A 99,174-nucleotide genomic window follows, 5' to 3' on the forward strand; every position below is an offset into this window, starting at 1 on the left:
CGTACTTCTACTTCTATTTCGTCGCACTCGTTATCAACGAAGTGCCCACACAGTTTGTCTTCTCTCTTCTTAATGAACCCGCCCCGAAAGCGTAGATGCGTATTCTACTCATCTGCGCCGTCTTGTCAAACACTTTTTTCCGTTCTGTAGATTTTTTTTTAAGATTCATATTCATATCGATACCTAGCAGACGATTATATATGAATGCTACTCTTATAAATTTCTCTTACCTATTATTTCTTAAAATACGATAATGATGATGGCATACATCATTAAAATTTCTAATGAATAACTCAAGCAAAAAAAGTCACCGTACATAAAGCTGGCGATCTTCATTATTTTTTGCTACTCTTCGCAGTTCAACAATGGTGGCTCTATTGGTCCCTCCGCGACGATAGATTGTGAACCCCGTCAGGCCCGGAAGGGAGCAGCGGTAACAATTGATTCGGGCGCCGGGGTGCGGCTCTTAGAGCTGCCGCCCAACTTGTGAAAGCCCTATGAGCTATCTGGCATTAGCACGTAAATGGCGACCACGCACTTTTTCGCAACTGGTTGGCCAAGAACACATTAATAAGGTACTTATTAATTCGCTTACTCAACAGCGATTACATCATGCTTATCTTTTTACAGGAACCCGCGGTGTTGGTAAAACCAGTGTCGCTCGACTTTTGGCAAAATCACTTAATTGCGAGCAGGGCATTAGTGCAGAACCTTGTTTACAGTGTGAAACCTGTATTGCAATAGAGCAAGGGCGTTTTCTGGATTTAATTGAAATTGACGGAGCATCAAGAACACGCGTTGAAGATACACGTGAGCTTTTGGACAATGTGCAGTATGCTCCAACAAATGGTCGCTTTAAAATTTATTTAATTGATGAAGTACATATGCTGTCACAGCATAGTTTTAATGCTTTATTAAAGACCTTAGAAGAGCCTCCAGAGCATGTGAAGTTTTTATTAGCGACGACTGATCCCCAAAAATTACCAGTGACAGTGCTTTCCCGTTGTCTACAGTTTCATCTTAAGCATTTGGCAACCAAATTAATAAGTCAGCATTTAAAACATATTCTCAATGAAGAGCATTTAAGTTTTGAGACAGAAGCCTTAGATATCTTAGCAAAAGCTGCGAAAGGAAGTATGCGCGATGCTTTAAGCCTATTGGATCAAGCCATTGCCAGCTGTAATGGCCATCTAAATGCCCTGGAAGTTAAGGCAATTTTGGGTCACACCCAGCAAGATTATGCATCTCAGCTACTAGAAGCCTTAGCCACTGCCAATCCAGAAAAACTTATTCATCTTAGCCGACAAATTGCATTAGAGGGGGGGCATTTTCGATATGTGCTTGATGAGCTCTTACAGTCTCTGCATCAGATTACCGTTTTCCAAAGCCTTTCTGGTACTAACCCCTTAATTCATATTGAACCTCAGCTTATTGCGTTATCTAAACAATTCAGCCCAGAAGATATTCAATTATTTTATCAAATTGGGATCAAAGGCACTGAGGAAATGTACTTGGCGCCAACGTTGGCAATTGGTTTTGAAATGACATTATTACGGATGTTAACTTTCAGACCAGCCCCAAAGGAAACATCCCCTACATTGGTCTATGAAACTATCATTAGTAATAAACCCGCAATAGATTCGACGGAACACGAGTCTTTTCCTGCTATTGCACCACCATCACTTGCCCTTAAAGAATCGTATGAAAACGAGCCTATGGAAGAGGCTCCCGAAGAAGTGGACTCGCTTCCTCCGTTACAAGAGGAGGAGGCTCCGGACGAAGAAAATTGGATGCAGATATTAAGCAAGCTTCAATTAACCGGTTTAGCTTTAAATGCAGCCGAAAATGCGGAGTTAGTAGCAAAATCGGGGCGTGAAATCGTCTTTCGAGTTGCAAAAGGCCATCAGTCCTTATTTACTCCGACGGTAATCAATCGCATTGAACAAGCTTTAGCGACATATTATAAGGAAGCTGTTAAAATTGCTCTAACTAGTGATGAAGTGGTACAGTCATCGCCAGCTCAACAAAAACAAATTATGCAAAACCAACGTCAGCTGGAAGCTGAGTTTTCTATACAGCAGGACGTATTTTTTCAGCAATTAAAACAAGAATTTTCAGCCGAAGTGGTCAAAAATTCTATTGTCCCAATTAAAGATGAATTATAATTAACAAAATAACCCTACTGAGAGGTCAACATGGATATTAATCAAAATCTTGGCAACATTATGAAAGAAGCGCAAAAGATGCAACAACGCATGCAAGAAGCGCAAAAGCAATTGAGCCAATTAGTTGTTAAAGGTGTTTCTGGCGGTGGCATGGTGGAAGTTGAAATGAATGGCAGACACGAAGTTAATAAAGTTAAGATTAGCCCGTCATTAATGGAAGAAGATGTTGAAATGGTAGAAGATTTAGTGACAGCAGCCTTTAACGATGCCGCTCGTAAAGTCGAACAAGCCTCTAAGCAAAAAATCAGTGAGTTGACCGCCGGTCTTAATATTCCTACTGATTTCATGAAGGATGAAGAGAAGGAATAAGATAGGTAATGGATGCACTGAGTCGCTTGGTAGATGCTCTCCGTTGCCTGCCTGGAGTTGGTCCCAAATCAGCACAACGTATGGTGTTCCACTTGTTGCAACACCAACGCCAACGCGGCTTGCATCTGGCCTCTTGTCTAGAAGAAGCGATGCAAGTTATTGATCATTGCAAACGCTGCAATAATTATACTGAATCAGAATTATGTAAACTCTGTCAAAATCCTTCTCGGGATAGAAAAACGCTTTGTATTGTGGAAACACCTGCAGATGTTACAGCAGTTGAACAAAGTAACGCTTTTAGTGGTACTTACTATGTATTAATGGGCAAAATCTCACCACTTGATGGCATGGGTCCTGAGGATATAGGCTTGCCACGATTGCGCAATCTTGTTATCGAAGAAAATATTACTGAAGTGATTTTAGCTTTAAGCCCTACGGTAGAGGGCCAAACAACCGTACATTTTATCCATGATTTATTAAGTGAACATTCAGTACGTATTAGTCAACTAGCTCATGGCATTCCTTCTGGAGGCGAGTTAGAATTTTTAGATGGTAATACCATAGGCAATGCATTGCGAAATCGAGCCACTGTGAATGTATAAAATGTATAATATGAATCGATTACTACAGGGTTGTAGTCTATTTATCTTAATTTTCATCGCTAACATTGCGAATGCTTCTTTCAACAAAAGCCTTTGGCCTATTTGGGAAACAAACAATCCTTTATCACAAGCTATTATCCCCCACGACGAATGGCAAGAGTTTTTAAATAGACGCGTTATTACGGATGATGAAGGTATCAATCTGGTTGATTATGCCAACCTTACCGATGCAGACTACGATTTGCTTAAAAGTTACATCACAAAAATGAGTCATATTGATATTGATGCCTATAATCGTGATGAGCAACTTGCTTTTTGGTTGAATCTTTATAATGCACTCACCGTGCAAATTATTGCAGATTATTATCCTGTTGGTAGCATTGAAGAAATTAACATTTCCCCTGGATTATTTAGTATCGGTCCTTGGGGAGCCAAGTTAGTCACTATCAATGGCACACCTTTATCACTTGATGAAATAAATAATCGTATTATCCGGCCTGTTTGGAATGATCCTCGTACCCATTATGCTACTAATAATGGTTCAATCGGTGCAGCTAACCTCGGTAAAAAAGCCTATCGTGGTACAACCATAGAAACCGCGCTCAACGATGCTGCCTCCGAATATATTAATTCTCTTCGCGGGGCTCAAGTGATTGAAGGTGAATTAATCGTGTCAAAAATTTATGAATGGTATAACGAGGATTTTGGTGGATCTAAAGCAGATATTATTACGCATCTTAAGCAATTTGCTAAAGAACCGCTTCGCAGCCAGTTGAAACATATCAATACTATTGATGGTTATGTCTATAATTGGCATTTAAACAGTACAATTGTACCAAAACCGTGAAAACGAACTTTTTTCGCCATTACTTACTAAACTTCAGTCTGTTTAATCTGCTTTTTTTAATTTTGCAATTTATTTATGTCCTTGCTCAAGGTGGTAGTTTTCTTAAAACTATCCCACTTCCATTGGCTGTTTATCTACAAATTGCAACAGCAGGACTGATTCAACTCGTTCTTTACTTCTTACTAACATTACTGCAAATTTTTTGGCTTTGGGGATTAAAAGATAGTTATCTTGAAAAAATATCACTAGAGTGCTGGCAATTTATTATTTATTTTCTCTCAGTCACTGCAGTAATTACTCTAAATTGCTATTTTTTCCCCTTAAGTCTCTTTAGTCGTTTATTTTTACCGGATATACCCATAACATTAATTCAAATAATTATGATGTCCGTTTTATTGGGTTTATGTTTTTTAACAATGCATGCCTTGTTTAAAATCTATAAACAATATTCAATCTTTATGACTTTTTTATTAGGAGCCATTCTTTTTGCATCGATGGTGACATACTGGCAAAAGCCTACACCACCAAGTCGGCGCCAAACTGCGCAACCTAATATTATAATTATCGGTGTTGACTCATTAAGTCCAGAGCGCATCAATAAAATTAGCACCCCTAATCTCTATCAATTTTTTAATAATGGGGTTCATTTTAGAGAAACCATTACCCCGTTAGCACGAACCTATTCCGCCTGGGCAAGCATTCTTACTGGACTTTACCCTCTAGACCACCGTGCACGCTATAATTTAATGCCGCCTGAACTTGTAAACAGCTCGGAAAGTATTGCATGGACCTTGCAAAAGATGGGTTATCAAACGATATATGCCACTGACGAACGCAGATTTAGCCCTATTGATAGTGATTTTGGTTTTCAAAAAATTATTGGCCCTAGATTAGGGGTCAATGATATTTTATTAGGAACCTTTTACGATTTTCCTTTGAGTAACTTCCTCATCAATCTCCCTATTAGTCATTGGTTATTTCCTTACAATTACCTCAATCGCGCTAGTCATTTTTCTTACTATCCAAGTAGTTTTGATGATGCTTTAAATAGGGCAATAAAGCAAAGTAATCCAAAAAAACCGCTATTTTTTGCTGTTCATTTTGCCTTACCTCATTGGCCCTATGCTTGGGCAGCCTCATCACCAGCTGAGGTTGGTGATGTATACAGTGTGCAAGAACGGGAGGGATTATATTTTTCCTCTGTCCACGAAGCAGATAAGCAAGTGGGAGCGCTCCTAAAAAATCTGCAACAAGCAGGACTGTTAGAAAATAGTATGGTGATTGTACTAAGTGATCATGGTGAATCTCTGTATGAGGTAGGGAGCCGCAAAACAAATCTTCAGAACTATCAAGGCAAGCAGAAAAGTCAGCTCATTGATTATTTTAAACGAAAGACATCCACAGCTCTTGAGATGAGTGCAGGACATGGCTCTGATCTATTAAGTCCATCGCAATTCCATTGTTTATTAGGTTTTAATGTTTTTCATAACAATCAGTCTCTTATTTCGCCTAAAGAAATCAGTACCCGTGTTGCTCTAATTGATATTGCCCCCACGATCTACTCTTTCCTTAAAATTCCTTTAAAAAGGAATTTTGACGGTATTTCTCTGCTTAATGCCATTACAAATAACCAGACACTACCAGAAAAAAGAGTATTTATCTTAGAAAGCGGCGAGCTCCCTAACCAAATTGTTTCTCGAGAACGAGCCAGAATTTTAGGTAAATTGTTATACATGGTTAATCCAGAAAACAATCAGCTGCAATTAAGAAAAGATAAATTGCCGGTACTTGATGCCCTGAAATTATATGGCATCTTAGATGGCGATTGGCTTGTTGCTTTGTATCCTGATGACTATAAGTATATTACGGTGATTTTACGTCTAAGTGATGGCAAGTGGACTGATGATTTAAGCTCTTCATTTGCACAGAATTCGCCCATGCACCCACTGCTTATGGAACTATTGCAATTTTACCAACAAGAACTTGCTTCCTACCCCAAGTCAAAAGTCACCCCCGACCTCCTTGAATAATTGTTCAAGCATTTTATTTTCTAAAACTACCGCACCCGAATAAAGTTCCATAATGCGATTGATAGCATTTAAATTACGACGTCCCGGTTTCAATGGTTTGTGGGTACTATGACGCTCATAAGGCGTTGTGGTTATTAAGCGATTCATTAACTCCTCACGTACGGCTTCCATGATGCAATCAAGAACATGGTAAACCCGACCGATAGCTTCTTTTTGTTGCAGTGTTGCTAACGGCAAGGAGGCAATTTTTTGATCTTCTAATACCGCCGCCAATGTCCTCATCAAGTAGCAACTATCCTTATTAGCGAAATAACCATAGAGATCCAAGCATTCAGTAGTTGAGAAATGCTGAAAAAGGCTCAGCATGTATAAAGAAAATTTCTTATAATTCTCATTACTGTCGCCACTATTAGCAAATTGTTGTTGCAAAGTCATTGCTGTATCAATCAAACGATTTGGGTTAAACCAAAATTTATAAGCAAGAAATAAATCATTTAATTTATTTCTTATCACTAACTCATCCGAACCATCCAAAACAGGCAGACGCCACTCCTTCAAAGCGGCAATAATTAAATGCTGTGTTTCACTCTCAACATTAATGGTAATTCCAGGTGATAATTCTTCCCCATGGAATAAGTGATCATGCAACTCTCCTAGTCTCCGCTGCTTTAAAGTCTGCATCACTGTTAGATACATGCTTTCAATAAACTGATGAAGCATCGCAAGCCTTGCTTTAACAGATAATAATTTTTCTGGATGAAGAACTTGTTTGAATAGTTTATGAGGATTTACTTTAAAGAAAAAAATGTGGTTAATAGTCAAAGTAACTTCCTGTTGCTCAAACAATGCAGCTAATCGCAATATTTCCTTGTCATCTAACTGTGTCAGAAGCGCTAATGAAGAAAGAATATTCTCCCCAGCGTCATTGGCAAACGCCACGATTGCAAGAAGCCAATCAGAACAAGTATTAGCCTCTACTAACGTTTTAAGTTGCCCTGTCAGTGAGCGTTGTAAATATTCCACCGATTGTGGTTTAAGTCCATTTAACTGCTCCTGGAGGTATTTATAATGATATCTTAATTTGCGAATTATTTTGATCTCTTGCAACGGTGTCATGCTTAAGCAAATTTGTTGCTTCAGTGTTTGAATCGTAACATAACAACGTGAAGGACTATTCTCTGAAATAGAAATTGATATCTCTGACTCTTTTGAGCAATCAGGCTTCAATAAATGTAAAAGGTCTTGATATCTTAATGCCAGTTCCGAACAAAATTGAGCTGCTTCCTGAACGCGCATGCGCACATTTTTGCCATCTCCCATTGCTTTCTGCAAACGGCTTTCAATTTGTTTGATTTCATACTTAATTAATGCTTTTTCCCGGCAAGAATCAGTGACCAACCAATTTATTACAAATTGCTTAGCATCAACCATAGACTTTCCCCAACTATCATCCTGAAGCTGGAGCGCTTGACATGATTCAGAGCTTATCTTTTAGTCCGTGTTTTGCGCTCTAAAACTATCCTTTGCCAGGAGATTCAAAGGATAAATAAAATCCTACCCTACTATAGAACCCTGCTTTTAATAGCCTTAAGCCAATATCTCTAATTGCAGATAAGTATGATAGTTAATATTTATTTAAGCACGATGCTCCCATTTCTGCCACTTTGTCTTTAATTTAAAATCTCTAGCTACTATTTTTAGAAACTTCCGTTTCAAATAAGGATACTATCTTGGCAAGCTCTTGTGATTACCTGTTGAGGGAAAGCCTGCTTGTTAATGGACTTATCTAATTAGACTTTGCTAAGGTTTCAAGATAATTAGTTTTTAAAAAAATAGGAGATACCAATTATTGGTATCTCCTATTGAAGCTACATGTCAGCACCACTATCTGGCAGTAGGCGGGTAGTCTTGCCGTAAACAACTAATACTTTTTGTTTCACTTTCAGGTTTAAATCTTCTGCTTGTGCTACAGAAACGATCGCCCCGCTATTTAACTTGATAACATAAACGTAACCACGACCACCATCTAGATATTCACTACCAGGAGTCCTATCGTTTTTACCAGCTGTAGCAGTTTTGCTATGAAATTTTACAGGGCGCTTGGAGATAATCACTCCAGAAGCTACTTTTTTTAATTTGCCAACTTCATTAACATCATAGTCGCCAGGGGGAACATCCTTACATCCTGTCAATACTAGGCATAACGCTATTCCGAGGGCATAAAACAATTTATTCATTTCTTACTTTCTCCTGATTAAAAATTTAAATAGGTTCTGTTTACAATTCTGCTCTATTCTACAAATTAGACTCTCGTATTACCAGTGACCCCGCTTTGGTTAACCCATCAGACAAAAATTTCATTGAGATTGAGGCAAATAACAAGCAAACTGAGAATATTATTAAAATTCTATGGGACTACGATGCAAATTGTTTCACAGACAGTATATAATTTCGAAACTCTTAGAGGATCAAATTGGAGAACAAACTAAATGTTATCGCATCGAAAATATCTGTTAATTATTGACGATGCCCCCATGGACGAGCAACTAGTCGAATACTTTGCTAAATTTGACTATGATATCGTACAGTACTCCAATCTCTCAAAATTAGCCAAAGAAGACATGCCACCAACTGCATTATTGGTAAACTGGTCGTCCATTCATGCAGACCCTGCTACGATAGATAATTTATTTCATCGGTATGCCATCCCCCTCGTGGTAATCAGTGAGAAAATGGATGAAGATATTTGTGTAAAAATGTTAGAAGCAGGCGCAGATGATTTTTTGGTAAAACCAATTCATCCCCGTGAACTCCATGCTCGAATCAGTGCCATATCAAGAAGAGTACAACGCTCCACAAAAGAAATTGAACAGGAGAAAGAAGTTTTATTATTTGCCAATTGGCGTTTGTATCCAGCTTCGCGTCAAGTTTTTGATGATACCAGTCGTGGAGAGCTCCAATTAAGTGCTGGTGAATATGACTTACTGCTGGCTTTTGTACGACAGCCCCAGCGTGTTTTAGGACGCGAGTTCTTATTACAGTTGACTAAAAACAGTGATTTGACTCCTTTCGATAGGCGTATTGATGTCCAAATTAGCCGATTAAGACAGAAAATTGAAACTGACGCGAAAAAACCTGCGCTCATTAAAACTATTAGAAACGGCGGTTATTTATTCACTGCGCGAGTTTTGACCATAAAAGAAAATAGTGAAGTCAAATAGTTGCAACGACCTCATGTAATTATTTAGTTCTCCATTTGTTAGTTTTGAGCATACGCACGGTTTTAATCATATTTTCACTAACTTTTAAAATTTCGATTTGAAAGTTTTCTATTTGTAAACAACAATCCGATGGGGGAATATAACCCAGATGTTCAATAATTAAACCACTTAATGTCCTTGGCCCTATTGTAGGGAGTTGCCAACTGAGTAGTCGTTTTAAGTGACGAAGGGTAATACTAGCATCAACTATCACAGAACCATCTTCTTGCTGAATGATGTCTTTACTTAAATCCGCTACATCTGTGGTGAATTCACCAACTACTTCCTCAAGAATATCCTCCATCGTTACCAAGCCAAGCAAATCACCATATTCATCAACAACGAAGCAACTACGCTTTTTCACTTTTTGAAAATTTAATATTTGCACATTAAGAGGCGTAGCTTCAGGAATAAAATATGGCGCATCTGCAATCTTCAATAGATTATCCATGTCCAAACGCTCTTCAAGAACAAGATTTAAAACACTTCTAACATGCACTAGACCGACTAAATTATCAATCGTATCCCTATAAAGAGGTAACCGTGTATGTTGTGCTGTCTCTAATTCTTCCAATAATTTATGCCAGGGTTGATCTAAATCAAGGCCAACAACATCTGCCTTGGGTATCATGATATCTTCTACTGTTGCCAGCTCTAAATCCAATAAGCTTAACAGCATACTTTTATGTTCAACTGGCAATAATCCCCCAGCTTCATGCACCACCGAACGTAATTCTTCCCCCGATAATGCTTCCCGCTGATTTTTTTCAATTGACACGCCTAATAAGCGCAATATTAATGTTGTTATCGAACTGATAATTTGAACAATGGGGGCAAGAAGCGTTTGTAATAGTTTTAAAGGTAATGAGGCAGCAAAAGCAATCTGTTGAGGATGAAGAGCTGCCAATGTTTTAGGTGCCATTTCAGAGAACACTAGTATAATAAATGTCAGCAAAATGGTTGCAATTACCACACCCGCATCACCATATAAGCGTTGACCGATTAATGTAGCCACCATCGACGCTACGATATTGGCGAAGGTATTACCAATTAAAATAACACTGAGTAATCGATCAGGTCTCGTAAGCATCTGGTTGACTCGAATTGCTTGCTTATTATTTTTTTTTACCAGATAGCGTAACCGATAGCGGTTTAGAGACATCATTCCAATTTCTGAACCTGAAAAAAAGGCTGAAATAAGAATTAATACCACTAATACCAGTGAAAGGGTTGTTAAAGAGAACTGCACCGTGTCTCCCTCAGGTAATTAAGAACTTTCATCATAGCAAACCAGCTTTAATTCTCCTATCAAAGAGGCCATTCTTTGTCACCGAAAAGAGGACCAAATACGGCAGATTGTCCTACTGCTGTTGCCCAAAGCACATTGCCCATATCAAAATGCCACCACTCATAACGATAGGAAACAAAGCCCACCCCCTCCATCACCTTGCGTAAACAATCCCGCCTATCTTTTATTTCACTCTCTTCAAAAGATAGCTTGCTTTTTAAATCAAAATAACTGCTATGAGCTTTCTCACTGCAATCATCAAAGGATGTCCCCATATCCAATGGTTGGCCTTGGACAAGATCATACAACGTTAAATCGATAGCTCCTCCGCTAAGATGAGGGGAACAATAGTTATCACCAATTTTTGCTGGCGCAGCAACATATTTCAAAACCTCTGCTTGGTGTTCTTGCTCATTTAAATTTGGATATCTTTGGCGAATTTCTCGGCTCATCCAATCAAAGAGTTTTCTCTGCACCTCTCTAGGTCTATAAACATCCCAAATGAGAAAACCATAAGTCGCAGGCAAATTTGCTAGAGCTTTCAACAAGCCATCAAGAACGGCATATCGGCCAAAAATAAATGGATAGGGGCTAAATCCTTGTTCAAAATACGCGGAGCATATCAAGATACGTGGATGGATTTGGTTAGTAAATTCAACTGCCTCAAAGTCTTTTGACGAAAATTCTTTCTTAGACAACATCTTTTAATAAGGTGGTTAAGCACATTATTGATTATTCTATGAGAATGGAATGATTTATAAAAGCAGTCAAAACCTATTTTAAATATGATATAGTAACTGTTTTTGTACTTGAGTAATCGTCATGTTTGAAAATTTAACGGAACGTTTAACCCGCGCTTTTAAAACCTTGAGTGGCCAGGCACGTTTGACAGAAGACAATGTCCACGAAGCATTACGAGAAGTCAGACTATCCTTACTTGAAGCAGATGTGGCATTTCCTGTAGTTAAAGAATTTATAGATCAAGTTAAACAGAAAGCGTTAGGCCAGGAAGTTTCCAATAACTTAAAGCCTGAGCAAACCCTAGTTAAAATTGTCCACGATGAATTAATCCATGTACTGGGCGATACCCGTGCAGAATTAAATTTTAAAACACAGCCCCCTGCAGTCTTTTTAATGGCAGGTCTGCAAGGCTCTGGTAAAACCACTAGTGCCGCAAAATTAGCTCGTTACTTGAAAGAAACGGAAAATAAAAAAGTCATGCTCGTAAGTTTGGACGTGTATAGACCTGCAGCTATTGAGCAGCTTCAGTTGCTAGCCAACCAACTTGATGTCACCTTTTACCCTGCGCAAACACATGAACAACCATTAGCCATTGCACAAAAAGCTTTAGACAGTGCCAAAAAGCAATTTATCGATGTCGTAATTTTTGATACAGCAGGACGCCTGCATGTCGATATGGAAATGATGACGGAAATTAAAGCGATACATAAAGCCGTCAATCCCATAGAAACGCTGTTTGTTGTAGATAGTATGACAGGTCAAGATGCAGTCAATACCGCTAAAGCATTTCATGAAGCCCTTGCCTTAACTGGGATTATCCTGACAAAAACAGATGGTGATGCTCGTGGTGGTGCAGCTCTTTCTGTAAAATTTATCACAGGCCAACCTATTAAATTTTTAGGAAGCGGCGAAAAAATCGATCCACTTGAACCCTTCCATCCAGATCGCATTGCCTCACGTATCTTGGGTATGGGCGATATTCTTACTTTAATCGAAGAAGTTGAGCGTAAAGCCGATAAACAAGCCAGCGAAAAATTAGCTAAAAAACTGAAGAAAGGAAAAGGCTTCGATTTAGAGGATTTCAAACAACAATTACTGCAAATGAATAAAATGGGTGGTGTTGCAGGCATGATGAGTAAACTGCCCGGAATGAGTCAATTACCTCAGCAGGCAATGAGTCAAATCAATGATAAGGCGATGTCTCACACCATAGCAATCATTAACTCCATGACACCGAAGGAACGCCGTATTCCCAAAATTATTGTGGGCTCGCGTAAAAAACGTATTGCCCTAGGGTCTGGAACTCAAATCCAAGACGTGAATCGGTTGTTAAAGCAATTTGAACAGATGCAAAAAATGATGAAAAAATTTACCAAACCAGGCGGTATAAAGCAAATGATGCGTGGGATGGGTGGAATGACTGGTTTGAAGGGCATGTTCCCTGAGGATGACCGTAAATAATTCCAATAATCACTTCCAATGCCGAGTTAATTTTCGTACAATACACGGCATTTTTACGTAAACACTCTTAAAGTAGAGGAAATAATGGTCGTTATACGTTTATCAAGAGCTGGCGCTAAAAAGCGTCCTTTTTACAATATGGTTGTTACTGACAGTCGCAAGCGTCGCGATGGTAACTACATCGAACGGATTGGCTATTTCAATCCAGTTGCGCGCGGTCAAGAACCTCGCTTGCACTTGGAAATGGATAAGTTAACTCATTGGCAAAGCGTCGGTGCACAACTTTCTGATCGCGTTCGTGCTTTGGTTAAAGAATACAACAAGAAGAACAAAGACGCTTAATAATAGTGGACAAGGTTATTGATTGGCTCGTTATCGGTCGTTTTGGTCGCCCACATGGGATTAAAGGATTTGTTACTGTTCATTCTTTCACAGAGCCTCGTGATAACATCCTGCGTTACACTGATTGGCATGTCTATATCAACAAGCAGTGGCAACCTCTGAAGTTGCTTCGTGTAGAGATGAATGAAAAGTCAATTCTTGCGCAAATCGATGGCTATAGTGAACGTGAACAGGTAGCAGCTTTAACTCATGTTGAGATTGCTGTCGATCGCAAGCAATTACCACCACTAAAGGAAGGTGAATACTACTGGCATGAGCTTATTGGCATGCAAGTGGTGAATCAGCAAGGAATGTTGCTTGGTAGCGTCGCGGAGATTATGCCAACTGGTGCTAACGATGTTTTAGTGGTCGAAGGCGAAAAGCGGCACTTGATTCCGTACCTGCCAGGTCAGTTTGTTTCTGACATTAACTCTAGTCAACGTATCATCACTGTTGATTGGGACGCGGATTTTTAATGAAGTTACATTTGGGTGTAATCACCCTCATGCCCGAGATGTTTGACATTTTAAAACACGGTGTAGTTGGACGGGCAATTGAACAAAATTTGGCAAGGGTTGACTGTTGGAACCCGCGCGACTGGGCCCCAAGACCATATCGGCAAGTTGATGATAAGCCTTATGGCGGTGGCCCAGGCATGGTTATGATGTATGAGCCGTTGTATGGGGCAATTAGTCATGCAAAAACGCAAATGCCAACCTCTTGCAAGACTATTTATTTAAGTCCGCAAGGTAAGGTAATTCGCCAATCTGATTTAAATCAGGTGGCGAAAGAACATACTTCCCTGCTTTTCATTGCGGGTCGGTATGAAGGAATAGATGAACGGATCATTACTCATCATGCTGATGAGGAATGGTCGTTAGGAGATTTTGTTTTAAGCGGCGGTGAATTGGCAGCCCTGGTATTTATTGATGCGATTATTCGCTTATTACCTGGAAGCTTAGGGCATTTAAGGTCAGCGGAACAAGATTCATTTATGAACGGTTTGCTAGATTGTCCTCATTACACCAGACCAGCAACTATTAATGGCTTGGATGTGCCACCAGTACTATTGGGGGGTAATCATCGGGACATCGAGCGCTGGCGCCGAAAACAAAGTCTTGGTAAGACCTGGCTTAAACGCCCAGATTTATTAGAGAAAATACAGTTAAGTGATACTGATAAGCAATTGCTTATCGAGTTTAAAAGCGAACAGGGTAATTCCTGCTAAAGGAATACCAATTTGAGGAGTGACCATGAGCAAAATTATTGATCAATTAAATGCTGAGCAAATGCAAGGCAAAAACATTCCTGATTTCAGTCCAGGCGATACAGTTTTAGTGCAAGTAAAAGTTAAAGAAGGTACTCGTGAACGTTTACAGGCATTCGAAGGCATCGTAATTGCTAAAAGAAATCGTGGCCTAAACTCTGCTTTTACCGTACGCAAAATTTCTCATAGCGTCGGTGTTGAGCGTGTTTTCCAAACTTATAGTCCAGTCGTTGATAGCATTATTGTTAAGCGTCGTGGTGATGTACGTCGTGCCAAGCTCTATTACCTACGTGATTTAGCTGGTCGTGCAGCTCGTATTAAAGAAAAATTGGCTGGCAAAAAAGAAGATTAATACTTACCTTTATGCTCATTGTTACTGCATTCACTACCCCTTTAGGTTGGCTTGAAATTGCGTACGATGAGCATTACGTTTATCGTGCAATTTTTACCGAATCCCCATCGCAAAACAAGCAAGAAAATCAATTAACACAAGTAATCTTACAAGAACTCCAAGCCTACTTTAGCAACCCACAACATCGTTTCCAGTTGTCCTTAAAGCCACAAGGGACTAGTTTTCAACAACTTGTCTGGCATGCTTTATTAGTAATACCTATTGGTCGTACTATTAGTTATGGTGAATTGGCTAAAACTCTGCAGTCCAGTCCTCGCGCAATAGGACAAGCCTGCAAAAATAATCCCATCGTTTTATTTATCCCTTGTCATCGCGTAGTTGGTAAAAATGATCAGGGGGGCTACATGGGACGCCCCGAGGCATTACCTTATAAAATCCACTTGCTTAACCATGAAAGTAAGGATTCTTATGGTCCTTTAGGCAGGGAGTCTTTCAGCTCTACTGAGGGTAAAAGAGTACCTATCACTTTAACTGCAAAAAACTGAAACTGTTCTGCTGATTTATCAAAAAACCAAGTAATAAAAGGTTTGGTGGATTTAGCGGCTAGCTTGGTTAAGATATCTTCTTCCCATTTATAAGGCTCCATTTTTTGAATAGTGCCGATAAATACAGTGATGGTCTTCATCACTTCAGAAGTAGCAATTGTTTGTTCCTTTAAAAAACTGAGTAAAGAATTAATTACACCAAGTCGTACTGCAGAGAAATCATCTTTATTTTGTAATTTTGCTAACTCACACGAATAGTCCTGAAGAAGAAGTTGACAATCCAAAACATAATTAATTTTATCTCTAATGATACGGGCTTGCTTTTGTAAACCAACACTAGCCTTGTTTAGAGCCGTATATTTTTTCATCAATTCTTCACTATTTCTTCCCTGTTCAAGTTGAGGAGCAGTACGCTGCATCCACTCTTTGATGACCTCGGCGTTATCCATATAGATATCGGTTTTATAAAAGTTGAGTAAATCATGTTCCTCAAAAACCATATATTGCATTGCTGCATTACACAATACCGTAGCATTGTAAGAAACTCTTTCAACAAAGGGCGGCAGTTGTTCATAGAGTAACGTATATAGCATTTCAATATAGTGGAAATCGTCTACTATGAAGCCATGGTGAATAAGTTCATAGATAGCAAGTTGCAAGACAGTATCCGCATCCCCTTCCGGAACAGAATAATGGGCAACAATATACTCCAACCATTTAAGTGCTTGTAAGTAATCATTCTTTCTTAATGCCTCTAGACATTCTTTTGTAGTTACAGGCATGGCATCTCCTTATGATCTAAAGAATTTCAAACCAAAGACGATAAATATCTAAAGCTAATGTGGAGTGGTCATCATGAAAAAATTGAGTATAGCCACACTATTGCTCATATTGCCACTAAATTATGCCCTTGCAAATTGTGACCTTACTCGCTTTCGTTGGGAATGCGACCTTCCTGGTCGGGTTAAACCTTCTTCATCGGCTTATTCTTTAGTTTACTGCGGCAATACCCGCGTTTATATTAGTCAGGCAGAATATGAAGTGTTAGCACGCTATCAACGAGCTAATGTCAATATGGTGCTCAAGGTCAATGGGGAATATGTTGATGCTCCCTGCATTCCAGCCGAACGATTTCTATCCTTCCCTTGAATTTGTTGACTGTTACTCTCACCTCTATTAAAAGGACAGCTATTACCGAAATAAGAGAGGAAATCGCGGGCATAAAAAGTAAGAGAGAATTACGATTTAATTATTCTATACCACAAATTAGCGCTATTTCATTTAGGAAAACCGCCAACATACCTCAAGGGACAGTTGAATTTGTTGCCCCATCATATGTCGATTGCCACAGTAGTTATTTACAACAAGTTTTTCTCAATAACTTAGCCAAAGATGCGCATGAACACACTACGGTACATGAGTTGCTAACTTTAGATTCGCAAGACAGAGAGACTTTGTTATCAAAACTGCTAACAGGCCCAGTAAAACTTTCCTGGGCAAGGCATTTATCTGCCAGTGGCGCTTAGTGTAACTCGTTTAGAAAACCAGACAATGCGCATGAGGTCTTTACCAAGAGCTATTCCCAATAGCTCTGCGATTTCTTGGCCATTCAGTTTTTTTACTGCTGAGCCGATGAAGCCTTTGTCTGTAGACAATGAAGAGAATACTGCTATTGATCCCCCTCTGAGACGGCCAAAACCATCCATTCTGGTTTAAAAATTAAAGAGTTGCCCCTGAGTAACAAAACCGAGAAAACCATCTTTTTCAGCCTCAGGTAATTTTCCCTGATTATAATGATATAACCACATCTTTTTTTTAATTTTACTATCCAATGTTCTTAGATCGCTATAATGAGCATGCTGCCCACTTGCTTGTTCCGAAATTTCACAGTCGTTAAAAATGAGATCCACTTTCTCATAAATTGGCAGTAAAGATTCACGATGTAATCTCGTATCTGTACTGATAAAAATTGACTTCGTATCCCCTTCAATTAATAAACCATAGCTCGGTAGCAACTTATGGTTATTAAAGGTGTGGTACGTTTTAATGAGTTGGAATAAATGATTTTCCCAAGTAAAACAATTATTATCGATAGGCATTACCTCAAAGAATGTTTCTAAGCCAGCTTGCTCATTTTCCAAGGACATCATTCCACCTGATAACACATTTTGCCACAATTTATGAACCAGATCGGGACTGGTATATAATGCCGGTATCTTTTTTTCAATAAAAAATTTCGAGAACCCCAACCATTCCAGACCACCGGCATGATCGGCATGCAAATGGCTAACATAAACAGCCTCTATATCCGTATGACTATAACCTTGTGCGTAAAGAGAGTGTCGAATATCACTTCCACAATCAATCAAGAATTTACGGCTTGACTTGCTTTCAAGCAACATGTTTGAATGAAATTTGTCTTTGCCCACTGTCAGGGCAGATGATACTCCTAAAAATAAAAGTTTCATCGTTAATCCTTTCGTTGGTTAAAGGTACTCATTAATATCAATACTTGATTTTTTACCAATATGGTGAAAATTGGCTTTCAACCATTTTTCTCCTTCATGACGCCCCTCTTCAAACAAGCGACTAATAAACTCCCAGGAGGGATTTAATTTGCTGGCAACAGAGTAAGACTGCATAGTCACATCCGCACGAATAGCATGAATGTAGACTCGCTTCATCTTTTTTCTATACCTCTCTTTTATCCAGCCATCATCAAGCATTTTACTCACAAATGCCACAGCCCTCATTTCGCGCAATAAAGAGGAGTTAAAACTTATTTCTCCCATGCGATTTAAAATATCTGTGGCCGTATTTGGAACCTGCTCACGATAAATAGGATTAATATGCAGAATCAAAATATCATTGCATGGTGAATGATAAATCAAAGGATAAAGCGCTGGATTCCCCATATAGCCACCATCCCAATAATAATCATTACCAACCTTCACTGCGGCAAACATTGTAGGGATACAGGCAGAAGCCATGATAGTAGCAACCGATAACTCTTTATTCTCAAAGATTTTAATCTTACCTGTTTTTACATTCGTTGCAGAAATAAACACTTTTAAAGTCTTGGACGCTTTGATTCTTTCAAAGTCGATATTGCTTTCTAAAATATTTCTTAATGGATTTAAATCAAAAGGGTTTAATTGGGAAGGGGCAAAAATTTTGCTTAAAAAATCAAACCATAAAAAGGATAGAGATTGCTCAGATTTTATGCCTAATAGCGCTTCTAAAGGAGTACGTTTAATGGGATTATAATACTCTCCAACCTTACTCACTGTTTGCCAAAACTTATATAGGGATTCACGAGCCCCGTCATTACCTCCCGTTAATAGGCCATGCGCTAATATTGCAGCATTCATTGCTCCAGCACTTGTTGCTGAAATAGCATCAATTTCAATGCGGCCATCCTCTAGAAGCTTATCAAGAATCCCCCAAGCAAGAGCACCATGTGCCCCTCCTCCTTGTAAAGCAAGTGTGATTACTTTCTTAGCCATATTAGCTATTCCATTGCCTAGAGATATTCAATTGCAATTTTCTTTAGTATAGATTCTTGGATACACAATGAAACCATTTAGTTCAATATCTAGACAATAAATTGTGAGTGTCATTTGCACTTTACAGTTGAAAAGACCAATATTATTTAATGATCGTCTAAATATAGATCAGCTAAAATGAAGGGAAGGCTATATAAAAAATCCCAAGCGGGAGGCTTTAAAGTCAGCATTCACGTAAGCATAATTACTTTATTTGTATTGCTGTTAAGCTTGGTTGGATTCTCCATCATTGGTCTTCAATACTATGCTTTGAATAAAATTCTTAGCTCAAGTGCCAAGCATTTGATTGAACAAACTTCATTACTGGTGAAAGAACGCCTTCTTTATTATCTGCTTCCTTTATCCCATGATCTTATGGAAATCAAAAATATGGTGGATTACGGTATTGTTGACCCCGAGAATACAAAACAATTTGATCTTTTCTTGATGGAATCTATTCAACATAGCGATGAAATATTTATGGTCTATTATGGTACAGCCGCAGGAGATTTTTATGGTGTCGACCGGGAAAAACAAGGGATTATTGGCTTAAATCATATCGTTAACTCACAAAAACCACCCTCAAAAATTCGCTATGAGTATGATAAGGACGGGCATTTGCTTAGCCAACATTCACTTTCGCAAGCATATGATCCACGCCCACGCCCCTGGTATCAACAAGCAATTAGAGCCGGGAAACCTGTCTGGACTGACATCTATCCTTTTTATTTATTTGGTAAGGGTAGCCCTTCTACACCAGGTATCACTGCTGCTGCTCCCATTTATGACGATCATAATCAATTAAAAGGAGTCATTGCTCTGGATTTGACAATAGAAAGCTTACAGTACTTTATTCAAAATTTAGAAGTGACTAAAAACACAATTATCTACATTATCAATGAGAAGAAGCAGGTTATCGCTTATCGTGACAACAACTATAAAAAAGACATACGTGGACAGATTTTGTTACCGGAAATGAGTAAACATTTTCCCTCGTTTCCCGCCAATAAAGCCCCCCCGCAATTTTTAGTAACCTCTTATCGAGATAAGGGGCAAGACTTTTTTTTAGCCTATCAGACCATTAGTAATAAAGAAACCAACTCCTTGTGGCAGATTATTATTATTGTTCCTGCTAATGATATTCTAGCGCCACTTAAATCAGTCAGTATCCATAACTTTCTATTAACCCTCCTTATTCTTTTTCTAGGAATTTTAATTGTTCGCTATATTTCTCAAAAAATCTCACGCCCTATTATCTACCTGGCAAAAGAAGCCAAAGAAATTACTAGACTGGATCTTACTCCTCGTCCTCTGCTTAAAACGATTATCAGAGAAATTAGTTATATGGATAAAAGCTTGAAGGCAGTACGCTCCAGTTTGACCTCATTTCAACGTTACGTTCCAAGTTCATTAGTGAAAAAATTAATGCGCAGCGGAAAAATTGCCAAGGTAGGAGGAGAGAGTCAAGATATCACCATCTTATTTTCGGATATCAAAGATTTCACAAAATTGGCAGAAGAAACAGAGCCTAAACAATTAATGACTTATCTGTCTGAGTATTTTCAATTAATGACAGAAACCGTAATCCAACACCAAGGAACCCTGGATAAATATATTGGTGATGCCGTTATGGCCATTTGGAATGCGCCCACTCTTGATCGCCATCACGCGCTTCACGCCTGCCAAACAGCAGTATGCATGATAGAACGCGTGAAGGAATTGAATCAAAAAAATCAAGGGATTGGCTTTCCTAACTTTTCAATACGAATAGGAATTAACTCTGGCGAGGCAGTCATTGGTAATGTCGGCTCAGAAGATAGGCTTAGTTTTACTGCTTTAGGAGACACTGTTAATTTGGCGAATCGCCTAGAAGGCATTAATAAGATATACCATACCCAGATCATAATTACCCAATCCACTTTCAAACAGGTTGAAAACTCGTTTGTTTTTCGTTTACTTGATGAAGTCGCAATGCGAGGAAAGCAAGTGAGCACCACCATTTATGAATTAATAACCGAACCTAATATCCCTAATTTGGCACAACATAAGGAAGAATTTGCGTTGGCTTTTGCCAAGTATCAAAGTGGTGATTGGATAGAAAGTTTAAAATTATTTGAAAACCTCACACCAGCATACAATGGGGATGCTCTAGCTTTAATTTATATTAATCGCTGCCAAGATTTAATCAATTCCCCACCGACTTACTGGGATGGTATTTGGCGACCTTACCAAGATAAACCCTCTTAAACTTCTAGTATAAAACTCTAGTTACTTTGCTTACTATCAGTTTGACCAAGCTCTTTTTTGGATAAAAAAGACAGCATTGAATCGAGCATTCTAACGCTCAGTATGCGTTTTAAAAATGTAAACAGATGGGCTGGAAAAGTAACTCGATATCTTGCCTTTGGGGCTTTAGACTCAATGGCATGCACTAATTTCTTAATCACAGCGTCTGTTTTGCGAGTAAAAATGGATTGATTTTTATTTTGACGATAGTCGCCAAGCATCATGTGATATTGCACCTGAAAATGGCTTTTCTCACTATCAATTTTCTTCAAAGAATGATCGATCACATTATCCCTAAAACGGCTTTCAATAGGACCAGGTACAATAGTGATTACTTTTATCCCTGATGGCTTAAGTTCAAGACGCAGTGTATCACTCAACCCCTCTACAGCATATTTTGAAGCATTATAGGCTCCGCGAAAAGGCATACTAATTACACCTAAAATTGAGCTGATATTAATGATGCGTCCATGGCCTTGTTTGCGCATGACAGGTATTGCCAAACGAGTTAGATCCATGAGACCAAAAACATTGGTTTCAAATTGCGAACGCATAACATCACGAGAGACATCCTCTAAAGCTCCTGCCTGACCATAACCGGCATTATTAATTAGGATATCTAAACGTCCATTTGTTTTTTTGATGATAGCGTAAAAAGCCAAAGTAATCGAATGCGTGTCATCCATATTCATCTGCACTGCCTCAAGCCCCAAAGCTTTTAATTTTTTTACGTCCTCTTCCTTGCGACATGCAGCAAAAACCTGATGCCCCCGTTGTGACAAAGCGAGTGCTGCGTCATAGCCTATACCAGTTGAACAGCCGGTAATTAAAATGACTTGAGGTTTCATAAATTTTTACCGTTCTATTTATAAGAATTCTTATATTAGCAATAGATGGTATTATATGCATTATTTTGTACTTTATGCTTTTCCCTATGGTCAAACACCAGCTTGAAATTGATGGAATTTTGATAGAAGTCTTAAGAAAACCAATAAAAAATATGCACTTGCGTATTTACCCACCCGATGGTCAGGTTAAAGTGAGTGCCCCTCTTAAGTTTCGCCTAGAAACAATACGAAAACAAGTTGAAGCACGACTTGATTGGATTCATAACCAACGAAAGCGCTTAAAAATACCACAACCTACCTTTACAGTAGGGGACTCATGCGATTTTTTAGGCAAGTCCTACCCCTTATTGATCGAAGAAAATCTGCGCTCTGGTGTCATTTTTGACGGTAGCTTTATTCAATGCCGCATAAAACCACAGGCCACTTTGGCAGAAAAAAAACAACTCGTGGATAGGTGGTATCGCCAAGAAATGAAAAAATTATTACCCGCACTCATTGATAAATGGCAGCCGATCCTTGGTGTAGACGTGAAAGCTTGGGGCATAAAAACCATGAACACCCGTTGGGGTTCGTGTAATATTCATGCACGGCGTATTTGGCTCAATTTACGCTTAATAAGAAAGCCATTATCCTGTTTAGAATATGTCTTGGTTCATGAAATGGTACACCTTCTGGAAACCAATCACAGCAAGCGATTTTACGCGTTAATGGACAAATTTTTGCCTGATTGGCGATATCAACAAATATTACTAGAGAGCTAGGGTTCGATGTCATTAGTCATAGAGTTTAACCATATCCCCAATACTACCCGCAAATTTTCGAGAGTATAATAAATGAGCGATAACAATAGATTGATAGAGGATATTTATCAACTGGGATTCCATATCATTGATAATTTTTTGCCCCTCCAGCATTTTCAATCCCTACAAACGACTGCAAAATCTCTTGCTGCCGAAGGCCAATTTAGAAGCGCTAAAATTGGGCGTCAGCAGCAAGCTGCTCACAATTATACAGTTAGAACGGATCAAATTTGTTGGGTTGATGAATATCAGGAAAATCCAGCAATCCATACCTATTTAACAAAAATTAATGATATTGCAGCCACACTTAACCAATCTTTGTTTTTAGGTCTTGTGGACTTTGAAACTCATTTTGCCATTTATAAACCCGGTTCTTTTTATAAAAAACACATCGACCAATTTAAAACCACACAAGATAGGCGTATTTCTTGTGTCTTTTATTTAAACGATACCTGGGAAGAAGCTTTTGGGGGCGAATTAAAACTTTATGACCGCAATGATGATTATCTTTCAAGCATCATACCTATTGGCAATCGCTTTATTTGTTTCATTAGTGATTTGCCTCATGAAGTATGCCAAACCAAAAAGACACGTTACAGCATTGCAGGCTGGATGAAAACAAGAGCCTTTAGGTAATTTTTTTATCGACTAGTCATCCTCGTTACTAGAAGACATAGGATGACCTTTTGATCGCAGCCAAACTCTGATTTTCCTCTAAATGCTACTGGTTAAATTACCCAACTTATCAGTTAATTTTACATTCTCTGAGTAGTCAACAGGACAATCGATCAAAACAATCTCATTGCTTGCTAATGCAGACTTTAAAGTTGGCAATAATTCATCGGCAGACTTAATACTATGGGCTTGAATACCGAAACTCTGTGCATATTGGATAAAATCAGGGTTAGTAAATGTCACATGAGCGGAATGCCCAAATTCCAAATTTTGTTTCCATTGAATAAGACCATAGGCTTCATCACGCCAAATTAAAATGACAAAGGGAATTTTTTCTCGTTTTGCCGTTTCAATTTCTTGTGAATTCATGAGAAATGAACCATCCCCCATAACAGCTACCACATGCCTTTCTGGATGCACCAATTTGGCAGCAATGGCTCCTGGTAAAGTAAATCCCATGGTTGCCAGGCTATTGGAAATAATACAAGTATTAGATTGATAACAAGGATATAGACGTGCCATCCACATTTTTAGCGCACCTGTATCACAAAGAACAATGTCTGATTTCCCCATCGCTTTGCGTAGATCGGCAATGATTCGTTGTGGTTTCACCGGAAAAGAATCATCTTTTTCATGATCTGTAATTTCTTTCTCTAACATAGCGCGCAAAGAGCGCATCTCTTTGGATAAGTGCTCACGAGGCTTTATCTCTTTTGCTAATGCATCCAAACATGCGGTAATGCTACCTTCAATACCGACTTCTAAAATATAGTTAGTATCCACTTCGGCAACAGTACCATGAATATGAATAATTTTTTTATCATTCACTGGATTCCAAGATTTAGGCGAATACTCTACTAAATCGTAACCTACAGTAATGACAACGTCGGCTTCATCAAAACCAAAATTACTGTAATCATGCCGCATAAAACCAATGGTTCCAATTGCCATAGGATCATCTGCTGATACCACCCCCTTGGCCATGAATGTTGTTGCGACAGGGATTTTAGTCTGTTTAACAAAGCGTGTTAGAGCTTCTTCTGCTTTATGGCGATAAACACCTGCCCCAGCAAGAATGATCACTTTTTTAGCCTCATTAATACAAGTCGCTGCTTTCTTGATTTGCCCAAGATTAGGCATTGTTTGTTTAGGTAATTGGGGCTTTAAAGGAATACTAGTCGTTGTTTGTGCAGCTACATCTTCTGGAAGAATTAAAGCAACAGCACCAGTACGTTCAGATTGAGCTAATTTAAACGCTTTACGAACTAACTCCGAGGTAACAGAAGGCAATGAGATCATTGCATTCCATTTGGTCACTGGAGCGAATAAGCGATTTAAGTCAATAATTTGATGTGACTCTTTATTTAAACGATCTAACGAGGCCTGCGCAGCAATTGCTACTAAAGGAGAACTGTCCAAGTTTGCATCTGCCGTGCCTAATATGAGGTTAATCGCGCCAGGTCCTAATGTAGCAAGGCAGACTCCAGCCTTACCAGTTAATCTTCCGTAAATATCTGCCATAAATGAAGCACCCTGCTCGTGCCTAGTCAATACAAAACGAATTTTATGAGAACCTGATAGCGCTTCAATAAAATCAATGTTTTCTTCCCCAGGTAAGCCAAAAATGTACTCTACGCCTTCTTCCTCCAAACATTTAACAATCAACTGGGAGACATTTTGCGCATTTTGACTATTCATAATACTTATTCCTTGTAATTGGTAGATTTAGTCGATCAGTTTTGTATATCCTCTTTTTAAGATTCTAGATGTTATAGCGAGTTTTACAAACCTCATATTTACTCACCCTACCAGATCCTTTTGTCATGTAGGTCGAATTCACGTTATTTATGCTCTTAATTTCTCGTGTATAATGTTTTTTTTCCTTAAAACTGTCCTTTTATGTACGCTCTGGAAATTAAGCAGCTACAAAAAATCTATGCCAATGGTATTGAGGCTCTTAAGGGTATTGACTTAACCGTTAAACAAGGAGATTTTTTTGCTTTATTAGGGGCTAATGGCGCAGGAAAATCCACAACAATTGGTTTAATTACAACATTACTAACCAAAACTTCGGGCAGCATTTATATTCACGGCTATAACCTTGATAAAAACCCAGAGTTAGCAAAATCATGCTTAGGATTAGTACCACAAGAATTTAATCTGAATATCTTTGAAAATTGCGTACAAATCCTCATTAGCCAGGCAGGCTTTTATGGGATTGGGCGTAGAGAGGCAAAAATAAGAGCAGAGTTGTTACTGCAACAATTAGGCTTATGGGAAAAAAGAGAGACCATTGTGCGACATTTATCTGGAGGAATGAAACGACGCCTAATGATAGCTCGCGCATTGATTCATCAACCCAAGGTTTTAATTCTTGATGAACCAACAGCCGGGGTAGATATCGAAATTCGCCGTAGCATGTGGGATTTTCTCACCCGCACAAACAAAGAAGGCACCACAATTATTTTAACGACACATTATCTTGAAGAAGCAGAACAACTTTGTAAGCATATTGCGATCATTGATCAAGGACAAATTATTGAAAATACATCAATGAAAAGCTTATTAAAAACCTTAAATCATCAAACCTTTATCTTTAATACTATAAAACCTATCGTTGAATTGCCCCCTATGCCTCCTTTTGTTGTTACTTTAATTGATAGCAACACTTTTGAGTTGCGTGTTGACAATCAATGGTCTTTAAATGAAGTGTTTGCTGAACTAACCAAACATGGTCTTGTCATTCATAGCATGCGCAATAAGACCAACCGCTTGGAAGAACTTTTTCTGGATCTTATTAATCATGGCCATTAAAGAACAAGTCATTGCCCTTAATACTGTTGTAAGACGAGAGTTAGTCAGAATGTTTCGTATTGCCAGTCAGGTATTTTTACCACCAGTCATTACTACAGCGCTTTATTTTTTAATTTTTGGCAGTCTCATTGGTCAGCGGATAGGCCCTATTCAAGGGGTTGATTATTCGCAATTTATAGCTCCTGGGTTAATTATGATGTCGGTAATTACCAATGCTTACAGCAATGTTTCAACCTCCTTGTTCAGCGTGCGCTTTCAGAAAAGTATCGAAGAAATATTGGTGAGCCCAATGCACGATGGCCTCTTACTATTGGGCTATGTCTTAGGGGGCGTCTTACGGGGATTTATCGTAGCCTTATTAGTTTTTTTAGTATCCTGCTTTTTCTTAAAAGTTGAATTTACCAATCTTGGGTTGAGTATATTCGTTGTTCTCTTAGTATCAGCTCTTTTTTCTTTGGCCGGATTTACCAATGCCATGGTGGCTCGCAATTTTGATGATGTGATGATTATTCCTACCTTCATTCTTGCTCCTCTGACTTACCTAGGGGGCGTATTTTATGCCACGAATATGCTTTCCCCGTTCTGGCGTACCGTCTCTCACTTCAACCCAATCCTTTATATGGTTAATGCGCTGCGTTATGCGATGATCGGACAACAAGAAGTAAATATACTGACTGCAATGATTGTTATTTGCATTATGGTCATTCTACTAACTGTACTGAATATGATCTTATTAAAGAGAGGCATAGGTTTACGAGATTAGTCATAGGCACCAGGTAAGGTAAAAAATTAGACGAAACTCCAGTGGTTTTTGATTTGAAATTATAATTTTTACTTGTTATGGTTGGCCCCATCGAATTTTTTAAGGATTAAAAATGAGTAAATTTCTTACTTTTTACCTACTGTTACTAAGCCAGTTTGCTTTTGCTGAGACTTGTGAAACTAAGCGTGAGCTCTTTATTGAAAATGCAGCAACCAAAGTTTGGAAAACAACCATTTGCCCACAACAACAACTCCCTTTCCATACCCATGAATATGCACGCGTGGTTATCCCTGAAGAAACTGGAAGCTTAAAAGTTACTTATGCATCAGGACATGAAGTGATGATAACTCTTGAAAAACAAGTACCTATTTTTTTAAGTAAAGTCCAAGGACAAGAATCACATCAGGACTTAAATACAGGCAACAATGCCTTACATGTGACAGTGATTGAGCTAAGAGAACAAGGCTAATCAGCGCCAACCTCTATTCAACATTTTGGGTTATAAATAATGATTATTATCATTAGTGGTACTTCTTCTTCTGGAAAATCAACCATTTGCCAAGAGCTGCAAAACAAACTGGGCGATGGTTGGATAAATTTTAGTACCGATGGTTATTTAGGTATGTTGGGTAACAAATTCTTCGATTTACACCCCAATAATGAAGAGGTTTGTATACCCAATGACATTTGTTATGCTAAAAAATACAGTGATGGAACCTATGAAATTGTCCCTGGAAAATGGTGTTCCAAACTCTATGAAACAATACCCAATATCCTTAGGTTAATAGCCACGCAGGGCTTTAATATTATTGTTGACTCCTTTATTACCACGACAAATGAATTTAGCCATTACAAAGCGCTTTTAGAAAAATATGATCCCTTCTTTGTTTACCTCTACGCTTCTGAAGCTGTGATTGCTCAAAGAGAAGAAGCCAGAGGAGATCGCTTAAAAGGCTCAGCCCTTCATTGGCTAAAGCAGTTTGATTATCAAGACCAATGTGATCTCATTATTAATACCGAGGCAATCAATACTCATGAAGTTTGCGCGTCTATTTTAGAGAAGCTTAACTTATAGGTTCTACCATCCTTGTGCCTCTTTTCCGCGAAGTGTCATGACCGTGCTCGTGACTTGCGCAACCAGTTTCCCATCACTGCGAAGTAGGTCACAAACATAATAACGACTCACTGTTTTTCCTACATTGGGTAATTAAACCTAGAGCCTGGTGGCGTTACACCTCCCTGAGCCACAATTCCCTGTAGTTCCACGAGATTTTTGGTCATCCCTCTATCCTTACCATAAACTCTTTACTTAAAAATTTATCTTCTCGCAATTTTATAGTTTTGTCTTTGCAATAGAGGTTTATTGTTGCTATAAATCGCATGAATTGATAACTTGCTTCATTTTCATGGAAACACGAGAGAACATCACTGCCATTTACATTGCAAAACCTGAATTTCTTACTGAGCTTTGCGAAGAGTTAGAAGATGTTTCAGAGATTATTGAGAATTTGCTTTTCTCTCCTCATACCAAGCTTGATGTTTGCTTTGCTCAAGATATTTGGCTAGAACCCCACTTTGTTAGATTCCAATCTATTTCAGAGGCAGTAAAAATTCTTCGTCAGGCTGGAAAATTCTGGTATTTACATCCTATTAGTCAAGTTAGGCGCTCTCGCTTGATAGTCGAACAATTACGAAAATGTCCACCGCTAACTCATCATTTTCCCATTACTGAAATTCCCCCAGTGGGCTGTTTTAGTCTTTTGGATCAGAACACCTTAATTTACAGCACGAAACGCCTTAAAAAATGGCCGCTTGGGAAATGTTTTTTTATTGAAGATAAAATTAATCCGCCGAATCGTGCCTATTTAAAGCTATGGGAAGCGCTGACACTGTTGGAAAAATACCCTCAGCCGGGTGAATCCGCATTAGATTTAGGAGCCTCACCCGGTGGTTGGACTTATGTCATGCAATCTTTGGGTGCTACAGTCACCGCAGTTGATAAAGCGTTACTTGACCCCAAAATTGCGAGACTTCCTCGCGTGAATTTTTTACAGCAAAGTGCATTTGCATTAGACCCTGACAAATTGGAGCAAACTTACGATTGGGTATTATCTGATGTAGCCTGCTATCCCGAACGAGCCTATGCATTAATTATGAAATGGATAACTTCTGGCAAAGCAAAACAAATGATTTTCACCATAAAATTGCAAGGTAAAACAGATATAGCTACCATTAAACAATTTAAAGCTATTCCTAACTCACGCATTATGAATTTGTTTTATAACAAGCACGAAGCTACGTTTTTTTATCCTGTACCTAATAAAACACCGTTGTAGTTGCTTAAGGACTTTTGAATGTCAGATTATGAAACCATTTTCAATAAACAGGAAAAAAAATGGCTTGCTGAACAACGAGTAATGAGACTTACTGATAATAAGGAAGTGCAAATTTACCCTATGGGTGCAGAAAGATACTTATCATCCGTTTTATTTACTAAACCGAAAGAACGATACAATATTCGCGCCGATATAGAAGATAAAGATGTTTTAATAATTCCAGGTCATGGCAATAGCAGCTTTTTATTTGCACAAGCAGATGCAAAATCCATTACCGTCTATGATAAAGATCCTGTCACCATCGCTTGGATGAAAGCATTTAAGAAATATTACAATTTCAGGGAGTATGATGCCCAAGGAAAGCCCTTCCCTTCAATTGGCGAGTTATTGGCTGCATTGACCTGCTGGTACCCTCCACTTCTTCGTTTACCTTCAGGGAAATACAGTAACTTTATATTTTGGGCTATTAACCCCCAATCCTTAAGGCGTTCCTATCTTTTCTACATGTTGTCACTGGTGCGACAGGCAATCCGCAATACCCCCCAAGAAAATTTTGAATTAAACAAAAATATTCAATTTCACGCAGGAGAGATTAATCTGCTTCTAATGAACTCCGCACAACAAACTTTTGACACCGCCTTTGTCCCCTATCTTCTAGGGGTGCGAAACGGAATTGAAAAAAAAGAAGACATAATCACGTTTATAAAACAATTACTCAAACTGGTTCCTCACGGACATATCTTAGTCAATCCCTCAAGAGATACGAAAGAGTTTCATGTTATCGGTAAACGCTATTTTGTAACCACGGGTTACCCACATATTCAAAGTATTCCTGAGTTACAAATCTATGCCATCGACGAGGATAGAAATTGGTTCCGGACTCAAGGACTTGCCGTTTTTGGCACCCCCAGAAATTAGAATTAAACTATTTTTTGCATATAACCTCAGCAGGAGCTTTATGAGCAGACTCAGTAACAAAGTTATTATTATCACCGGTGGCGCTTCAGGTATTGGTGAAGCTACTTGCCGTTTACTCGCAAAAGAAGGGGCTCAAATTGCTTTATTAGATATTAATCGAGAGAAAGGGCAGCACATCATTGATGACATTCATGCTCAAGGCGGACAAGCCGCATTTTGGTCAATGAATGCTAGTTTGGAAAAAGAGGTACAAACAGTTATCGCCGAGGTCATTCAAAAGTGGGGAAGAATTAATGTACTTGTTAACAATGTAGGGATCATTGGTGACAATAAACCTACTCATGAAATTAGCGAAGCTGAATGGGATAAGGTCATGAATATTAATGTTAAAAGCGTTTTATTCTGTACCAAATACGTTGTCCCCTATCTACAAAAAGCAGGTGGCGGCAGTATCATTAACATTTCTTCTGTTCACGGATTAATTGGTACTCCTGATTATCCAGCGAATCATGCCTCGAAAGCTGCCGTTCGCCTAATGACTAAAACCGATGCCATGCTCTACGCCAAAGACAACATTCGCGTGAACTCCATTCATCCAGGTTATATCTGGACGCCATTATTGGAAGAAATTGCCCGCAAATCTGCCCTGGGTTATGAAGCTTTTCGTACCCAACATGAAAAAATTCAACCACTTGGCTATATGGGACAGCCCAACGATGTGGCCTATGCAATTGCCTACCTTGCCTCTGATGAATCCCGTTTCATGACTGCAAGTGAACTTGTCATTGATGGCGGCTTGTCTGGCGGACAATTAGTTAATAGCATTTGATTGAATAGAATGAACGATAACAAACTAGAGGAACATCCACTAACCAATCCTTTTTGGCAATTTTCATTGAAAGTCTATCAATCTGAGCCAGTAAAAAAGCAGTGTTTAAGTTTGCAAAATAACACTTGCGCGAATGTCAATTTATTACTCTTTTGTTGTTGGCTATCAGGTTCTTTAGCACCAATTCCTCATTCCGAATTTATTCTTGTCTGTGACTCAATTAATGATTGGCACACCAAGGTGACACTCCCATTGCGTCAAGTCCGTCAATATTTAAAAGAATCGCAAACCAATCCCTGGGTTAAGAGTTTTTATCAGCATTTGTTGACACAAGAAATTCATTCGGAAGCCTATCAACAACAAATGCTTTATGCTCATTTTAAACAAAAAAAGCTATTACACTCTTTTCACAGCAATAAAGAATTAGCACTTCGCTATCTTACGTGGCTTTTTGAGCATATGGGAATTATTATCGACAAAAACCTTGATCTACAGCTTAGAAAGTTGGTTGATCTAGCACTCACATTCGTTGTCTAACAGCCCATAGCAAGTTGCAAGTAGATACTGACTTTAAACATATTTTTAAGACAGTATCTAGGCTTAACGTTAGATCGTAGGGGATGAACGTTGCGAAAGAGATTCGTAGTTATGTAATTCTTCTATAAATGACTCATAACCTTCGGACTCTATGATTTTGATAACACTAAATAGAGTGGGATTATTAATTTCTTTGACTACTTCGTGCAATTCAGCACTTCTGTTAGTAACTGCATAGGTATGATACATAATGGACACCGGGAACAAACGATTTTTTATCTCATCCTCCTTGTCGGCATATCTTTGAATTAATCGACTGCAGTCATCCAGTTTAGGAAAATTTGCATGGAAATAACGAAACAATAACAACATATAGGTAGTAAAAATAAAGAACTCACGGCTTCTTTGTACTTCACCTGGAAGATATAGCTGTCTTCTAACATTTGCAACAAAAGGATAACTCATTGGTCTTCTATCAGGATTAAGTAGGACTGAGGCGGTCAATTCATTCTGGGGAAATTTTTTATGAATAAGCTTTACCGTCTCTATTAATAAGGGAGTGCCATTCTTGTTCCAAACCTCTGTAAGTACAGGTATAAGAGTCTTTAACTTACCTATTATTGGCGCAGTAATATCTTTATTTTCTTTATCTAAATCCTCAGCATGCTGAAAAAAAAGCTGCGGTACATTGTTTTCTTTTAAGTATTCATTAAATGATTTATCTGCAACGATTGATTTAGTTTGAGTTGCAAACAAACTTTCTAAAATCAACTGATAAGAATTGGTATCTACTACTAATAGCTTCCAAGCGCTCTTCATTTCACACTCACGCATTGGCTCAAATATTAGTTCCATTACCTTACTGCCAGGAAATGTTATTTGATAAGCTGAGAGCATAATTGCCATAAGAATAAGATTCCTTTTGAACTCCTTAGATTTTCCCTTAAATATTTCCAGGGAGTAAATTTGATCGAGATCCGTAAAATGCTCATCCACATAGAGAGAGAGTAATGAGCGATAAACTTCGCAGACAAAAGGATCGAACGCCCTTTCCGATATATTTTTCACCCCCAAATATGCCAAATAAGGAAGTACAGAAATCATCAGCGGGTTACTCATCGGCTCATCTTTGTGCGTTAATACCAATGAGACAGCAAGCTCATTTCGGGAAAACTGTTTTCCCAGCAATTTTATAGTATTTGTTAAAAGACGCTCTCCTTTTTCCTTCCATACTTGTGAGAATGTTTCAATTTCGGCTTCTAATTTTTTTATTTCCCGTTTGTCTATGGGAGGGATACTACCCCAATCAAAAACAACTCCATATTCAAACCTAAGTGATGGAATTGAGAGCTCGATATTCGATTCATTAAAAAATTTTACCTGATACATTTTTATCTCCCTATTTGGTCCTTTCATTTCTAGAATGTGCATTTTAGAGAAGTAATATTCGGAAAAGCATGGGTAAAAATACCCATTATTGGAATTAACCTTTCTTGATTGAAATATCTCCTATCAATCTTCTTACCAATAACCGAAATTTATTTATCCAAAATGAATATAAAGTCATTTTTTAGAGTTTATATGCATTAATCATTGACAATGACCGCCTAAATTCAATATATTCTGAAAATGCATAAATTTTGGATACAAAACCATGCCGAGACTTATACACGGTATTACATTATTAATGACTTTAATTATTTCCTCTTGTAGTAGTGAAAAAGATGCCAAAAGTATATACTTTGCCATCTCCGCAGAATATCCACCTTTTGAATATCAAGAGCATGGGAAAGTCAAAGGTTTTGACATCGATTTGGCAACATTAATCGCCAATCACTTAGGAAAAAAAGCAGTATTCGACAATATGCAATTTAGCACGATCTTACCCGCACTCACCTCCGAACAAGTCGATGCAGCAATTTCTACCATCACCATAACACCAGATCGCCAAGAAAATTTTGACTTCACATCGCCTTATTACTTTGAAACCATGGCGACCGTATTCAAAAAAGGTAGTCCTGTTACCACACCGGATGCATTAAAAGGCAAGAAAATAGCCTGTCAACTGGGAAGTACCATGGAAATATGGCTGAAAAAAAATGTCCCTGACGCAGCTATCACTGCTATGGATAATAACAATCAAGCCATAGAAGCTTTGAAAGCAGGACATGTCGATGTGGTGTTAATGGACGGTCCTCAAGGCGCCATTTTTAGCCAGAAAAATCCTATTCTCACTTATGCCATTATTGCACAATCAGAAGATGGCTATGGTATTGCTTTTAAGAAACACTCCCAGCTTACTGCACAAATTAACCGTGCTCTTAATACCCTTAAAGCGAATGGTCAACTTGAGAAACTAAAACACAAATGGTTCACAGGTGCAAAATGACAGAACTCTCAACAATGCTTTTATTTATTGCCCAAGGAATTATTCTTACCTTGGAACTTTTGGCAGGTGGACTAATCATTGGTCTTTTATTTGGCACACTACTCGCAATCTTGCGCCATCAAAAGATTGCCAAAGTCATTATTGATCGCTTTATTTCAATAATGCGTGGTACTCCGTTAATCCTGCAGCTTAGTTTTGTCTATTTTGCAGTTCCAACCCTACTTGGCTTCAGAGCGAATATATTAGTAGCAGGCATCCTTACCTTTGGTCTTAATAGCTCTGCTTATATCGCAGAGATTTTAAGAGCAGGCATTGACAGTATACCCAAGGGACAATTTGAGGCAGCAAAAACGCTACAGATTCCCGATTTTTATTTGTGGAAAGATATTATCTTACCGCAAGTCATTAAGAATGTTTTACCGGCGATAACGAATGAAATGATAGCGCTTCTTAAAGAAACGGCCTTAATATCGACGATTGGAGGCATGGATTTAATGCGTAAAGCACAATCGATTGCAGCCGAGCAATTTACTTATTTTTTACCACTTTGCATTGCTGGCTGCTATTACTATGGACTCGTTTTATTCATTGAGTTTTTAGGTAAACGACTTGAACAGGGGGGGCATCATGTTACACATTAATAATGCCTGCAAAACCTTTGGTTCTTTGCAAGTACTCGCCAACATCAATCTTACTATTGAAAGCCATCAAGTCATTGGACTAGCAGGCCCATCAGGAAGTGGTAAATCAACCCTGTTAAGATGCATACAAAAATTGGATAACTTGAATTCAGGAAGTATTGATTTTGCAGGAACCAGTGGTTTTATGTTTCAGGATTTCCAACTTTTTCCCCATCTGACAGTACTACAAAACCTGACCTATGCTCCTTCCTTACAAAATAAGACAAAAAATCACGATGAAGAAGCACGGCAGTTATTAGCCACGTTGGGAATCAGTGATAAAGCCTGTTCTTATCCGCAGCAATTATCAGGTGGCCAAAAGCAACGAGTTGCATTGGCACGCAGTTTAATGATGCGTCCTTCTCTTTTGCTTTGTGACGAACCCACTTCAGGCTTGGATCTTGCAACAATTGATGATGTAATTTCACTACTCAATGCAGTGAAAGCAGGAGTAATTATGGTCATTGCTTCTCATGACTTGGATTTCCTGACTAAAATGACAGATCGTTTACTCATTCTTAAGCGGGGACAAATCGTCGCCGATGTCCAGCCAAAAAATTTAAAAAACCCAGTACAAGAATTAAAAATCTATTATCAGGAGACCTTTTAAATGCCAAAACCTATCACCAAAATTGCCTTGGCCTACTCTGGCGGGCTTGATACCTCCGTGATGATTCCTTGGCTACGGGAAAATTACCAACAAGCCGAAATTATTGCCGTCATTTGTGATGTAGGACAACAAGAAAATCTTGCAGCCATTAAACAAAAAGCGATTGCCAGTGGTGCTGCCAAAGCTTATGTGATCGATATCCAGGAAGAGTTCGCCACCAAATACCTATGGCAGTTAGTCAAAGCTGGCGCTTTATACGAAAACCAATACGTCTTAGGAACGATATCAAGACCACTTATCGCGCAAAAATTAGTTGAAATTGCTCATAGCGAAAATGCCGAGGCAGTGGCTCATGGCGCCACAGGCAAAGGGAATGATCAAGTTCGCTTCGAATATACAATTAAGGCGCTTGCTCCACAATTAAAAATTATTGCTCCTTGGCGAATATGGGAAATTAAATCTCGACAAGAGGCCATTAATTATGCCCAAATGCATGGCATTGAGGTTCCAGTCACACCCAAATCGCCTTATTCACGCGACCATAATCTCTGGTACATTTCTCATGAAGGGGGAGTGATAGAGGACCCGGCTCAAGAACGTCCTGAGGATTTATTATTAATGACAGCGCCACTTGAACAAACACCAAACACAGCAGAAGAAATCAGTATTCAATTTGAAAAAGGTGTTCCTGTAGCCGTCAATGAAACAGCGCTCTCTCCTGTTAAGTTACTAAAGACTCTCAATGAAAAAGCAGGGGCTCATGGAGTTGGTGTTTGTGATATTATTGAAAATCGTTTAGTCGGTATGAAAATACGGGGAATTTATGAGGCTCCAGCGGCGGCAGTGCTTTATAAAGCCCATCAAATGCTGGAAAGTTTGTGTCTTGACCGTCAGTTATTACATCTTAAGCAATCTTTACAACAAACTTATGCCAATCTTGTTTATGAAGGCCGTTGGTTTTCACAGACCAAAGAAGCACTCGATGCCTTCATCGAGACTACACAAAAACATATTACTGGAACAGTAAAATTAAAACTGTTTAAAGGTAATTTAATTCCTTGTGGCATGTATTCCCCTTTTAGCCTACATGACCCAGACCTCGCTACATTTGAGGAAGATAGCGTTTACAATCAAAAAGATGCAGAAGGTTTCATTAACCTTTTTTCCTTGCCAGCCAAAGTCTATGGCATGGTTCATAGTGGAGGAAAAACTCATGACGAATAAAACCTGGGGAGGCCGATTTAAAAAACCACTAGCCCCAGAGGTAGTTCAATTTAATGCATCTTTATCTTTTGATCATATTCTTTATCAATATGACATCGCCGGCAGTCAGGTGCATGCGAAAATGCTTGAGCGCCAAGGATTAATCAGTGCAGAAGAAGCGCAAATGATTAATGATGGGTTAACGGCAATTGCCACAGAAATTGAGCAGGGACAACATGCTCTTGATGCTAATTGTGAAGATATTCACATGTTTATTGAACATTTGCTCATCACCAAAATTGGCGAAACTGGTAAAAAATTGCATACGGGCAGAAGTCGCAATGATCAGGTTGCTCTTGATCTGCGACTTTATACGCGAGATGCTGCGACAACAGTTAAAGGGCTCTTACAACAATTAATCGATACGCTGCTCACACTCGCTAATAAACATGAAAACGATAAGTTACCTGGCTACACTCACTTGCAGCAAGCGCAGCCTATTCGTTTAAGTTGGTTTTTAAATGCCTACCGTTCAATGTTTGAACGCGATATCAGCCGCATCAATGATTGTTATGAGCGGATGAATTTTTCGCCTCTGGGTGCTGGCGCATTAGCAGGCAGCAGTTTACCTTTAGATAGAAATTGGGTTGCACAATCTCTTAATTTTAAAGGTATTATTGAAAATACGCTTGATGCAGTCAGTGATAGAGATTTTGTGATAGAATTCTGCAGTATCGCCTCGATTATCATGATGCATCTATCACGGTTATGTGAAGATCTGATTTTATGGGCCACACAAGAATTTAATTTCCTCACTCTCGATGACGCTTTTGCCACAGGCTCTTCCCTTATGCCTAACAAAAAAAATCCTGATGTCCTAGAGCTTATTCGCGGTAAAACAGGTCGCGTATTTGGTCATCTTATGGGCATCTTAACTGTCATGAAAGCCTTGCCTCTGGCTTATAATAAGGACATGCAAGAAGATAAAGAAGGCCTTTTTGACACCGTTAATACTTTAAGCACTTGCTTAAAGCTAATCATTCCTTTTCTGCAGAGTCTCCATTTCAACACTGAATTGATGCAGAAAAAAGCGGATAGTGGCTACTTGAATGCGACTGCTATACTAGAATCGCTAGTGTTACAAGGGATACCGTTTAGAGATGCTCATCATCAGGTTGGCCAATGGGTCAGTGAAGCAATTGAGAAAAACTGCCCTCTTTCAGAGGTCATTAAAAAATAAAATAGGGTTAGCCTCTTTTCGGCTACCCCCCCGCTATTTATTTTTCTTCAAAACCACCTCTGGATTATCGCTGCCGAGTACGTTAATTTAAATAATCTATTTTAAAATGAGACAGTGATGATAACTGCTTACGTGGATCATGTGACCCTACAAGCTCATGTGATTACCAAAAATAATCTATCTTTGATAGAGGAAGCAATTTGGCTAGATTTACTATGCCCGACTCACGAAGAAGAACAAATGCTCGAGCACAACTTAGGGATAGGTATTCCCACGCGCGAAGAAATGCTTGAGATTGAATTATCCAGCCGTCTTTATAAAACCAAAGAGGCGCTCTTTATGACAGCCAATATGATTGCGCAATCAGACTCTCCTAATCCCAAGCATGAAGCAGTCAGTTTTGTTCTCACCAAAGAAAAACTAATTACCATTCGTTACATTGAACCGTTAGCTTTTAAACTTTTTATTATGCAATTGTCCCAATTCGATTTTGATCACGACAACGCTGCTGTTTTGCTAATTACCTTATTGGAAGCCACAGTAGACAGATTAGCCGATATCTTGGAAACGATTAGTCATAACCTTGAAAAAATCTCTAAAATTATTTTTCGCTCACCGCAGAACTCACCTGAAGAGGAAAAACTAAACTACCAACAATTGATCCAGCGAGTGGGAATCTATGCGGATTTGAATACTAATACCCGCGAAGGTCTTGTTGCGTTCAGCCGCCTAATTACTTTTTTTAGCCAATCAGCTGGAACACAAGTTGACGCTGAAGGCCAAACACGATTGGCCACACTCAGTAAAGATATTAACTCCCTAAGTGATCACTCAAGTTTTATCTCCAGTAAAGTTAATTTCCTTCTTGATGCAACGCTGGGAATGATTAATATCGAGCAAAACGCCATCATTAAAATATTTTCCGTGGCAGCAGTCATTTTTTTACCCCCCACCTTGATTGCAAGTATTTATGGTATGAATTTTAAATGGATGCCGGAACTGGATTATAAATGGGGATATTGGGTTGCAATTAGCGTCATGCTACTTTCCGCCTTGCTCCCTTACAAATTCTTTAAGTATAAGAAGTGGTTATAAACCTTATCTAGAATACAAACAATTAGGAGCATGATGTCGCTAATTGTTTGTCTCTGTATCTTAAATTCGCAATTAAATATTATGAAGTCTGTCTCAGTGTAGAGGGGGCAATATTACCATCCTCTTGTCTTAAAGAATTGAGCTCATCCAAGAAAAGTTTTCGTGGTATAGGAGCCACACGTGGACTGGTAAAAAACGCAATTTGATATCGTGACCTCAATTCCTCGCGTGTAGTCTTGTTTTCAGGAGGAATAACCAATTGTTTTCCATTAGCAAATTTAATTAAAGAGGGCTTCGTAGAGTTCTCTGTGAGCGCTGTTACCAAATCCCATAAGTTAGTGATGGTTTTACCATTCGCCTCGACTACACGATGACTCTCACACAGTGAGCCTCGGCTTAAGGCAAAATTTTCATATCCATCCGTTTCTTCGGAAGCCAAGATATTTTGTAAGACGACAATTTCGCAAAGGTCAGTATCATTCGATAAGTTAGTAAAGTCATAAAACATCGCAGGAACATTGGAGTTATCGACAATTGTCTTAGAGCCAGTGGAATAATGGCCTTTAAAAGTATCCATCAGCGACTGAGTACAACGAACGAAAACAAAGCCACCATTTTTCCCAGAGGGTTGAATATGATATTTAAGCGATTTATCGTCTCTAGGACCCAATAAGCTTCGTCCCAATTGCTCAGTCAATTTAATCTGAATTTTAAGAGTTTCAAGTGCATTGCCACTTTTTCGCTGTATAACAAACTCTAAACTATCAAGATATTTTTTTCTCTGAAATAGGTAGAGATGAGATATAGGATGTTCCAGCTCCTGAACTTGCACATTGCCATCTGCTTGAATGGGATGTCCATCTATTTCAAGAATAATATCACCCTCCTGCAAACAGTTTTGTGCACAAGAATTTTGGGGAACTTTAGAGACATAAATCCCTGTTAACTCATTACCTAAGAGTACAGGTTCCATCCCCAATTGCGCTCTGAAAGAGGGATTCTTTAAGGATTGCCATTGGAAACTAACGTGGGGCACTGTCACATAATCAATAAATTTTGCATTCCTAAGTTTACCAAAGCGGTTATAGTTCTCTATGCATTGCACAACCACACATGCAGGAATAAAATAACCAACATTGCTCAAAGAAGAAGCACCTTGACTCACTATACCAATACACTCTTCTGCTCCTGAGTCAATTACTCTCGTAATAGGTCCACCACTATTTCCTGGATTAATAGGCGCACTTGTTTGAATGGTAATACCGGGAAGACGAGAAAGCGCAATTTGCGATATTTCCGTTCTGGAAATATGGCCTTTCGTGAAAGAGAGCCCTTTGCCACCAGCAGGATAGCCATAGGCATTAACCTCTGTTGATGAAGGCTGAAATGCTACGTTGATTTCTAGCGGTTTAGTTTTCTTTAAGATTAAATCTTGAGCATCAGACGAGGTAGCTTGAAGTATAGCTACATCCATAATGGGATCAACCCAAACTTGTTTTACTGGTAGTTCTGTTGAGCCTTGATTAAATTTCACCTTGAGATAAGTTGCATTGAGAACTGCATGAGCATTGGTTACAAGATAGACCTTCTCCCCATATTTTATGACAGTTACCGTAGCACTTGACTTCGAAGGTTGGCCAATGGACCAAGCCGTTGTGTAATTGGTAGTTTGCTTGTCTACTTCGAGCTTTAACGTTGAATTTGTTAACATTTATCAGCCTTACATAATGAATTAAATATTTCTTCTTAGTCCTGTGAGAGACAATCATCCTTATACCCCTGATCGTATAAACGATTGAGCGGGCAAGGGCAGATTGTATTATCATGACAAAATTTAGTCCATTAAGTTCACATTATTCATTAACTGATTAATATCGGCAAAATTAGAGATTACAACCAAAAGGCATTCACATAAATATATAACAAAGTCATGCCTACGACAGGGACAATGACAAAACCAAGAAATACACGGACTTGCGTTTTATTTTCTGAGGAAGCATTATAAAATTTTTTAAATTGTTTAAAGAGTGACATCCTATCCCCAGTGATAGTCATTGCAGTAAGTATAAACTAAATTAATCGCATAAAGTTTAATTTTATATCAAAAGAGGTAGTAAAAAAGTATATCAATGCTCGAATAATTTAAGGAAGAATGATGCTAGGATGGACCTTCGTTTTTTTTGCCATTGCAGGTATTTCTGCAATATTTGCTTTCCGCAAGCCTGCATTTACCACGACTTACATAGCAAAACTTGTATTTTATATATCCTTAGCTCTCTTCATCATATGGCTATTTGCAACAATAATGAATTCGGCTCCGCCACCCCCACGAGACTCTGTATTACCTATATAAGGCTTGGGTCTTCGCCGTAGCAATAAAAATACTAAGATTTATCGTTAAGGTTTAGCTTTTCGTTTAAATCCTAAAGCCCGCAAACGTTCTTCTAAACTTGGGTGCGTTGAAAATGCATTATTCAATGACTTAATTGGGTCAATACTGGAGGGATCGAATAGATAGGACGCTTGCCGTACCTGCTCATGAGGCGTACTACCATACGCTTGGGTATATTCCTCTGCATGTTGCTGATGATCATCGCTGATCTTTAGTAAAGCGCGTGCCATCGGTTCATTGTCACGCATTAATTCAACTGCTCCTGAATCAGCCATATATTCACGTGTCCGACTCAAGAAAAGCGCAAGAACCACCGTAATTAAGGGTAATAGATACCGTAGTAGCATAATTACCATAAATAAGCGATTCGTGTCATTACGCCTGTCTCTGCGGTAAAGCATGGAATAAAACATCACATCAATGACAATTAATAAAATATTACTCAAAACAGCTACAGTCAGAGTTAATTTAATATCATGATGACGAATATGACTTAGCTCATGCGACATCACTGCTTGCATTTCAGCGCGATTTAACTTTTCCATTAAGCCACGTGTAATAGCAACCATTGCAGATTTTTCACTGTAGCCACTGGCAAAAGCATTCATATAATTGGCTTCAATTAAGTATACCTTCGGCATGAACTGCAACCCAGCAGCCACTTTCATCTCCTCTACAACATTATACAGTTGCTTCTCCTCAAGACTCTGGGCCGTCTCAGGAGTTATTTCACGAAAATCGGTACCGAGTAGCATGATGCGATCATAAAGTGAATAAGTAATTAACAGCGAAATAATAGCGATACCTATCATGATCAATGTGGCATAAGGCACCACTTTAAGCGTGATTAAGGCAACAATGCAATCTTGAATTGAAGCACGAGGATATAAATAATCTAAAATAACGGTATCAGCAAATAAGCCAATACCAATATATACTGCAAAGAATATCGCAATAACCATGCGGGTTTTGCGTTCATTGCGTCGCAATTGCTCTCGCCAGTTGCTGGTAGACGCATGATAATCATTTAAGCTCATGATTAAACTCAGAATTTAACCGTATAATCTTCATGCGCCTTAATTTGCTCCTCAGGTAAAGACCAATATTCAAATTCTTTATCTAACTTGCTAGGGAATAAGCCAACGATAAATGACTCAAAGAAAGATTTTTTCTTGGCATAGTAGCGCTCAATACTGTCATTGTAAGCTTGTTTTGCATAAGAGAGCTTGTTTTCGGTGTTAACAATTTCTTCTTGTAATTGCAAAGCATTGGTATTGGCCTTCAAGTCAGGGTATTGCTCAAAAACTATATTTAGACCAGAGGCAATTTGTGAAATGCCATTCTCTGCGGCGATACGTCCTTTCTCATCACCCGCCGCCTTCGCCGCCTGCGCCTGATTACGTAAAGCTACCACATCTTTCAACGTAGTCTGCTCATAATCCATATATTTTTTAACAGTTTCGATTAGTGACTCAAAAACTTTAAAACGCCGATCTAATTGGATGTCTATTTGCCGCTTATTATTGTTAATCGCCTCCATCATGCCAATTAAGGTATTGAAAATACCGATTGACCAGAAAAATAGGAGTGCAGCAATGATAATAATGGCAATGAGAAAAGTACCCATTTTTTCTTTCCCTGTTGTTAATCTCCTCCCTAATTTATAGCTCTAAAATAGATGAAAAAGCAAACCGTTATCGTCATCACCAATCTTCTCGAGGAATGCAGAGCTTGGTGAAATTACTCATATATTACGCCTCCACATTGCCATTAAACACGACCCGAAACAGCAAGAGTGAGTAGCTTTACTCACTCTTGGCAATGTGGATTTCTAAGGACTAGCACTGCTCGTATTTGGCTCTGGTGCTTCTACAGGAACGTCGGGAGTTGTATCAATCGTACTTGTAACCGGTGTAGTGACATGGCTGAAATAGAAAAAGCCAAGCACTGCCAAAAGGACAACAATAATTATGGTAGCGATACCTACATTTTTATTCTTCATAGCTCACTCCCTAATCTATTCTTCTTAATTATAGCTATAACTGGCAATATTGAATTATAAAAGAAATTTTAAATTTAATTAATGATCACTTTGCACTATAACCTTATAAAATATACGCAGAAGATAAATATGCTAAAGCTTCTCAATTTCAAAGCTAGTAAAGCCATCAATAAGTGTCTATCTTTTCTCCAACATAGTGCCGGCGCCCTTAATTTAACAACAATGATAGACAAATGCTGGGAGGAGGCTTTTACCTCTAGCATACCGAGACTTAGAAGCAAGGAAAGTAGTGAGTAGATAAAAGGTAATTACATCAATAAACACGAATATTAAGAAACTGCCAAGGATCCTTAAAATCCAGTTTTTCCTGAAATAATTTTTCCCTATTTTTGAGAGGGGTCCAATCCGTATAATATCCAGCTATATCCCCAAGGTAAGGTAAAGCAATTTCTAAAATAAATTGATAATCAAGTTCCTCTGGCTCCACAACTCCTGCCTGTGGATTGTGTATCGCCCAAAAGAGTCCGGCCAAAATACCTGCGGCCACTTGAAGGCTGGTTGCATTGTTGTGAGAAGCTAATTGACGAGCCTCGTGAATGGAGAGTTGGGACCCATACCAATAAGCTCCTTTCTCATTTCCCATGAGTAATACTCCAAGCTCATCCCTCCCCTCAGTAATTTCAGCAAAAATAAGTCGTTTATTCTTTTGCTCATACCATTCATTTCCTTGAAATTCATGCAAAGAAAGTTCTGCATCAGGACATGGCAGATAAGCATAATGAACGGTAGGACGATAAGGTTCATTCTCGTTTAAAGCTAAATAACTACCAATAGAGATTGACTCTGCATGAGTAATTAAATACCCGTGATAAGTACCTAAGGCAGGGGTCCATGAACGTACTTTAATGCTGGCCCCAGGACGATTGAGGTAGATAGCGTTCTGATTACCAAAGCTATGATGAGACGCATCCTCTGGCCAATGACGCTCATGAGTTCCCCAACTCAGCTCTGCTGGCTGCCCTGCCTCAGCAATAAACCCACTCACCGACCAAGTATTTACAAATTCTCCAGGTAACTTCTCTCGAGGAGTTACTTGCGTATCATGCTCAGCGATATGAATTACTTTTATACCAAGCGACTTAGCAAGCAATGCCCACTCTCTTGAACCCCCTGGGTGATTTACATTTAACTGCATGTCATTTGCCATGTTCCACAGCGCTTGCTTTACAAAATGAGAGACCAATCCAGGATTAGCACCATGTGTCACCACGGCGGTAGGACTTTTATTTCGCTTAAGCTTCAGAATCTCCGATCGCAATGCATAATTCGTACGTAAAGAGGGTGGTAATGATTTATCGACATATTGCCCTTCCCAAGGTTCTGTACTAGCGTCTAAATAAAGAGCTCCTATTTCTTGACAAAGTTTAATCAGTTCTAAACTAGAGATATCAACGGATAAATTTAATAGGAAATCACCTTCATTAAGTTTACTTAGCAATAGCTCGGCATAATTTTTTTTATTAATTGTCACGATTTGCAAAGTCAGGCCGAATTCTTTGGCGATTTCTTCACCATCATACTCTTTTGCCATGATAATAAGCTGGGATGACTTAAGTTTAAGATGACGAAATAATAATGGGAGGACTGCTTGGCCAACACTACCAAACCCTATCATTATAATTTTTTTAGACAAAGATATGCATTTATTATTTCTCATGTTTTCCTCACAGCAAAACTATAAGAAACACATTTGGTTTATTATCCTAGCCCTCACGATTTAAGCGTAGAAGAAGTTTCGATAGAAAACAAAATAATATAAGGTTACTCCTTTTATCGATGACGGAGTTAGAAAATAGAAAGGTGTTCAAGAAAATGATTTAGAAACAGGAAGTTTTGAATATTGAAATGGCATTATAAGTTCTTTATGATCGAAAGAACCTTATTATTAAAAATGGACTTTCTCATGTTAAAGAAAGCCTTGTGCCTGGCTTTATTATCGAGTAGTACGGTATCCGCACTCTACGCTACCGAATCACCCGCGACCCAATCCACTTCAAAGACGCCCCCATCCAGTTACATGCCTGTTGTTATTAAAGAAACGTTTCAAACCATTATGGAACGTATGATTAATGAGAAATCTGCAATTAACAATCGCCAAAAAGATCTTCTTAATCAACGTTACGACCTAAGCAATAAACCCTCCACCGACACCAAAATGTCAAATGGAAAAGCCATACAGGAAGGAGTGCGTGTTAAATTGCCCGCAGGAGTTACCTGGGACATGTTAGCCAACATGTCTCCTGAAGACATTAAAGAGAAGGGCGTGTACCCTCAAGGATTTTTACCTTTACCCCATCCTAATCACCCTGAAGGTGGGATGCTTTTTCCCAAATTTGCTATTGATGAAATCAATAAACAAGAAAACCGCGATCTAACGCGCTTTGACTTGGATTATGACTTACCTGATCATTTCCTCCCCCCCTTTCCTGCGCCAATCTTCTTAACGACACGACCGGATTTGGGTGATGTTTCTCAAGGAAAATTAGTCACTATTAACAATTATTTTGAACTGTTTAATGGCATACTTAATCCAAAGCAATTGGAAGGCTTGCGATTATTAGTAACACCATTTCCGCAGCAACAGTTTAACCAAACTGACGATCGGCGCACAAAAATACCAAGCCGCGGTGTTGCATGCCTTGATTGCCATGCCAATGGCCATACGAATGCCTCCACTCATCTTGTTGGTGACATTCGCCCCCAAGAAATTCGCCATCGCATTGATACACCCAGTTTGAGAGGTGTAAACATTCAGCGCTTATTTGGTTCTCAACGTGCACTGAAAAATGTTGAGGATTTTACAGAGTTTGAACAACGTGCCGCCTATTTTGATGGGGATCCGGTGATTGCCACTAAGAAAGGGGTTAATATTCTTGAGCGAGGCAGTCAAGTCCATTTCATGGCTGAATTCCAAGCACTGTTAGATTTCCCACCCGCACCTAAGTTAGCTATCGATGGTCATTTAGATCCCACCAAAGCTACGGAAGCAGAACTACGCGGAGAAGCTTTGTTCTTTGGAAAAGCAAAATGCGCGACTTGCCACGAGCCGCCTTATTATACCGATAATAGCATGCACAATTTACAAACAGAGCGTTTCTTTAAACCCGTTATGATTAATAATATGAAAGCAATCGGTGATGGTTCTATTAAGACCTTCCCCCTGCGCGGAATTAAAGATTCACCTCCCTATCTTCATGACGGCCGCTTGTTGACCCTGGCCGATACAGTAGAATTCTTCAATTTAATTTTACAGTTGAAGTTAACACAACAAGAGAAAGAAGACTTAACAACTTTCATGAAAGCGTTATAAGAAAATAACAAGATGGCCAGCCACAGCCACATACTGGCCATCTTGTCATTCAAGTGCACCTATAAATTGATTGCACCGCAATTATCAAAAACATGACATAAAAATGATTATGAGGGTGTTATGTCCAATTCACGACTCGATTTCTACAAAGCGTCGCCCGAAGCAGTTAACGCCATGCTTGGACTTGAGCGTTTTGTTAATAATTCAGGCCTCGAACAATCGTTAATAAATCTCGTCAAACTTCGCGCATCCCAGATTAATGGCTGCGCTTACTGTGTTGATATGCATGCCAGTGAAGCACTTAAAGCAGGCGAATCACAGCAACGACTGAATGCTGTTGTCGTATGGCAAGAAACTCCTTTTTTTAATGAGCGCGAACGTGCAGCCTTAGCTTGGACAGAAACAGTAACCTTACTTGCACAAACCCACGTACATGAAAATCTTTATCAGGAAGTTCTTCAATATTTTTCTGAAAAAGAAGCGGTAGATTTAACAATAGTCATTATCACTATTAATGGTTGGAATCGCTTGGCAGTCAGTTTTCGCAAATTACCCAAATAACAAATCCTCACTTGTTTAGTAGCAAAAAAGATATTTACGTTTACTTTTGTCCGAATAACTTGAACTAGATCTCGTATAAATGCTTCTTATCCCTGCCTTCGCAGGGACAAGCTTTACTGGATAACGTTCGTTACGACATAAAGGCATTTTGCCTTTATATCGAACTCACGTTACTTAAGAAGAGATTTTAAAAATTGTCCTGTGTAGGAGTTTTTACAACGCGCCACCTCTTCAGGCGTACCTGTTGCAATGACTTGCCCACCTTTGCTACCACCTTCTGGCCCAAGATCAATAATCCAGTCAGCTGTTTTTATCACGTCAAGGTTGTGTTCAATAATGATAATGGTATTACCTTGCTCACGCAGGCGGAATAATACACTCAGAAGTTGCTTAGTATCATGAAAATGCAATCCTGTGGTTGGCTCATCGAGAATATACAGGGTATTTCCTGTATCGCGCTTTGATAACTCACGAGCTAATTTGATTCGTTGTGCCTCACCGCCGGATAAGGTGGTTGCACTTTGGCCCAAGCGAATGTAGGAAAGTCCTACGTCAATGAGCGTCTGACACTTTCTTGCTAATACAGGGATAGCATCAAAGAAAACACGTGCATCCTCAACGGTCATATCGAGGATTTCGTGAATATTTTTGCCTTTGTATTGAATTTCCAGTGTTTCCCTATTGTAACGTTTTCCTTTGCAAACATCACAAGCAACATAAATATCCGGTAGGAAATGCATTTCTACTTTGATTAAACCATCACCTTGACATGCTTCACAACGCCCGCCTCGAACATTAAAACTGAAGCGCCCCGGCTGATAACCGCGTGCACGTGCCTCCGGTGTTCCCGAGAACAACTCACGAATGGGAGTAAAAAGCCCAGTGTATGTTGCTGGGTTTGAGCGGGGGGTTCGCCCTATGGGGCTTTGATCAATATCGATAACCTTGTCACAAAACTGCAATCCTTTAATTTCTTGAAGAGAACCTGGCGTAAGTAGGCTTGCGCGATTCAATTTATTAGCCGCTATTGGATATAGCGTGTCATTAATCAAACTGGATTTACCAGAGCCAGAAACCCCGGTGACACAAGTTATAACACCCAAAGGAATACTCACCGTAACATTTTGCAGATTATTACATCTCACTCCAATTAAATGGATTAAGCGTTCTTTATCAACTGGGAAACGATTTGCAGGCACCGGAATAGACTGGGTACCCGCCAAATATTGGCCAGTCAGTGACTTCTGATTTGCCATAATTTCATTTGGGGATCCTTTGGCTACTATCTGTCCCCCATGAATGCCAGCCCCAGGCCCTATATCCAAAACAAAATCAGCGGAACGAATAGCATCCTCATCATGCTCTACCACAATCACAGTGTTACCCAGGTTACGTAAGTGTAACAACGTTTTTAATAATCGATCATTATCACGTTGATGCAAACCAATAGAGGGCTCATCAAGAATATACATCACCCCAACCAAGCCTGAGCCAATCTGACTTGCTAAACGAATGCGCTGTGCTTCTCCTCCTGATAAAGTTTCAGCACTGCGCGTTAAAGATAAGTAATCTAAACCTACATTGACTAAAAAACCCAAACGCTCAACAATCTCCTTATTAATCTTGGCAGCAATTTCCCCACGATATCCAGTCAATTGTAACGCTTGGAAAAACTCATAAGCCTGTTCGATAGGATAAGCAGTAATTTCAGGTAAATTTTTATCGGCAACAAAAACATGCCTGGCTTCTTCGCGTAATCTCGTGCCATGGCAAGTTTCACAAGGTCGAGAAGAAAGGTATTTAGCAAGCTCTTCTCGTACCATTGACGAATCAGATTCCCGGTAGCGTCGCTGCATATTAGGAATAACTCCCTCAAAGGTATGTCTTTTAGACATAAAGCCTCCATGAGGGCGCTGATAATGAAATTCAACTACTTCCTGCCCACTGCCATAAAGGATGATATTTTGAATTGTCTCTGGTAAATCACAAAATGGGGTTTCTATGTCGAAATTAAAATGACGCGCCAATGATTCCAACATAGGATAATAATAAGTCGTTTTTTTATCCCAACCTCGAATCGCCCCATCCGCTAAACTTGCAGCAGGGTCATGAACAACACGATCCGGGTCAAAAAATTGGTTAACCCCTAAACCATCGCATGTGGGGCAAGCCCCCATAGGATTATTAAAGGAAAAAAGCCTAGGCTCCAATTCGCTCAAACTATAGCCGCATTCAGAACATGCAAACTTTGAGGAAAAAACAAGTTCTTCAAAATCGTTATCCACAGCCGAAACAATTGCTAATCCGTCAGCCAGATTTAAGGCATTCTCAAATGATTCACTCAAGCGTTGTGCTAAATCTTTACGCACCTTGAAGCGATCGACGACGACTTCAATAGTATGTTTTTGCCGTAGGCTTAACTTAGGAGGTTCATCCAATTCATAAATTTCTCCATCTATTCGTGCTCGCACATACCCCTGCGCCTGTAATTGCTGCAAAAGCTGTACATGCTCTCCCTTACGTTCCCGAACAACTGGAGCAAGAATCATTGCCTTGGCACCATCTGGCATTGTTAAAACCTGATCAACCATTTGACTGACTGTTTGCGCATGCAGGCTTATAGCATGGGTAGGACAACGCGGCTCTCCAACCCGAGCGAACAAAAGGCGTAAATAATCATAAATCTCGGTGATGGTGCCAACCGTTGAGCGAGGATTATGAGAAGTCGCTTTTTGCTCAATAGAGATAGCAGGTGACAACCCTTCGATGGAGTCAACTTCTGGCTTCTCCATCATCGATAAAAACTGGCGAGCATAAGCGGAAAGCGACTCCACGTAGCGCCGTTGCCCCTCAGCATATAGGGTATCAAACGCTAAGGAAGATTTCCCAGAACCTGAAAGACCAGTAATTACTGTGAGCTGATTACGAGGAATTTCAACGTCAATGTTTTTTAAATTGTGAGTTTTTGCGCCGCGTATGCTGATATAGTTCATGGACCATTTTGATGCAAAAAAAACCAAATTATAGCTCTGCTATACTTTTTAAACAAACGATTATTTCGCGATAGCTATAAAGCAGAAAGATGCTAACTACAAGGAACAGTCATGAATCATACGCGATTACTACCCTTCATTTTTTTAATTAGTATTGTACTTCCCTCTGCTCCTTATGCAGATAGTAGTCACTTAGATGTAACCACCTGGACAGAAGAAACTTTACTCTCTACTTTATCTGTTGATTACAGCAAAACAGCTAGTGACTTTGGCCCCATTCAACATCGATATTCCATGAATGCCTGGATAACCTTACGCAATTTTTTTAGTGAACAAATTATAACTATAAAAGAGCAGCAATTAACGCTCCACCCCCAACCATTAACTCAACCAACCATTGTTGGGGAAGGGATATTTTCAGGTATTCAATATTGGCGAGTAAATCAATCTTTCAGTATTCCTGAATTAAACTCCATACTTAATTTTTCCTTACTTGTTATTAAAGGAAACAACCCGCCTTTCATGATACAAAGCCTAAGCTTAAAAAGAGATAAACCTAATCAATAGCTTCAAGAAACACCATATTTGCCTGTAAAACCCATCTCATCACCAACAAGGGCAATTTCAGTGTTCTCTTCTATAACTGTTACAATTGGTTTTTCTATGGGGTTACGTGGATTGATAATCGCTTCTCTTATAATTTGATTTTCTTCAAATTTGAAATGCCACCTATCTTCTACCTCTACAATTGTAGAAACCGTAATCGGAATAGTGCTGTTCTTACCATATATCTCCTCATAAAAATCTCTATCCTTATCCACATATTTTACCAAAGCAAGTTTAATCCTCTCTTTTACTTGCCCTCGAGTGTAATTTTTCGGGGTAAATTTCCAGGTGGAGTTTTCATATTTAATATGTAATTTCATGTTTTCTCACGAAATCATCAAAGAGAAAAAATAATAGCCAAAGTGGCTTAAAATGTAAATGCATTCTCCTCTAATGCTCAAGATTTTGTAAATTACAAGGAAAAATATTGGTCTACAGAATTAAAATGATATACTTTGAACCTGTCTTTCTAAAATAAACTTAGCATGCGAGCGATATTTAATCTTTTTATTAGTCTTTTACTTACTGTAGTAGTTGCCTGCGCTCACGCTGATAATAATCTAAAAGACTTCGAACAAGAGTTTAGCGACTCGGTAATCACTACCAAGATAACTGCTAAATTTACTAAAAACCGCAATCTAAACCCGCTAAAAATTTACGTATCGACCAAAGATGGGATAGTCACTTTGAAAGGTCACGTAAAAGACCGCCAAGCTTTTGTGGATGCGCTAAAACTTGCCAAGATGACTAAAGGCGTAAAAGAAGTCGATAGCGAAGAGTTAATTATCAAACAAGTCAACACAGCATTTACCGATGCTTATATTACTGCCAAAGTCGAGACAGCTGTTTTAAAGGCCAAAGTCTTCGACGATGAATCAATTCCTTTAGTAGGTATTAATGCAACAACCAGCAATGGCACAGTCACTCTGTCGGGTAATCTTAAACAAGAAAAAGCGATTAGCGCCATCATAAAAAGAGTCACTGCCGTTCACGGCGTAAAAAAGATCATTTCGAGGTTACAAGTCGATAAGGAAGCTTAAATGAATGCCCTCACTCGCTTTAAACTTTTTCTTTGGACTTTTGGTCATTTTAAGGTACCACTGATTGGTCATTTACGACCTAAATTAATTAAACTCAATGGTCAGGAAATTGTCGTAAAACTTCCCTTGAGTAGACGTAGTAAAAATCATTTACACTCCATGTATTTTGGCGCATTAGCAGTGGGGGCCGATCTTGCTGGGGGAATGCATAGTTTTTATCATGCCGAGCAAGCAAAAGTAAAAGCATCCGTTGTTTTTAAATCGTTTCAAGCTCACTTTTTACATCGACCTGAAACTGATGTTTATTTTATCTGTACTCAGGGCGACACTGTAAAAGCAATGGTTGAGGAATCGAAAGCAACACAACAGCGCATTAATAAGCCCATAGAAATTAAGGCAGTAACCCACTACCCTTCAAACCCAGAGGAAGTGGCTAATTTTATATTGGAGTTATCTGTAAAAGTGGTGTAACCAAGTCATAAACGACTAGTTTAAACTATACTTAAGCTAAAATAATATCTCTAGGGAAAAAATTATGCTTACTCTAAAGCATATTTCTATAATCACCCTTTTATTTTGGCCATTTCAAAGCGCTCTTGCTGATTCTTATATGGATTCCTTGGCAACTGTTATGAAGCAATGCTATAGCAAAGAAAAAAAAATTAATGGCAGTTTAGCAGAGTGTATTTCCAACACCATGGATAAGTACCCCAATCCCAAAGGTTATCAACTCCTTTTACGTGCGGAATCAGAAACGTCTGATCAAATGCTATTGACCGTGTTTAATCCACAGGTGCGAATAAAATGCCTGGTTACTGTTGGAGAAACACTGGAAATAAAAATATGTGATCAAGAATAGCTTTTTTCCAATTCACTGTAATCGTTTCCAGACAATTCCTTTTATTCTTTAATCACAGTTTGCAATTATTATTAATTTATCAATAAAATAAAATTCTAGTTTTTAAAATAATTAATAATGAATCCAGGCTATTGGCAACGTACCGCATTTCTATTCCTACTCGCAATCTATGGCCTATTGTTTTATTTTATTTTAACTTTCCAACAAGGAATCGATTTCGCCTCATTCTATTCAGCCTCACAAATGCTAACGATAGGAGATAACCCTTACCAAAGTTTATTCGCTACTTATTTGCCTATTGCTAAAAAATTAGCGGCTAATCTTAACCCCCCCATTGTATTAATACTATTCAATCCTTTAATACAGTTTAACTACAATACAGCTTTAACCATCTGGTGGCTGACTTCTTTGATTGTAGGGTTAATTGCAGCCCGAATAACCTTTAAACACGTTTTTTCACCTGATTTTTTTAAAAATAATTGGGCAACCTTGTACCTCATTTATTTAGCCTTTTTTGCCACCCTCATGGACGCAGCCATTACGCAATTAGGAGCCTTGCTACTATTTTGTATCATGTTTGGCTATCACTTCTATCTGAAAGGCAGCGATTATTTTGCAGGAATTCTTTGGGGATTTATTATTGCCCTAAAATTTTTTCCAGCGTTATTGTTTTTATGGGTTTTGCTGCAAAAGCGTTATAAAGTATTTACAGTAATGCTTTCTGTTTCAGCGCTGCTGTCCATTATTCCCATATTTATCTGCGGAATTGATATTTATCAGCAATATTTTTCCATGATGTCACAGGTATCATGGTATGGTGACAGTTGGAATGCTTCACTTTATGGTTTTCTCTTTCGTATACTCATTAATGTCCATGATAAGACACAAACTTTTTTATTTGTGAATCTTGTTTACGGCATTCTATTTCTAATTTTTTTGCTATGGTACTTAAAAAGTATCGTTAAGATGTCTGTCGATTCAAAGAATGAACAATCATTTGCCCTAACCTTATGCATGATGTTGTTGTTGAGTCCTTTTGGGTGGTTATATTATTTTTCCTTACTGCTTTTCCCTCTGGCATTTACCTGGAAAGTTAACTTTGCTGATGCCGAAAATACTAAAAATAAAATATTATGGTTTTGCAGTTTATTTCTGCTCAACTTTCCCATGGACTATCTATCAAGCAAAAAAATGTTCACTGTCACGAACAAACTTTGCTTAAGCTCACTTTATTTTTACGGATTATTACTACTGATATATCTTCTCCGTGCACAAAAAATTCCCCTCTATCATGATCAGAAATCTTTAAAAGCCAATTTCAAATATTTACCTATCCTAGGAATTATTTTTGGCTTTGGCATTTTCGTGCCTACTTTGAGTTTTGTCGGTCGACTTTTTGATATCAACTGGTCAAATTAACCTATTGAAAATAATATTTTTTTGAAAAATCCCTATTGAATTGATGATTGACAAATGCTCTCTTGAGGTCTAACGTTAAACGCATGCATAGATAAATATCTGGTTCAACCAATCTGACCATGATCGATCTGACTATACATACTCAACCTGACGATGAAACGTGTGGTCCTACGAGTTTGCACGCAATTTATCGTTATTATGGTTTAGATCTTGACTTGGCTGAGGTCATTAAAAACGTAGAGCGCTCTCTTTCTGGAGGTACACTTGCGCCAATGTTAGGCAAGCATGCGCTACTTCATGGTTTTAAAGTGATCCTTTATATCAATAACCTTAACATTTTTGATCCCACCTGGTTTGACTACGAACAGGGGAAAGCTTGCCAGAATTTATTACGCATTAAATTGAATGCCCAAATGAAACACAAAAGAACAAAAGGAATTGTACACGCAAGCAGAGCCTATCTTGATTATCTTGAATTAGGGGGTGAGGTACGTTTTCGCACCCTAAGTGTGCAATTACTTAAAGATTATTTTGCTCAAAATATTCCTATTCTAACTGGTTTGAGCGCCACTTACCTTTATCGTAGCTCCCGTGAGCGTTACATTAATAGCGAAGCTATCTACGATGATATTCGCGGCACCCCTTGTGGGCATTTTGTTGTTTTATGTGGCTATGACGATAAGAAAAGGCTAGTAGTAGTCGCTGATCCTCATCGAGAAAACCCTATTTCTGAGGATAATTATTATAAAGTAAGTAGTAATCGTTTAATTAATGCCATCATGGTTGGGGTATTAACCTATGATGCTAACTTAATCATAATTCAACCCAAAGAGCACTGAATGGAAACACTAATTATAACGGACGACCCCTCGGGGTGGGAGTTTTTAAGCCCACTTGCTACCATAGTCCAAGCTTCAGAGTATTTATCCAGTGAGAATTATTATCAAAGCAAATCAATCCGAGTTATAAATCTCTGCCACTCCTACAACCACCAAACTATAGGTTACTATGTGTCCTTACTTGCGCATGCTCGTGATCATAAGGCCATACCCTCTGTGCACAGCATTCAAGATGCACTTAATGCAGAATTATCTAAATTCATATCTCAGGATGTAGATGAGGAGATTCAAAATAGTCTACATGAAATTAAAGCAGACGAGTTCATTTTAAGTGTCTACTTCGGTCAAAATATGGCCAAGTGTCATGCAAATCTTGCCAAAAAACTCCATAGCTTATTCCCGTTGCCATTGATGAGATTTACTTTAGAGAAAAAGAAACAATGGCGCATCAAAACATTACAAATTTTATCTCTGGCAGAAATTCCGGAACATCATCGAGATTTCATGCAACAATCTGCCGAGAGTTATTTATCTAAAAAACGCTTTCACCAGTGGCGTAAAAAGCAACGCTTCCATGACCTCGCTATTTTGATTGATCCAAGTGAAGCCAATGCGCCTTCCAATAAAAAAGCTCTGGAAATCTTTGTAACTACTGGCGAGGCGATGGGCTTAAATGTTGATTTCATTGAAAAAAGTGACACTAAATCTCTCGCGGAATATGATGCATTATTTATTCGAGCGACAACATCTGTTAATCACTACACTTATCGAATGGCAAGACGGGCTGCACAAGAAAATCTGGTAGTCATCGATGATCCCCAATCTATTATCAAATGCAGTAACAAAGTGTACTTGGCTGAGTTAATGCGCAGCCATCAAATCTTAACCCCGGAAACCATTTTCATCAGTAAATTTGATAAAGAAATTCCCAATATCCAGTTTCCTTGTGTACTCAAAAGACCTGATAGTGCTTTCTCCCATGGGGTAGTTAAACTTGATGATAGTAAAGCATTGCAAAAGTCATTAACCCAGTTTTTCAAAATTTCTGATTTGGTATTGATTCAGCCCTTTATTCCTACAGAATATGATTGGCGAATCGGTATTCTAGATAATAAACCTATTTTTGCTTGCCATTATTATATGGCAAAAAATCATTGGCAAATTTACAACTGGGATGCCAACAATGAAAAACGTGAGGGAGCCACAGAAACTATTCCATTACATGAAGTGCCTGAAGCTATCATTAAAACAGCACTAAAATGTACACGTCTAATTGGAGATGGCTTGTATGGTGTCGATATAAAAAGTCATGGCGACAAACATTATGTCATTGAAGTCAATGATAATCCAAATATAGACTTCGGAATTGAGGACAAGATTTTGGGTGAATCTCTCTATCAACATGTCATGAGTGTATTTTTACAACGCATTCGTAGGAAACATGGCTATGTCTAATTACCCTATTTTTTCTGTCCTTGGAATTGAAATTGAGTACATGCTTGTCGATTGCCACAATCTTAATGTGCAACCCCAAAGTGATCTTGTCCTGCAAACCTTGGCCGGTGAACTCATTAATGAAGTGAAATTGGATGATATTGCCGTTAGTAATGAACTCGTTATGCATGTATTGGAGCTAAAAAATAATGGCCCTAAACCACCCGATGCGCCTATTGCCAAGCAATTTCAGCAAACTATAGAACAATTACAACCATTGCTGGCTGCTCATAATCTTCAACTGCTACCAACCGGTGCGCATCCATGGATGAATCCGCTCAAAGAAACTAAACGCTGGCCCCATGGCAATCGTGATATATATCACCAATTTGATGCCATTTTTAATTGCCAAGGCCATGGATGGGCAAATCTGCAAAGTATGCATGTCAATTTACCTTTTGCTAATGATGAAGAATTTTGCCAGCTACATAATGCTATTCGTTTGCTTCTCCCCCTATTACCTGCCTTAGCTGCAAGTACCCCTTTCTTAGACGGCAAGAAAACTGGAATGAAGGATTCTCGTTTATATTTTTATGGAAAAAATCAACAAAGCATCCCCCTAATCAGCGGCGACATTATTCCTGAGTTTATTGGCAGCGAAGCACAATACCGACAAGAGATCTTAGACCCAATGTACCAAGCCATTAGCCCTTTTGATCCACAAGGAATTCTGCAGTACGAATGGCTTAATTCAAGGGCTGCTATTCCCAAATTTGAGTACAATGCTATTGAAATTCGAATCCTAGATTCACAAGAATGCGTACAAGCAGACATTGCCATTGCCTTAACCATCCATGCAATCCTAAAATATTGGCAAAATAATTCTTCATACCATTTAGATAACCCCTGTGAAACCAAGCGTTTAAAGAGCATTTATGATCAAACTATTAAAGACGGCTTTGCGGTGCTCGTGGAGGACAGTGAATTATTTAGACAATGGCAGTTACCTTCACGCACGATGAGCACTCGTAACGTTTGGTCACATTTGATTGAGAAAGTCAGTGGCGAACTTGATCAAAGTACACAGCAAGTATTGGAATTTATCTTAAGTCAAGGAAACTTAAGTGAACGTCTTTTAAGTGCTTGTGGCAATGTAATTCAACATACTACGCTAACCCATATTTATCGCCAGCTTACTCAATGCTTGTTGACTAATCAATTATTTAATCCAACATGAAAGCTAAGCTCCTTGTTTTAAGTTGCGAGCATGCAGTAAATACTGTTCCTTCTATTTACCAAAAGTATTTTAATGGAAATGAAGCATTATTGGATACTCATCGAGCCATAGATTTCGGCGCGCTTACAATTGCCAATTATTTAAGCAATTTTTTTGGCTGTGAACTGATCCAAGCTCGCGCTACCAGATTACTTATTGATTGTAATCGTCGTTTGTCTAACCCTAATTGTTTCTCAGAAATTACTGCCTCTTTACCTAAAGCAGAGAAGCAAGCGATTATTCAAGAATACTACACGCCTTTTCGCGAACAGGTCGTCAACCTTGTCAAACATCACATCCGTCGAGGATATCAAGTCTGGCATCTATCGATACATAGTTTTACGCCTATTATGAATAACCTTGTTCGAAATGCAGATGTTAGCTTCCTTTATGACCCAAGACGAAGCCCTGAAAAAAATTTGGCTAAACAATGGCAATTGGCATTTAAACAGCAAGTGAAAGACTTGCGTGTTCGTCTGAATTATCCTTATCGTGGGGTTACTGATGGTTTTACCAGTTTTTTACGTACTCAATTTAATGAAGATAAATACCTGGGCCTCGAAATTGAGAGCAATCAAGCATTAATGCGCGACAACCAATCTGTCGCTTACGTTGCCAAAGCTTTAGCGACCACTCTTAAATCCGTATATGTGCGCTAATTGCAATTAAATCTTGCTCATATCGCTTTATTATAATCCTATTATGTTAAGCCTGTATTTCCCGCATGCATCATACAGGCTATTTCTTAGCGCTTTCGTTTTATACCAATTGCTGACAAGATAGAGTTGGTTATATCGCGAATAATTTGCCTTATTATTTGGCGGAAAAGTGTGTTTTTACTCATTTGCTCAATCATTGATGGGTCTTTAGGTTCTTTTTTGACTCCTGGAGTATTCTTATTTTGATTAGTAATTGCCATTTCCGCCGCCAAAATTTCTTTTGCAGAATTTCGCTCTAAACGCTGTTCATATTTCGGGAGTAATGTAGATGCTGCTATCGCTGCATTTAGCTCATCTTGACTCAATACTCCCATCCGTGATTCGGGAGGTCTAACCAGACACTGCACCAGCGGTGTTGGTTGCCCCTTGGCATCTAATGCACTTAATAAAGCCTCTCCAATTCCTAAAGCGGTTAATAATTGCTCGGTTTGATAGTATGAAGAAGGAGGAAAATTCTGAGATACCAACTTCAACGCTTTGCGATCTTTGGCAGTAAATGCTCGCAGAGCATGTTGTATTTTTAATCCCAATTGACTCAAAACAGCCTCTGGCACATCATCTGGTGTTTGCGTACAAAAAACCAGACCAATACCTTTCGAACGAATCAATTTAACCATGGTTTCTAATAAATTAAGCAATGCTTTACTGGCATTATTAAAAATAAGGTGCGCCTCATCTATAAAAAAGACCAGTTTAGGTTTAGGAGGATCTCCTAATTCTGGCATTACCCGATAAACATCAGAAAGCATTTTAAGCATAAAAGTGGAGAATAGTTTGGGCTTATCCTGCATATCACTGAGGCGTAAAATAGAAATCACGCCCTTTCCTTCAGCGTCAGCACGAACCAAATCCATCACATTAAAAGCAGGTTCACCAAAGAATTCGTTTCCTCCTTGCGATTCAAGTTCGATGATTTTGCGCACAATAGTACCCACTGAAGCAGTTGCGACACCACCGAATTGGCTTTCTATCTCTACTTTACCAGCATCAGTTTGCACAAATTGCAGCAAAGCTTTTATATCTGCCAAATCAATCAAGGGTAAATTCTTATTTTTTGCGTATTCAAACAGTACAGTGATTATACCAGTTTGGGTTTCATTCACATCCAGCATGCGTGAAAAAAGAAGTGCGCCAAAATCACTAACTGTCGAACGTAACGGTACGCCTTCACGAGCATCATTTAAAGTAAGTATTTCTACAGGAAAGGCACGAGGTGTATACGTTAAATTTAAGGATTGACAACGTGCTACCAAAGCATCCGTTGTTTCGCCAGGCACCGCCAATCCGGAAATATCACCCTTAATATCCATCACAAAACTAGAAACACCAGCTAAGGATAGCTGCTCGCTTAATACTTGCATGGTTTTTGTTTTACCACTGCCTGTCGCCCCAGCAATTAAGCCATGACGATTAAGTGCTTTAAGTACTAAGTTAATGGGAGCATTAGGGATTAAATGGTCATTGACCAAAATACCACCCAACTGCAAAACAGGCAGATCGGCAGCTTGGTATGGGCTAATTAAATCTTCATACATAAGATAACATCCATGTTAGGAGGATAACCGATTATACTCGATTAAGAGAAAATTTTACATCTGCTGCAGACGTTGATTCCTCCACGAGTTTACTAACATCTTTTTGATTATAATGATTTTTTTCAGGTTTCAACTTATACCAAGGTAACTCTTCAATCTTTGTCAACTCATCCAGTAAGAAGGAAGAAAATGAATGGATATTATAGGCAGTTTTCTTATCCGTTAAGAAATCATTGATCTTTATCACACTAAAATCCAATATCTCATGTGACTCAAGATCCCATTGCTGCATCTTATTTATTTGATCTTTTAACAGTTCCGCCCGTTTCTGGCCAAACGCCGTATGCCTAAACCATGTAAAGAACCCATTAGGTCCTCGCGAATTTTCAGTAGGTCTTTTGTGATACCAGTTCTCATAATTCGCTTGAGCTTTGTTAACTGCTGCCCTAATTTTTTCATACAATTCGGGAGAGTGTTCAGTGGTTTTTTCAAAACCATTATTACTATCTGTCTCTAATGTGGATCGAGCATTATTTTGTTGTGAGACCTCTTCTCTGCGTAGCGTCTCTTCGTTAACAGATGAGGTGCGGTCTGTTCCTTCTGTTTGTACACCCGTTGTTTCCAATGCATTGAATTGCCGTTCAATCTCTGCAATCTCTTCGCTGGTTAAAGCATCCGACCTTTGCCCTGTGTTTGCTGATTCCAACTCTTCAAATAGCTGCATAGCCTCTTCAATGGAAAGCTCTTCATTATTCCACTCTTCACTTTGTCTATCTCTGTATGTCGTTGTTTGTGAGCTTGTCGATTGTGGGAACGGAGGAAATTGTATGTTAGGAAAATCGATGTCAATACCCAATTCTTGCGCAAGATATTCGCCTTCTGCTTTGAGTAAAGCCACAAAATACATTTCTTTCTGCTGAAATACAGTTTGTCTATCTTCGATTTTTAAAGCCAAAGCTTGATGCACCTCAGAGCGAGTCCTAGCCGCAGCCTTAACAATTTCATTTTGAGCTCTGGGTTTTTCAAGTAGCTCTTTCAAAGCAAATAGATAAGTTTTACCATCAACACAATCTTTCCAGTTACATCGAGGAAGTTCTGCCAATAAATCCTGCTGTAATTCATTCAAGAGTTCTGCTTGCTCGAGTTTAAGTACTTCGTCGGGTATTCCCTCATGTTTTGGTATGGGGAGAACATAGGCTTCGTTAACAGTTTCTTTTATCTTAGTGCGGTGGGCATCCATTGTACGTTGAAGAGCTTGCCATTTTTCAGCTTGCATTTTCAATAACTGGGCTTGTATTTCTGATACTTTTTCTGGTGTTAGCGGCAATTGCTCAAAGGGTATAAGTGCCTTGCCCTCTTCTTTTACAGTAGAGTTAGCCTCAATTTCCTCTTCCTTTTTTGAGGATTTTACTTCATCAGCAAAAGCAGGAGAAAAAAGATTAAGCTTTTCTTTTAAAGGATTATATCTTTGCCATCCCTTAGCAAGCGTATAATTATCAACTGCGAGAACATTATAACTGTACTTTCCTGTTGTACGATACAGGGCTTTATCCTTTAATAGGTAGTAAACTGCTTCATTATCTTGTTTGTTTTCATAAAATAGCGTCCAACGACCTATTTCATCCGCTTTCAGCGCTATTGATTGCCAAGCGGTAGTCAGAGTCGGGTTAGCTTGATCCCGTGTTGCCTTTTCGACAGTTGTATTGTCTTCAGTTACATTAAATCGAATCCAACTATCAAGTTTTTGACACCAAAACGGTCCTATAATCATAGCGCGCTGCTTTAAAGAATAAACTTGCGGGAAATAATAGCACGCGAAACTTAAGTTTAGATTAAGACTTACTTTGACAGCCTGGACAGAGGCCGTAGATATTCAATGCATGATCTGTCATTTTGAAGTTAGCATTCTGCGCAATCATTTTCTGACGCTGCTCAATAATGTCATCGATAAACTCTTCTACCTTGCCACATTTTACACACACCAAGTGGTCATGATGTTCTCCCTGACTAAGCTCAAATACAGAGTGTCCACCTTCAAAATTATGACGATTAACCAAACCCGCCGCTTCAAACTGTGTTAAAACACGATAAACTGTAGCCAAACCAACATCTTCACCCATTTCCAGCAATGCCTTGTACACACCTTCGGCACTTAGATGATGATCGCGAGATTGCTCCAAGATTTGCAGAACTTTTAATCTTGGCATGGTTATTTTTAACCCAGCGTCTTTTAATTGTTGACTCTCTTCCACCAAGCACTCCTCTGTGGGCTACACGTTAATCCAGGTGTCTTTCTATGGCTGACATGATATTATGGCCAAATTTTTCAAAACAGGCAAAAAAATGCGAAGTAAAACTATTCTTGTGGCTTTCTTTTGTATCGCTTTACCACTTAGCTTGACCCATTGCATTTCTTATGATTTTTCAAGACGTGTCGTTCAGCAGGGCAATTTATTGCCACAATCCAAAATTGAACGCTTGAAACTTGGCATGAATAAGCATGATGTTGCTATTCTAATGGGTACTAGTTTGTTAAGTCCTACTTTCAACAATGACCGCTGGGATTATGCCTATACTTTACGCAAAGGCGCAGGCCCTCTTGTGGTTCGAAATATTACACTGTACTTTTCTCATGATAAGCTTGTACGTATAGAGCGCAAACCCTAAGCACTTGTTAAGCAATTCAAGACGTCTTTACACTCCTCATAGCATTAGCTACGAGGAGCTTTCACACTCTCAGTACAAGTCAAGTGGCTAGTTAGTCTTGCGACTTCGCTCGCTGCCTTCTCTTTTCCTTCGGATCAAGGGAAAGAGGCCTGTATATTTCAATGCGATCCCCGGGCTTTAAGACAGTATCCAGCGGCTTCTGTTTGGCAAAAATGCCAACAGGAAGATTTTTAATTTCTGGATGTGTATGTAGTAAGTTGGACTCAGCAAGCGCATCAGCAATTGTAGAATCAGATTTTAAAGAAAGTTCCAGATGAATAGTTGCCTTATCTGATTTAATGTAAATGATTTCAACGTTTACCATAGAGAACCTCAGCGCGCTCACAGAAAGCATCAACCATTTTTTCAGTAACTTGCTCAAATACAGGCCCCAAAATTGCGGAAAACATCCAGCCTGCAAACTCAAACTCCAAATCAAAAGAGACTAGACAACCCTCTGGTGTTTCATCGAAACGCCAAAAGCCCTCCAAATGTTTGAAGGGACCATCAACGAGACGAATTTCTATCATTTTGTTAAGCTGCAGGCGGTTACGAGTCGTGAATGACTTACTCATGCCAGCAGCAGCTATGACTAAGGTTGCTTGCACTTCATCCTCATCACGATGATGTACTAAACTTTCAGAGCAATAAGGCAAGAATTGTGAATATTCCTCGACACGATTCACCAAGCCAAACATTTGCTCACAAGTAAAAGACACTTCACGATTTTTTTTTACAATGGTCATTTAGATACCCCTTTTACCAAATTCGCAAGCCATTCCGAGAGATCTTTAATTTCCTCAGCACAAATAGCATGCTCCATCGGGTAATCATGCCACGTTAAATTATGGTATGTTTTCTCCAAGAGCCAATCGATTGTGAGCTTACTCCAAACTGGTAGAACAATCGTGTCATAGGTGCCATAACCAAAAAATATGGGTGTATCTGTTTTGAGAACTGGTTTGCATGCTAAGGCCAAAGGCAGATAGGCTGATAATGCAATCACTCCGCCAATAGGGACTGCCATCTGCAATGCAGTATGAAGAGCCATTGCTCCCCCTTGTGAAAAACCGGCAAGAAAAATTTTATTTGACGGCATCCCCTGCCCAATTTGGGCATGAACGATTTTAAGTATTTGCTCTTCAGAATCCAAAATCCCTTGTTGATCCTCTCTATTGGTAAACTTAAGATCATAAATATCATACCAAGCACGCATAGCTATGCCATTATTAATGGTCACAGGACGCATGGGAGCGTTAAGAAAAACATGGCGAATTGATGTCCCATCTAGCATTAATTGGCTAGCAAGTCCTGACATATCGGAAGCATCTGCACCCAAACCATGCATCCAGATTACACAAGCTTGTGCCTGTTGCTCTGGCTCTTTAATGTAAGCGTTAAGCACCTTATCTCCAATGAAAAAGTCAAATTATCACCAAAGCGCTGCACTATAGCAAGGTTACCGCCTTAAATCCTAGCGCATCGCTTTGTAAACGAAATTAGCAGGTCTTTTTCAAACATGATGTTCATGTTATAATCAACAAGATGAGTTGTTAGTACTCTATAAAGTTTCATGCTAAAACAAATTCAAGCTTTTCTCACTGCCTTAGGTAAACAGCCTGCCTATTACCAGCTTAATGAAGTTGAATGGTCAACTATAGCTCAGCTTTACTCCCTTGGTGATGAAAAAGCTCGCATCTACCTTGTCCAGGGATTACAACAACATAGCAGTGTAAATAAGGCAGAAATTCACGAGTGCATCGTGACTCAGATAACCATTGATTCTTTTAATCAAAAACAGCTTACTGCTCAAAATCAAGCCATTGAGAATTTTGCCAAACGCGCAAAAAAATGCATTCCTCAAATTGAACAGCTTAAGTTAGAGCGCTCAGAATGGCTTGAGTTAATACGTCGCTTTAATAAACAGCATTCTCACCGTGTAACAAGTGCTTCTCTATTTTTCCATTTAGAGCAGATAAAACACTTAAGTTATCAAGCTCTAGTTAAAACTTTTCACGGTGAAGAACGTCCTTCCCGTGCAGTAAAGAGAGCACCATTAGAGAATAAATCATCTACAGTAAAACGTCGTAAATATTACGAAGAATTTGATGATTCTCCTAATCTTCTGATTTTAGCCGAAGACCAAGAAACTAAATTTTTACATTCACCCCTTGCTAAACAAGGAGTAAGAGTTACATCCTTGGACCCCGCAACACCTACGAAAGACCATCACAAGGTTTATCGTACTCCGGGGGGCAGTAAAGTACGCAGCCTTTGGAGTCGTACGACTGGTAACTCGACAATACCTTTTTTTAAACCGCTAACTCCCTCGCCGTTAAAAGTTAAGATCAAAGGTAGTGAGGATAAAATTAAGCGAAAGATACCTAAATTACTCTTTGTTCGTCATGAAACAATTCATTTCCAAGCAACTCTTGAAAAACTTGAGGAGCGGCAAGATAGCAAGCGAAGGATAGGACAAAATCAATTGACCGGTGCCAGCTGCCAATCTGTATTTGCAGTCTGTGATGAAAATATCATCATTGAAAGTCGTGGCAGTAAATACCATTGGTCACATATGATTGCCTATTTTCTCGGTGGCGAACAAAGCATAGACAATTTAGTCCCAGCAACCGCGGCTTCAAATTATAATGTTTTAGAGGTAATTGAGCAGTTTATTGCGCAAAAATTAATTGAAGACAAGATACCAAGTATTAATATCACAGTTGAACCCGTCTATGTCGATACAACGAATATTCCGGGAAAACTGATCTTTACTTTAGACTGGGAAGAGTTAGGGAAATATTGCTCAGAAACAACTCATATTGATACTCGCTCTCATCAAAGAATCACCAAATCCATGCTAATGAGCATTAAATTAGTTAGAAACGAAATAGAAAAAACTAATGATGCTATGGAAGAAGAACCTGGTGAGACGATAGCACGAAAACTTTTTTAATAGCGGTTTCACATTGAATTCCTTATACTTAATTATCTGTGAAGAACAATAATTAAAGTATGCGTGCCTTCTTTTTAATCTGTATAACTGTATTAACTCTCTCAGCTTGCGGGCAAAAGGGACCTCTTTATTTGCCAAAGCCTGAGCCAAAACAGCAACAGTCAAACACAACACAATGAGTTGGAAATGAGTATCCGATTTACAAAAATGCATGGATTGGGGAATGATTTCATCGTTATTGATGCTGTACATCAATACGTGAATTTGCAAACAAATCAAATTATAGAACTCGCCAAACGTAATACAGGTATTGGTTTTGATCAATGTCTTATCATTGAATCCAGTAAAAACCCAGATATTGATTTTTTTTATCGGATCTTTAATGCTGATGGTCAAGAAGTTGGGCAATGTGGTAATGGCGCCCGTTGTCTTGCGCGCTTTGCATTTTACTATGGTTTAACCAGTAAAAAAATAATTTCAGTGGCCACCTACACCACGCAAATGCAGCTGCAGATTAATGAAGATGATACTGTTACTGTCGAAATGGGCAAGCCCAAGCTTGCTCCAAATGATATCCCTTTGCATGCTAAAAATTATGCACCATTTTACGAGTTACCCCTTCAAAATGGCTCTTTGCATCCAGTACATGCTATCAATGTTGGCAATCCCCATGCTGTCAGTATCGTCACCGATTTGGAGCTAATTGATGTGGCTAATCTTGGTCAACAAATCAGTGAGCATGAATTATTCCCAGAGCAGGCGAATGCTGGCTTTATGCAATTAATTAATAAAACCCAGATACGTTTGCGAGTTTATGAGCGTGGTTGTGGAGAAACGAGAGCCTGTGGTAGTGGCGCTGTTGCAGCAGCCGCTGTAGGCAGACTTTATCATGAGATGGAACCCACTATTCATGTGAGTTTACCTGGTGGTAAGTTAATTGTAGAGTGGCCCGATACAAATAGCTCAATTTACTTAAAAGGTCCTGCCAGCTTTGTTTATGAGGGAGTACTAATGTCATGAGAATTGTCATTTTAGGAGCAGGCCAAGTAGGTGGAACGCTGGCACGAAATTTAGCTCGTGAAGACAATGACATTACCCTGGTAGATTTAAACGAAGATCGTTTGCGTGAACTACAACATCGACTTGATATCCGTACCGTTTATGGTTCTGCAGCCCACCCCAATATCTTAATTGAGGCAGGAATTGAGCAAGCAGACATGCTCATTGCCGTGACTAACAGCGATGAAATCAACATGATGGGCTGTCAAATTGCTTATAGCTTATTCCGTACACCGACTAAGATAGCTCGTATCCGCTCCCGGGATTATTATGATTATCCACAATTATTTTGTAACGAACATGTTCCGGTGGATGTTTGCATTAGTCCGGAAAAGTTAGTTACTGAACATATTGAAAATTTGATTGACTATCCTGGTGTTACGCAGCTACTCGAATTCGCAGAAGGGCAAGCATTACTCGCAACGATAAAGCCACAACCTGGTGGCGTTATGGTGGGTAAGACGATTCAACAACTTTATGAGCACCTAAACTCTATTGAAGCCAGAGTTGTTGCAATTTTCCGCGATAAAATGGCCATCGAGCCCGATAAAAATTGTGAAATAATGATTGGCGATGCTGTTCTTTTTATTGCATCGCCTCATGCCATCCAGCAAGTTTTAATCGCGTTGGGACGTTATACCCATCCCAATCGGCGAATTATGATTGCCGGAGGTGGTCATATCGGCTCCAAACTTGCCCAAACCTTAGAAGCCAAATATCGCATTAAAGTCATTGATCGAAATTTATCGCGTGCAAGCGATCTGGCTTCGCAATTACACAAAGGGACTGTTCTACAAGGGGATATTGCCGATCGGGACTTACTGCTGAATGAGAATATTGAGTTTACCGATGTTTTTTGTGCTGTAACCAATGATGATGAAGCCAATATCATGTCTTGTTTGCAAGCAAAGCGTTTGGGCGCACGTCATGCTATTGCTCTTGTTAACCGAAACGCGTACGTCGAATTAATTGAAGACAGTAACATTGATCATGCTATTTCCCCTCAACTAATTACCATTGGCAGTATTCTCACTAAACTGCGGCGAGGAAACATGGTCAAAGTTCATCGTTTACACGATGATGAAGCAGAAGCGATTGAATTAATAACTCATGGGGACAAGTTAACTTCCCAAGTTGTAGGACGCCTGCTTTCTCAAATTGAGCTGCCTCCAAGTAGCTTTATTGCTGCAGTAATGAGAGAAGAGAAGCTATTGATGCCTTACCCCGAACTAATGCTGAAATCTGGTGACCATGTCATCTTGTTATTACTAAAAAGACGATATGTGCGCCAAATTGAATCTTTATTCCAAGTCAGTTTGACTTTTATGGGCTAACCATGCAAATCAAGACTATTCTGCGTCTTTTAGGCCTACTTCTAATGATGTTCAGTGTGAGTATGCTCACTCCCTTGATCATTAATGTGCTCTTTCATGAGCAATTTTGGTTACCTTTTGTTGCAGCTTTTGCCTGCACTTTTACCACTGGAGCTATAATGTGGCTATGCTTTAGAAAGCAGCATCACGAACTTAAAATTCGTGACGGTTTTCTTATCGTCGTGCTTTTTTGGTTTGTTCTTTGTTTATATGCTTCGTTGCCCTTCATTTTTGCCATTAAGCATCATAATCATAGTATGACGGATGCCTTATTCGAATCGGTATCCGGATTCACAACTACTGGTGCAAGCATTATAAGGCACGTAGAAGGCTTACCTCATGCAGTATTGTTTTATCGCCAGCAACTGCAGTTTTTAGGGGGTATGGGTATTGTAGTACTAGCTGTCGCTATTTTACCTATGCTAGGTGTCGGAGGCATGCAGCTTTTTAGAGCTGAAACACCAGGCCCAATGAAAGATAGCAAACTAACCCCTCGTATTGCTCATACAGCAAAAGCACTTTGGTTTATTTATTTATTACTGACCTTACTTTGTTGGCTCTGTTATTGGGTCGCAGGCATGGATTGGTTTGATGCATTGGGAGAAAGTTTTGCCACCGTTTCAACAGGAGGCTTCTCAATGCATGATGCCAGCTTTGCTTATTATCAAAGCGAAGCCATTGAGTTGCTTGCTTGCTTTTTTATGTTATTAGGAGGGACCAATTTTGCTTTGCACTTTTTAGCCTTTAAAAAAAGAAGCTTAAGTCACTATTGGCATGATGAAGAGTTTCGTTTTTATATTGCTTTTCTCTTTGGCGCCAGCTTATTAATCACGGTTAGTTTAGTAGTTTATGGTTTTTTTGAAGCTAATCATCATGTATTTATAAAAAGTTTGTTTAATGTCATTTCTCTGGCAACAACAACAGGTTTTATGGCAGCCCCTTTTAGCACCTGGCCAACTTATGTTCCCGTTCTTCTTATGTTATTGGCTATCGTGGGTGGTTGTGCCGCTTCCACAAGCGGTGGTGTAAAAGTTATTCGTGCCCTATTGATATATAAACAAAGCAAACGTGAAATCGTACGCTTACTCCATCCCCATGCGTTGATACCCATTAAATTTGGCAAGCATAGTTTGCCAGAGCCTGTTTTAGAATCTATGTGGGGTTTTATTTCCGTATTTATCGCTCTTTTTTTGAGCTTAATGATAGCTTTCATGGCTCTTGGCAATGACTTTATTACTTCTTTTTCATCCATTAGTGCGGCACTTGCAAACGCAGGTGCAGGCCTTGGCGCTGTCAGTGATAACTTTGCAGACCTCAGTCAGCCGAGTAAATGGTTATTAATTTTTTCTATGTTAGCAGGTCGATTGGAAATATTTTCTCTGCTTATTCTATTTTCACCCCATTTTTGGCAAAAATAACACAGATATTGAAATTTTTTTTCAAATCGCTATGCTGGAGAAACCATAGGAATTGGATCCAGCACAGGTTCACAAGAGGTCTTTACGTTTTATAGAAAATAGTACTTATTTCAGGGTCAGAAGGTCTTAGGACAAGGAGTTGACTATGAGCAATAACTTTATGGCGGCATTTTTATCGGAAATCGACATTGTTACGGCTCGGCAACTGTATATCAAAGAGCAACCGGCTACTGCCACGTTTCATTTAATCATTGACCAACTCAGCGATCAACGAGCCTGCGATAAACTTGCAATCCTATTAACACTACTTAATGAAAACTCAACAATCGACGATTGCATTCGGTTAAAAAGCAAAATACTCTTGCAATTAGCCCTTGATGCCCTATCTCACTCGAACAAAACCAAGGCTGAGCAGACTCTCAATGAGTTAAAGGTGCTTTTAACCAATGATGCCCTGAGTTTTTGGCAGGAAAGTTTACCCAAACTTGTCTTATGGATTGAAACCCACCATCAGAATGAAGACATCCTCTTCTTATTACAACATCTCCCATCTATACAACGAGAGCGATTATATAGCCGATTACTAGAAACTGCTGATGGCAATCCTTCTTGGCTGGCTCCTTTAATTACTTATGTGGTTTCCAACTTCCATACACCAAGCAGTTTAGTTACAGAAGTTCAACGTCATTTAGGCAAGCTTGCCAGTAGCTTGCTGTTATCTCCCACACTCTGTCATGAAAAGATTGGCTATTTAAGCCTGGCACTTACCACAGAGGAATTAGTCAATATTACCTTTCAGTTACGAGCCATCGCAGCTACTTATGCAACTGACTCTCGAGAGAAACAACATCAACGTTTTATAGAGCGACGTCAAACCTATTTAAATAAATATGATGCCCTGGCGACAGCTTTAACCGTTCGCGCTACCAATTCAAATGCTGAATACGAACTCTTAGTTCATGGGAATAATGAGCTTGCTAACATTTTGATGATCAAACGTCTTAAATTACAAATTACTCCCAATATTCAAAGAGAATTGGTAACCGAGTTATTAGAAAAACATAGTCAGTATGATTTGCAAGATCCCTTATTCAAAGCTGCCGCTACTGAATCTTTCTTAAATGTTTTTAGCAACTTGCCCTTAGATAGCCTAAGTCTCTATTTTAAGAAATTTTATTCCCACTACGCGAATAAAAACCTGGCTGAAACAATTCGTTTTCTTGATCTTTTATTCGAGAAAAGTCGTGATAAAACCAAAATACTTCGCTGTCTTGATGATATTGATGATGGAGATAAAACCGTCACTATCAATTTTATTACAACTAGCAGAGCAAGGGATGATGATTTAACTACAGCTTGTCTAGAGCGATTAGATGAAAAACAATTGATTAATCTTTATGGACATATCATTGCTCTACGCTCCCTCATTCAATATCAAATTGAATCTTTGCCATCTTCTTATTACCAGGTTTTATCAAAAAAAATAAGAGCATCCTCTACTCCCACACAACATTTTGCAGATTTAGCAGAAATTATTAAACTTATGTCTGAAGAAATTATTAACGATACCATTAAAAATATCTTCCGCAATTTTAATGATAACGTGAATCTTCGTTATCAATGGTTAAATGCTTTATTTAACGCAAAAGTTAACATTACAAGCCTACTAGGCTCGTGCCAAGACTTACTTAAAACAGTAAAACTTCCTGAGCAAGTGGCATTACTTAAACCTCTTTCAAGTGAAGAGATTTTAGCGTTATACCTCCATATGCTAAGTCATAATGCTGCGACGGAGGATTTCCATTGCTTCGTGGAGTTACTGAAAGACAGTGACAGGCAACCTTTACTTTTGTATTTACTTTTAAATACACCAATTGTTAATAAATCTTTTCTTGATCAATTAGTACCCTTCATTGATGATAAAAATTTAATCACTCTTATTATTCAACTCCTTGACAAGGTTAATGATGACAATAATTACACCGGTACCCTAGAAGAACTCTTACAATATTTTTGCCAGCGATTACAATCAACTACCGATGAGAAAGCTTCTTTGCACCAGTGGATAGATTGTGAAGACGCCAAGAAACTAGCCTCTCATTTGCTAGAAAGCCCTATTTGTTTTTATGCTCTAGCTTCTCGCTCTTCACTATTTCAAGATTTTACACCCAATCTTCTACAAGGCTATCTCGTCAATAATGCCTCGGCTGATCTTAGGTTAAGAGCTAATCGCGTATTAAATCTTGTTCCTTTTGACACGACCAAAATTGAGAATATTGCTCTAGGGGTATTGAGCCACTTTCATAGTTCACCCAAGAAATTACAAACGTTGTTTATCAACCTGGAAAGTGCTCAACAAAGCCTGGATGAACAAGGGAAAAAGAATTTCACCTGTTTAAAACAGGCTTGTTGTAAACTATTAAAATCAACCTCAGAGGATTATGAAGAAAAACTGTGTACTACTTTGTTAACAACCCAGTTAACTACAACTCATTGCTTTGATTCCTTTTTAGCAAAACTTGCCTCTAACATCTCTCAGAGCAAAGACGCGCATCTTAGTGCTCAGTATTTAACTCAAATAGAAACCAATGCTTTGGAGCAAATACCTCCTCCTGCCTTAGCCACGATTTTGACTAAATCAATCCAGGAAACAACTAAAAGTAACTGGCAAAAAGTAGCCATCCATTTAAAGGAGCAAAACATCACCCGAAGTGTGCAACTTGTTAGAAAGTTGATAGCGCAAATTAGCAATTGCAATAATAATCCTGTACTGTTCGAACAAGCTCTACAATTCATTGTTAACTTAGAAAACATTGACGAACTTATTCCATTTTTAAAGGAAGAAGAGCTGCAATGGCTTATCAAAGAAAGTAGAGATAAAGGATTGCATGAAAAATTCCCTCACTGGTTTAAGCTGCTACTGAGCCAAATTAAATTTGAGGATTTAAACTATTGTTCTTTGTTTGCTTTGTTACCGCCAGATCAATGTCTTCTTGATACTATGTATCAATTCGACGAATTAAAACCTCATGCAGCAACCATTTTTCTTCAGCTAGCCAAAAGAGCAACTGCACCAGTCCATTTCATAGCCCTTTTTCAACAACTGGTCAAAGAATCAAGTCAGCAAAAACGCCAGTTCATTATTCAAATACAAGAACATCTGCAAGTATCTACATTAACTCCTGCAGCTCTGTTCGTGCTTAATATGCTCTTACTAACGCTTGATGATTTGCACACTGATACACGAGTTGACCGCAATCTTGTCTTGGATCATTTACAACTCATTGCTGCCTTAACCCATCAACAAATGTCAAGCAATGAGCATTGCGGTTTCTCTCATGAGTTGCAACAATTGATGATAAATACCTTGTCCTACATGATAGAGCAAGATAATCGCTGGTCCAACACTATATTAACTAGCCAGGAGTTTGCCAATATTGCTTTAGCTTGGCTTGAAAAAGTAGATAACAAAGCACTAGATCGTCATCCATTGACAAAAATATTACTGCAAAATACCTCTATACCGTTACCCCCTACATTAACAAGCGACAAGCGCTATCAAGGCTTTGTAAAACAGCTTTTAACAGCTCCTCCGCAAACAATGAATGAAGATCAATTTTCTATCTTTTTTGAAACCTTAACTCCTGAAAATCAAAAAGGGTTGGCATTAGATTTATTACAACGGCCAACCTTAGGAGATGTTCAATGGTCATCTCTCATGACGCTTGCTCGAGTACTACCAACCAATACGCTCTATAACATCTATAGCCAGAGTAAAACCCGCTTTGTTTTTGTGGATTTGTTAGCCCGACACCCCAATGGCATGACAGCGCTCAATAACTTTGAACAAAATATGCTAATTGCCGAGATAACCTCAGGGAAACAAGTATTACGCATTTTAGATAGTTACAGTCCAGCCCATGCAAAGGTAACTTTTGTTGAGGCTATTTTTAACTATCTAGATGAAAAAAAAATCCCTCTCTTAAGTTGGCTTGAATCCATGAATGTTGACACGCAAACACTTGCCGCTTTTGCAAATTACACCACGCAAGAAAAACGTCAACTGCAACTTCGCAAAGTGATTCAAGAAAGCCATTTTCTCAATCGCCGTGTCAATGAATACCTACAAACCCCCACTCTGGAGATGTTCTTGGAACCTAAGGGGTTATTATTTTCTCTGCTTGGAGAGGCTGCACTTAACCCTTGGCAAGGGTGGCTGTGCCAATTTCAATTAATGCAAACCTTAGAGCCTTACACTTTAAGAAAAGCCATTCCAGTCCAGTTTGAATTATTGGAACAAGTTTCCCAATTAAACAATTTTCTAGAGCCTTTATCTCAAAGCCAAGAGGTTGCTTGTTCAATGCTACAAAGCGCCAGATGGATACAACGCTTACCATTACTATTTGGTGGAGTGCTGGCAATTATTTATGAATATCAAAATAGCAATACTGAATTTCAAAAAGCTGTCGAACAAACCAAGCTTTATCAGCTACTTGTTTTACCGCTACTCTCCAATAAGTACTCTATCTCTTTGGCCGAAACACAACTTAATCATCTCTATAATTTACTTATTGATTATCACCAAGCCTTTCAAGACACTTACCCAACCCATGCCCAACGAATTTTTACTTACCTTAAGGATTACCAACATCGCTTAAAAACGATGGAGCATTTTGCTCCCCCTAAATTAGTCCAGTTATTTATACCCGATTCCTACTTTGGCAGAATTAAAAATGGCCAAACCAGGCCACTACAAGAGATAGAAACTGAACTATTAAGCACTGCCGCAAAAAAACACCAGGAATGGTTAGCTTACAAACAATTCTCGCCCGCTTTACAATTAAGCAATTTATTGACCGCTCTACTTAAAACACCCAAGGTTTTCGAAAAAGTTGAATTCAGAAAATGGTTTTTGGAATATTGCTTATTTTCTCCATTAGCAGGCTCTTTAAAATCTGAGCTACTCATACAATTACTCTCTCAGTTTCCTAATAACGAATTCACCGAACAAATTACTCAAATTCATAGCAAATTAAAGCAGTTTCATGTTGCCTATGAGACACTGAAACAATTAGCAACAGTATCTAGCTTACCGGAAGTTATGCGATTTTTATATTCGCAATCTATAGAAGTCTTGAGACTGCAACTAAATGCGGCTATGTTTGCCCATCAACCCCATTTAACTAATTTGCTTTTTATGGCGTTGCAAGCAAAAAGAACCCAATTACCTTGGCAAAAAATTCAAGCGCTCTTACCTCCGAAAGAGCTTACTAATTATCTGGAGGTTGATTGGATTCACTTGGAACTAGGCAAGCTAAGTGCCGTAGAAAGTGAGCTTGCTCTGAGACATCAGGAGCTGATGGTATTAGGATTTAGTGCATTCAATGACACTCAAAACCTAACTCGCTTAACTAATCTTTCTCATTCCATTGTAAAAGAAAATATCGACAGTACTGTCGTCATTTTGAATAGTTACTTACGGTTTTTATCAACGACCAAATCGGATTCAATCTGCATAAAATTATTTCATCTTTTGAATGAATTGTATTTCGATACAAAAAAAACATATGTGCTATTTAGAAAAATTACAGATGAATTATTAAATCGAATCATCGTATTGGCATTACAGGAACCCAAGAAATACGAGGAGTTACTGCAAAAAATAATTTATGCTGGCTTTGGAGAAAAATGCCAAACTTTGATGAATACTGAATTTGATACTCTCGGCAAAATAACTGACAAAACAAATAATAGTGTACCCTTTTTAGAAAAATTATCACTTGAGCAATTCGCTCAATTAACACCGGAAGAATGCGAAAAAATCTTAATCTTGCAACGTCTTTCTTTTAACATTAAGCCGCTTGAAGAGTTAACGACGTGGAATGTCGCTGAGGAACAACAAGAAAATTATTCCTATTTTTGTGCCGATGCATCTCTTTATGAAACACTGTTTTGTCTGCAACAACAACTTACGAAATCCAATCTGCGAAGTGAGATAATCGATAGCGCGCAACAAAATTTAGATTATTGTTTAAATTTTTTGTCTGTTGAAGCAAAAATGCTTTCATACAATTCATTAATGGATAAATTCCACCAGGATATCAATATCCAAAAACCAGGGACTTACTATCATTGGCTTTGTTTATTATCGTTCTTGGCCGAAGACAAAAATATTTTAATTACTCATTTCTTGAATTGGCTAACACAACTTGACGATAAGGAATTAACAAACTGTTCCTTCCTTGACAAGCTCTTAGCTCATATTTTAGATAAAGACTTGCTTGTCGAATTGTGTCAGAACATTTCTCACACCAGCTCAATTACTCCGGCAAAATCAACTTGGCTTTTTGAGCGGATTGTTCGTGCAAAATCCATCACTAAGGAGGCTATTGAAAATATTGTTCTAGGTTTTTCTTGGGATTGGCTAAAAGAACAAATAAAAAGCTCGACCATGAATCGTCTTAATTTGCTTGAACTTGCTTTGCAACAGAAAAACCACATCAAGGCCATAACCGTAAATACCTCCAGCAAATTGGCTTTTTTTACTTTACTCAATGAATGTCAGCTTTCTGCAAATGAACTAATCCATTTACAAAAAATTATTTCTAATCAAGCGATTAAATCGATGATTATTGCGCATTTACTAGGACGCAAAGATTATATTGAAAAACTCCAAGGTGAATCTTTTCTTACTAATTTAATTACAGCAGAAAAGCGTTTATCACCCAGATTACAACCGCTTGTTTTTCAATTACATCTAGATTCTCTCTCACCGGAGGTCTTCAAACAACTACAACCTGAAGCAGCAGCAAGCTTATTTTGCTCCATTAAAAATTTTCACCGCTTCGATGAAACTTATGTTGAGTCTCTCTTACTGCTTATGGGAGAACAGAGTGATTGCTTGATTAAATACTGGCTAAGCTATTATGGAACGATGCCTAACAGTGCTACTCCCTTGGTTGCATTACTCAAACTTGCTCCTCAAAAAGTGCTCGCCTCACTTGCTGAAATTTCCGAGGATAAAAGACGCCATCTACTTAATATTTTGATTAAAAATCTGGATAAATTAACATTAGTCGATGCTAAAAATTTACTAGGTTTATGTCATGAATCCCATCTTGTTTATGCAGCACATCTTTATTTGTATGAGGGAATATCTGAGGATGTTTCCATCCAATTTATTAACGAATTAACTGAGAAGATACTTGAGCAAAAAGTTTCATTAACCTCACAAACAATTCATTTACTTATGAGACTTAGTGAGCGAGCAGCATTTTCTGCTTTACGCAAAAAATTAGGTAGAGCAACGAGTGATCATTTGCGCAGCAGCGCGCTATTTGCTGATTGTTCCATTTTTTATGATGAAGGACATTTAAATCTGAAACGCATGCAAAAACTAGTCCCACTTCAAATAAATCAAGCAGACCAAACAGGTGCTGAAAATCAGCGGGGATTCGTACAAATTTTTACGAAAACATTGAAGAAAATGCTTGTGGGTGAGGAAAGCGCCCCTATTCAATTAAATGACCTTGCGGTCAATCCCTTAATTGCTGTTTTAGCGAAAGATACGGAAAAGCTGCCATCCATTGATTATTTTTTGATTCATTATCATGGTAAAACAGAATCTCTACAGCGATGCATTAATGATTATTTTGACTATCTTGCAGCAAGATGTTTAACAGAACGAAATAAAAAACCTTATTCCACGACATGGCTGCTAACTCGTTCTGAGGTCGCTCAAAGCACCAGGAAAACTATTTTTGATAGTCTACTCACTCATCCTGAATTATTCGATGAGCGGATTTGTGGGGGAATGCTATTATTTGATGCTGAACAAGCCGTAGCCCATTTTGGTTTGCAAGGTGACTATCCAAATTTAATTACGCTATGTTCAGGATTACCTTTCCTCGATGAAAATTCTGACACAGCCAAAATGGTAGAAAGAGCCCGAAAAGAAGCGGAATTTGAATCCACTATGGCGACCATTAGTGGTTTTTTAGCAGAGTTTCGTATTTGGTTTAGACGCAGCCTTTTTTATGGCTGGGAAACTTGGCTACAACCCAGGAACCCACAATATGTAATACCCTGTGATGTAGCAAAGGCAGAGAACTCCTCTACTTTAATTTTACAAGAACTAACTACTGTAAATGTATCTCAAGAAATACCACCGACCAGAGAAGCATCTCAAGAAAGTTTAGAAAACCTCCTCACCCACATTGATGCGACTACCGATCTTCCATCTCTTACTCTCTTAGCCAACGCCTTAAATATTTTTGAATGGCAAAAGCCCTCTAAAGCAGAAATACAAACCAGAGAAACAGTAGATAATTTATTTGAAGGGTTATTGCGGCGTGCTAAAGGGGAGTACAACTTTGCAACATGGTTGCCCCAACACGTTGAGCCGTTTATTACTAATCGTCGACAATTAATTGGCCTCTATAATCAAACTGATCAACAAGAGAAATTAGCTAATCTACTGAGTATCGCAATTGAGGGACCTGGTAATTTTAAAGAGTTGGCGACACTTTTACTAGAAACTAAAGAGCCTGAGCTGGTGACAGAAAAAGTTGATCCCATTCTACTGCCACAACAACCTTCTTACTCTTTAATGGGAACAATTACAGGAACCTTTTCTTCTATTACCTCCTTTTTTTGGAGGACTGACGCCAATGCTCCACAAGAGACGCAAGCCACCGCAAATCCTGCGCCGAATAAAGGATGGTTTAATCTATTTAGCAGGTGACTTCTACTTTTTAGGATCCCGGCGACTCCTTACCAGGATTTTGATTGTGCATTACTTCACTACCTATCAATGGGATTTGACTATTAACATTGACCTCCAATAACTCCACAATTCGCCGTAACTGTTTTATAGCACGCTCCATTGTTTCGATATCACTATGTATCACGACATTGCAAAGTGACACGCCCTTATTGCCTGTTTCAAAGACTGTCAATTGTTCGATATTTAAACGGTTACGTGCAAAAATACTAGCCATTCGCTGCAACACACGAATGGTATTCTCTGTCACGATAGACAGCGCATAGATATATTTCATAGTGACTTCCTTAGGATAATCGCACCTCATCAACCCCGGCACCAGAAGGAATTATAGGAAAAACTACACTGTGTTGTTCCACAACAATATCCAGCAAATATGCTTCCTTGCTTGCAAGCATCTCATCAATAGCTTGCTCTAATTGTTCTCTACTTTCTACTCGACGAGCGCGAATACCATATCCTGCGGCAATTTTAATAAAGTCTGGGTTTTGTAATGAAGTACATGAATAGCGTTCTTCGAAGAATAACTCTTGCCATTGTCTAACCATGCCTAGATAACTATTATTCAGGATGATTATTTTTACAGCCAAATGTTCTTGATTAATAACACCCAGCTCCTGAATAGTCATTTGAAACCCACCATCACCAATAACTGCTACTACCTCACGATCCTTGGCCGCAAATTTGGCACCAATAGCAGCAGGTAATGCAAAACCCATAGCGCCCAAGCCTCCTGAGGTAATGTGAGAGTTATTGCGCATAAATTGATAGTACCGCGCCACTACCATTTGATGCTGCCCCACATCTGTCACCAAAATCGCCTGCCCGTGGGTTTTTCTTGAAAGTAAATGCACCACTTCTCCCATTTTTATTTTCTCACTGGTAGGCTGTATTTCATTGCTAATGACTTGGGCAAATTCTTCTTTATAACAAGATTTAAATTGCTCAAGCCAATCATCATGCTGATTAGTTTCGACAAGCATCGTCAACTGCTCCAATGCCTTTTTTGCATCGGCGATTAAAGCGACATGCACCGGGACATTTTTGCTTACCTCAGAGGGATCGATGTCTATGTGGATCACTTTAGCTTGTTTAGCATAGCGTTTAAGATTTCCAGTAACCCGATCATCAAAGCGCATCCCTACAGCGATGAGTACATCAGCTTCATTGGTTAATAAGTTGGCACCATAATTACCATGCATGCCCAGCATCCCTACATACAAAGGATGATCAGGAGGAAAAGCAGATAAACCAAGCAAAGTGCAGGCAACAGGGATTCCCGTTTTTTCGGCGAAATGCAAAAGTTCTTTTTCCCCCTGCGAAAGTAAGACTCCATGACCAACTAACAAATAGGGTCTTTTAGCCTGATTAATTAATTTTACTGCACATTGCATCTCTTCATCTTTCAGACTAATTTGGTACGGCAATACTTTTGGGGGCAGGAATTTTTGATAAGCAAAATCTAAAAAGCCCAACTGAGCATCTTTAGTAATATCAACTAGAACTGGTCCTGGTCTTCCTGTTTGAGCAAAATAAAATGCTTTTGCCATGGCGAGAGGAATTTCTGCTGTCTGAGTTACTTGAAAACTCCATTTAGTCACTGCGAGCGTCATACCAACAATATCTGCCTCTTGGAACGCATCTTTTCCCAAGAAAGGACTCGCAACTTGTCCAGTCAGGCAAATTAAAGGCACAGAGTCTAGCATTGCATCGGCAATGCCCGTGATCAAATTAGTTGCTCCCGGTCCTGAGGTTGCAATGCAAACACCAGCTCGCCCCATTGTCCGAGCATATCCCTCAGCAGCATGAGCAGCACCTTGCTCATGGCGCACCAACACATGATGTATTTTAGAGTGAACCTCATATAATGCATCATACAAAGGCATAATAGCTCCACCTGGATAGCCAAATACGAGGTCTACCTTTTCGTAGATTAATGATTCAAGAATTGCTTGCGCACCACTCATTTTCATACTATTCATTGTAGAACAATGATCCTGAGACTGCTTTAAGTTCATTAATTAACCATGTCAAACTGACATAATCATCCTGACTGTTAGCATGATTCAATGCTCGATGGTCGAATGAATTTTAAGGATAAGCAACGTGTTTAAAACTTCTTACCTTGTGCTGTTTTTTGCCTTACTAATTTTACCCTTTGTCTGGATGACAGTTAGTAAAAGTACTACCGCAGTGCCGCTAAAGCGACCATTTCCATCCACTAAACCTTTTCACGAAGGATATCTACGTGTTTCCTCTCTGCATGAACTTTGGTATGCGGAATATGGAAATCCTAAAGGAATCCCCGTGATAGTGTTACATGGTGGTCCTGGTGCAGGTTGCAACGATGACGATATGAAATTTTTTGACCCACAGTTTTGGCACATTATTTTATTGGATCAACGAGGCGCCAGACATTCAAAGCCGTTTGGTGAAATGAGAGAAAATACCACACATAATCTTATCTCAGACTTAGAAGCTTTAAGAAAAAAGCTGCGTATTGATAAGTGGCTAATTTTTGGTGGCTCGTGGGGAAGTACACTGGCCATCGCATATGGAGAAGCACATCCAGAACATGTTCTTGGCTTTATTCTAAGAGGCATTTTTCTTGCCCGTAAAAGTGAAAATTGGCATTTATGGTATGGGATGCACAATACATTTCCTGATGTCTGGCAAGACTTTAATGACTTTTTACCGAAAGAACAGCAGCATGATTTAATTCAATCCTATTATCAATTAGTAATGAATCCAGATCCCAATATCGCTATGCCCGCAGCAAAAGCCTTCTTAAGATATGATTTAACTTGCTCTTTCCTAAAAATTTCAACAGCGCAATTAGAAAAATTTTTAACGAATGACTCATTCACTCTCGGCGTCTCACGTACCTTTATTCATTACTCGGTTAATCATTTCTTTCTAAGAGAAAATCAGTTACTTGATAATATTAAAAAAATTAATCATCTTCCTTTGATCATTGTACACGGACGTTACGACACAATTACCCTTGCCAAAAGTGCTTATGAGCTTCATAAACTATGGCCAGGTTCCGAGTTAATTTTTGTAGATGCCGCAGGCCATTCGGCACAGGAACCCGGTATTATTTCGCAGTTGACTCAAGCAACCGAACGCATGAAAAAAATAATTAGTGATTACAACTAAAATGGTGGTTACTTAAAAATGATGACACGAAAAAATAATTGGACCTGGGGACAGAAACTATTACTTATAGCCCTTATTATTACTCTTCTTTTATTTGGATTAAACTTTTTACTAACTTACATCGCCAACCGCATTATACAAAGCGCTGATATCGTCGGCATCAATACGAAAACCAATCGTCTTAATTTGCATGTAAAAATCAGTGTCTTTCCTTATTTCAAATTAGGTTTTACAGGGCTTGAATATTCTTATAAAAATAAGCCAGTTGTCATGATAGAAGAGGCAAGTGCTCATTTATCCTTTTTTGCATTATTTAAAAAGCGCTTGCATATTTATGATATCACTATTGATAAAGGAGTGATTGATCTTACAAATTTCCCCAAAATGACGATGCAAAAGGAAAGCTATCCCAGAGAACACTCCTCTAGTGAAGAAGCAACAAAACAGCATAAAGAATTACCCCCGGCCACACTTAAAACTGTCTCTGAAAACGCTTTTAATATAGATCATCTTGAACTGAACAATATCCGTATCATTTATGCGACCTCTGCCCCCCCCTTGTATTTTGAAAAAATTACCATCACACGCAATCCCTCAGACAGCTCGTTCATTATGAACCTAGATGGTCAACTTGCAGGGAAAATCATTAGTGGTTCAGCAGGTCTTTATCCGCAAAAAGAGAAGTTTCTGGATATAACTTTTTCCTTAGGGCAAAACGTTGCATCCATTGTGCTCAATGATACTCATCAAATGCTACAAGGCAATGTTCGTGGCTCTTTTTCTGATCCTCAAACAATTGAACAGCTATTTCTAATTCCTACAGAGACATTACCTAACGAATTAGAGATGAATTTTTTACTCACCAATAACAAAATTACAGTTTCACCAATTAAGATTTATTTTCCTAAAGCAACGATTTCAGCAAACCTCAGTCAAGAAGGCACATCGCCCATTAATGTGGAGGTTAATATTCCAATGGTTCTTTTGACAACTTTATCATCTAGTTCATCGATGATTTCCTGCCCAATCCCAAATCTAATGACAAAACTTCTTAAGGGGTTTAACACCCACATTCTATTTATTACTGAATCTCAAAATCAGCAGACAACTAGCGCCATAAAAACATCCGTTTCTGTCGAGCCTTCAGGAATAAAATTTGACAATAATCTTTTACCTCCTGGTTTAGAACAAATCTTGAAAACTTGTTTTGATTACCAATTACAAGATGAGGACAGTGTAGTTATCTACCATTTTTAGATTAACGTGAGAGCCAATGAACTTTAGTTAAAGACCTTGAAATTTCAAAATTTACCACCATGCCTATGTATAAGAGAAATTAACAGGAGGGAGAGCAATGACTAACAGACGTGATTATTTTCCATTAACTAGAGATTTATCTAGGGATTTTACTAATTTCTTAGAGCATTTTTTTAAAGGGCCATCCGAAGATTATTCCTATGTTGACACCAGCACATGGGCTCCTGCAGTCGACATTAAAGAAGAGGACAATCGTTTTGTAGTACTTGCCGATATCCCTGGGGTCAAAAAGGAGGATATTCATGTTTCTTTGGAAAAAAATATGCTAACCATCCAAGGTGAACGATATTTTGAGAAGAAAGAAACTAAAGAGAATTATTCTCGAGTAGAACGCACACAAGGCCAATTTTATCGTCGTTTTAGTCTACCTGAAACAGCAGATGGGACTAAGATAAGCGCAAAATGCAACAATGGTGTGCTTGAAATCACGATTCCCAAAAAAGAAATAGCTCCAGAAAAGCAGATTAAAGTCAAAGTTGAGTAATTATGGAGGGAACAAATAGTTCCCTCCCTTTCTATTACCAGGGTCTTAAAAACTCTATTGGTGAGTAGAGTTAGCATTTATTAAAAGTAAGCTTTATACAGTAAATAAGCACCTATAAGAAGATAAATAACTGTTGCAATAAGAAAAGCATGGGGGTTTCTTAACCACCATTGCCCAACTCTTAGTGCAGCTTCTGGAGCAACTAACCTTAAGATACCTGCAATCAGTACCAACCAAGCAATTATGGTAATAATTACTGGCCACCCCATCACCCAAACATTATGGCTTACGACCAACATTAAGCCCAAAATTAAAGTGACTATCGCAATGAAAAACATTAAAGCTCGTTGCCCTAAAATATCTCCTAACATAGACTTCGCCGCATCCTGACGACACAAAACACAAAGACTTACAATCACAAAATACCAACCAATTACCTTTGCCAAAAAAATCGTGATATCCATAGCCTTCCCCAAAAAACATTAACCTCTCACTTTAAGTATAGGTGATTGGTGCATCTAGTTGAGAACGCATAAGCTTAACTTGATACTCAGTAACTTCATAAATTTACTGAGATTTTCTAAACCATCATACTTGTAGTTGATGATTCTGCCTGAGCGTTTACAATTTCAGGAGTCTCTCGCAACTGCTTTGTGAAAATACCATCGGGACCTCTTTTTTTAATATTTTTTTCCTTAGCAACAAACAGTGAATTATTACTAACTTTAGGCAATGAAAAATACCGTCTTTGAGCTATTGCCTGATCTCGCTTGCGAAGCCCCTCACTCTTGGGGGATAGCCTTAAAGCAGAAAATTTATTAATAATAGTAATCGCTGCTTTATTATTGTTTTTTTGGGCAATTGCCAATGCATCATCACCTTGTGTATCTTTAAACTTCAAAGAAGCACCACCCTCTAGCAACAGTTGAAATAACGCTGTATTTTCATGCGTCTTCGCTGACCTGCAAGCAATCATTAGCGGGGTACACCCCTCATTATCAGTTGTATCAATGCGCACCCCAGGAAAAGAGACTAACATTTTAACAAGGTGAAAATGCCCCAAATCGCAAGCGATTGCAAGAAGGCTTGAACCATCCTGATGACAAGGAAAATTAATATCAAGCCCATGCGTGCTTAATAATATCTTTAGCATACTCCGGTGATTATTATTAATGGCGAAATAGGCAGCAGAACTGATTTGCTCAGGTTTAAGACGGCTAAATTGATTATTTAATCTTACAATCTTCTGCACTGTTTTTTCGTCCCCACTCTGAGCGCCAATTTCTAAAAAGCTAACTTGCCGACTGTTGGTATATGCAATCTGCTTCCGGAAAACAGGGTAGATTTCGTTAAGCTTCTGCAGGCGGTTTTTTAATGCAGGGGAAGGATTAGCCGCAATAAAATCCGTATTAAAAATTAATTCATCCTTATCTTCGAAGCTTGCACCAAGTTGCTCAGTTAATTCTTGGTGATTAAGAATTAAGTAAGGGTAATCTTCTGTCTGCTCATAAAGAAAATTGATATCGATAAATAACCAATTTTCTCCATATTTTTTAAGCCCTACTGCATGATTCACAGCTCAATACCATTGCTATTTTATCGCTTGTCTTTAACAGTTGGCTTAATTGTCTAAAATAATTGCTTATCTCTTTTTTAGAATGAAAAGCCATGGTTTTGGCAAAAAAGCACTTTACTGTTGTATTAGTTGCTAACTTACGTCGAATTAAGGACAGTATTGTATTAATATGACTTTGGGTAAGTCGTTGTGCGTAAACTGCTGAATAAACTTCCGGAGATTGGGCAAGGCAAATTGATTCGATGAAGGATTTAATCTCTAATAACTGATCTTCTTGCTGGTTGATGGTTTCTTTGTTTTTTATTTTATGATTCACATGCTGAACTTTTTTTACAATGCGATGTTTCTCTTGCTTAATCAGATTTAGTCGCTGATAAAAGGATTCATCTGCCTCAAGTGCCGCATCCTGAGCCCAGGTTAATGTAAAACCAAAACAAACGCCATCATCGTGCGCGTATTCAAACTCATCGAATAAGCTGAGTAAATTATCGTGCTGCAGTCCCTTTTGTTGGGCACCCCCAAGAATCCGAACAATGATGCGATGAGCTATTGCAAGGGTTAGGACTAATAGCAATAAATATAGGAAGTAAATCATCTCGTAGCCAATTAACTCCTTTAAAAATCAAAACATAAATAAGGGGTGCATGTAAACAGCACCATCATTTCTTACTACACAATTGGCGTTAAACGATTCTATTTTTACGATACCTACAACAAATTAACCTATTGATTTTAAATAATTTACTTATTATCTTAAGCAAACATTTTAGTTAAAACTTGCCTATGAAAATTTTATACGGTGAACCTGCCTCTGTTTTTGTCCGCAAACCCAGGATTTTGCTTCAAGAAAAAAACCTGAAATTTATCACAAAACCAGTTAATCCCATGCTTGAAGTATCCGAGAGCTTTAAAAACATCAGCCCATTAGGCAAAATCCCTGTTTTTCAAGATAATGATTATACCCTTGCAGATTCTTCAGCAATTTGCTTCTATCTTGAGAAAAAATATCCTAATCCTTCCTTTTATCCTCAAGAACCAGAAGAACTAGGGAAAGCGTTGTGGCTAGAAGAATATGCGGATACCGCCTTATTCCAAGCGATTGCCCCTTGCTATTATCAAACTGTACTTGTCCCGCTTTATCGCAATCGACAACCTGATGAGGCAGCTATCAATATAGCTCTGCAAGAAAAACTACCCCCTGTGGCTAATTACTTAGAACAACAGCTCATTTCCAAACCCTACTTAGTGAATCATCAATTCACTATTGCCGACATTGCAGTCACTAGCATCTTCCAAAATATGTATTTATCCGGATTTCCCCTCTCGAAGTCCAGATGGCCTTATTTACATGCTTATCTACAACGAAATTTCCAAAGAGCAAGTTTCCATTCTTGCATCAACGATGTGGAGTTAGAGTTAAGCAAAATTAAACGAATCAATTATCAAATTATTGAATGAACCGTTTGTTTTTCAGGGGTATTCTTATTGGCCAAGCCACTACTTGCCTTGGCCAATATTCTTAGATAGCCAATGGTTTATTCGTATCTACTGGTGGTGGCTCTGAACTACAGCAATCACTTACAGCAGAAACTACACTTGCACCAGCACGGGTAAACAAATGAGCAATCGAGAGAGGCAGTGAAGCAACCGTTAAGATAGCGGCACAGGGAATCAGAATTGCAGCCACTGCCGTGATTATTCCACAAAACTCACCAATATCTATAGCGTTATGAAATAATGCCTGTTTCCCTAACAAACGTGCAGCCCCTGCAGTGACATAAGCAGCAGCACTAATAATAGCGGCTAGCAAGGTAACTGTAGCAATTGCTGCAGTCAAAAAACCTAACAACAAAGGTGCATAGATAGGAGCACTCAAACTAAGAGCCGCGTCTTTTGGGCTTCGGTAAGGAGCAAAGAAGCCGGGAATATACTTCTCATTAAATTTCTTCCCTTCATCCCAAACCAGCTTTAAAGCTTTTATTACTAAATTTTCATTAGTCATATTTATCCCCCAAAAATTAAAAAATAGCATGTTACAAATTAAAAAAGCAATTCTATTTCAAAGTAATTATCCTAAATCAACTCATTGAATTTTATTGTATTTATGCTATTTTTTGCATTTTGTTGAAATTCATAATGCGCCTCTAGCCCTCTAAGACTACTTCGCTCTTACCCAAAGTTTCGGGTCTTATTTCCCGCAATCGATTGCAATGATCGACAAAAACAACAGTAGGTTTATGCTGGTAGCAGGCTTCTTCTGGCAGCTGAATAAATGAAGCGATAATGATAATATCCCCTGGTGTTACCAAATGGGCGGCCGCACCGTTAACACAAATTTCTGTGGAATTTTTTTCGCCAGTAATTGCATAGGTTTCAAAACGAGTACCCGCTGTTACATTCCAAATATTCACCGCTTCATTAGCTAAAATATTAGAGGCAAAAAGTAACTCTGGTGCAATCGTAATACTGCCCTCATACTCCAAATCAGCATGCGTAACACGAGCCCGATGGATTTTGGATTTCAACATTTTTCTATAAAACATGGGAATTTTGCCTAATACAAATTAAGTCACGGAAAAATTAAATCGCAAATTTCTGCAGGGAGGGATGATATCATATAAGCAGCATTAGCAATATCTGCGTATATTAGACTTTTCCTCCGCTACAATTGCGGTCTATTAAGTGAAGTACAGCCTCTGCTTTTGCTATTACGAGGCTGCACTTTGTCTGATCTTATTAGTGTCTTGAAATTTCTTCCAGAGTATCGCCTTTTAACTTATCTTCTGGGCAATTTACTGCGATATCTCCGAGGGAAAGAATCCCGGTTAATTTTTTACTTTTATTCAATACAATTAAACGGCGAATTTGATTTTTTTTCATATACTTAGAAGCCTGCTTTATATCATCGGTTTCATAGCAATAAAAGACACCTTTATGCATGATATTTTTAACAGGCGTATTAAGATCTTTACCCTGGGCAAGAGCACTAATCACAATATCTCTATCGGTAAGAGTGCCAATAAGTTTGTCTGTAGTTTTGTCCCCAATTGGCAAAAAACCCGTATTTAATTGACGCATTTTTTTTGCTGCTTCAGCAATTGTGCTGGTTGCAAGTAAATACTCAGGATTAGGGGTCATAATTTCCTTAACATCCATGATGCGCTCCTTAATTTTCCGTAGTTAAAAATTACTGCTTCATGGTCAAATCAATAGAACATTCTGCTATTGTTTTAACAATGCAAAAATGACCTACATCCATTTAATTATATCAATTTTTTAGATAAATAAATTAACACTTATCAATCAACTTAAGTCTCAGTAACTTAATTTTTTGAAAACAATATCAATTTTAATTAAGTTTTTATTGAACTTAATATCTCCTTCTCTTTGAGATCAGTTTGCAACTGGGTACTTGTGATTTGTGTAAACAACGCAGAGGATGTAGCGGAATACATAGAAGGTTTCTCCAAGAAAATTGCGTTAAACCTTTCACTTGAAAAATTTATACTTCTAACATTGGTTGACAAGCTTGAGAAGATATTAAGTGTTTTTAAATCTTCTTCCGTTTTTCTTTTTGGTAAACAAGAATTATATTTTTCTAATAATGCCAAGACAATCTCATTTTCAGAGGCATCTTTCATTTGCAGTGTCTCACAGCTAAAGCGACCATTGCCTTCATATACGCAATTGACTCTTGCCCACGCGGCAACAGGGCAATCAATATGCCCACAAATGACCACTTCATCACCTTTCTCTAAAGCCTCTTCTTCACCATCAAGTCCCATTGTGCTACTGTCTATATTTGCCTCAGTAAGAGCGATAGGATTTGCACAAAAATCTTCATTATAAACTTCCAAAAAATATTGTTTGGCCTCTTCATGAGTCATTGATTTATCAGCGCCAAATCCACGATATTTATTATTTCCCATTGCCATTGAATGCAAACCACTACCATCTTTCGAAGGATCATATAAAGTAGCCGCACTATACTCAGGGAAATTAGAGAGATACAACCAGTCTCCAGGAATTAAATCCTCAGTTCTTTTGGTATCACTCCTATAAGGAAGCATTTCATTTAAATCTTCTTTATACCATTCACTTAAACGAAAGCCATCAGCAATGATAAGAGGCTTCTCTTTGAACAGAAGATTAAACTTATCCTTACCCACGGTATCCAATAAAGCTTTATATTGAATACAAAGCATCATGCTATGACATTCAAGCACAACAAGCTTACTATCATCAAAAATTGAGTTAATTGCATCGGCAGGTTCCACACCATTTTTTAGGGTAAAAAAGCCGTGACCTTTATTGGGCATTTCCCAATAGTCAGAATTCAATTGCAGATAATTTTCCGCTGCAGTTGGGTACCTATATCCCCCATTAGAACGATGGAATTTGTCATTATCCATTAATGTAACTGCATTAAATCTAAATGCTACCTCTTCATCAAATCTTTCTATGGATTTAAATTTACGCATACTATGGCATAGCTTTAGAATTATCTCTTGCTTAAGAGGGTTATTCTCTTGTCTTGTTAATGCTAACTTTCTTATTTCCAGCTGTAAAATCAGGTCGCTGCCTCCCCAGATTTTAGTCAAATTTTTTGTATAAAGCTCAGCCATTATAGCGGTACCGTTGAAGCTCTTCTCATAAAGTTTTAATCGTGAAAATTGCTGCATATCTTCTTTTAATTCCTCAATATCTTTGAAAGGAATTCGTTGACTAGCACCCACCAACATATTAAAACGTTCTTCATGATCTTTTCGTATAGATTGTAATAATTCAATGAGCCCTTTATCTAAACTTTCAGTTGTTTCAAAATCTTTGCTTACTTGAATATTTCTTTGTGGAGGATAAGAAAAAATTAGAATCATAACAGTCTCGCTTTAAAAGTGACTTAATTGTCAAAAAATAACGCTATTTTACAACAAAAAGCTCAAATTTGAAACAATAAATTGTGCTTGCCTTACTCCCTTTTACTGACTTCTCCTATCCCCCAAATAAACCGATATCCCATCAATAATGCCAATGAAATGATGAGACCACGTTAAACAAACTATACTTAAAAAATACGCACACTTAGACTTAAGTTTATATGCCATATGATGTAGTAGTATCAGGAGCAGGCCCTGCGGGACTTGCGGTTGCCTTCGAAGCAGTAAAGCGGAGGAAATCTGTACTCGTCATTAATGATCGAAAATTGTTGCCTGTAAGAACTCAATTTGTAGCTCTAGATATTGAGAGTATAAAATACCTTAAAGGAATGATGCTTGTCCCGGGGAAAGAAAAGCCAGAGAAGAAAAGGACAGAAGGGGAGAAGGAAGAGCCTTTATCTGAGGACGAAAAAAATAAAAACCGTGACTTAGAAAAAGACAATCAATTTCTCTCACAACTTTCCTCAAGCCACTCACGAGTTGCCATCAAAGACATTGAGCAATTTATCCAACGAAGAATTGCCGAACATCAAACAGGAAATATTCAATTTCGGGAAAATGCTAAAATCGAAAGTCTTGACATGAGTACAGGAATCCTAAAGATAACAGATAATTCAAAGCCTATTCAATTTACTACTTTGATTGGTGCAGACGGTACTAAACATCATGCAGCCAATAAAGTTAATGAATGGCATGAGAACAATTATCCGGTTTCCCCTCAAGTTTTTGAATATAAGAAAGTAGAAGGCCCAGACTATAACTTGCATGGAAGTTTCAATTTTATTTTAAAGAGCAAAACAGGCGAAATATTAGACTTTCCTGAAAAAACTTTTGTTGTTGGAAAAACTCTTGCTTTAAATGGGATGCTTACATTTGACGAGCACTCCTATGAAAAAAATAATGAGTCTTTATTCAAATGTAGTTTTGCGACAGAGCTTCCACCTTATTTGTACCATTTAATCAACCAGTACAATAAAGCTGACGATAAGAAAAGAAATGATATAGAGAAAATAATTTATGAAGAAGTCAGTTTATTTATCAGAACAGCGCTTGAGGGCTATTCAGAAAATACAAAGTTAGATATGAATGATACAATCATTGATTTCTCCCCAGTGAACCTTGAAAAAGCACAGAAAAATCCAGAAAAAGCAAAGCAGAAAAATAAACTTAAGATTCAGGCATTTACAACGGAATTATATGAAGCATCCCATGCAGTTTATAGTCACCAGCAAGCACACACCAGGTACTTATCAACAGGGGACTCTTATCGTTCACCGAATTATCAGATAGGACAAGGCATCAATAACACATTTGCACAGGCACAAGCCGTAGGCCAGGTCCTAGATGGAAAGAAAAGTTTAGAAGAATATGAAAAATTGTGCAAAACGCTCTCCGAAGACATGACAGATAAAACAGGGCTGTTTAGAAATGTCCTCAAAGGTGAGTATAAGAATGATATAAAACCGAGCAATATGCTTTGGCATCATCTGTTTGGAAATTCCCCTTCAAACCTAACAGATTTTATAAAAAATAATCAAAATAAACTTACCCCTGCACACTACCAACTAGCGCTAGATATTGCCTTACAGAATAACAAATTAGATATGGTTTATGCATTATACCAGATGGAGAACAGAAAGGACTTTACGCCTGACCCCATATTATTGCAAGCCGCCATTATTACAGCTTTAGTAGATAAAGATTTTAAAAAATACGATCCAACTTATATAGATTGGGAGCGTACAAGAAACTTAATGACATTAATTGAGGTAATTAATTTTAATACTCTGACCCTTGATGCTAATAAATCGACTTTATTACATTATTTAGCTGAAAAGAACTACCCGGATTTAATGAAAACTTGTATTAAACAATTGCAAAAAAATGGAGTAAACGTTGAGGAAGCATTATCCCAAAAAAACGCTCAAGGAAAATCTGTAGTAGATATTCTTAAGGAGAACAATGTAAATATCTCAAGTATATTAAATGCTGCAAGAGAAAATGTCGTTCATACATACAAAAATGAGCTTCAAGGAATGGGAATGGCTCAGAATAATCACCAAAGCACATCCTATCAGAAAACGTCAACTAGTTCAGAATAAAAGATATGTACTCTGGTAGCGTATAGAATGCCATCATCCCCTGCTTAACTATGACCTTAGTATCTTAGATACCTAAAAATAAATAAATTAACCAAGCAGAGTGAAAGATCTCTTCTATACTGTATATAAACTACTACTGAGATACCTTTGAAAATGAAATTTCTTTATCTCATAATGTTGTTTTTTTGTAACCTTAGCTTCGCTGCAAATCCCACTGTGACAGTTGGTACTCCTCTTTTTAACCCACCTTATGTCATGGTATCTGGCTCAACGGTTGCAGGATTTGATATTGATTTAATGAATGCTATTTGTGCACGACTACAATGGAACTGTAACTATTTACCTTTAAAATTTCCCCTGTTACTTGATGCAGTTGCTAATAATAAAGTTGATTTTGCCATTGGCAGCATTGTCATGACTTCAGAAAGACGTCAACGCTTTAATTTTAGTATACCTTATTTAATCTGTGATGGTGGCTTTAGCTTATTAGCAGGAAACTCTATCAACTCGGTTAATGATCTAAGGGGTAAGCGCGTCGGAGTTTTGAAAGCGCGGGAATACTATCAATATCTTTCAGAAAATTTCATTAACCAGTTTACAATAGTTCCGTATGATCAATATCAAAACATCTTTCTTGATCTTAAAAGCGGTAAAATTGATGCTGTTTTTGGAAATTATTTCAGCGCCCTCTATTTAGACCATCAATATCCCAGTGAGCTAAAAATCCTCCCACAGCATTTTCAAGTTGGAGAAGGATTAGGGATTATTGCCTCACCGTCGAATCAAGATAAGCTTGAGCAAATTAATCAAGTTCTATTACAGTTCCAAGCCGATGGCACCTTCGTTGGGCTCTATAATTATAATTTTGAGTTTTTCACAAAACAGCCAACACTGAGCTATTAATTACGCAGGTTCTTTCAATTTCCATCGCTTATGTAGCCAGTGCCATTGTTCTGGATGAGCTAAAATAATCCGTTCTAATGCCTGATTATAGGCTAACGTATTGCGATAAATTGATTCTTTTGCGGTTCCAAAATCTTGCCAATAAATAGGTTCATGAAACTCAAGGACATGTCGTCCATTCTCTAGGCGATAACCCGCCGCAGGCACTACCGGCACGCCGGTGTGTTGAGCAAAGCTTGCAAGACTGCGATAAGTTCCTGCTTTTTTACCAAAAAACTCAACGGCGACCCCATCTCGATTCGTCAACGAAGCATGTTGATCCAGAACAAAAACCACTGCATGATTTTGATCTAGCGCATTACAAACTTGCTCTAGGGAGTTTTTTTTAGGTATTACATTTAATCCCGCACGGTAATAACGTCTAAATAAAAGCTGTTCGAGAGCTTTGTTTCCTAGCGTTCGTCGAATAAAGTGAAATTGCCCCTTAAACTCCTTGAAACTTAATATGCCACCTAATGGTGCAAATTCCCAATTGCCAAAATGCCCCGTTAAAATTAATACACCCCGTTCTTGAGCTACAATATCTAGTAAGCGCTGATAACCCCGTACCTCTACCTGCTCGCGAAGCTTTTTTTCACTCATAAAACGTAATTGAATAATTTCTTTAATTGACGTAGCCATGTGAGAATAAAAAGCCTTAGCCAAGCGTTCTTTTTGCGAGCTAGTTAAGCTATTACCAAAGACCTGATTGATATTTGCCAGGATAATACGCCGTCGGTAAGGCACAAAACGATAGAGAAAACGTCCTGTCCATGAAAGGCGTAGGTTTTTGATCTTAGTCTCTAATTCAGTCACAAGCTTTAATCACTAAACAAGCATTCATACTCGCAAAACCACGGTTTATCATTAAGGCGGTCTTAGCGTTTTCTAGATAACGATGTTGCGCACTAATATTTAAATTTTCGCCAGCCACTGCTGCATTTTTAAAATTGGCAATACCTGGGACGCATTTGCGATCCAATGCATAAGTAGTTAATACAGCATCTAATATTCCCGAAGCACAAAGAGTATGTCCCGTAGACCATTTAAAAGCAGTAACTGGCTTTTGGGCAAATACACGATCAATTGCTTGAGCCTCACTATCATCTGATTTTATATTGCCATTTCCATGAGCGACTATAAAGTCAATGTCATTTGCATTCACGTCTTGGCTTTCTAGTGTATTGGTTATCAGGGTTGTTAAGGCATTGCCATCGGCCTCAATAGAAAATAACCCTGAGGCTTCACTGGATGACATACCTGCCACAATCTCGCCATAGGATCGTGCTTTGCGGGCCAGTGCACTTTCTTCGCTCTCCAAGACCAAAGCTGCAGCACCCTCAGCTAAAATGGTACCATCATGCTCGCTATCAAAAGGTTTTAGGTGCCGGCTGCTTATCACACCTAATTTTTCATAATAAAAAAGCGCTTGGGGCTCAATTACGTCATAGGCTACCACAATAGCGCGCTCAGCCTGCCCATGAGCAATAGCATTATAAGCTTCAATAATAGCCTGGGTACCACTTACAGCATGATTCGTGATGTTATGGTTTGGTCCTTTAAAGCCATAAGTAATTCCAGTATATGCCAAGACATTATTAGGCAAAATACGCAGTAACCACATGGGGTGCACTTCATTAAATAGTTGCTCAGCAAACTCTGTCATATTGCTATTTGTTTTTGCTAATAAGGGCAAAAAATCATCCTGCTGAAAATATTTATTCCCTGGTGAACCAACATACACGGCAGTTTTGTCATTAAATGAATTGGTGTGGTTTGCGTCTAAAGTTTCACGATAATTAACCAGCTGGCTATGATTAACAGCTTGCATTGCCGCATTGATCCCCATAACATCCTGTTTGGAAATCACCTTCATAAGCTTTCTGTCAGGTAACATTTTTGCTGGCTGAAAATTCTTAAGCTCTCCTCCTAAACGATGTGTCCACGAAGAGATATCCCATTGCTTAATTTCCTCAATGCCACTTTGTCCTGCCAAGATAGCATCCCAAGTACTATCCGCTGTATCGCCACATGCTGTTAGGGCGCTCAAACCTGTAATTAACACACGATTGGAGTTTTTCATTCGTTTACTCCGCCAAATTCCGGGTGCTTAAATAGCAAACAACTATTTGAACCACCAAAACCAAAAGAATTAGATAACACGACCCCTAGTGATTTTTCTCGAGGACCATCAATAACGTAATCCAGATCACACTCGGGATCTGCCGTAGTCAAGTTAGCCGTAGGTGGAATTTGTGCATGTTGAATACTTAACACAGAGAGGACTGCTTCCAAAGCGCCCGCCGCAGCAATCAAATGCCCAGTTTGACTTTTAGTAGAGCTTGTTGGCAACTGTTTTGCATGCTCTTTAAATACAGCTTTAATGGCGTTGGTTTCACTTAAGTCATTCATTTTAGTCGAAGTACCGTGCGCATTAATATAATCCACGTCGCTGGCTTTAACACCAGCTTCATCCAGGGCACGTTGTATTGCCTGAATCGCCCCATCACCATTAGGATGTGAGTCAGTAATTCGATATGAACTTAATGAATTTCCTTCACCAGCCAATTCTGCATAAATTCTTGCACCACGCGCTTTAGCCTTACTCCATTCCTCAAGAATTAAAAACGCAGCGCCTTCACCCAAAACAAACCCATTCCGAGTGGCATCAAAAGGTCTACTAGCAGTAGTTGGTGTTTCATTATAAGTTGATAAAGCACCTAATAAGCAAAAACTCGATAACCCCAGAGGGCTAATCATCGAATCAAAACCACCTGCCAACATAAAGTCAGCTTCTCCGCGTCGAATCACCTGCATAGCTAAACCAAGCGCTTGTCCACCTGAGGCACAAGCTGTATGCACTGAGGACGCATATCCTTTAATGCCAAATTGTTGAATAAGTAAAGATAGTCCTGAATTCGAAGTGGTTTTGCCAAAGTCGACCAAACGATAAAAGTTTTGTGACTTCTCTTGCAATTCGTTCCATTTAATTGTCCCGTCATGGGCACAGGTGTTTTGAAAACGTTGTAAATAATCAAACTCCGCTGTCATCATCCCGCTACCGGTCACCACTCCCCAACGGGAAGCCGTTTGGTCGTTGGGGAAGATGGCTGCATCTTCGAATGCCTGCAATGCCGCATCCAGTGCATATTGCGTAAATGGCATAGCAAAGCGATTATGCTTGCCTTTAATTGCTGGGTTAAGATTAAAATTCTTCACCTCAGCCGCAATATAAGTAGGAAAACCACTCGCATCAAATTGTTTAATTTCAGCGATGCCCGATTGACCAGCCATTAAATTGTGCCAAGTCGAATGAACATCATTTCCTAAAGGTGAAACCACCCCTAAACCTGTAATTGCCACACGTCTATTTTTCATAATTAGCAACCTTTCGCATTCATTACTACATCCAGAACACAGACACGCTTGCCTTCCACTTCACTGCGATAACTCAAAATCAATTGTTGTGCATCGTACTGTTTGACCTTAACGTGGCAAACGACTATATCACCTGGGTGTATAAATTCATTCATCTTGATTTTGCGCAATTCGCTGACTTGATAATCCGCGTCAAACTGAGCCAGAGCAACAAACTCTCTTGCCAAATTAAGCTTACACTCCAGTAATACTGTCATAGGAAGTACTGGTTTTTTAGGAAAATGATCAGGAAAATAAGGAGCTGCCCTAGTAATGTATTTTTCCGCAACTAACGAAACACCTGGTTCTGAAGCCACAATACGGTCAAAAGACAGTTTCGGAATACATGTTACTGGTACTGATGCAATAGATTGGCATGCAGAAAGGGGGCAATTCTGTTGCGGCCAATCCCCAGGTCGATTTATTTCAAAAAATTGCCGACGAACTTCTTGCTCATCAATAAATTCAGTCATTGGCAATAGTGGACCTAAAGCACCGTCAACATTGAATACAATTTCATTACTAATACGGGCGACACTGTGATATTGCACAGCCGTTTCATCTAGACGTTCAATAAAAGACTCTAATTCAAGAGTCTCACCGACATAAGCCGGACGATGCACTCGTGCACTCGCCACCACCCCCGCAACCGGCCGCAAAGTAAACCCATTAAAAGCCATAACATTCCAAGCAGCGAGTTGGCCTAGTGTTTCACCGATCAAAGAAGGGATGAAACATAGCCTGCCAGTATCATCTGAACAAAGATAAGCATCATCTTGAGTGATATGCTTTATCCCCCGAATTAATTCCCCGGGGGATAATTGCAAAATCCTATCGACAAATAAAAACCGCATTAGGCTGGCGTTTCACAAGCTTTTTGTTCATTAACCGCCACAACGACCAATTTACAAAAAGTTTCTACGGTAAAGAGTGTAGGAATTTCATTGACTTTCAAGTTTGCTTTGAAATATTCAGCAGGCACTTCACTTAAGTAATTTTTCAGGGCTTGCATCCCATTAGCGGTCAGCACACCGCCCTTCTCAAATTCATCTTCGGCCAAATCGCCACGTGCATTTTTTTCTAATTGACCGCGAGGAATTTTAATACTAAATTCTTTTTCAAGTTGAAAAACCAAATCAAGAAAATCAATAGATTCAGCACCCAAATCAGCGATTAAACGGCTGTTTAAAGAAACCTCTTCTTCATCAATGACTAATACATCAGCGATAATTTCCCTTACTTTAGGGTATACGCTTTCTACATTCATGTTTATTCCTCTAGAGCTCAACTGGTTTTCAAAACTCCGGAGTATATCATAAATTTTTGCTAGACAGCTACGACAATCAAGTTACTCCAGCACCGCCTGTATTTTTTTACAACAGAATGGACTCTCATTTCCTAGCACGCAGGGCTTAACCGATGCAACTCTATAAAAAAAATGGATTATCTCCTATACTCGCCCTTCAGAACAAGAATTCAATAAGCAGTGGAAATGATGCATAAAATTATAAAAATAATCGCCTTGGCCAGTATTTTTTACTTACCACTGCAAATTGCACATGCCTACAGCACATCAACTATTAACGCGCCAGTGACCCAAGTCAACGAAAATCAGGTGTTTCGCGATATGGTGATACATTATGTGCGTGCAGTAGCTAACCATAAAATCCTCAATGCTCCTTTGCCTAAATCACAACTAGACCTTCGATGGAGTGATAATTACCAACACTCACGCTGGAGTGTCCAAGTAATGATTTATTACCAAGGTCACAAAATAGGTCAAGGGAGTGCTCAACAAGCGGGCCTTACTCAAGTTGTCACACAAGCCACTGAGGACGCGTTAAGCCAGGTAACCCTCCCTAAAATTAGCGAGAAAGAATTAAGTCTTTTTCGTTTTAAAGTCTCCTTTGATTATTACCCCAATCAATATTACTCCTTCATTGAGTATTTAGATAAAGGATTGGAATTGATAGGCAATCGCATTGCTATTCGTCTCCTCAATACCCAATTGCTTAAACAACAAATTGCTAATAGCCAACAATATTTGCTCAATGCTATGCATCCCTCATTGCATGGATTCTCTAAAGCCTATAATGCAGCATTGGATACGCGTGATGATGAATTGCGCACGATCTATAGTTCCTCAAGCCTATATACCTTTTTAAAACTCTATCAGCTAAATCGCGATCCAAAATTGGAAAAACATTTTAAACCCATTGCAGATTTTATATTGTCCATGCAACTGCAATCAGGACCCAATACCGGAGGTTTTTATTATTCCTATGAGCCAAATACCAACAAAAAATCATGTCGCTTAGTTGTAGGGACTGCCTCAAAGACCATATTCACACTTCTTGAGCTCTATCATTTCTATCATGATGATAAGTACCTCGCAGCAGCTAAACATGCGGGCGACTGGTTGCTAACAATGATAAAGCCCGATGGCCAAGTGACTCCAGTTGCACAATGCAATAATAATATTTGGCATTATAATAATCGCCAATCTTTCCTGTACTCCGGACAAGTCCTTTCAGCATTATCAAGACTTTATAGGGTAACCAAAGATCAACGATATTATGCAGGAGCCACTAAGATAGCGAACCATTTTATCAGTGAAACTCAAAAGCAAGGTTTATTTTTAGGTGATAATTACCGTCCCCAAAATACCATTTCAACAAGTTGGGTCTTAATGTCGCTAATTGATTATGCAAAAATCAACCATGATGAAATTTATCGCAAACTAATCCGCCAACTGTCTAAATCCATTTTATCGATGCAAATTCTCGATAGTCATGACATTTACCTCTACGGACGCTATCGTGACACCAGAAAACCGAGTGGTAATGGGTGGATTAATGAAGTCATTGGTTCTTTATATGAATTTTGCCAAAGCAGCCAGTTAACCGATTGCCAACAATACCGCAAACCCATGATATTAACTTCCCGCTGGCTAATGCAAAATTCCTATACGCAAGCCAATACTTATGATATCAAAAATCCTTCACAGGCTATCGGCGGTTTTATT

At 38.7% G+C, this 99,174-nt stretch carries 94 protein-coding genes and 1 other RNA gene; 57 read left to right on the forward strand and 38 right to left on the reverse strand.

What is annotated here, in order from left to right:
- Window positions 1-375 precede the first annotated feature (375 nt).
- The 6 genes from ffs to Lbru_RS13635 all read left to right on the forward strand — a co-directional run bounded on the left by ffs (window position 376) and on the right by Lbru_RS13635 (window position 6,013).
- An RNA gene (ffs, locus tag Lbru_RS16640) (signal recognition particle sRNA small type) lies at window positions 376-472 on the forward strand.
- Between the two features lie 25 nt (window positions 473-497).
- Entirely contained in the window at window positions 498-2,165 is a 1,668-nt protein-coding gene (dnaX, locus tag Lbru_RS13615) for a DNA polymerase III subunit gamma/tau (RefSeq protein ID WP_058442689.1), read from the forward strand.
- A 30-nt stretch (window positions 2,166-2,195) separates the two neighbouring features.
- The gene (locus Lbru_RS13620) at window positions 2,196-2,534 is read left to right on the forward strand and encodes a YbaB/EbfC family nucleoid-associated protein (RefSeq protein WP_058442690.1); all 339 of its coding nucleotides are present in this window, start codon (window positions 2,196-2,198) and stop codon (window positions 2,532-2,534) included.
- An 8-nt stretch (window positions 2,535-2,542) separates the two neighbouring features.
- A complete protein-coding gene (gene recR, locus Lbru_RS13625; protein ID WP_058442691.1) occupies window positions 2,543-3,136 on the forward strand; it encodes a recombination mediator RecR in 594 nt (197 codons plus the stop codon).
- Between the two features lies 1 nt (window position 3,137).
- Entirely contained in the window at window positions 3,138-3,983 is an 846-nt protein-coding gene (locus Lbru_RS13630; protein ID WP_131793547.1) for a DUF547 domain-containing protein, read from the forward strand.
- The gene (locus Lbru_RS13635) at window positions 3,980-6,013 is read left to right on the forward strand and encodes a sulfatase-like hydrolase/transferase (protein WP_058442693.1); all 2,034 of its coding nucleotides are present in this window, start codon (window positions 3,980-3,982) and stop codon (window positions 6,011-6,013) included. Before Lbru_RS13630 ends, Lbru_RS13635 begins: the two co-directional genes overlap by 4 nt.
- Here the strand turns inward: Lbru_RS13635 and Lbru_RS13640 are convergent.
- Window positions 5,984-7,444, reverse strand: coding sequence for a hypothetical protein (locus Lbru_RS13640; protein WP_058442694.1), 1,461 nt, complete (start codon window positions 7,442-7,444; stop codon window positions 5,984-5,986). The genes Lbru_RS13635 and Lbru_RS13640 overlap by 30 nt on opposite strands.
- 437 nt (window positions 7,445-7,881) lie before the next feature.
- Window positions 7,882-8,250, reverse strand: coding sequence for a hypothetical protein (locus tag Lbru_RS13645; protein WP_058442695.1), 369 nt, complete (start codon window positions 8,248-8,250; stop codon window positions 7,882-7,884).
- Between the two features lie 252 nt (window positions 8,251-8,502).
- Between Lbru_RS13645 and Lbru_RS13650 the strand changes: the two genes are divergently transcribed.
- Window positions 8,503-9,234, forward strand: coding sequence for a response regulator transcription factor (locus tag Lbru_RS13650; protein WP_058442696.1), 732 nt, complete (start codon window positions 8,503-8,505; stop codon window positions 9,232-9,234).
- A gap of 19 nt (window positions 9,235-9,253) precedes the next feature.
- On the opposite strand, the gene Lbru_RS13655 is transcribed toward Lbru_RS13650, so the two are convergent.
- Both Lbru_RS13655 and Lbru_RS13660 read right to left on the reverse strand, forming a co-directional pair.
- The gene (locus Lbru_RS13655; RefSeq protein WP_058442697.1) at window positions 9,254-10,522 is read right to left on the reverse strand and encodes an HlyC/CorC family transporter; all 1,269 of its coding nucleotides are present in this window, start codon (window positions 10,520-10,522) and stop codon (window positions 9,254-9,256) included.
- A gap of 59 nt (window positions 10,523-10,581) precedes the next feature.
- Entirely contained in the window at window positions 10,582-11,262 is a 681-nt protein-coding gene (locus Lbru_RS13660; protein WP_058442698.1) for a M15 family metallopeptidase, read from the reverse strand.
- 121 nt (window positions 11,263-11,383) lie between these two features.
- Between Lbru_RS13660 and ffh the strand changes: the two genes are divergently transcribed.
- The 6 genes from ffh to Lbru_RS13690 all read left to right on the forward strand — a co-directional run bounded on the left by ffh (window position 11,384) and on the right by Lbru_RS13690 (window position 15,308).
- Window positions 11,384-12,763 (forward strand): signal recognition particle protein, encoded by a 1,380-nt coding sequence (gene ffh, locus Lbru_RS13665; protein WP_058442699.1) that lies wholly within the window; start codon window positions 11,384-11,386, stop codon window positions 12,761-12,763.
- 84 nt (window positions 12,764-12,847) lie between these two features.
- A complete protein-coding gene (gene rpsP / locus Lbru_RS13670; protein ID WP_058442700.1) occupies window positions 12,848-13,105 on the forward strand; it encodes a 30S ribosomal protein S16 in 258 nt (85 codons plus the stop codon).
- A gap of 5 nt (window positions 13,106-13,110) precedes the next feature.
- Window positions 13,111-13,620: a ribosome maturation factor RimM gene (gene rimM, locus Lbru_RS13675; RefSeq protein ID WP_058442701.1), complete on the forward strand. Its 510-nt coding sequence runs from the start codon at window positions 13,111-13,113 to the stop codon at window positions 13,618-13,620.
- Window positions 13,620-14,372 carry a tRNA (guanosine(37)-N1)-methyltransferase TrmD gene (trmD, locus tag Lbru_RS13680; protein WP_058442702.1) on the forward strand — a complete coding sequence of 251 codons (753 nt, stop codon included), beginning with the start codon at window positions 13,620-13,622 and terminating at the stop codon, window positions 14,370-14,372. The genes rimM and trmD overlap by 1 nt, the downstream gene beginning before the upstream one ends.
- A gap of 25 nt (window positions 14,373-14,397) precedes the next feature.
- Entirely contained in the window at window positions 14,398-14,763 is a 366-nt protein-coding gene (rplS, locus tag Lbru_RS13685) for a 50S ribosomal protein L19 (RefSeq protein WP_058442703.1), read from the forward strand.
- 11 nt (window positions 14,764-14,774) lie between these two features.
- Window positions 14,775-15,308: a methylated-DNA--[protein]-cysteine S-methyltransferase gene (locus Lbru_RS13690; RefSeq protein WP_065235475.1), complete on the forward strand. Its 534-nt coding sequence runs from the start codon at window positions 14,775-14,777 to the stop codon at window positions 15,306-15,308.
- On the opposite strand, the gene Lbru_RS13695 is transcribed toward Lbru_RS13690, so the two are convergent.
- On the reverse strand, window positions 15,230-16,090 hold the full coding sequence (locus Lbru_RS13695) for a helical bundle domain-containing protein (RefSeq protein WP_058442704.1): 861 nt from the start codon (window positions 16,088-16,090) through the stop codon (window positions 15,230-15,232). The two genes, Lbru_RS13690 and Lbru_RS13695, sit on opposite strands and share 79 nt — an antisense overlap.
- A 70-nt stretch (window positions 16,091-16,160) precedes the next feature.
- On the opposite strand from Lbru_RS13695, the gene Lbru_RS13700 reads away from it, so the two are divergent.
- Together Lbru_RS13700 and Lbru_RS13705 are read left to right on the forward strand one after the other, a co-directional pair.
- Window positions 16,161-16,457 (forward strand): hypothetical protein, encoded by a 297-nt coding sequence (locus tag Lbru_RS13700; RefSeq protein ID WP_058442814.1) that lies wholly within the window; start codon window positions 16,161-16,163, stop codon window positions 16,455-16,457.
- A 5-nt stretch (window positions 16,458-16,462) separates the two neighbouring features.
- Window positions 16,463-16,834, forward strand: coding sequence for a hypothetical protein (locus Lbru_RS13705; protein ID WP_058442705.1), 372 nt, complete (start codon window positions 16,463-16,465; stop codon window positions 16,832-16,834).
- 186 nt (window positions 16,835-17,020) lie between these two features.
- On the opposite strand, the gene Lbru_RS13710 is transcribed toward Lbru_RS13705, so the two are convergent.
- Complete coding sequence (locus Lbru_RS13710; protein WP_058442706.1) at window positions 17,021-17,776, reverse strand: MBL fold metallo-hydrolase; 756 nt, start codon at window positions 17,774-17,776, stop codon at window positions 17,021-17,023.
- Window positions 17,777-17,794: 18 nt separating this feature from the next.
- On the reverse strand, window positions 17,795-18,814 hold the full coding sequence (locus Lbru_RS13715) for a patatin-like phospholipase family protein (protein WP_058442707.1): 1,020 nt from the start codon (window positions 18,812-18,814) through the stop codon (window positions 17,795-17,797).
- Window positions 18,815-18,991: 177 nt separating this feature from the next.
- Here Lbru_RS13715 and Lbru_RS13720 point away from each other — a divergent pair, with 177 nt between their 5' ends.
- Complete coding sequence (locus tag Lbru_RS13720; RefSeq protein WP_058442708.1) at window positions 18,992-21,100, forward strand: adenylate/guanylate cyclase domain-containing protein; 2,109 nt, start codon at window positions 18,992-18,994, stop codon at window positions 21,098-21,100.
- A gap of 17 nt (window positions 21,101-21,117) precedes the next feature.
- Here Lbru_RS13720 and Lbru_RS13725 read toward each other — a convergent pair whose 3' ends face one another.
- The gene (locus Lbru_RS13725) at window positions 21,118-21,987 is read right to left on the reverse strand and encodes an SDR family NAD(P)-dependent oxidoreductase (RefSeq protein WP_058442709.1); all 870 of its coding nucleotides are present in this window, start codon (window positions 21,985-21,987) and stop codon (window positions 21,118-21,120) included.
- An 86-nt stretch (window positions 21,988-22,073) separates the two neighbouring features.
- Between Lbru_RS13725 and Lbru_RS13730 the strand changes: the two genes are divergently transcribed.
- Both Lbru_RS13730 and Lbru_RS13735 read left to right on the forward strand, forming a co-directional pair.
- Window positions 22,074-22,748 (forward strand): M48 family metallopeptidase, encoded by a 675-nt coding sequence (locus Lbru_RS13730; RefSeq protein WP_058442815.1) that lies wholly within the window; start codon window positions 22,074-22,076, stop codon window positions 22,746-22,748.
- Between the two features lie 72 nt (window positions 22,749-22,820).
- The gene (locus tag Lbru_RS13735) at window positions 22,821-23,423 is read left to right on the forward strand and encodes a 2OG-Fe(II) oxygenase (RefSeq protein ID WP_058442710.1); all 603 of its coding nucleotides are present in this window, start codon (window positions 22,821-22,823) and stop codon (window positions 23,421-23,423) included.
- Window positions 23,424-23,501: 78 nt separating this feature from the next.
- Here Lbru_RS13735 and Lbru_RS13740 read toward each other — a convergent pair whose 3' ends face one another.
- Complete coding sequence (locus Lbru_RS13740) at window positions 23,502-25,160, reverse strand: acetolactate synthase large subunit (RefSeq protein WP_058442711.1); 1,659 nt, start codon at window positions 25,158-25,160, stop codon at window positions 23,502-23,504.
- A 201-nt stretch (window positions 25,161-25,361) separates the two neighbouring features.
- Here Lbru_RS13740 and Lbru_RS13745 point away from each other — a divergent pair, with 201 nt between their 5' ends.
- From Lbru_RS13745 to Lbru_RS13780, 8 genes are all read left to right on the forward strand, one after another.
- Window positions 25,362-26,276: an ABC transporter ATP-binding protein gene (locus Lbru_RS13745; protein ID WP_058442712.1), complete on the forward strand. Its 915-nt coding sequence runs from the start codon at window positions 25,362-25,364 to the stop codon at window positions 26,274-26,276.
- Window positions 26,266-27,039, forward strand: a complete 774-nt coding sequence (locus Lbru_RS13750) for an ABC transporter permease (protein ID WP_058442713.1) — start codon at window positions 26,266-26,268, stop codon at window positions 27,037-27,039. Before Lbru_RS13745 ends, Lbru_RS13750 begins: the two co-directional genes overlap by 11 nt.
- Before the next feature lie 112 nt (window positions 27,040-27,151).
- A complete protein-coding gene (locus Lbru_RS13755) occupies window positions 27,152-27,508 on the forward strand; it encodes a cupin domain-containing protein (RefSeq protein WP_058442714.1) in 357 nt (118 codons plus the stop codon).
- A gap of 39 nt (window positions 27,509-27,547) precedes the next feature.
- Window positions 27,548-28,114: a phosphotransferase-like protein gene (locus tag Lbru_RS13760; protein WP_058442715.1), complete on the forward strand. Its 567-nt coding sequence runs from the start codon at window positions 27,548-27,550 to the stop codon at window positions 28,112-28,114.
- A 331-nt stretch (window positions 28,115-28,445) separates the two neighbouring features.
- Window positions 28,446-29,375, forward strand: a complete 930-nt coding sequence (locus tag Lbru_RS13765) for an SAM-dependent methyltransferase (RefSeq protein ID WP_058442716.1) — start codon at window positions 28,446-28,448, stop codon at window positions 29,373-29,375.
- A gap of 18 nt (window positions 29,376-29,393) precedes the next feature.
- Window positions 29,394-30,293, forward strand: coding sequence for a class I SAM-dependent methyltransferase (locus Lbru_RS13770; RefSeq protein ID WP_058442717.1), 900 nt, complete (start codon window positions 29,394-29,396; stop codon window positions 30,291-30,293).
- A 40-nt stretch (window positions 30,294-30,333) separates the two neighbouring features.
- Window positions 30,334-31,122 carry an SDR family NAD(P)-dependent oxidoreductase gene (locus Lbru_RS13775; protein ID WP_058442718.1) on the forward strand — a complete coding sequence of 263 codons (789 nt, stop codon included), beginning with the start codon at window positions 30,334-30,336 and terminating at the stop codon, window positions 31,120-31,122.
- Between the two features lie 9 nt (window positions 31,123-31,131).
- The gene (locus tag Lbru_RS13780; RefSeq protein ID WP_058442719.1) at window positions 31,132-31,659 is read left to right on the forward strand and encodes a TIGR02444 family protein; all 528 of its coding nucleotides are present in this window, start codon (window positions 31,132-31,134) and stop codon (window positions 31,657-31,659) included.
- A 69-nt stretch (window positions 31,660-31,728) separates the two neighbouring features.
- Here Lbru_RS13780 and Lbru_RS13785 read toward each other — a convergent pair whose 3' ends face one another.
- Window positions 31,729-33,048, reverse strand: a complete 1,320-nt coding sequence (locus Lbru_RS13785; RefSeq protein WP_058442720.1) for a hypothetical protein — start codon at window positions 33,046-33,048, stop codon at window positions 31,729-31,731.
- A gap of 265 nt (window positions 33,049-33,313) precedes the next feature.
- Between Lbru_RS13785 and Lbru_RS13790 the strand changes: the two genes are divergently transcribed.
- The 6 genes from Lbru_RS13790 to corA all read left to right on the forward strand — a co-directional run bounded on the left by Lbru_RS13790 (window position 33,314) and on the right by corA (window position 38,876).
- Entirely contained in the window at window positions 33,314-34,048 is a 735-nt protein-coding gene (locus Lbru_RS13790) for an ABC transporter substrate-binding protein (RefSeq protein WP_058442721.1), read from the forward strand.
- The gene (locus Lbru_RS13795; RefSeq protein WP_058442722.1) at window positions 34,045-34,689 is read left to right on the forward strand and encodes an amino acid ABC transporter permease; all 645 of its coding nucleotides are present in this window, start codon (window positions 34,045-34,047) and stop codon (window positions 34,687-34,689) included. The genes Lbru_RS13790 and Lbru_RS13795 overlap by 4 nt, the downstream gene beginning before the upstream one ends.
- Window positions 34,676-35,338 (forward strand): amino acid ABC transporter ATP-binding protein, encoded by a 663-nt coding sequence (locus Lbru_RS13800; protein ID WP_058442723.1) that lies wholly within the window; start codon window positions 34,676-34,678, stop codon window positions 35,336-35,338. The genes Lbru_RS13795 and Lbru_RS13800 overlap by 14 nt, the downstream gene beginning before the upstream one ends.
- A complete protein-coding gene (locus Lbru_RS13805) occupies window positions 35,339-36,562 on the forward strand; it encodes an argininosuccinate synthase (protein WP_058442724.1) in 1,224 nt (407 codons plus the stop codon).
- A complete protein-coding gene (argH, locus tag Lbru_RS13810) occupies window positions 36,552-37,781 on the forward strand; it encodes an argininosuccinate lyase (protein WP_058442725.1) in 1,230 nt (409 codons plus the stop codon). The genes Lbru_RS13805 and argH overlap by 11 nt, the downstream gene beginning before the upstream one ends.
- 117 nt (window positions 37,782-37,898) lie before the next feature.
- Window positions 37,899-38,876, forward strand: a complete 978-nt coding sequence (gene corA / locus Lbru_RS13815; protein WP_058442726.1) for a magnesium/cobalt transporter CorA — start codon at window positions 37,899-37,901, stop codon at window positions 38,874-38,876.
- Window positions 38,877-38,955: 79 nt separating this feature from the next.
- Here the strand turns inward: corA and Lbru_RS13820 are convergent, their stop codons facing one another.
- The 6 genes from Lbru_RS13820 to Lbru_RS13845 all read right to left on the reverse strand — a co-directional run bounded on the left by Lbru_RS13820 (window position 38,956) and on the right by Lbru_RS13845 (window position 44,987).
- The gene (locus Lbru_RS13820; RefSeq protein WP_058442727.1) at window positions 38,956-40,587 is read right to left on the reverse strand and encodes a S1C family serine protease; all 1,632 of its coding nucleotides are present in this window, start codon (window positions 40,585-40,587) and stop codon (window positions 38,956-38,958) included.
- Window positions 40,588-40,766: 179 nt separating this feature from the next.
- A complete protein-coding gene (locus tag Lbru_RS17515; RefSeq protein WP_165481419.1) occupies window positions 40,767-40,910 on the reverse strand; it encodes a hypothetical protein in 144 nt (47 codons plus the stop codon).
- Window positions 40,911-41,273: 363 nt separating this feature from the next.
- Window positions 41,274-42,305: a zinc metalloprotease HtpX gene (gene htpX / locus Lbru_RS13830; RefSeq protein WP_058442729.1), complete on the reverse strand. Its 1,032-nt coding sequence runs from the start codon at window positions 42,303-42,305 to the stop codon at window positions 41,274-41,276.
- A gap of 8 nt (window positions 42,306-42,313) precedes the next feature.
- Window positions 42,314-42,895, reverse strand: coding sequence for a LemA family protein (locus Lbru_RS13835; protein WP_058442730.1), 582 nt, complete (start codon window positions 42,893-42,895; stop codon window positions 42,314-42,316).
- A gap of 204 nt (window positions 42,896-43,099) precedes the next feature.
- Entirely contained in the window at window positions 43,100-43,270 is a 171-nt protein-coding gene (locus tag Lbru_RS17270; protein WP_157061517.1) for a hypothetical protein, read from the reverse strand.
- A gap of 313 nt (window positions 43,271-43,583) precedes the next feature.
- Window positions 43,584-44,987 (reverse strand): homospermidine synthase, encoded by a 1,404-nt coding sequence (locus Lbru_RS13845; RefSeq protein ID WP_058442732.1) that lies wholly within the window; start codon window positions 44,985-44,987, stop codon window positions 43,584-43,586.
- 246 nt (window positions 44,988-45,233) lie between these two features.
- Here Lbru_RS13845 and Lbru_RS13850 point away from each other — a divergent pair, with 246 nt between their 5' ends.
- Together Lbru_RS13850 and Lbru_RS13855 are read left to right on the forward strand one after the other, a co-directional pair.
- Complete coding sequence (locus Lbru_RS13850) at window positions 45,234-46,640, forward strand: hypothetical protein (protein WP_058442816.1); 1,407 nt, start codon at window positions 45,234-45,236, stop codon at window positions 46,638-46,640.
- A 120-nt stretch (window positions 46,641-46,760) separates the two neighbouring features.
- Complete coding sequence (locus Lbru_RS13855; RefSeq protein ID WP_058442733.1) at window positions 46,761-47,201, forward strand: carboxymuconolactone decarboxylase family protein; 441 nt, start codon at window positions 46,761-46,763, stop codon at window positions 47,199-47,201.
- Window positions 47,202-47,371: 170 nt separating this feature from the next.
- Here Lbru_RS13855 and uvrA read toward each other — a convergent pair whose 3' ends face one another.
- Window positions 47,372-50,194: an excinuclease ABC subunit UvrA gene (gene uvrA / locus Lbru_RS13860; protein WP_058442734.1), complete on the reverse strand. Its 2,823-nt coding sequence runs from the start codon at window positions 50,192-50,194 to the stop codon at window positions 47,372-47,374.
- A 111-nt stretch (window positions 50,195-50,305) separates the two neighbouring features.
- Here uvrA and Lbru_RS13865 point away from each other — a divergent pair, with 111 nt between their 5' ends.
- The gene (locus tag Lbru_RS13865; protein ID WP_058442735.1) at window positions 50,306-50,761 is read left to right on the forward strand and encodes a DotI/IcmL/TraM family protein; all 456 of its coding nucleotides are present in this window, start codon (window positions 50,306-50,308) and stop codon (window positions 50,759-50,761) included.
- Between the two features lie 2 nt (window positions 50,762-50,763).
- On the opposite strand, the gene Lbru_RS13870 is transcribed toward Lbru_RS13865, so the two are convergent.
- On the reverse strand, window positions 50,764-51,120 hold the full coding sequence (locus Lbru_RS13870) for a hypothetical protein (protein WP_058442736.1): 357 nt from the start codon (window positions 51,118-51,120) through the stop codon (window positions 50,764-50,766).
- A gap of 165 nt (window positions 51,121-51,285) precedes the next feature.
- Between Lbru_RS13870 and Lbru_RS13875 the strand changes: the two genes are divergently transcribed.
- The 8 genes from Lbru_RS13875 to Lbru_RS13910 all read left to right on the forward strand — a co-directional run bounded on the left by Lbru_RS13875 (window position 51,286) and on the right by Lbru_RS13910 (window position 58,326).
- Window positions 51,286-51,840, forward strand: coding sequence for a BON domain-containing protein (locus Lbru_RS13875; protein ID WP_058442737.1), 555 nt, complete (start codon window positions 51,286-51,288; stop codon window positions 51,838-51,840).
- A complete protein-coding gene (locus Lbru_RS13880; RefSeq protein WP_058442738.1) occupies window positions 51,841-52,311 on the forward strand; it encodes a PaaI family thioesterase in 471 nt (156 codons plus the stop codon).
- A 64-nt stretch (window positions 52,312-52,375) separates the two neighbouring features.
- Window positions 52,376-52,699: a hypothetical protein gene (locus Lbru_RS13885; RefSeq protein WP_058442739.1), complete on the forward strand. Its 324-nt coding sequence runs from the start codon at window positions 52,376-52,378 to the stop codon at window positions 52,697-52,699.
- 117 nt (window positions 52,700-52,816) lie between these two features.
- Complete coding sequence (locus tag Lbru_RS13890; RefSeq protein WP_058442740.1) at window positions 52,817-54,118, forward strand: glycosyltransferase family 87 protein; 1,302 nt, start codon at window positions 52,817-52,819, stop codon at window positions 54,116-54,118.
- A 119-nt stretch (window positions 54,119-54,237) separates the two neighbouring features.
- On the forward strand, window positions 54,238-54,957 hold the full coding sequence (locus Lbru_RS13895) for a C39 family peptidase (protein WP_058442741.1): 720 nt from the start codon (window positions 54,238-54,240) through the stop codon (window positions 54,955-54,957).
- Complete coding sequence (locus Lbru_RS13900; RefSeq protein ID WP_058442742.1) at window positions 54,958-56,412, forward strand: RimK family protein; 1,455 nt, start codon at window positions 54,958-54,960, stop codon at window positions 56,410-56,412. It begins immediately after the preceding gene.
- Window positions 56,405-57,628, forward strand: coding sequence for a carboxylate-amine ligase (locus tag Lbru_RS13905; RefSeq protein WP_058442743.1), 1,224 nt, complete (start codon window positions 56,405-56,407; stop codon window positions 57,626-57,628). Before Lbru_RS13900 ends, Lbru_RS13905 begins: the two co-directional genes overlap by 8 nt.
- Window positions 57,625-58,326, forward strand: a complete 702-nt coding sequence (locus tag Lbru_RS13910; RefSeq protein WP_058442744.1) for an N-formylglutamate amidohydrolase — start codon at window positions 57,625-57,627, stop codon at window positions 58,324-58,326. Before Lbru_RS13905 ends, Lbru_RS13910 begins: the two co-directional genes overlap by 4 nt.
- Window positions 58,327-58,412: 86 nt before the next feature.
- Here the strand turns inward: Lbru_RS13910 and Lbru_RS13915 are convergent, their stop codons facing one another.
- The 3 genes from Lbru_RS13915 to fur all read right to left on the reverse strand — a co-directional run bounded on the left by Lbru_RS13915 (window position 58,413) and on the right by fur (window position 62,173).
- Window positions 58,413-59,921, reverse strand: a complete 1,509-nt coding sequence (locus Lbru_RS13915; protein ID WP_058442745.1) for a helicase HerA-like domain-containing protein — start codon at window positions 59,919-59,921, stop codon at window positions 58,413-58,415.
- A 31-nt stretch (window positions 59,922-59,952) separates the two neighbouring features.
- Window positions 59,953-61,692, reverse strand: coding sequence for a hypothetical protein (locus tag Lbru_RS13920; RefSeq protein WP_058442746.1), 1,740 nt, complete (start codon window positions 61,690-61,692; stop codon window positions 59,953-59,955).
- 61 nt (window positions 61,693-61,753) lie between these two features.
- Window positions 61,754-62,173 carry a ferric iron uptake transcriptional regulator gene (gene fur / locus Lbru_RS13925; protein WP_058442747.1) on the reverse strand — a complete coding sequence of 140 codons (420 nt, stop codon included), beginning with the start codon at window positions 62,171-62,173 and terminating at the stop codon, window positions 61,754-61,756.
- Window positions 62,174-62,234: 61 nt separating this feature from the next.
- On the opposite strand from fur, the gene Lbru_RS13930 reads away from it, so the two are divergent.
- Window positions 62,235-62,588 carry an outer membrane protein assembly factor BamE gene (locus Lbru_RS13930; protein ID WP_058442748.1) on the forward strand — a complete coding sequence of 118 codons (354 nt, stop codon included), beginning with the start codon at window positions 62,235-62,237 and terminating at the stop codon, window positions 62,586-62,588.
- 91 nt (window positions 62,589-62,679) lie between these two features.
- Here Lbru_RS13930 and Lbru_RS13935 read toward each other — a convergent pair whose 3' ends face one another.
- The 3 genes from Lbru_RS13935 to Lbru_RS13945 are packed head-to-tail and all read right to left on the reverse strand — an operon-like array spanning window position 62,680 to window position 64,017.
- On the reverse strand, window positions 62,680-62,952 hold the full coding sequence (locus tag Lbru_RS13935; protein ID WP_058442749.1) for an RnfH family protein: 273 nt from the start codon (window positions 62,950-62,952) through the stop codon (window positions 62,680-62,682).
- Window positions 62,939-63,373: a type II toxin-antitoxin system RatA family toxin gene (locus Lbru_RS13940; protein ID WP_058442750.1), complete on the reverse strand. Its 435-nt coding sequence runs from the start codon at window positions 63,371-63,373 to the stop codon at window positions 62,939-62,941. The genes Lbru_RS13935 and Lbru_RS13940 overlap by 14 nt, the downstream gene beginning before the upstream one ends.
- Window positions 63,370-64,017, reverse strand: a complete 648-nt coding sequence (locus tag Lbru_RS13945) for an alpha/beta hydrolase (protein ID WP_083500933.1) — start codon at window positions 64,015-64,017, stop codon at window positions 63,370-63,372. Before Lbru_RS13945 ends, Lbru_RS13940 begins: the two co-directional genes overlap by 4 nt.
- Before the next feature lie 183 nt (window positions 64,018-64,200).
- Between Lbru_RS13945 and Lbru_RS13950 the strand changes: the two genes are divergently transcribed.
- The 6 genes from Lbru_RS13950 to Lbru_RS13970 all read left to right on the forward strand — a co-directional run bounded on the left by Lbru_RS13950 (window position 64,201) and on the right by Lbru_RS13970 (window position 78,176).
- Window positions 64,201-65,583 carry a DNA/RNA non-specific endonuclease gene (locus tag Lbru_RS13950; protein WP_058442751.1) on the forward strand — a complete coding sequence of 461 codons (1,383 nt, stop codon included), beginning with the start codon at window positions 64,201-64,203 and terminating at the stop codon, window positions 65,581-65,583.
- 59 nt (window positions 65,584-65,642) lie between these two features.
- Window positions 65,643-65,762, forward strand: a complete 120-nt coding sequence (gene lptM, locus Lbru_RS16965; RefSeq protein ID WP_083500931.1) for an LPS translocon maturation chaperone LptM — start codon at window positions 65,643-65,645, stop codon at window positions 65,760-65,762.
- 7 nt (window positions 65,763-65,769) lie between these two features.
- Window positions 65,770-66,603, forward strand: coding sequence for a diaminopimelate epimerase (gene dapF, locus Lbru_RS13955; protein WP_058442752.1), 834 nt, complete (start codon window positions 65,770-65,772; stop codon window positions 66,601-66,603).
- The gene (gene trkA, locus Lbru_RS13960; protein WP_058442753.1) at window positions 66,600-67,976 is read left to right on the forward strand and encodes a Trk system potassium transporter TrkA; all 1,377 of its coding nucleotides are present in this window, start codon (window positions 66,600-66,602) and stop codon (window positions 67,974-67,976) included. Before dapF ends, trkA begins: the two co-directional genes overlap by 4 nt.
- Before the next feature lie 2 nt (window positions 67,977-67,978).
- The gene (locus Lbru_RS13965) at window positions 67,979-69,433 is read left to right on the forward strand and encodes a TrkH family potassium uptake protein (protein WP_058442754.1); all 1,455 of its coding nucleotides are present in this window, start codon (window positions 67,979-67,981) and stop codon (window positions 69,431-69,433) included.
- A 145-nt stretch (window positions 69,434-69,578) separates the two neighbouring features.
- Window positions 69,579-78,176, forward strand: coding sequence for a hypothetical protein (locus tag Lbru_RS13970; protein WP_058442755.1), 8,598 nt, complete (start codon window positions 69,579-69,581; stop codon window positions 78,174-78,176).
- A 10-nt stretch (window positions 78,177-78,186) separates the two neighbouring features.
- Here the strand turns inward: Lbru_RS13970 and Lbru_RS13975 are convergent, their stop codons facing one another.
- Window positions 78,187-78,492, reverse strand: coding sequence for an ACT domain-containing protein (locus Lbru_RS13975; protein ID WP_058442756.1), 306 nt, complete (start codon window positions 78,490-78,492; stop codon window positions 78,187-78,189).
- Window positions 78,493-78,502: 10 nt separating this feature from the next.
- Window positions 78,503-80,197: a biosynthetic-type acetolactate synthase large subunit gene (ilvB, locus tag Lbru_RS13980; protein ID WP_058442818.1), complete on the reverse strand. Its 1,695-nt coding sequence runs from the start codon at window positions 80,195-80,197 to the stop codon at window positions 78,503-78,505.
- Between the two features lie 124 nt (window positions 80,198-80,321).
- Between ilvB and pip the strand changes: the two genes are divergently transcribed.
- The 3 genes from pip (at window position 80,322) to Lbru_RS13995 (ending at window position 83,175) form a co-directional block, all read left to right on the forward strand.
- Window positions 80,322-81,374 carry a prolyl aminopeptidase gene (gene pip, locus Lbru_RS13985; protein ID WP_202967556.1) on the forward strand — a complete coding sequence of 351 codons (1,053 nt, stop codon included), beginning with the start codon at window positions 80,322-80,324 and terminating at the stop codon, window positions 81,372-81,374.
- Window positions 81,375-81,392: 18 nt separating this feature from the next.
- Window positions 81,393-82,631 (forward strand): AsmA family protein, encoded by a 1,239-nt coding sequence (locus Lbru_RS13990; protein WP_058442757.1) that lies wholly within the window; start codon window positions 81,393-81,395, stop codon window positions 82,629-82,631.
- Window positions 82,632-82,728: 97 nt separating this feature from the next.
- Window positions 82,729-83,175 (forward strand): Hsp20/alpha crystallin family protein, encoded by a 447-nt coding sequence (locus Lbru_RS13995; protein WP_058442758.1) that lies wholly within the window; start codon window positions 82,729-82,731, stop codon window positions 83,173-83,175.
- Window positions 83,176-83,255: 80 nt separating this feature from the next.
- Here Lbru_RS13995 and Lbru_RS14000 read toward each other — a convergent pair whose 3' ends face one another.
- The 3 genes from Lbru_RS14000 to Lbru_RS14010 form a co-directional block, all read right to left on the reverse strand.
- Window positions 83,256-83,639, reverse strand: coding sequence for a hypothetical protein (locus Lbru_RS14000; protein ID WP_058442759.1), 384 nt, complete (start codon window positions 83,637-83,639; stop codon window positions 83,256-83,258).
- A gap of 116 nt (window positions 83,640-83,755) precedes the next feature.
- Window positions 83,756-84,751 (reverse strand): ankyrin repeat domain-containing protein, encoded by a 996-nt coding sequence (locus Lbru_RS14005; RefSeq protein WP_058442760.1) that lies wholly within the window; start codon window positions 84,749-84,751, stop codon window positions 83,756-83,758.
- Window positions 84,729-85,346: a hypothetical protein gene (locus tag Lbru_RS14010; RefSeq protein ID WP_058442761.1), complete on the reverse strand. Its 618-nt coding sequence runs from the start codon at window positions 85,344-85,346 to the stop codon at window positions 84,729-84,731. Before Lbru_RS14010 ends, Lbru_RS14005 begins: the two co-directional genes overlap by 23 nt.
- A 188-nt stretch (window positions 85,347-85,534) precedes the next feature.
- On the opposite strand from Lbru_RS14010, the gene Lbru_RS14015 reads away from it, so the two are divergent.
- Window positions 85,535-86,209 (forward strand): glutathione S-transferase family protein, encoded by a 675-nt coding sequence (locus Lbru_RS14015; RefSeq protein WP_058442762.1) that lies wholly within the window; start codon window positions 85,535-85,537, stop codon window positions 86,207-86,209.
- A 61-nt stretch (window positions 86,210-86,270) separates the two neighbouring features.
- Here the strand turns inward: Lbru_RS14015 and Lbru_RS14020 are convergent, their stop codons facing one another.
- The 4 genes from Lbru_RS14020 to Lbru_RS14035 form a co-directional block, all read right to left on the reverse strand.
- Window positions 86,271-86,753 carry a hypothetical protein gene (locus Lbru_RS14020; protein ID WP_058442763.1) on the reverse strand — a complete coding sequence of 161 codons (483 nt, stop codon included), beginning with the start codon at window positions 86,751-86,753 and terminating at the stop codon, window positions 86,271-86,273.
- A gap of 142 nt (window positions 86,754-86,895) precedes the next feature.
- Window positions 86,896-87,294 (reverse strand): aspartate 1-decarboxylase, encoded by a 399-nt coding sequence (panD, locus tag Lbru_RS14025; protein ID WP_058442764.1) that lies wholly within the window; start codon window positions 87,292-87,294, stop codon window positions 86,896-86,898.
- Between the two features lie 193 nt (window positions 87,295-87,487).
- Window positions 87,488-87,907, reverse strand: coding sequence for a CBS domain-containing protein (locus tag Lbru_RS14030; protein WP_058442765.1), 420 nt, complete (start codon window positions 87,905-87,907; stop codon window positions 87,488-87,490).
- Between the two features lie 197 nt (window positions 87,908-88,104).
- The gene (locus Lbru_RS14035) at window positions 88,105-89,628 is read right to left on the reverse strand and encodes a hypothetical protein (RefSeq protein WP_058442766.1); all 1,524 of its coding nucleotides are present in this window, start codon (window positions 89,626-89,628) and stop codon (window positions 88,105-88,107) included.
- Between the two features lie 221 nt (window positions 89,629-89,849).
- Between Lbru_RS14035 and Lbru_RS14040 the strand changes: the two genes are divergently transcribed.
- Window positions 89,850-91,790, forward strand: coding sequence for an FAD/NAD(P)-binding oxidoreductase (locus Lbru_RS14040; RefSeq protein WP_058442767.1), 1,941 nt, complete (start codon window positions 89,850-89,852; stop codon window positions 91,788-91,790).
- A 153-nt stretch (window positions 91,791-91,943) separates the two neighbouring features.
- The gene (locus Lbru_RS14045) at window positions 91,944-92,693 is read left to right on the forward strand and encodes a transporter substrate-binding domain-containing protein (RefSeq protein ID WP_065235476.1); all 750 of its coding nucleotides are present in this window, start codon (window positions 91,944-91,946) and stop codon (window positions 92,691-92,693) included.
- On the opposite strand, the gene Lbru_RS14050 is transcribed toward Lbru_RS14045, so the two are convergent.
- Genes Lbru_RS14050 through Lbru_RS14070 form a run of 5 tightly spaced genes read right to left on the reverse strand, consistent with a single transcriptional unit; the run spans window position 92,694 to window position 97,416 of the window.
- A complete protein-coding gene (locus Lbru_RS14050; protein ID WP_058442769.1) occupies window positions 92,694-93,548 on the reverse strand; it encodes a lysophospholipid acyltransferase family protein in 855 nt (284 codons plus the stop codon). It lies immediately after the preceding gene.
- Complete coding sequence (locus tag Lbru_RS14055) at window positions 93,541-94,815, reverse strand: beta-ketoacyl-[acyl-carrier-protein] synthase family protein (RefSeq protein ID WP_058442770.1); 1,275 nt, start codon at window positions 94,813-94,815, stop codon at window positions 93,541-93,543. The genes Lbru_RS14050 and Lbru_RS14055 overlap by 8 nt, the downstream gene beginning before the upstream one ends.
- Window positions 94,812-96,110 carry a beta-ketoacyl-[acyl-carrier-protein] synthase family protein gene (locus Lbru_RS14060; RefSeq protein WP_058442771.1) on the reverse strand — a complete coding sequence of 433 codons (1,299 nt, stop codon included), beginning with the start codon at window positions 96,108-96,110 and terminating at the stop codon, window positions 94,812-94,814. The genes Lbru_RS14055 and Lbru_RS14060 overlap by 4 nt, the downstream gene beginning before the upstream one ends.
- A gap of 2 nt (window positions 96,111-96,112) precedes the next feature.
- A complete protein-coding gene (locus Lbru_RS14065; protein ID WP_058442772.1) occupies window positions 96,113-97,003 on the reverse strand; it encodes an ApeI family dehydratase in 891 nt (296 codons plus the stop codon).
- Entirely contained in the window at window positions 97,003-97,416 is a 414-nt protein-coding gene (locus Lbru_RS14070) for an acyl carrier protein (protein ID WP_058442773.1), read from the reverse strand. The genes Lbru_RS14065 and Lbru_RS14070 overlap by 1 nt, the downstream gene beginning before the upstream one ends.
- A 225-nt stretch (window positions 97,417-97,641) precedes the next feature.
- On the opposite strand from Lbru_RS14070, the gene Lbru_RS17855 reads away from it, so the two are divergent.
- The coding region (locus Lbru_RS17855) for a glycoside hydrolase family 76 protein (RefSeq protein WP_238583893.1) at window positions 97,642-99,174 on the forward strand (1,533 nt) is incomplete at its 3' end.

Source organism: Legionella brunensis (assembly GCF_001467025.1).
Taxonomy (GTDB): Bacteria; Pseudomonadota; Gammaproteobacteria; order Legionellales; family Legionellaceae; genus Tatlockia; species Tatlockia brunensis.

Excerpts from the sequence above, each read along its gene's own strand:
- dnaX (WP_058442689.1), top strand. The coding sequence starts at position 498 with ATGAGCTATCTGGCATTAGCACGTAAATGGCGACCACGCACTTTTTCG.
- Lbru_RS13620 (WP_058442690.1), top strand. The coding sequence starts at position 2,196 with ATGGATATTAATCAAAATCTTGGCAACATTATGAAAGAAGCGCAAAAG.
- recR (WP_058442691.1), top strand. The coding sequence starts at position 2,543 with ATGGATGCACTGAGTCGCTTGGTAGATGCTCTCCGTTGCCTGCCTGGA.
- Lbru_RS13630 (WP_131793547.1), top strand. The coding sequence starts at position 3,138 with ATGTATAATATGAATCGATTACTACAGGGTTGTAGTCTATTTATCTTA.
- Lbru_RS13640 (WP_058442694.1), bottom strand. The coding sequence starts at position 7,444 with ATGGTTGATGCTAAGCAATTTGTAATAAATTGGTTGGTCACTGATTCT.
- Lbru_RS13645 (WP_058442695.1), bottom strand. The coding sequence starts at position 8,250 with ATGAATAAATTGTTTTATGCCCTCGGAATAGCGTTATGCCTAGTATTG.
- Lbru_RS13650 (WP_058442696.1), top strand. The coding sequence starts at position 8,503 with ATGTTATCGCATCGAAAATATCTGTTAATTATTGACGATGCCCCCATG.
- Lbru_RS13660 (WP_058442698.1), bottom strand. The coding sequence starts at position 11,262 with ATGTTGTCTAAGAAAGAATTTTCGTCAAAAGACTTTGAGGCAGTTGAA.
- ffh (WP_058442699.1), top strand. The coding sequence starts at position 11,384 with ATGTTTGAAAATTTAACGGAACGTTTAACCCGCGCTTTTAAAACCTTG.
- rpsP (WP_058442700.1), top strand. The coding sequence starts at position 12,848 with ATGGTCGTTATACGTTTATCAAGAGCTGGCGCTAAAAAGCGTCCTTTT.
- trmD (WP_058442702.1), top strand. The coding sequence starts at position 13,620 with ATGAAGTTACATTTGGGTGTAATCACCCTCATGCCCGAGATGTTTGAC.
- rplS (WP_058442703.1), top strand. The coding sequence starts at position 14,398 with ATGAGCAAAATTATTGATCAATTAAATGCTGAGCAAATGCAAGGCAAA.
- Lbru_RS13690 (WP_065235475.1), top strand. The coding sequence starts at position 14,775 with ATGCTCATTGTTACTGCATTCACTACCCCTTTAGGTTGGCTTGAAATT.
- Lbru_RS13695 (WP_058442704.1), bottom strand. The coding sequence starts at position 16,090 with ATGCCTGTAACTACAAAAGAATGTCTAGAGGCATTAAGAAAGAATGAT.
- Lbru_RS13710 (WP_058442706.1), bottom strand. The coding sequence starts at position 17,776 with ATGAAACTTTTATTTTTAGGAGTATCATCTGCCCTGACAGTGGGCAAA.
- Lbru_RS13715 (WP_058442707.1), bottom strand. The coding sequence starts at position 18,814 with ATGGCTAAGAAAGTAATCACACTTGCTTTACAAGGAGGAGGGGCACAT.
- Lbru_RS13720 (WP_058442708.1), top strand. The coding sequence starts at position 18,992 with ATGAAGGGAAGGCTATATAAAAAATCCCAAGCGGGAGGCTTTAAAGTC.
- Lbru_RS13725 (WP_058442709.1), bottom strand. The coding sequence starts at position 21,987 with ATGAAACCTCAAGTCATTTTAATTACCGGCTGTTCAACTGGTATAGGC.
- Lbru_RS13730 (WP_058442815.1), top strand. The coding sequence starts at position 22,074 with ATGGTCAAACACCAGCTTGAAATTGATGGAATTTTGATAGAAGTCTTA.
- Lbru_RS13735 (WP_058442710.1), top strand. The coding sequence starts at position 22,821 with ATGAGCGATAACAATAGATTGATAGAGGATATTTATCAACTGGGATTC.
- Lbru_RS13740 (WP_058442711.1), bottom strand. The coding sequence starts at position 25,160 with ATGAATAGTCAAAATGCGCAAAATGTCTCCCAGTTGATTGTTAAATGT.
- Lbru_RS13745 (WP_058442712.1), top strand. The coding sequence starts at position 25,362 with ATGTACGCTCTGGAAATTAAGCAGCTACAAAAAATCTATGCCAATGGT.
- Lbru_RS13750 (WP_058442713.1), top strand. The coding sequence starts at position 26,266 with ATGGCCATTAAAGAACAAGTCATTGCCCTTAATACTGTTGTAAGACGA.
- Lbru_RS13755 (WP_058442714.1), top strand. The coding sequence starts at position 27,152 with ATGAGTAAATTTCTTACTTTTTACCTACTGTTACTAAGCCAGTTTGCT.
- Lbru_RS13760 (WP_058442715.1), top strand. The coding sequence starts at position 27,548 with ATGATTATTATCATTAGTGGTACTTCTTCTTCTGGAAAATCAACCATT.
- Lbru_RS13765 (WP_058442716.1), top strand. The coding sequence starts at position 28,446 with ATGGAAACACGAGAGAACATCACTGCCATTTACATTGCAAAACCTGAA.
- Lbru_RS13770 (WP_058442717.1), top strand. The coding sequence starts at position 29,394 with ATGTCAGATTATGAAACCATTTTCAATAAACAGGAAAAAAAATGGCTT.
- Lbru_RS13775 (WP_058442718.1), top strand. The coding sequence starts at position 30,334 with ATGAGCAGACTCAGTAACAAAGTTATTATTATCACCGGTGGCGCTTCA.
- Lbru_RS13780 (WP_058442719.1), top strand. The coding sequence starts at position 31,132 with ATGAACGATAACAAACTAGAGGAACATCCACTAACCAATCCTTTTTGG.
- Lbru_RS13785 (WP_058442720.1), bottom strand. The coding sequence starts at position 33,048 with ATGTATCAGGTAAAATTTTTTAATGAATCGAATATCGAGCTCTCAATT.
- Lbru_RS13790 (WP_058442721.1), top strand. The coding sequence starts at position 33,314 with ATGCCGAGACTTATACACGGTATTACATTATTAATGACTTTAATTATT.
- Lbru_RS13795 (WP_058442722.1), top strand. The coding sequence starts at position 34,045 with ATGACAGAACTCTCAACAATGCTTTTATTTATTGCCCAAGGAATTATT.
- Lbru_RS13800 (WP_058442723.1), top strand. The coding sequence starts at position 34,676 with ATGTTACACATTAATAATGCCTGCAAAACCTTTGGTTCTTTGCAAGTA.
- Lbru_RS13805 (WP_058442724.1), top strand. The coding sequence starts at position 35,339 with ATGCCAAAACCTATCACCAAAATTGCCTTGGCCTACTCTGGCGGGCTT.
- argH (WP_058442725.1), top strand. The coding sequence starts at position 36,552 with ATGACGAATAAAACCTGGGGAGGCCGATTTAAAAAACCACTAGCCCCA.
- corA (WP_058442726.1), top strand. The coding sequence starts at position 37,899 with ATGATAACTGCTTACGTGGATCATGTGACCCTACAAGCTCATGTGATT.
- Lbru_RS13820 (WP_058442727.1), bottom strand. The coding sequence starts at position 40,587 with ATGTTAACAAATTCAACGTTAAAGCTCGAAGTAGACAAGCAAACTACC.
- Lbru_RS17515 (WP_165481419.1), bottom strand. The coding sequence starts at position 40,910 with ATGTCACTCTTTAAACAATTTAAAAAATTTTATAATGCTTCCTCAGAA.
- htpX (WP_058442729.1), bottom strand. The coding sequence starts at position 42,305 with ATGAGCTTAAATGATTATCATGCGTCTACCAGCAACTGGCGAGAGCAA.
- Lbru_RS13835 (WP_058442730.1), bottom strand. The coding sequence starts at position 42,895 with ATGGGTACTTTTCTCATTGCCATTATTATCATTGCTGCACTCCTATTT.
- Lbru_RS17270 (WP_157061517.1), bottom strand. The coding sequence starts at position 43,270 with ATGAAGAATAAAAATGTAGGTATCGCTACCATAATTATTGTTGTCCTT.
- Lbru_RS13845 (WP_058442732.1), bottom strand. The coding sequence starts at position 44,987 with ATGAGAAATAATAAATGCATATCTTTGTCTAAAAAAATTATAATGATA.
- Lbru_RS13850 (WP_058442816.1), top strand. The coding sequence starts at position 45,234 with ATGTTAAAGAAAGCCTTGTGCCTGGCTTTATTATCGAGTAGTACGGTA.
- Lbru_RS13855 (WP_058442733.1), top strand. The coding sequence starts at position 46,761 with ATGTCCAATTCACGACTCGATTTCTACAAAGCGTCGCCCGAAGCAGTT.
- uvrA (WP_058442734.1), bottom strand. The coding sequence starts at position 50,194 with ATGAACTATATCAGCATACGCGGCGCAAAAACTCACAATTTAAAAAAC.
- Lbru_RS13865 (WP_058442735.1), top strand. The coding sequence starts at position 50,306 with ATGAATCATACGCGATTACTACCCTTCATTTTTTTAATTAGTATTGTA.
- Lbru_RS13870 (WP_058442736.1), bottom strand. The coding sequence starts at position 51,120 with ATGAAATTACATATTAAATATGAAAACTCCACCTGGAAATTTACCCCG.
- Lbru_RS13875 (WP_058442737.1), top strand. The coding sequence starts at position 51,286 with ATGCGAGCGATATTTAATCTTTTTATTAGTCTTTTACTTACTGTAGTA.
- Lbru_RS13880 (WP_058442738.1), top strand. The coding sequence starts at position 51,841 with ATGAATGCCCTCACTCGCTTTAAACTTTTTCTTTGGACTTTTGGTCAT.
- Lbru_RS13885 (WP_058442739.1), top strand. The coding sequence starts at position 52,376 with ATGCTTACTCTAAAGCATATTTCTATAATCACCCTTTTATTTTGGCCA.
- Lbru_RS13890 (WP_058442740.1), top strand. The coding sequence starts at position 52,817 with ATGAATCCAGGCTATTGGCAACGTACCGCATTTCTATTCCTACTCGCA.
- Lbru_RS13895 (WP_058442741.1), top strand. The coding sequence starts at position 54,238 with ATGATCGATCTGACTATACATACTCAACCTGACGATGAAACGTGTGGT.
- Lbru_RS13900 (WP_058442742.1), top strand. The coding sequence starts at position 54,958 with ATGGAAACACTAATTATAACGGACGACCCCTCGGGGTGGGAGTTTTTA.
- Lbru_RS13905 (WP_058442743.1), top strand. The coding sequence starts at position 56,405 with ATGTCTAATTACCCTATTTTTTCTGTCCTTGGAATTGAAATTGAGTAC.
- Lbru_RS13910 (WP_058442744.1), top strand. The coding sequence starts at position 57,625 with ATGAAAGCTAAGCTCCTTGTTTTAAGTTGCGAGCATGCAGTAAATACT.
- Lbru_RS13915 (WP_058442745.1), bottom strand. The coding sequence starts at position 59,921 with ATGTATGAAGATTTAATTAGCCCATACCAAGCTGCCGATCTGCCTGTT.
- Lbru_RS13920 (WP_058442746.1), bottom strand. The coding sequence starts at position 61,692 with ATGATTATAGGACCGTTTTGGTGTCAAAAACTTGATAGTTGGATTCGA.
- Lbru_RS13930 (WP_058442748.1), top strand. The coding sequence starts at position 62,235 with ATGGCCAAATTTTTCAAAACAGGCAAAAAAATGCGAAGTAAAACTATT.
- Lbru_RS13935 (WP_058442749.1), bottom strand. The coding sequence starts at position 62,952 with ATGGTAAACGTTGAAATCATTTACATTAAATCAGATAAGGCAACTATT.
- Lbru_RS13940 (WP_058442750.1), bottom strand. The coding sequence starts at position 63,373 with ATGACCATTGTAAAAAAAAATCGTGAAGTGTCTTTTACTTGTGAGCAA.
- Lbru_RS13950 (WP_058442751.1), top strand. The coding sequence starts at position 64,201 with ATGCTAAAACAAATTCAAGCTTTTCTCACTGCCTTAGGTAAACAGCCT.
- lptM (WP_083500931.1), top strand. The coding sequence starts at position 65,643 with ATGCGTGCCTTCTTTTTAATCTGTATAACTGTATTAACTCTCTCAGCT.
- dapF (WP_058442752.1), top strand. The coding sequence starts at position 65,770 with ATGAGTATCCGATTTACAAAAATGCATGGATTGGGGAATGATTTCATC.
- trkA (WP_058442753.1), top strand. The coding sequence starts at position 66,600 with ATGAGAATTGTCATTTTAGGAGCAGGCCAAGTAGGTGGAACGCTGGCA.
- Lbru_RS13965 (WP_058442754.1), top strand. The coding sequence starts at position 67,979 with ATGCAAATCAAGACTATTCTGCGTCTTTTAGGCCTACTTCTAATGATG.
- Lbru_RS13970 (WP_058442755.1), top strand. The coding sequence starts at position 69,579 with ATGAGCAATAACTTTATGGCGGCATTTTTATCGGAAATCGACATTGTT.
- Lbru_RS13975 (WP_058442756.1), bottom strand. The coding sequence starts at position 78,492 with ATGAAATATATCTATGCGCTGTCTATCGTGACAGAGAATACCATTCGT.
- ilvB (WP_058442818.1), bottom strand. The coding sequence starts at position 80,197 with ATGAATAGTATGAAAATGAGTGGTGCGCAAGCAATTCTTGAATCATTA.
- Lbru_RS13990 (WP_058442757.1), top strand. The coding sequence starts at position 81,393 with ATGATGACACGAAAAAATAATTGGACCTGGGGACAGAAACTATTACTT.
- Lbru_RS13995 (WP_058442758.1), top strand. The coding sequence starts at position 82,729 with ATGACTAACAGACGTGATTATTTTCCATTAACTAGAGATTTATCTAGG.
- Lbru_RS14000 (WP_058442759.1), bottom strand. The coding sequence starts at position 83,639 with ATGGATATCACGATTTTTTTGGCAAAGGTAATTGGTTGGTATTTTGTG.
- Lbru_RS14010 (WP_058442761.1), bottom strand. The coding sequence starts at position 85,346 with ATGATTTACTTCCTATATTTATTGCTATTAGTCCTAACCCTTGCAATA.
- Lbru_RS14015 (WP_058442762.1), top strand. The coding sequence starts at position 85,535 with ATGAAAATTTTATACGGTGAACCTGCCTCTGTTTTTGTCCGCAAACCC.
- Lbru_RS14020 (WP_058442763.1), bottom strand. The coding sequence starts at position 86,753 with ATGACTAATGAAAATTTAGTAATAAAAGCTTTAAAGCTGGTTTGGGAT.
- panD (WP_058442764.1), bottom strand. The coding sequence starts at position 87,294 with ATGTTTTATAGAAAAATGTTGAAATCCAAAATCCATCGGGCTCGTGTT.
- Lbru_RS14030 (WP_058442765.1), bottom strand. The coding sequence starts at position 87,907 with ATGGATGTTAAGGAAATTATGACCCCTAATCCTGAGTATTTACTTGCA.
- Lbru_RS14035 (WP_058442766.1), bottom strand. The coding sequence starts at position 89,628 with ATGATTCTAATTTTTTCTTATCCTCCACAAAGAAATATTCAAGTAAGC.
- Lbru_RS14040 (WP_058442767.1), top strand. The coding sequence starts at position 89,850 with ATGCCATATGATGTAGTAGTATCAGGAGCAGGCCCTGCGGGACTTGCG.
- Lbru_RS14045 (WP_065235476.1), top strand. The coding sequence starts at position 91,944 with ATGAAATTTCTTTATCTCATAATGTTGTTTTTTTGTAACCTTAGCTTC.
- Lbru_RS14055 (WP_058442770.1), bottom strand. The coding sequence starts at position 94,815 with ATGAAAAACTCCAATCGTGTGTTAATTACAGGTTTGAGCGCCCTAACA.
- Lbru_RS14060 (WP_058442771.1), bottom strand. The coding sequence starts at position 96,110 with ATGAAAAATAGACGTGTGGCAATTACAGGTTTAGGGGTGGTTTCACCT.
- Lbru_RS14065 (WP_058442772.1), bottom strand. The coding sequence starts at position 97,003 with ATGCGGTTTTTATTTGTCGATAGGATTTTGCAATTATCCCCCGGGGAA.
- Lbru_RS14070 (WP_058442773.1), bottom strand. The coding sequence starts at position 97,416 with ATGAATGTAGAAAGCGTATACCCTAAAGTAAGGGAAATTATCGCTGAT.